The sequence below is a fragment of the Aliisedimentitalea scapharcae genome (assembly GCF_045277565.1).
Lineage (GTDB): Bacteria > Pseudomonadota > Alphaproteobacteria > Rhodobacterales > Rhodobacteraceae > Aliisedimentitalea > Aliisedimentitalea scapharcae.
Genome location: NZ_CP123584.1, coordinates 3,219,252 through 3,333,424 on the forward strand (window position 1 = coordinate 3,219,252; position 114,173 = coordinate 3,333,424).

106 protein-coding genes and 3 tRNA genes (1 of these 109 only partly in view) are annotated in these 114,173 nt (G+C 59.5%); 61 read left to right on the forward strand and 48 right to left on the reverse strand.

From position 1 onward, the window contains the following. Positions 1-739, reverse strand: partial view of a 16S rRNA (cytosine(1402)-N(4))-methyltransferase RsmH gene (gene rsmH, locus QEZ52_RS15045; protein WP_406645246.1) — the 5' portion only. Its footprint begins 266 nt before the window's first position; only the first 739 of its 1,005 coding nucleotides appear in the window; its start codon is at positions 737-739; the stop codon falls past the left edge of the window. 3 nt (positions 740-742) lie between these two features. Next, entirely contained in the window at positions 743-1,246 is a 504-nt protein-coding gene (mraZ, locus tag QEZ52_RS15050; protein ID WP_406645247.1) for a division/cell wall cluster transcriptional repressor MraZ, read from the reverse strand. A gap of 1,017 nt (positions 1,247-2,263) precedes the next feature. On the opposite strand from mraZ, the gene QEZ52_RS15055 reads away from it, so the two are divergent. Then, a complete protein-coding gene (locus QEZ52_RS15055; RefSeq protein WP_406645248.1) occupies positions 2,264-2,482 on the forward strand; it encodes a DUF1127 domain-containing protein in 219 nt (72 codons plus the stop codon). Between the two features lie 561 nt (positions 2,483-3,043). Here QEZ52_RS15055 and QEZ52_RS15060 read toward each other — a convergent pair. Then, positions 3,044-5,398, reverse strand: coding sequence for an ATP-dependent helicase (locus QEZ52_RS15060; RefSeq protein ID WP_406645249.1), 2,355 nt, complete (start codon positions 5,396-5,398; stop codon positions 3,044-3,046). A gap of 253 nt (positions 5,399-5,651) precedes the next feature. Here QEZ52_RS15060 and QEZ52_RS15065 point away from each other — a divergent pair, with 253 nt between their 5' ends. From QEZ52_RS15065 to QEZ52_RS15095, 7 genes are all read left to right on the forward strand, one after another. Beyond that, on the forward strand, positions 5,652-6,803 hold the full coding sequence (locus QEZ52_RS15065; RefSeq protein ID WP_406645250.1) for an alpha-hydroxy acid oxidase: 1,152 nt from the start codon (positions 5,652-5,654) through the stop codon (positions 6,801-6,803). 134 nt (positions 6,804-6,937) lie between these two features. Further along, positions 6,938-10,381, forward strand: coding sequence for a pyruvate carboxylase (locus tag QEZ52_RS15070; protein ID WP_406645251.1), 3,444 nt, complete (start codon positions 6,938-6,940; stop codon positions 10,379-10,381). 989 nt (positions 10,382-11,370) lie between these two features. Further along, positions 11,371-11,757 carry an MAPEG family protein gene (locus tag QEZ52_RS15075; protein WP_406645252.1) on the forward strand — a complete coding sequence of 129 codons (387 nt, stop codon included), beginning with the start codon at positions 11,371-11,373 and terminating at the stop codon, positions 11,755-11,757. Positions 11,758-12,086: 329 nt separating this feature from the next. Next, positions 12,087-12,161 (forward strand) — tRNA-Gly (locus QEZ52_RS15080). A gap of 170 nt (positions 12,162-12,331) precedes the next feature. Then, positions 12,332-12,406 (forward strand) — tRNA-Glu (locus QEZ52_RS15085). Between the two features lie 1,094 nt (positions 12,407-13,500). Beyond that, a tRNA-Gly gene (locus QEZ52_RS15090) sits at positions 13,501-13,575 on the forward strand. Positions 13,576-13,792: 217 nt separating this feature from the next. Continuing rightward, positions 13,793-15,142: an aminotransferase gene (locus QEZ52_RS15095; RefSeq protein WP_406645254.1), complete on the forward strand. Its 1,350-nt coding sequence runs from the start codon at positions 13,793-13,795 to the stop codon at positions 15,140-15,142. A 146-nt stretch (positions 15,143-15,288) separates the two neighbouring features. Here QEZ52_RS15095 and QEZ52_RS15100 read toward each other — a convergent pair whose 3' ends face one another. Beyond that, positions 15,289-15,528, reverse strand: a complete 240-nt coding sequence (locus tag QEZ52_RS15100; RefSeq protein WP_406645255.1) for an Lrp/AsnC ligand binding domain-containing protein — start codon at positions 15,526-15,528, stop codon at positions 15,289-15,291. A gap of 217 nt (positions 15,529-15,745) precedes the next feature. Between QEZ52_RS15100 and hisB the strand changes: the two genes are divergently transcribed. After that, positions 15,746-16,333 carry an imidazoleglycerol-phosphate dehydratase HisB gene (gene hisB / locus QEZ52_RS15105; protein WP_406645256.1) on the forward strand — a complete coding sequence of 196 codons (588 nt, stop codon included), beginning with the start codon at positions 15,746-15,748 and terminating at the stop codon, positions 16,331-16,333. A 30-nt stretch (positions 16,334-16,363) separates the two neighbouring features. Here hisB and QEZ52_RS15110 read toward each other — a convergent pair whose 3' ends face one another. Next, positions 16,364-17,005: a DUF2306 domain-containing protein gene (locus tag QEZ52_RS15110; protein ID WP_406645257.1), complete on the reverse strand. Its 642-nt coding sequence runs from the start codon at positions 17,003-17,005 to the stop codon at positions 16,364-16,366. 84 nt (positions 17,006-17,089) lie between these two features. Between QEZ52_RS15110 and QEZ52_RS15115 the strand changes: the two genes are divergently transcribed. Both QEZ52_RS15115 and hisH read left to right on the forward strand, forming a co-directional pair. After that, the gene (locus QEZ52_RS15115; protein WP_406645258.1) at positions 17,090-17,704 is read left to right on the forward strand and encodes a TetR/AcrR family transcriptional regulator; all 615 of its coding nucleotides are present in this window, start codon (positions 17,090-17,092) and stop codon (positions 17,702-17,704) included. Between the two features lie 56 nt (positions 17,705-17,760). Next, a complete protein-coding gene (hisH, locus tag QEZ52_RS15120; protein ID WP_406645259.1) occupies positions 17,761-18,399 on the forward strand; it encodes an imidazole glycerol phosphate synthase subunit HisH in 639 nt (212 codons plus the stop codon). A 757-nt stretch (positions 18,400-19,156) separates the two neighbouring features. On the opposite strand, the gene QEZ52_RS15125 is transcribed toward hisH, so the two are convergent. Next, positions 19,157-20,653 (reverse strand): class I adenylate-forming enzyme family protein, encoded by a 1,497-nt coding sequence (locus tag QEZ52_RS15125; protein WP_406650513.1) that lies wholly within the window; start codon positions 20,651-20,653, stop codon positions 19,157-19,159. A 109-nt stretch (positions 20,654-20,762) separates the two neighbouring features. Here QEZ52_RS15125 and QEZ52_RS15130 point away from each other — a divergent pair, with 109 nt between their 5' ends. The 4 genes from QEZ52_RS15130 to aat all read left to right on the forward strand — a co-directional run bounded on the left by QEZ52_RS15130 (position 20,763) and on the right by aat (position 24,019). Beyond that, positions 20,763-21,299 (forward strand): LuxR C-terminal-related transcriptional regulator, encoded by a 537-nt coding sequence (locus QEZ52_RS15130; RefSeq protein ID WP_406645260.1) that lies wholly within the window; start codon positions 20,763-20,765, stop codon positions 21,297-21,299. 148 nt (positions 21,300-21,447) lie between these two features. Next, positions 21,448-21,945, forward strand: a complete 498-nt coding sequence (gene accB / locus QEZ52_RS15135) for an acetyl-CoA carboxylase biotin carboxyl carrier protein (RefSeq protein ID WP_406645261.1) — start codon at positions 21,448-21,450, stop codon at positions 21,943-21,945. A 10-nt stretch (positions 21,946-21,955) separates the two neighbouring features. After that, positions 21,956-23,305 (forward strand): acetyl-CoA carboxylase biotin carboxylase subunit, encoded by a 1,350-nt coding sequence (accC, locus tag QEZ52_RS15140; protein WP_406645262.1) that lies wholly within the window; start codon positions 21,956-21,958, stop codon positions 23,303-23,305. Positions 23,306-23,383: 78 nt separating this feature from the next. Next, positions 23,384-24,019 (forward strand): leucyl/phenylalanyl-tRNA--protein transferase, encoded by a 636-nt coding sequence (gene aat, locus QEZ52_RS15145; RefSeq protein ID WP_406645263.1) that lies wholly within the window; start codon positions 23,384-23,386, stop codon positions 24,017-24,019. On the opposite strand, the gene QEZ52_RS15150 is transcribed toward aat, so the two are convergent. The 6 genes from QEZ52_RS15150 to QEZ52_RS15175 all read right to left on the reverse strand — a co-directional run bounded on the left by QEZ52_RS15150 (position 23,983) and on the right by QEZ52_RS15175 (position 27,841). After that, positions 23,983-24,363, reverse strand: coding sequence for a DUF2155 domain-containing protein (locus tag QEZ52_RS15150; protein ID WP_406645264.1), 381 nt, complete (start codon positions 24,361-24,363; stop codon positions 23,983-23,985). The genes aat and QEZ52_RS15150 overlap by 37 nt on opposite strands. Continuing rightward, a complete protein-coding gene (gene mlaD / locus QEZ52_RS15155) occupies positions 24,360-24,812 on the reverse strand; it encodes an outer membrane lipid asymmetry maintenance protein MlaD (RefSeq protein ID WP_406645265.1) in 453 nt (150 codons plus the stop codon). The genes QEZ52_RS15150 and mlaD overlap by 4 nt, the downstream gene beginning before the upstream one ends. 21 nt (positions 24,813-24,833) lie before the next feature. Beyond that, positions 24,834-25,220: an NADH:ubiquinone oxidoreductase subunit NDUFA12 gene (locus tag QEZ52_RS15160; protein WP_406645266.1), complete on the reverse strand. Its 387-nt coding sequence runs from the start codon at positions 25,218-25,220 to the stop codon at positions 24,834-24,836. 147 nt (positions 25,221-25,367) lie between these two features. Next, a complete protein-coding gene (locus QEZ52_RS15165) occupies positions 25,368-25,733 on the reverse strand; it encodes a RidA family protein (protein WP_406645267.1) in 366 nt (121 codons plus the stop codon). 66 nt (positions 25,734-25,799) lie between these two features. Further along, a complete protein-coding gene (gene clpX, locus QEZ52_RS15170; protein WP_406645269.1) occupies positions 25,800-27,068 on the reverse strand; it encodes an ATP-dependent Clp protease ATP-binding subunit ClpX in 1,269 nt (422 codons plus the stop codon). Between the two features lie 140 nt (positions 27,069-27,208). Then, positions 27,209-27,841 carry an ATP-dependent Clp protease proteolytic subunit gene (locus QEZ52_RS15175; RefSeq protein ID WP_406645270.1) on the reverse strand — a complete coding sequence of 211 codons (633 nt, stop codon included), beginning with the start codon at positions 27,839-27,841 and terminating at the stop codon, positions 27,209-27,211. A gap of 277 nt (positions 27,842-28,118) precedes the next feature. On the opposite strand from QEZ52_RS15175, the gene QEZ52_RS15180 reads away from it, so the two are divergent. Both QEZ52_RS15180 and QEZ52_RS15185 read left to right on the forward strand, forming a co-directional pair. Next, entirely contained in the window at positions 28,119-29,126 is a 1,008-nt protein-coding gene (locus QEZ52_RS15180) for a GlxA family transcriptional regulator (protein WP_406645271.1), read from the forward strand. 73 nt (positions 29,127-29,199) lie between these two features. Beyond that, positions 29,200-30,861, forward strand: a complete 1,662-nt coding sequence (locus QEZ52_RS15185; protein WP_406645272.1) for a peptidase U32 family protein — start codon at positions 29,200-29,202, stop codon at positions 30,859-30,861. Positions 30,862-30,983: 122 nt separating this feature from the next. Here QEZ52_RS15185 and QEZ52_RS15190 read toward each other — a convergent pair whose 3' ends face one another. The 13 genes from QEZ52_RS15190 to QEZ52_RS15250 all read right to left on the reverse strand — a co-directional run bounded on the left by QEZ52_RS15190 (position 30,984) and on the right by QEZ52_RS15250 (position 42,039). Further along, positions 30,984-31,325 carry a RidA family protein gene (locus tag QEZ52_RS15190; RefSeq protein ID WP_406645274.1) on the reverse strand — a complete coding sequence of 114 codons (342 nt, stop codon included), beginning with the start codon at positions 31,323-31,325 and terminating at the stop codon, positions 30,984-30,986. A 117-nt stretch (positions 31,326-31,442) separates the two neighbouring features. Beyond that, positions 31,443-32,012 (reverse strand): GNAT family N-acetyltransferase, encoded by a 570-nt coding sequence (locus tag QEZ52_RS15195; RefSeq protein ID WP_406645275.1) that lies wholly within the window; start codon positions 32,010-32,012, stop codon positions 31,443-31,445. Between the two features lie 130 nt (positions 32,013-32,142). Beyond that, entirely contained in the window at positions 32,143-33,405 is a 1,263-nt protein-coding gene (locus QEZ52_RS15200) for an FCSD flavin-binding domain-containing protein (protein ID WP_406645276.1), read from the reverse strand. A 39-nt stretch (positions 33,406-33,444) separates the two neighbouring features. Then, entirely contained in the window at positions 33,445-34,158 is a 714-nt protein-coding gene (locus QEZ52_RS15205) for a c-type cytochrome (protein WP_406645277.1), read from the reverse strand. Between the two features lie 4 nt (positions 34,159-34,162). Further along, on the reverse strand, positions 34,163-35,206 hold the full coding sequence (locus tag QEZ52_RS15210; protein WP_406645279.1) for a c-type cytochrome: 1,044 nt from the start codon (positions 35,204-35,206) through the stop codon (positions 34,163-34,165). Then, positions 35,190-36,461, reverse strand: coding sequence for a sulfite dehydrogenase (gene soxC, locus QEZ52_RS15215; RefSeq protein WP_406645280.1), 1,272 nt, complete (start codon positions 36,459-36,461; stop codon positions 35,190-35,192). The genes QEZ52_RS15210 and soxC overlap by 17 nt, the downstream gene beginning before the upstream one ends. Before the next feature lie 82 nt (positions 36,462-36,543). After that, positions 36,544-38,247 (reverse strand): thiosulfohydrolase SoxB, encoded by a 1,704-nt coding sequence (soxB, locus tag QEZ52_RS15220; RefSeq protein WP_406645281.1) that lies wholly within the window; start codon positions 38,245-38,247, stop codon positions 36,544-36,546. A 104-nt stretch (positions 38,248-38,351) separates the two neighbouring features. Next, positions 38,352-39,212: a sulfur oxidation c-type cytochrome SoxA gene (soxA, locus tag QEZ52_RS15225; protein ID WP_406645282.1), complete on the reverse strand. Its 861-nt coding sequence runs from the start codon at positions 39,210-39,212 to the stop codon at positions 38,352-38,354. Positions 39,213-39,241: 29 nt separating this feature from the next. Beyond that, the gene (soxZ, locus tag QEZ52_RS15230; protein ID WP_406645283.1) at positions 39,242-39,571 is read right to left on the reverse strand and encodes a thiosulfate oxidation carrier complex protein SoxZ; all 330 of its coding nucleotides are present in this window, start codon (positions 39,569-39,571) and stop codon (positions 39,242-39,244) included. 44 nt (positions 39,572-39,615) lie between these two features. Continuing rightward, positions 39,616-40,032, reverse strand: a complete 417-nt coding sequence (gene soxY, locus QEZ52_RS15235) for a thiosulfate oxidation carrier protein SoxY (protein WP_406645284.1) — start codon at positions 40,030-40,032, stop codon at positions 39,616-39,618. Between the two features lie 49 nt (positions 40,033-40,081). After that, a complete protein-coding gene (gene soxX, locus QEZ52_RS15240; protein ID WP_406645285.1) occupies positions 40,082-40,555 on the reverse strand; it encodes a sulfur oxidation c-type cytochrome SoxX in 474 nt (157 codons plus the stop codon). Between the two features lie 126 nt (positions 40,556-40,681). Continuing rightward, entirely contained in the window at positions 40,682-41,260 is a 579-nt protein-coding gene (locus QEZ52_RS15245; RefSeq protein WP_406645286.1) for a thioredoxin family protein, read from the reverse strand. Between the two features lie 41 nt (positions 41,261-41,301). Further along, positions 41,302-42,039, reverse strand: coding sequence for a cytochrome c biogenesis CcdA family protein (locus tag QEZ52_RS15250; protein WP_406645288.1), 738 nt, complete (start codon positions 42,037-42,039; stop codon positions 41,302-41,304). 167 nt (positions 42,040-42,206) lie between these two features. On the opposite strand from QEZ52_RS15250, the gene QEZ52_RS15255 reads away from it, so the two are divergent. From QEZ52_RS15255 to mdoH, 11 genes are all read left to right on the forward strand, one after another. Then, the gene (locus QEZ52_RS15255; RefSeq protein WP_406650516.1) at positions 42,207-42,557 is read left to right on the forward strand and encodes a hypothetical protein; all 351 of its coding nucleotides are present in this window, start codon (positions 42,207-42,209) and stop codon (positions 42,555-42,557) included. An 86-nt stretch (positions 42,558-42,643) separates the two neighbouring features. Next, a complete protein-coding gene (locus QEZ52_RS15260; RefSeq protein WP_406645290.1) occupies positions 42,644-42,982 on the forward strand; it encodes a helix-turn-helix transcriptional regulator in 339 nt (112 codons plus the stop codon). Between the two features lie 102 nt (positions 42,983-43,084). After that, positions 43,085-44,143, forward strand: a complete 1,059-nt coding sequence (locus QEZ52_RS15265; protein WP_406645291.1) for a YeeE/YedE family protein — start codon at positions 43,085-43,087, stop codon at positions 44,141-44,143. A gap of 79 nt (positions 44,144-44,222) precedes the next feature. Then, on the forward strand, positions 44,223-46,253 hold the full coding sequence (locus QEZ52_RS15270; RefSeq protein WP_406645292.1) for a PhoX family protein: 2,031 nt from the start codon (positions 44,223-44,225) through the stop codon (positions 46,251-46,253). A gap of 247 nt (positions 46,254-46,500) precedes the next feature. Next, a complete protein-coding gene (locus QEZ52_RS15275; RefSeq protein WP_406645293.1) occupies positions 46,501-46,980 on the forward strand; it encodes a DUF302 domain-containing protein in 480 nt (159 codons plus the stop codon). A 91-nt stretch (positions 46,981-47,071) separates the two neighbouring features. Continuing rightward, positions 47,072-48,688 carry a thiamine pyrophosphate-binding protein gene (locus tag QEZ52_RS15280; protein ID WP_406645294.1) on the forward strand — a complete coding sequence of 539 codons (1,617 nt, stop codon included), beginning with the start codon at positions 47,072-47,074 and terminating at the stop codon, positions 48,686-48,688. Further along, positions 48,672-49,871: a CaiB/BaiF CoA transferase family protein gene (locus QEZ52_RS15285; RefSeq protein ID WP_406645295.1), complete on the forward strand. Its 1,200-nt coding sequence runs from the start codon at positions 48,672-48,674 to the stop codon at positions 49,869-49,871. Before QEZ52_RS15280 ends, QEZ52_RS15285 begins: the two co-directional genes overlap by 17 nt. A 323-nt stretch (positions 49,872-50,194) precedes the next feature. Further along, entirely contained in the window at positions 50,195-51,565 is a 1,371-nt protein-coding gene (locus QEZ52_RS15290; protein ID WP_406645296.1) for a tetratricopeptide repeat protein, read from the forward strand. 25 nt (positions 51,566-51,590) lie between these two features. Then, on the forward strand, positions 51,591-52,868 hold the full coding sequence (locus QEZ52_RS15295; RefSeq protein WP_406645297.1) for an OpgC family protein: 1,278 nt from the start codon (positions 51,591-51,593) through the stop codon (positions 52,866-52,868). Beyond that, entirely contained in the window at positions 52,865-54,376 is a 1,512-nt protein-coding gene (locus tag QEZ52_RS15300; RefSeq protein ID WP_406645298.1) for a glucan biosynthesis protein, read from the forward strand. The genes QEZ52_RS15295 and QEZ52_RS15300 overlap by 4 nt, the downstream gene beginning before the upstream one ends. Beyond that, positions 54,373-56,253: a glucans biosynthesis glucosyltransferase MdoH gene (gene mdoH / locus QEZ52_RS15305; protein ID WP_406645299.1), complete on the forward strand. Its 1,881-nt coding sequence runs from the start codon at positions 54,373-54,375 to the stop codon at positions 56,251-56,253. Before QEZ52_RS15300 ends, mdoH begins: the two co-directional genes overlap by 4 nt. Positions 56,254-56,716: 463 nt before the next feature. On the opposite strand, the gene QEZ52_RS15310 is transcribed toward mdoH, so the two are convergent. Together QEZ52_RS15310 and QEZ52_RS15315 are read right to left on the reverse strand one after the other, a co-directional pair. Continuing rightward, positions 56,717-57,592, reverse strand: a complete 876-nt coding sequence (locus QEZ52_RS15310) for an alpha/beta hydrolase family esterase (RefSeq protein WP_406645300.1) — start codon at positions 57,590-57,592, stop codon at positions 56,717-56,719. Next, complete coding sequence (locus tag QEZ52_RS15315) at positions 57,589-58,074, reverse strand: rhodanese-like domain-containing protein (RefSeq protein WP_406645301.1); 486 nt, start codon at positions 58,072-58,074, stop codon at positions 57,589-57,591. Before QEZ52_RS15315 ends, QEZ52_RS15310 begins: the two co-directional genes overlap by 4 nt. Before the next feature lie 272 nt (positions 58,075-58,346). On the opposite strand from QEZ52_RS15315, the gene QEZ52_RS15320 reads away from it, so the two are divergent. The 7 genes from QEZ52_RS15320 (at position 58,347) to selD (ending at position 66,505) form a co-directional block, all read left to right on the forward strand. Beyond that, positions 58,347-61,211, forward strand: coding sequence for a monovalent cation/H+ antiporter subunit A (locus QEZ52_RS15320; RefSeq protein ID WP_406645302.1), 2,865 nt, complete (start codon positions 58,347-58,349; stop codon positions 61,209-61,211). Positions 61,212-61,213: 2 nt separating this feature from the next. Then, on the forward strand, positions 61,214-61,567 hold the full coding sequence (locus QEZ52_RS15325) for a cation:proton antiporter subunit C (protein ID WP_406645303.1): 354 nt from the start codon (positions 61,214-61,216) through the stop codon (positions 61,565-61,567). After that, positions 61,564-63,120 carry a monovalent cation/H+ antiporter subunit D gene (locus tag QEZ52_RS15330; RefSeq protein ID WP_406645304.1) on the forward strand — a complete coding sequence of 519 codons (1,557 nt, stop codon included), beginning with the start codon at positions 61,564-61,566 and terminating at the stop codon, positions 63,118-63,120. The genes QEZ52_RS15325 and QEZ52_RS15330 overlap by 4 nt, the downstream gene beginning before the upstream one ends. After that, positions 63,117-63,614 (forward strand): Na+/H+ antiporter subunit E, encoded by a 498-nt coding sequence (locus QEZ52_RS15335; protein ID WP_406645305.1) that lies wholly within the window; start codon positions 63,117-63,119, stop codon positions 63,612-63,614. The genes QEZ52_RS15330 and QEZ52_RS15335 overlap by 4 nt, the downstream gene beginning before the upstream one ends. Further along, on the forward strand, positions 63,611-63,880 hold the full coding sequence (locus tag QEZ52_RS15340; RefSeq protein WP_406645307.1) for a K+/H+ antiporter subunit F: 270 nt from the start codon (positions 63,611-63,613) through the stop codon (positions 63,878-63,880). The genes QEZ52_RS15335 and QEZ52_RS15340 overlap by 4 nt, the downstream gene beginning before the upstream one ends. Positions 63,881-63,890: 10 nt before the next feature. Then, positions 63,891-64,271 (forward strand): monovalent cation/H(+) antiporter subunit G, encoded by a 381-nt coding sequence (locus QEZ52_RS15345; RefSeq protein WP_406645308.1) that lies wholly within the window; start codon positions 63,891-63,893, stop codon positions 64,269-64,271. A 74-nt stretch (positions 64,272-64,345) separates the two neighbouring features. Further along, positions 64,346-66,505 (forward strand): selenide, water dikinase SelD, encoded by a 2,160-nt coding sequence (gene selD, locus QEZ52_RS15350; protein ID WP_406645309.1) that lies wholly within the window; start codon positions 64,346-64,348, stop codon positions 66,503-66,505. A gap of 29 nt (positions 66,506-66,534) precedes the next feature. Here the strand turns inward: selD and mnmH are convergent, their stop codons facing one another. Then, positions 66,535-67,587 carry a tRNA 2-selenouridine(34) synthase MnmH gene (gene mnmH / locus QEZ52_RS15355; RefSeq protein WP_406645310.1) on the reverse strand — a complete coding sequence of 351 codons (1,053 nt, stop codon included), beginning with the start codon at positions 67,585-67,587 and terminating at the stop codon, positions 66,535-66,537. Between the two features lie 120 nt (positions 67,588-67,707). Between mnmH and QEZ52_RS15360 the strand changes: the two genes are divergently transcribed. Continuing rightward, positions 67,708-68,172 (forward strand): MarR family winged helix-turn-helix transcriptional regulator, encoded by a 465-nt coding sequence (locus QEZ52_RS15360; RefSeq protein WP_406645311.1) that lies wholly within the window; start codon positions 67,708-67,710, stop codon positions 68,170-68,172. Position 68,173: 1 nt separating this feature from the next. On the opposite strand, the gene QEZ52_RS15365 is transcribed toward QEZ52_RS15360, so the two are convergent. After that, positions 68,174-68,851 carry an SOS response-associated peptidase gene (locus QEZ52_RS15365; RefSeq protein WP_406645312.1) on the reverse strand — a complete coding sequence of 226 codons (678 nt, stop codon included), beginning with the start codon at positions 68,849-68,851 and terminating at the stop codon, positions 68,174-68,176. A 153-nt stretch (positions 68,852-69,004) separates the two neighbouring features. Here QEZ52_RS15365 and QEZ52_RS15370 point away from each other — a divergent pair, with 153 nt between their 5' ends. Continuing rightward, positions 69,005-70,759: a tetratricopeptide repeat-containing sulfotransferase family protein gene (locus QEZ52_RS15370; RefSeq protein ID WP_406645313.1), complete on the forward strand. Its 1,755-nt coding sequence runs from the start codon at positions 69,005-69,007 to the stop codon at positions 70,757-70,759. A 9-nt stretch (positions 70,760-70,768) separates the two neighbouring features. On the opposite strand, the gene QEZ52_RS15375 is transcribed toward QEZ52_RS15370, so the two are convergent. Then, the gene (locus tag QEZ52_RS15375) at positions 70,769-71,068 is read right to left on the reverse strand and encodes a DUF1992 domain-containing protein (RefSeq protein ID WP_406645314.1); all 300 of its coding nucleotides are present in this window, start codon (positions 71,066-71,068) and stop codon (positions 70,769-70,771) included. Between the two features lie 45 nt (positions 71,069-71,113). Beyond that, positions 71,114-72,691: a bifunctional metallophosphatase/5'-nucleotidase gene (locus QEZ52_RS15380; protein WP_406645315.1), complete on the reverse strand. Its 1,578-nt coding sequence runs from the start codon at positions 72,689-72,691 to the stop codon at positions 71,114-71,116. Between the two features lie 168 nt (positions 72,692-72,859). Here QEZ52_RS15380 and QEZ52_RS15385 point away from each other — a divergent pair, with 168 nt between their 5' ends. The 3 genes from QEZ52_RS15385 to arsC are packed head-to-tail and all read left to right on the forward strand — an operon-like array spanning position 72,860 to position 74,633. Continuing rightward, positions 72,860-73,198: a DUF952 domain-containing protein gene (locus QEZ52_RS15385; protein WP_406645316.1), complete on the forward strand. Its 339-nt coding sequence runs from the start codon at positions 72,860-72,862 to the stop codon at positions 73,196-73,198. Between the two features lie 38 nt (positions 73,199-73,236). Beyond that, the gene (locus tag QEZ52_RS15390; RefSeq protein ID WP_406645317.1) at positions 73,237-74,295 is read left to right on the forward strand and encodes a quinone-dependent dihydroorotate dehydrogenase; all 1,059 of its coding nucleotides are present in this window, start codon (positions 73,237-73,239) and stop codon (positions 74,293-74,295) included. Continuing rightward, complete coding sequence (arsC, locus tag QEZ52_RS15395) at positions 74,292-74,633, forward strand: arsenate reductase family protein (RefSeq protein ID WP_406645318.1); 342 nt, start codon at positions 74,292-74,294, stop codon at positions 74,631-74,633. The genes QEZ52_RS15390 and arsC overlap by 4 nt, the downstream gene beginning before the upstream one ends. A 14-nt stretch (positions 74,634-74,647) precedes the next feature. Here the strand turns inward: arsC and QEZ52_RS15400 are convergent, their stop codons facing one another. The 4 genes from QEZ52_RS15400 to QEZ52_RS15415 all read right to left on the reverse strand — a co-directional run bounded on the left by QEZ52_RS15400 (position 74,648) and on the right by QEZ52_RS15415 (position 78,136). Continuing rightward, entirely contained in the window at positions 74,648-75,769 is a 1,122-nt protein-coding gene (locus QEZ52_RS15400) for a zinc-binding dehydrogenase (protein WP_406645319.1), read from the reverse strand. Positions 75,770-75,883: 114 nt separating this feature from the next. Beyond that, on the reverse strand, positions 75,884-77,209 hold the full coding sequence (locus QEZ52_RS15405) for an MATE family efflux transporter (protein WP_406645320.1): 1,326 nt from the start codon (positions 77,207-77,209) through the stop codon (positions 75,884-75,886). Further along, positions 77,193-77,717, reverse strand: a complete 525-nt coding sequence (locus tag QEZ52_RS15410; protein ID WP_406645321.1) for a PaaI family thioesterase — start codon at positions 77,715-77,717, stop codon at positions 77,193-77,195. Before QEZ52_RS15410 ends, QEZ52_RS15405 begins: the two co-directional genes overlap by 17 nt. Beyond that, positions 77,714-78,136 carry a PaaI family thioesterase gene (locus QEZ52_RS15415; RefSeq protein WP_406645322.1) on the reverse strand — a complete coding sequence of 141 codons (423 nt, stop codon included), beginning with the start codon at positions 78,134-78,136 and terminating at the stop codon, positions 77,714-77,716. Before QEZ52_RS15415 ends, QEZ52_RS15410 begins: the two co-directional genes overlap by 4 nt. A 120-nt stretch (positions 78,137-78,256) precedes the next feature. Here QEZ52_RS15415 and QEZ52_RS15420 point away from each other — a divergent pair, with 120 nt between their 5' ends. The 9 genes from QEZ52_RS15420 to QEZ52_RS15460 all read left to right on the forward strand — a co-directional run bounded on the left by QEZ52_RS15420 (position 78,257) and on the right by QEZ52_RS15460 (position 87,469). Continuing rightward, positions 78,257-78,625, forward strand: a complete 369-nt coding sequence (locus QEZ52_RS15420; RefSeq protein WP_406645323.1) for a MerR family DNA-binding transcriptional regulator — start codon at positions 78,257-78,259, stop codon at positions 78,623-78,625. A 318-nt stretch (positions 78,626-78,943) separates the two neighbouring features. Further along, entirely contained in the window at positions 78,944-79,345 is a 402-nt protein-coding gene (locus tag QEZ52_RS15425; RefSeq protein ID WP_406645325.1) for a MerR family DNA-binding transcriptional regulator, read from the forward strand. A 54-nt stretch (positions 79,346-79,399) separates the two neighbouring features. Next, positions 79,400-81,181 carry an acyl-CoA dehydrogenase C-terminal domain-containing protein gene (locus QEZ52_RS15430; RefSeq protein WP_406645326.1) on the forward strand — a complete coding sequence of 594 codons (1,782 nt, stop codon included), beginning with the start codon at positions 79,400-79,402 and terminating at the stop codon, positions 81,179-81,181. Between the two features lie 52 nt (positions 81,182-81,233). After that, the gene (locus tag QEZ52_RS15435) at positions 81,234-81,446 is read left to right on the forward strand and encodes a hypothetical protein (protein WP_406645327.1); all 213 of its coding nucleotides are present in this window, start codon (positions 81,234-81,236) and stop codon (positions 81,444-81,446) included. A 25-nt stretch (positions 81,447-81,471) separates the two neighbouring features. Further along, positions 81,472-82,632: an acyl-CoA dehydrogenase family protein gene (locus QEZ52_RS15440; RefSeq protein ID WP_406645328.1), complete on the forward strand. Its 1,161-nt coding sequence runs from the start codon at positions 81,472-81,474 to the stop codon at positions 82,630-82,632. 294 nt (positions 82,633-82,926) lie between these two features. After that, on the forward strand, positions 82,927-83,565 hold the full coding sequence (locus QEZ52_RS15445) for a glutathione S-transferase family protein (RefSeq protein ID WP_406645330.1): 639 nt from the start codon (positions 82,927-82,929) through the stop codon (positions 83,563-83,565). Between the two features lie 10 nt (positions 83,566-83,575). Then, positions 83,576-84,787, forward strand: a complete 1,212-nt coding sequence (locus QEZ52_RS15450) for an acetyl-CoA C-acetyltransferase (protein ID WP_406645331.1) — start codon at positions 83,576-83,578, stop codon at positions 84,785-84,787. Continuing rightward, a complete protein-coding gene (locus tag QEZ52_RS15455) occupies positions 84,787-85,275 on the forward strand; it encodes a cupin domain-containing protein (protein WP_406645332.1) in 489 nt (162 codons plus the stop codon). Before QEZ52_RS15450 ends, QEZ52_RS15455 begins: the two co-directional genes overlap by 1 nt. Then, a complete protein-coding gene (locus tag QEZ52_RS15460) occupies positions 85,268-87,469 on the forward strand; it encodes a 3-hydroxyacyl-CoA dehydrogenase NAD-binding domain-containing protein (protein WP_406645333.1) in 2,202 nt (733 codons plus the stop codon). Before QEZ52_RS15455 ends, QEZ52_RS15460 begins: the two co-directional genes overlap by 8 nt. A gap of 445 nt (positions 87,470-87,914) precedes the next feature. Here the strand turns inward: QEZ52_RS15460 and QEZ52_RS15465 are convergent, their stop codons facing one another. The 3 genes from QEZ52_RS15465 to QEZ52_RS15475 form a co-directional block, all read right to left on the reverse strand. Continuing rightward, positions 87,915-88,622, reverse strand: a complete 708-nt coding sequence (locus QEZ52_RS15465; protein WP_406645334.1) for a Hint domain-containing protein — start codon at positions 88,620-88,622, stop codon at positions 87,915-87,917. A gap of 197 nt (positions 88,623-88,819) precedes the next feature. After that, positions 88,820-89,464: a sulfotransferase family 2 domain-containing protein gene (locus QEZ52_RS15470; protein ID WP_406645335.1), complete on the reverse strand. Its 645-nt coding sequence runs from the start codon at positions 89,462-89,464 to the stop codon at positions 88,820-88,822. 104 nt (positions 89,465-89,568) lie between these two features. Then, on the reverse strand, positions 89,569-90,492 hold the full coding sequence (locus QEZ52_RS15475) for a DMT family transporter (RefSeq protein ID WP_406645336.1): 924 nt from the start codon (positions 90,490-90,492) through the stop codon (positions 89,569-89,571). Positions 90,493-90,567: 75 nt separating this feature from the next. Here QEZ52_RS15475 and QEZ52_RS15480 point away from each other — a divergent pair, with 75 nt between their 5' ends. The 3 genes from QEZ52_RS15480 (at position 90,568) to QEZ52_RS15490 (ending at position 93,607) form a co-directional block, all read left to right on the forward strand. Continuing rightward, on the forward strand, positions 90,568-92,196 hold the full coding sequence (locus tag QEZ52_RS15480) for an AMP-binding protein (RefSeq protein ID WP_406645337.1): 1,629 nt from the start codon (positions 90,568-90,570) through the stop codon (positions 92,194-92,196). Between the two features lie 77 nt (positions 92,197-92,273). Continuing rightward, a complete protein-coding gene (locus tag QEZ52_RS15485) occupies positions 92,274-92,489 on the forward strand; it encodes a DUF2892 domain-containing protein (RefSeq protein WP_406645338.1) in 216 nt (71 codons plus the stop codon). 104 nt (positions 92,490-92,593) lie between these two features. Beyond that, a complete protein-coding gene (locus QEZ52_RS15490) occupies positions 92,594-93,607 on the forward strand; it encodes a hypothetical protein (protein ID WP_406645340.1) in 1,014 nt (337 codons plus the stop codon). 341 nt (positions 93,608-93,948) lie between these two features. On the opposite strand, the gene QEZ52_RS15495 is transcribed toward QEZ52_RS15490, so the two are convergent. From QEZ52_RS15495 to QEZ52_RS15520, 6 genes are all read right to left on the reverse strand, one after another. After that, a complete protein-coding gene (locus QEZ52_RS15495) occupies positions 93,949-95,313 on the reverse strand; it encodes an SPOR domain-containing protein (RefSeq protein ID WP_406645341.1) in 1,365 nt (454 codons plus the stop codon). A 136-nt stretch (positions 95,314-95,449) separates the two neighbouring features. Further along, on the reverse strand, positions 95,450-96,082 hold the full coding sequence (upp, locus tag QEZ52_RS15500) for a uracil phosphoribosyltransferase (protein ID WP_406645342.1): 633 nt from the start codon (positions 96,080-96,082) through the stop codon (positions 95,450-95,452). A 76-nt stretch (positions 96,083-96,158) separates the two neighbouring features. Beyond that, positions 96,159-97,370 (reverse strand): phosphopentomutase, encoded by a 1,212-nt coding sequence (locus tag QEZ52_RS15505; protein WP_406645343.1) that lies wholly within the window; start codon positions 97,368-97,370, stop codon positions 96,159-96,161. Then, entirely contained in the window at positions 97,370-98,674 is a 1,305-nt protein-coding gene (locus tag QEZ52_RS15510) for a thymidine phosphorylase (RefSeq protein ID WP_406645344.1), read from the reverse strand. The genes QEZ52_RS15505 and QEZ52_RS15510 overlap by 1 nt, the downstream gene beginning before the upstream one ends. Positions 98,675-98,679: 5 nt before the next feature. Next, on the reverse strand, positions 98,680-99,072 hold the full coding sequence (locus QEZ52_RS15515; protein WP_406645345.1) for a cytidine deaminase: 393 nt from the start codon (positions 99,070-99,072) through the stop codon (positions 98,680-98,682). Continuing rightward, entirely contained in the window at positions 99,069-100,160 is a 1,092-nt protein-coding gene (locus tag QEZ52_RS15520) for a cupin domain-containing protein (protein ID WP_406645346.1), read from the reverse strand. Before QEZ52_RS15520 ends, QEZ52_RS15515 begins: the two co-directional genes overlap by 4 nt. A gap of 142 nt (positions 100,161-100,302) precedes the next feature. Here QEZ52_RS15520 and QEZ52_RS15525 point away from each other — a divergent pair, with 142 nt between their 5' ends. The 3 genes from QEZ52_RS15525 to prpE all read left to right on the forward strand — a co-directional run bounded on the left by QEZ52_RS15525 (position 100,303) and on the right by prpE (position 105,609). After that, positions 100,303-102,576 carry an NADP-dependent malic enzyme gene (locus tag QEZ52_RS15525; protein ID WP_406645347.1) on the forward strand — a complete coding sequence of 758 codons (2,274 nt, stop codon included), beginning with the start codon at positions 100,303-100,305 and terminating at the stop codon, positions 102,574-102,576. Between the two features lie 79 nt (positions 102,577-102,655). Beyond that, the gene (locus tag QEZ52_RS15530; RefSeq protein ID WP_406645348.1) at positions 102,656-102,976 is read left to right on the forward strand and encodes a hypothetical protein; all 321 of its coding nucleotides are present in this window, start codon (positions 102,656-102,658) and stop codon (positions 102,974-102,976) included. Positions 102,977-103,719: 743 nt separating this feature from the next. After that, positions 103,720-105,609 (forward strand): propionate-CoA ligase PrpE, encoded by a 1,890-nt coding sequence (gene prpE / locus QEZ52_RS15535; protein WP_406645349.1) that lies wholly within the window; start codon positions 103,720-103,722, stop codon positions 105,607-105,609. Positions 105,610-105,670: 61 nt separating this feature from the next. Here the strand turns inward: prpE and QEZ52_RS15540 are convergent, their stop codons facing one another. Next, positions 105,671-106,486, reverse strand: coding sequence for a class I SAM-dependent methyltransferase (locus QEZ52_RS15540; protein WP_406645350.1), 816 nt, complete (start codon positions 106,484-106,486; stop codon positions 105,671-105,673). 180 nt (positions 106,487-106,666) lie between these two features. On the opposite strand from QEZ52_RS15540, the gene QEZ52_RS15545 reads away from it, so the two are divergent. The 4 genes from QEZ52_RS15545 to QEZ52_RS15560 all read left to right on the forward strand — a co-directional run bounded on the left by QEZ52_RS15545 (position 106,667) and on the right by QEZ52_RS15560 (position 109,766). Next, the gene (locus QEZ52_RS15545) at positions 106,667-107,119 is read left to right on the forward strand and encodes a hypothetical protein (protein ID WP_406645351.1); all 453 of its coding nucleotides are present in this window, start codon (positions 106,667-106,669) and stop codon (positions 107,117-107,119) included. Then, a complete protein-coding gene (locus QEZ52_RS15550; protein ID WP_406645352.1) occupies positions 107,116-107,676 on the forward strand; it encodes a hypothetical protein in 561 nt (186 codons plus the stop codon). The genes QEZ52_RS15545 and QEZ52_RS15550 overlap by 4 nt, the downstream gene beginning before the upstream one ends. Beyond that, on the forward strand, positions 107,676-108,245 hold the full coding sequence (locus tag QEZ52_RS15555; protein WP_406645353.1) for an SCO family protein: 570 nt from the start codon (positions 107,676-107,678) through the stop codon (positions 108,243-108,245). The genes QEZ52_RS15550 and QEZ52_RS15555 overlap by 1 nt, the downstream gene beginning before the upstream one ends. A gap of 84 nt (positions 108,246-108,329) precedes the next feature. Beyond that, the gene (locus tag QEZ52_RS15560; protein WP_406645354.1) at positions 108,330-109,766 is read left to right on the forward strand and encodes an amidase family protein; all 1,437 of its coding nucleotides are present in this window, start codon (positions 108,330-108,332) and stop codon (positions 109,764-109,766) included. 316 nt (positions 109,767-110,082) lie between these two features. Here QEZ52_RS15560 and QEZ52_RS15565 read toward each other — a convergent pair whose 3' ends face one another. After that, complete coding sequence (locus QEZ52_RS15565) at positions 110,083-110,868, reverse strand: NAD kinase (RefSeq protein ID WP_406645356.1); 786 nt, start codon at positions 110,866-110,868, stop codon at positions 110,083-110,085. 141 nt (positions 110,869-111,009) lie between these two features. Here QEZ52_RS15565 and glyA point away from each other — a divergent pair, with 141 nt between their 5' ends. Then, complete coding sequence (glyA, locus tag QEZ52_RS15570; protein WP_406645357.1) at positions 111,010-112,305, forward strand: serine hydroxymethyltransferase; 1,296 nt, start codon at positions 111,010-111,012, stop codon at positions 112,303-112,305. 353 nt (positions 112,306-112,658) lie between these two features. On the opposite strand, the gene QEZ52_RS15575 is transcribed toward glyA, so the two are convergent. Then, positions 112,659-113,042 carry a hypothetical protein gene (locus QEZ52_RS15575; RefSeq protein WP_406645358.1) on the reverse strand — a complete coding sequence of 128 codons (384 nt, stop codon included), beginning with the start codon at positions 113,040-113,042 and terminating at the stop codon, positions 112,659-112,661. A 105-nt stretch (positions 113,043-113,147) separates the two neighbouring features. On the opposite strand from QEZ52_RS15575, the gene QEZ52_RS15580 reads away from it, so the two are divergent. Beyond that, on the forward strand, positions 113,148-113,906 hold the full coding sequence (locus QEZ52_RS15580) for an alpha/beta fold hydrolase (RefSeq protein ID WP_406645359.1): 759 nt from the start codon (positions 113,148-113,150) through the stop codon (positions 113,904-113,906). Positions 113,907-113,915: 9 nt separating this feature from the next. Here the strand turns inward: QEZ52_RS15580 and QEZ52_RS15585 are convergent, their stop codons facing one another. Continuing rightward, a complete protein-coding gene (locus QEZ52_RS15585; RefSeq protein WP_406645361.1) occupies positions 113,916-114,098 on the reverse strand; it encodes a hypothetical protein in 183 nt (60 codons plus the stop codon). Between the last annotated feature and the right edge of the window lie 75 nt (positions 114,099-114,173).

The window sequence follows — 114,173 nt, forward strand, 5'->3', positions numbered from 1 at the left end:
TGGAATGAAATGTCACAACGCCCAGCAATCCGCCGGGTTTCAATGCGCGCTCGGCTGCCAATAGACCGTTGAACAGCTCGTCGTATTCGGCATTCACCGCAATTCTCAGCCCCTGAAACGACCGCGTCGCCGGGTGCGATTGCCCCGGTTTCGATCTTGGCAGACAGGATTCAACGATCGACGCCAACTGAAGGGTCGTGGTGATCGGAGCTTCGGTGCGGGCCCGCACGATCGCCTTGGCAATCCGACGCGAAGCGCGCTCTTCTCCAAATGTGAACAGCACATCAGCCAGTTCGACTTCGTCCAGCTCTGCCACCAGATCCGCCGCCGAGGGGCCATCCTGGGACATACGCATGTCCAGCGGGCCATCTCTCATGAATGAAAATCCGCGCTCGGCCAGATCCAGCTGCATGGAGGACACGCCCAGATCCAGAACCACACCGTCCAGATCGCTGGCATAGTCATCCATTTTCGAAAAGACGCCCGCTTGCAGGATCAGCCGATCACCATAGTCACCTGCCCATTTCCGGGCCATGTCAAAGGCCAGCGGATCCCGGTCCACGCCGATAACCTGATCGGCACCTGCCTCTAGCAAGCCGCGCGAATACCCTCCTGCGCCGAATGTTCCGTCCAACCAGCGTCCCGACACCGGTGCCACCGCTGCCAGCAATGGGCGCAGCAGAACGGGAACATGCGGGGCGGATCCGGTTTCAGGGCCAGTCTCCTTACCTGCCGCCATTCCTTACGCGCCTCCTGCGCCATCCAAGAATTGCAAAGGATCAAAATCGTCGGGCAGCTCTTCCAGCCATTCTTCGGCGGCGGCCAGCTCTTCGGATTCATATGTTTCGGGCTTCCAGATCTGGAATGTGTCACCCGCAGCGATAAAAAACGCTTCTTTGTCCAGGTCGATCTTGCCGCGCAGCTTGGTCGGCAGGACCAGGCGCCCGGTTTCATCCACATTGGTGGGAAAGGATTGCCCATGGAACAGGCGCTGCAACATCTTGCGTTCCATCGAACCACGCGGCAGAGCGTCGATTTTGGCGTCGACCTCGTCGATGGCGTCCATGGTATAGCATTCCAGGAATTTGCGGCGGTGATCCCCGTAGACAATCACCAGTTCGGGATTGTCACCGGATTGCCAGTTGGGATCGCCCGCCTCCAGCACACGGCGAAACGAGGCCGGGATAGACACCCTGCCCTTCGTATCCACCTTGTGGTGGCTTTCGCCTCTGAACCTGCGGCCCAAAATCCCTGTCCCTTTTTTTCGCGCCCCCGCGTGTTTATCGTCCCCCAGAAAGGAGAAACGGCGGGTTGATCTGCTGCCACTGATCAACCCGCCGTCCTCGTCCCGCTGAGCGGGGGTTCCGACTGCGCGCGCCACCTGGGGGGATGTCTGCTCGCTCGCGCGCCGGATCTCTTCAAGTCTTGAATGAGGAAGGAGGCCTGTATGAAACCTGCTTTTGTTTTTGTTCGGGGTCTGGAGCCCCTTGATCCGTCTTCATTCGATGTATTAGGGATGCCATGGGAATTCATGGAAATCAACAGAATTTTGCACCGGAATCACTGCAGCACGGGGTAATTCGGCGAACCGACGCTCCAGGCCTCTATGAAAGTCACGCCCAAAAACGCGGAATGTAGACAAAACGACCCAAACACCCACAACATATCGGTTGCGCGCTCCACCTCTGCCTTTGTCCCTCAAATTCCCAAGTTTTTTTGAATTGACCCGATCAAGAAACTTTTGTTCATGGTTCGCCCCATCCAAATTTCATCCGAAACACACCGATCCGTTCGATTTCCCCAAGAATTGGCTCCAAGTGATTCGGAATATTGCCCTGTGCGCCTCATTGCGTCCCATAATTTCCCATACAGCCTCTAGCGTCCCGGATCCGGCCCATAAATTCCCAAACTCCGGATCAGCGTCCGGCCCGGGGTGGCGATCTGACCGCAGCAGGCCGAATGAGCGCGTAAAGGTGTCTCGCCCTAAGGATCGGTCCTAATGTTTGGCCCTAATGTCTGGCTCAACTGTTCTGTCCTGCAGTGCGACTCTGGTGTGCAGCGCAACAGTAGTGGGCAACGGCCTGCCCCGCCTAAATTCCAAAAGGTCAAGCCCATCCGCAGTCACCCATGCAAATGCTGCATAGCAGCAATGCCCACGCAGGGGATTGTGCATCTGCAGCATTTCCCCAGATATAGGGCATAACAAACGACACACATGACGCTGCCCCGCCGCAGCATTCGAAGACCAAGAAGGACTGAGCCCATGGCCATGACATCCGAAATCAGCACCCGCCGTGGCACCCTGACAAGCAACCCTTTGGCCTTTGTCGACACTTTGGTCGCCCGCTTTTCACGGTATGCCATGTTCCGTCGCACCATGAACGAGCTGTCCGCTCTCAGCGACCGCGAGCTGTCCGATCTGGGGTTGAGCCGGTCGCAACTGCGCCGCGTGGCCCATCAGGCCGCATACGAAAACAACTGAATTCAAGGTTAGACCGGGCCTCTTCTCCTCCTCCCTTGGGGCCTGACCTAAGCGGTGGCATCCTCCTCCTCCCTGATGTCACCGCACAAATACCGGCAGCGATGTCGGGCTGAAAGCACCTGGGGTTTCTCCTCCTCCCTACCTCTGGTGTTGAATGAAAACGGCGGCGCCCTCCTCCTCCCTGGCGCCGTCGTTTTTTTATGCCTTCCGGCTCCCCCATTTTCCCGAAACACGCAGCGCAGCTGCGCCTGTCCGATCGCTGTGCGATCGGAAACACTATCCAGCCCTATCGCCGTGCGATCGGAAGCATCTATTCCGTCCGGTCGCATAGCGATCTGACGCACCTGCCCCGTCTAATCGCGCAGCTGCCGGATACATTTCCATTTGGACATATTCAGGCGCTCAGGACCTCCCGCACAAAAGAGGACAAAGCACCAAAGGCAAAACACGGCGGATAAAACACGGCGGATAAAACACGGCGGGCGAAGAAAAGACGGGCAAAAAAGGCCCGGATCGCCTTGCGATCCGGGCCGGTCGGATGCCGCAGGCATCCGACACCGTTCAGAATGGAATATCATCGCTTGAGGACACGAACCGGGCCACCACTTTCTTGGTCCCTGCCTTGTCAAAATCAATCTCCAGCTTGTCACCTTCGATCCCGACCACAGCTCCATAGCCGAATTTCTGGTGGAACACCCGATCCCCCAGGGTAAAGCTCGACACCGCCTCCAGATCAATCACCGTGTTGCGGCTCTCCTTGGGTTGGGACATGCCACGCTGACCGGACCGCGCCTGCAACCGTTTCCAGCCCGGCGAATTATAGCCATCCGCCTTGGCCACGCGCTCTTCGATCCCCCCTCGTGGCTGCGGTGTCTGCGCCGCCGCTCCATATCCGCCGCCGTACAACCCGGGTGGCGTCAGGACCTCGACATGATCCTCGGGCAGTTCATCGACGAATCGAGACGGCAGCTGCGATTGCCATTGGCCGAACACCCGCCGGTTGCCGGCAAATGAAATGGTACAGACCTCTTCGGCTCGGGTGATTCCCACATAGGCCAGCCGGCGCTCTTCCTCGAGCCCCTTTTGCCCGCTTTCATCCATCGACCGTTGGGACGGAAACAACCCGTCCTCCCATCCGGGCAGAAACACCGATGGAAACTCCAACCCCTTGGCCGCGTGCAAGGTCATGATGCTGATCTTTTGATCCGAATCCTGCTTGTCATTGTCCATGACCAGGCTGACATGTTCCAGAAACCCCTGCAGGTTCTCAAAGTTTTCCAGCGCCTTGACCAATTCCTTGAGGTTTTCCAACCGTCCCGGAGCTTCGGGCGACTTGTCGTTCTGCCACATGGTGGTATAGCCGCTTTCGTCCAGAACGATTTCCGCCAGCTCCATATGGGTCATGCCGGCGTCATTCACCAACCGCCCCCAACGGCCCAGATCCTCGACCAATTGGCGCAGGGCACCGCCGCCCTTGCCTTTGATCAACCCGTTGTCCACGGCAATCCGCGCCCCTTCGACCAAAGGCACCGCATGTTCGCGGGCCATCGCCTGAATGGTCTGCTGTGCCTTGTCCCCCAAACCGCGCTTGGGCGTGTTCACAATACGTTCAAACGCCAGATCATCCTCTGGGCTGACCACCTGCCGGAAGTAAGCCATGGCGTCCCGGATCTCCATCCGTTCATAGAACCGCGGCCCACCGATCACGCGATAGGGCAGCCCTATGGTCAGAAACCGATCTTCAAACGCGCGCATCTGATGCGAAGCCCGCACCAGAATAGCCACTTCGTTCAGATCGTACCCGCGCATCCCCCGGGTGCCGCGCTGCATCGATTCGATTTCCTCGCCGATCCAACGCGCCTCTTCCTCACCGTCCCAATGACCGATCAGACGGACCTTCTCGCCCTCTTCTGCCTCGGTCCACAGCTCCTTGCCCAAGCGCCCCTCGTTGCCCCGGATCACATTCGACGCCGCCGCCAGAATATGCGGGGTCGAGCGATAGTTCTGCTCCAGCCGCACCACATGCGCGCCGGGAAAATCCTGTTCGAATCTCAGGATGTTGCCAACCTCGGCCCCGCGCCAGCCATAGATTGACTGATCATCATCCCCGACACAGCAGATGTTCTTATGTCCCGCCGCCAAAAGGCGCAACCACAGGTATTGAGCGATGTTTGTGTCCTGATATTCGTCCACCAGCACATAGCGGAACCAGCGCTGGTATTGCCCCAACACATCCGGGTGGGTCTGAAAGATCGTCACAACATGCAACAGCAGGTCGCCAAAATCCGTTGCATTCAGATCCTTCAGGCGTTGCTGGTACCGGGCATAAAGCTCGATGCCGCGATGATTAAAAGCGCCCGACTCGGCCACCGGCACCTTGCCCGGAGTCAGGGCACGGTTCTTCCAGTCATCAATAATCCCGGCCAGCATGCGTGCGGGCCACCGTTTATCATCAATGTTTTCCGCCCGGATCAGCTGTTTCAGCAACCGAATCTGATCATCGGTATCCAGAATGGTAAAATTCGACTTGAGCCCCGCCAACTCGGCATGGCGGCGCAGCAGTTTCACACAGATCGAATGAAAGGTGCCCAGCCATGGCATCCCCTCGATCGACTGCCCCAGCATGCGCCCGACCCGTTCTTTCATCTCGCGCGCGGCCTTGTTGGTGAAGGTCACTGCCAGAATCTCGTTCGGACGCGCCCGGCCTGTGTTCAACAAATGCACAATCCGCGCGGTCAGCGCCTTGGTCTTGCCCGTGCCCGCTCCGGCCAACATCAGCACAGGACCGTCCATCCGCTCCACAGCATCCCGCTGGGCCGGGTTCAAATCATCCAAATACGGCACCGGCCGGGCCGCCATGGCCCGGGCCGACAGGGAGGCGCCTTCGAAGGCGTCCATTTCGTCAAAACTGCTCATGGCCGCGATCCTAACCTGACTGCCCGCACAACGAAAGAGGTGTTCGCGCAATGTTCTGCAGGGTTTATTGCACCCATGTCCCAAAGCGGCGCGACACAGACTATGTTGCGTCGCCTGACCACAGGCGCGGAGGCACCGACCACAGGTCGGGGGCGACAGATCCGGTGCGCGGCACGCGCGCCTTTTGGCAGCGGGGCCAAAGAGGGCGACGCAAGGCTGGACTTTCCCGTCGGCACCATCACAAATATCCCTCATGGATTTACATGCGCACTACCCTTCGCTTCACGACCTCAAAATCCGCGCCAAACGGCGCCTGCCAAAGTTCGTTTGGGACTATCTGGACAGCGGCACCGGGATCGAGGCCGCAAAGGCGCGCAATCGCAACGGGCTGGACGCTTGGGGGTTTGTTCCCTCGATCCTGCATGGGCCACTGGATGTCGATCTGGGGATCGATCTGTTTGGGACCCGCTGTCCCCTCCCCTTTGGTATGGCCCCCGTGGGGATGTCCGGCCTGATCTGGCCCGACGCCGAAGGACATCTGGCTCGGGCCGCGGCGACCGCTGATATTCCTTATACTCTGTCCACCGTTGCCAGCCAAAGCCCCGAGGATCTGGCCCCTCACCTGGGGTCCAACGCCTGGTTCCAACTCTACCCGCCCAAGGACCCGGACATTCGACAGGACTTGTTGGACCGCGCCCGCGCCGCGGGGTTCAAAACCCTGGTCTTGACCGTTGATGTGCCCGTCGCATCCCGCCGCGAACGTCAGGTGCGCAGTGGATTGACCCAACCGCCCAGGTTGACCCCACGCCTGATGGCGCAGGTGGCCCTGCGCCCCGGTTGGGCCCTGGGCATGGCCCGGCGTGGAATGCCCAACATGCGCACCCTGGACAAATACATAACCCAGGACCTGAGCGGCCTGCCGCCAACGGCGCATATCGGCTATTTGCTGCGCACCTCTCCGGATTGGGGCTATGTCGAATGGCTGCGTGACCATTGGGATGGCCCGTTTGTGATCAAGGGCGTGATGCGCCCCGAAGATGCCGAGGCGCTGGACCGGATCGGCATCGACGGGCTGTGGGTGTCAAATCACGCAGGCCGCCAGTTCGATGGCAGCCCTGCCGCCATCGATGCCTTGCCTCTCATCCGCGCTGTCACAAAACGGCCGATTGTCTTTGACAGCGGGATCGAAGGCGGGCTCGACATCCTGCGTGCTCTGGCACTGGGGGCTGATTTCATCATGTTGGGGCGGGCCTATCACTATGCTCTTGCGGCCTTGGGACCGCACGGTCCAACCCATCTGACAGAGATTCTGCAGCGCGACCTGGAGGCCAACATGGGGCAAATGGGGTGTTCGGTTCTGACGGCATTGCCAACGCCCATCCGGGTGACCCCGGGGCATTTGTGACGCGGCGTCACAAAAATTGACGGATTTGCGCCGCATGAGAGCGCAATCATGCCGGTTCTACCCAGAACTACGGGTATACGACACGGTAGAAACCGCCTAACACTCCGTCCCAACTTCACGACCCAGAGGGTGACATGACCGACTTCAAAAAGATCCTGATCGCGAACCGCGGTGAAATTGCCATTCGTGTGATGCGTGCAGCCAATGAAATGGGCAAGCGCACGGTTGCGATTTTTGCCGAAGAGGACAAGCTGGGCTTGCACCGCTTCAAGGCGGATGAGGCCTATCGCATTGGTGAAGGCATGGGCCCTGTTGCCGCCTATCTGAGCATTGACGAGATCATTCGAGTGGCCAAGGAGAGCGGCGCGGATGCAATCCACCCCGGTTACGGGCTGTTGTCGGAGAACCCGGATTTCGTCGATGCCTGTGCGCGCAACGGCATCACCTTTATCGGTCCCAAGGCCGAAACCATGCGCGCCCTGGGTGACAAGGCCAGCGCGCGGCGCGTGGCGATTGAAGCCGAGGTCCCGGTGATCCCCGCGACCGAGGTGCTGGGCGATGACATGGCCGCGATCAAGACGCAGGCCGCCGAGATCGGTTACCCGCTGATGCTGAAAGCCTCCTGGGGCGGCGGCGGACGCGGCATGCGTCCGATCCTGTCCGAGGCTGAGCTGGAAGAGAAGGTTCTGGAAGGGCGCCGCGAAGCCGAAGCCGCATTCGGCAATGGCGAAGGCTATCTGGAAAAGATGATCACCCGTGCGCGTCACGTCGAGGTGCAGATTCTGGGCGACAAACACGGGCAGATCTATCACCTGTTTGAACGTGATTGTTCGGTGCAGCGACGCAACCAAAAAGTGGTCGAACGCGCGCCCGCACCATACCTGAGCGAAGAGCAACGCGCCGAGGTCTGCGAACTGGGTCGCAAGATCTGTGCCCATGTGGGCTATGAATGTGCCGGAACCGTTGAATTCCTGATGGATATGAACACCGGCACCTTCCACTTTATCGAGGTGAACCCGCGGGTGCAGGTGGAACACACCGTCACCGAGGAAGTCACCGGCATCGACATCGTGCAGGCGCAGATCCTGATCGCCGAAGGCAAGACCATTTCCGAGGCCACCGGCAAGGACAGCCAGGACGACGTGCGTCTGAATGGCCACGCGCTGCAGACCCGGATCACCACCGAGGATCCGCAGAACAATTTCATCCCCGACTATGGCCGCATCACCGCGTTCCGCGAAGCCACCGGCATGGGCATCCGTCTGGACGGCGGCACCGCCTATTCCGGCGGCGTGATCACGCGCTACTACGATTCGCTCTTGGTCAAGGTCACGGCCCACGCCCAGACCCCGGAAAAGGCGATTGCCCGGATGGACCGCGCGCTGCGTGAATTCCGTATTCGCGGTGTCAGCACCAACATCGCCTTCGTCGAGAACCTGCTGAAGCACCCGATCTTCCTGAGCAATGAATACACCACCAAATTCATCGACGAGACGGCGGATCTGTTCCAGTTCGCACGTCGCCGCGACCGCGGTACCAAGGTTCTGAACTATATCGCCGACATCAGCGTCAACGGTCACCCGGAAACCACCGACCGCGCTGCACCTGCCACCGATCTGCGCGAACCGCGCGCACCCCAGGTCGATCCCGGCTTTGCCCCCTATGGCACCCGCAATCTGCTGGAGCAAAAGGGTCCAAAGGCAGTTGCCGACTGGATGAAGGCCCAGCGTCAGCTGCTGTTGACCGACACCACCATGCGCGACGGGCATCAGTCGCTGTTGGCGACCCGGATGCGGTCGATCGACATGATCAAGGTGGCCCCCGCCTATGCCGCCAACCTGCCCCAACTGTTCTCTGTTGAATGCTGGGGGGGCGCGACATTCGACGTGGCCTATCGTTTCTTGCAGGAATGCCCCTGGCAGCGTCTGCGCGATCTGCGCGAAGCCATGCCCAATGTGATGACCCAGATGTTGCTGCGTGCGTCCAATGGCGTTGGCTATACCAATTATCCCGACAATGTGGTGCAGGAATTCGTGCGCCAAGCCGCCAGCACCGGTGTTGACGTGTTCCGCGTCTTTGACAGCCTGAACTGGGTCGAAAACATGCGCGTCGCCATGGATGCGGTGGTGGATGCGGGCAAGGTCTGTGAAGGCACCATCTGCTATACCGGTGATATTCTGGACCCGAACCGCGCCAAATATGACCTGAAGTACTATGTCGGCATGGCCAAGGAACTGGAGGCCGCAGGTGCCCATGTTCTGGGTCTGAAAGACATGGCAGGTCTGTTGAAACCGGCCTCGGCCAAGGTGCTGGTCAAGGCGCTGAAGGAACAGGTTGGCCTGCCAATCCACTTCCACACCCATGACACCTCCGGCATCGCGGGTGCGACCATTCTGGCCGCTGCCGACGCAGGCGTGGATGCCGTGGATGTCGCCATGGATGCGTTCAGCGGCGGCACATCGCAGCCTTGCCTCGGCTCGATCGTCGAAGGGTTGCGCAATACCGACCGCGACACCGGTATCGACATCACAAAAGTGCGTGAAATCTCGGACTATTGGGAAGGTGTGCGGGCACAGTATGTGGCGTTCGAAAGCGGTTTGGCGGCCCCTGCCTCCGAAGTCTATCTGCACGAAATGCCCGGCGGTCAGTTCACCAACCTCAAGGCGCAGGCGCGTTCGCTGGGGCTGGAAGAGAAATGGTCGGACGTTGCCCAGACCTATGCCGACGTCAACCAGATGTTCGGTGATATCGTCAAGGTGACGCCATCCTCCAAAGTTGTAGGCGACATGGCGCTGATGATGGTGTCTCAGGGCCTGACCCGTGCCGAGGTCGAAGACCCCGCCACCGACGTGGCATTCCCGGATTCGGTCATCGACATGATGCGCGGCAATCTGGGCCAGCCTCCCGGTGGTTTCCCTGCTGCCATCATCAACAAGGTGCTCAAGGACGAAGCCCCCAATCTGACCCGCCCCGGTGCCCACTTGGAACCCGTGGACCTGGAAGCGGCCCGCGCCGAACTGTCCGCCGAGCTGGAAGGCAAGCCGGTCGATGATGAGGATCTGAACGGATACCTGATGTACCCCAAGGTGTTCCTGGATTACATGGGGCGTCACCGCACCTATGGTCCGGTGCGGTCCCTGCCAACGCGCACCTTCTTTTACGGGATGGAACCGGGCGAAGAGATCACCGCCGAAATCGACCCCGGCAAGACGCTGGAAATCCGCCTGCAGGCGATTGGCGAAACGGACGACAACGGCGAGGTCAAAGTGTTCTTTGAACTCAACGGTCAACCCCGCGTGATCCGGGTGCCCAACCGGTTGGTGAAATCCACCACTGCACAGCGCCCCAAGGCGGAATTGGGCAACCCCAACCACATCGGTGCCCCGATGCCCGGCGTTGTCGCCACCGTCGCCGTTTTGAGCGGCCAGGACGTCAAGGAAGGCGACCTGCTGTTGACCATCGAAGCCATGAAAATGGAAACCGGCATCCACGCCGAGCGAGACGCAACAGTCAAAGCACTCCACGTCCAGCCCGGCGGCCAAATCGACGCCAAGGATCTGTTGGTCGAATTGGAGTAAGCCCCCTCACGGGCCGACCCCGTCGTACCGTGAGAGATGTGCCCATGGGTACACATGCTCGGACATCCTTCACCTGCCGCAGATCCTGCGGCAGGTGTTTTTTTGGGCGGCTTTACCTGCGCACGCCGGACCAGTCCGCGACCCGGTTGGCATGACGGCGTTCCCAAATGCCCTGCCCCAACCTGTCGAGCCACCCAGGAATGGGTCCCGCCCCCCTATCAATCATCTTGACCAAATCCCGATGCCGGGGATCTGGGTATGGCCCTGACCTGCTACGCAGCGGTGTGCTCGCATCGGTCTGCCCGGTGGCCCCACGGGCATCCTTCTTTCTGAGAGGTGTCGCGTTCTGCGAGCGCTGCATCGAATTCAAGGGCGAGCATTCCGGACCACCCCCGCGCCGTTCGCCTTACAGGCCATGTTTCCCGACCGTCAGCTGTTGTGCGCCTGTGGTGCAGGCACCGAACGCTTGCAGGCCTCTGGCATCAAATGGCGCGCAATTGGCTCTTGCATCCAGAGGTCGGCACATGACCGCCCCAGGTCTGTTTGCCTCAACTGATATGGTCCTCACCCGGCACCCAACCGGCCAGCGCAGGGCGTTCTACCTGGTTCTGGCCCGGCATTGGATTAAACGGCGGGATGCTGCGATCCGTTGGGGGCGTGTGCCGGTTGGCCCGGATGGGACCAAGCAAATGGTACCTGGGCACCCAATCTGATCGGATCGCGCACGCCGGACATATAACTGTCGCGGCCTCTGGCCCAGAGACCTGTCTCTAAAGGTCGACGGATTTTGGTAGGATGACGGTCCCACGTTCCCGAACCACAGGGATCCCCAAACCACTGGGATCCGCAAACCAATGGGATCAGCAAAACCAGCTCCCCCTCAAAAACAAAGGACCAGCCAACGGACGCTATTGCAGCACCGGCTGACCGTGCTACCCATAACCGTGATCCGCTTTTGACCTTCCGATTCCAACATTCAGGACAATTTCATGTTTCCCATCACATCTCTGTATGCAGGCCTGCTGGCAGTTCTTCTGGTCGGGTTGTCCGCCAAAGTGATCATGGGGCGTCGCCGTGCCAGGGCGCTGATCGGTGACATGGGCGACAAAGCGCTCTTTCAGGCGATCCGCGTACACGGCAATTTCACCGAGTACACGCCCTTTGCCCTGCTCCTGATCGCACTGTGCGAAGGGCAAGGAGCCCCAACCTGGTCGTTGCACCTCTTGGGATCAGCCCTGGTGATTGGACGGGTCTTGCACGTTCTGGGATTCGGTCGGGACCCTCAAATCATCGTGCTGCGCCAGATCGGCATGGTGTCAACATTTGCCGTGCTTGTGCTGGCGGGTGTGGGTTTGATCATCCAGGCGTTGGTCTGATCCAGAACATCACGCTTTAACCGCTGGGTATGTACAGGGGACGATGGGTCCAACGCATACCCCCTGCCTGCCCCATCCGTATCTCTGCCACCCAGATATGATGCCATGGCCATTGCCGCGATCAAAGTCACCATGCGAAGCTGTTCTCCCCTGGCCATCCGTTTTCTCCCTGTCTGAAACGATCCTTAGGGTCTTGAACGCAGGACCGGGTTTTCTCCGTCGCTCATTCCCGCTGTTTTTTCGCGTGACCCGGATTTTTTTGCCCCTCCGCTGTCTTTTTCACTTGCAGCGCTGCGAGGGAATGAATATCTCCGCCTCACCAACCGGATGCGGGCGTAGCTCAGGGGTAGAGCATAACCTTGCCAAGGTTAGGGTCGGGCGTTCGAATCGCCTCGCCCGCTCCAGTTGGTCTAAAACAAGCCGCCTTCGGGCGGTTTTTTTGTGTCGTGTGCGTTGCAACTCTCTGAGAATGCACTGGAAATCACATTACAGCGGCTCCCCAAAAAACTTGTTCCATTCTCTCGATTTCTCTTGCGCCCCGGTTCCGGATTGCCTAAAGAACCGCACACACAGTGGCCCGTTCGTCTATCGGTTAGGACGCCAGGTTTTCAACCTGGAAAGAGGGGTTCGATTCCCCTACGGGCTGCCACTTCTCCCCTGAACAACCCTATTTTGTTGAGCTTCCGACCTGGAAGGCTTCGGCGTTTTTTTTCGCCGTGGGACACCTGACCTTCAGTCGGCATTCTTCCGACGCTTCGCTGCATAGAGTGCAAACCGCGCTCGCTCGGCGCTTTTCGTGTATGTTGCCGCAGGTTTCTGGTCGCTGCGCGACAGCGCGGACATCACGGCATAGATGCCTCCCCATCGCCGCGGCAATGGCAAAGCAGACCGTCAGCACCAGATTGGGTGGCAGGAGTGCCGACAGAGCCGGGCATCAGAAGATTTCGCCGCGCAGAACGGCATCGTCGGAAGGTTGCAAGAGGATGGTATTGCCCGCCGCACAGGGCACACCCATGGTCAGGGTTTCGGATTTGAAGCCGGCGATCTAGGCAAAGTCGTCATAGTCGATTTGGCCTTTGTTCACTTCCAAGTCCCTGTTGGACGCAACACCGGATATTGCGGCGACACCACGCCGAACGACAGCGGTGAACAACTCCTGATCAGCCTGCAGCGCAGGAAAAGACCCGAGAGGTTGACGGGCACACCCACCTCATACCCCATTGATCTTTAGCATGGCCTGCTACCGGACACGTGGGACGCTTGGCGCAATATTTTATTGGGAGTTCTGACCAACACGGGTAGCCCATACGGGCTGCCACTTTCTCGACATTTGCTGAAAAACGTCTGCGAGCCTGAACCAAAGCCAGTTTCTTTTGCCACAGACACCAAGCCCCTCTCCTCAAAAGCTTTGATCACAGAACGGTTCGCAAGGTCAGAGGGTTGGCCTATGAGACGACCTGGAAACCCTTGCGACATCTCCGGTCCTGTTGACCGATTGACAGGTCTTCAGGCTCCATGATCTGATCGAACAACCGGGGCGCATGGGGCGCGCCGCCTCCGGCCCACACGCGGGGCAAAAGCCACAGCTGGGCGGCAGCGCAGTCGCTGAAACAACGGGCACCACCTGGCGCTGACACTCCTTTTTACGCTCGCTTCCGCTGGGCAAAAAATTCTGACAGGAATTGTGTTTTTTCTCTTGCGGGCGTCGCGCAGAATTACTATTCAGCGCCTCACCAACCGGATGCGGGCGTAGCTCAGGGGTAGAGCATAACCTTGCCAAGGTTAGGGTCGGGCGTTCGAATCGCCTCGCCCGCTCCAGTTGGTCTAAAACAAGCCGCCTTTGGGTGGCTTTTTTTGTGGTCCGGCTATTTCGCGCCCCTGACGACTGACCACATAAAAGCCCAAGCAAAAATCCACCGGGGACACCCGGCGCGCATTTGATCAAATTCCTTTGACGCCACCAGAAAAACCGGCCAAGGTTCGCGCTGAACCAATGTTTTTTTGCCCGGCACCGCCAAATCCTCAGGAGTTTGCAATGGCCCCCGTGATCTATCCGACAACCAATCTGACCGCGACCGAACAGCTGTGTCTGGACCGCGGCGAAGGCATCTATGTCTTTGACACCGACGGCAACCGTTACATCGAAGGACTGGCCGGCCTGTGGTGTACGTCGCTGGGCTATTCCAACCAGGAACTGGTCGATGCAATCGCGGGTCAACTGGGCAAGCTGCCCTTTACCCATATGTTTGGTGGCAAGACACACGAACCAGCGATGGAACTGGCCAACAGGTTGGCTGACATGGTGCCGATCGAAGATCCCTATTTCTTCTTTGGCAACTCCGGATCGGACGCCAATGATTCCCACATCAAGATGCTGCGGTATTATTTCAACGCCATTGGAAAACCGCAAAAACGCAAGATCATCACGCGGGATCGTGGATATCACGGGGTCACGGTTGCCGCCGGGGCGTTGACCTCGCTGCCTGCGAATCTTGCCCATTTCGATGCACCGGTCGAAGCGCTGGACATCCTGCGCACCGCTTCCCCCCATTACTATACGGGCCGCCAGGGCAATGAGACCGAAACCCAATTCGTTGATCGCATCCTGGATGAGCTGAAACAGCAGATCCTTTCCGAAGGCCCCGACACGATCGCGGCCATGATCGTCGAACCGATCACCGGTGCCTCGGGTGTGATCGTTCCACCAGAGGGTTACTATGAAAAACTGCAGGACCTGCTGCGCCAGCACGACATTCTGGTCTGGTCAGACGAAGTCATTTGTGGATTTGGTCGCACTGGTAACGATTTTGGTGCCACCACGATGGGCATCAAACCCGATCTGATGACCTTTGCCAAACAACTCAGCTCCGCCTATTTCCCGATCTCGGCAGCCGTAATTCCGGGCTGGATGTACGAAGCCATGATCGAACCGTCAAACCAGGTCGGCGTGTTTGGGCATGGCTACACCTATTCCGGCCACCCGGCGGCCTGCGCCGCCGCGCTGAAAACACTGGAAATCTACGAGCGCGACAAGATCTTTGAACATGCAGCGACGGTTGGCGACTACCTGCAGGCCCAACTGCGTGAGCGTTTCAGCGATCATCCCCTGGTGGGAGAAGTCCGCGGCAAAGGGCTGATCGCGGCGCTTGAACTGGTGGCGAACAAGACCACCGGTCAGGGATTCGATGGGGCCGTTGCCGGTGGCTTTGCAATGAAAGCCTGTGAACGCAACGGGCTGATCCTGCGTGCGGTTGCGGGCAATTCCGTGGCGTTGTGCCCGCCGCTGATCATCACGCAATCGCAGGTGGATGACATGCTCGACAGTCTGAGCAAAGGGCTGGAGGAAACCTGGGACCACGTCAGGGCCGAAGGTCTGGTTGCCTGACACCAGCAAGCTACTGCGAGAAACTGCCTCGCGCTCCGGGATATTTTTCACCAGACGATCAGGGGATCCGTTCTTCATCTGGCACTAAATATCCCGGGGGAGCAGCCAATGGCTGCGGGGGCAGAGCCCCCTTCTGCAATGCTGTGTCAGAACACCTTGAACGTCATCGTCGTCAGCGACCGCTCGATGTCCGCAATTACCAGAAGGTTTTCGTTGATAAACTTGCCGACATCTTCGCCGGCCGGAATATACAGCTTCATCAGCAGGTCGAATTCGCCACTGGTCGAATACAACTCGGAATGGATCTCGCGCAGCGCAATGTCCTCGGCCACCTTGTAGGTAGAGCCGGGTTTGCAGCGAATCTGAATGAATACACAGGTCGACATGCGGGGCCTCTGGGGGTTGTGGGTGTTGAAGTTTCAGCGCCAAGCTGACACGCGCGGCCCCTGGGCGCAATCCCTCGGGAGCCGCGCGCACGGTTTGCCGGCCGGTCCCAGGGCAACAGATGGCCGCAGACACACGGCGCGGGCTTGGCCTGTCCCGCGCCACCGCCTATAAGCACCCTGCACTCTCTTTCGCGTGCCCCAAAAAGGAAAACCGTTCATGCGCACAGCCAAGGTCAGCCGCAGCACTGCAGAAACCGAGATCACCGTTGAAATCAACCTCGACGGCACCGGATCATATGACAATCAGACCGGCGTCGGTTTTTTTGACCATATGCTGGATCAGCTGTCGCGCCATTCGCTGATCGACATGACCATTCGCGCCAAAGGCGATTACCATATCGACGATCACCATACCGTTGAAGACACAGGTATCGCATTGGGACAGGCCCTGAGCCAGGCGCTGGGGGACAAAAAGGGCATCAACCGGTATGGGGCCTGCCACCTGCCGATGGATGACGCCCAGGTGCGGTGTGCGTTGGATCTGTCCGCCCGTCCCTATCTGATCTGGAACATGGAAATCCCAACCCAAAAGATCGGTACCTTTGACACCGAACTGGTCCGCGAATTCTTTACCGCCCTGGCCACCCATGGCGGCATTACCCTGCATGTCGACCAGTTGCATGGGTTCAACAGCCACCACATTGTCGAAGCCGGGTTCAAGGCCGTGGCCCGTGCCCTGCGCGTCGCGGTTGAAACCGACCCGCGCAAGGCAGATGCGATTCCATCGACCAAAGGCGCGCTGTAACAACAAATTCCGGGGATGGCTTTCCCATCCTTACGCCCCCAAAGGCTGACTGGCGCGATCGCGCGCCAGCAGCCATTCACCGATCAGCAGGTTCGGCACCCAGCACAGCCAGGCAATCGCGGGATAGCTGGCGTCAAACCCGACGGTTGCCATACCCACCGGAAGGTACAGGCGCAATGTGACCGCTGCCAATGTCAACGCAGCCGAACGGATCATCCATATCCGGTGCAGAGCGATACGGCGACGCATGGCATACCAGACCGCCGCTCCCGTTGTGGTCAACCACAGCGCCGACAGGCCCAGAAAGCCCGCCGCAGCCACAGGCCCCGCGCTGGTTGTCAGGGCCAGAACAACTCCTGCTCCGCCCGCAATCAGAATTGACGCGACATACACCCGCCCCAGCCATCGGTGCACCATGTGGTATCGCGCGCGCAGACGTTGGGAGAACTGCAACGGCAACAGAGCCAAGGCAATGGGTGCGAACCCGATATGAGCATATAGCGCCAATGGGCGATCCCGCGCGTGATGAACCATTGCGGGCATGACCAAATCTATCTGTGCCACCAAAAATCGAAACGATGCCAGGGCCACCAATACGGCCAGCACCCATATGAACATGGACAACCACCGAACCCGATTTGGTGCCAGTGCGCGATGAGAGAGTGAAACCATGGGGGACCTTCCTGGCGTTACTTGACAGTGTAAAGTTGCCATCACGTTACCTGCGAACTTGACATTGTCAAGGAGATCCTCAACATGCGTCCCATGTCACGCACAGCCCCCCGCTCCACCCATCATCACGGCAACCTGCGTCAGGCGCTGATTCAGGCAGGCATCGACCTCTTGGAGGAAGGCGGAATCTCTGCGTTGACCCTGCGCAAATGCGCCGTGCGCGCCGGCGTTTCACATGCCGCGCCAGCGCATCACTTCGACGGGTTGTCCGGGCTGAAATCCGCCATTGCCGAAGAGGCATTCGAGCGGTTTTCAACCTACCTGCAAACGGCGCGGGACGCGGGCGAGCAAACCGACGCTGGGCGGCTCAGATCCGTTTGCCGTGGCTATCTGCAATTCGGAATCGACCACTCGGGTATTCTGAATGTCATTTTTGGGCAACTTGGATTGGCCAGTCTGAAACCCGGAAATCGGGAAACGGCGCATGCCTATCTGATTTTGCGCGGCGTCTGCGCCCCGTTTGTCACCGCACCTATGGACCCTCGGGTTGTCGAAATCCGGGTCTGGTCGCTGATCCATGGGTTCACTCTTTTGGCCATGTCTGGTGAATTCAACGACGCGGATCGCTCTCTGGACATGGACCTGTTTGACGCGGTCATGGATGTCCTGCCGCAAATCGCCACGCCCAACGCCTCTTGACCCGGTCGGCGTTTGGCGTCACTTCGGACCCCGCACGACACGAAGGACACAGGGCCATGCTGACAGCCATCATCGACTATGAATCCGGCAATCTGCATTCCGCTGAAAAGGCGTTTCAGCGCATGGCGCGCGAGATGGACGCCGGCGACGTCGTCGTGACCTCTGATGCCGATGTCGTGGCGCGGGCCGACCGGCTGGTTCTGCCGGGCGACGGGGCATTTCCGGCCTGTGCCGCCGAATTACGAGGCCACAAGGGCATTTATGACGCCATGGTCGAAGCGGTCGAACACAAGGGACGCCCGTTTCTGGGGATCTGTGTGGGCATGCAACTGATGGCCAGCACGGGGCATGAATACACCAAAACTCCGGGGATCGGGTGGGTCGGCGGCGATGTGGTCAGGATTGACCCCGCAGACAAGACGCTAAAGGTTCCGCATATGGGCTGGAATGATCTGGTCATCGACCATGGCCACCCGGTGTTTGCCGGTGTCAAAACAGGTGACCACGTCTATTTCGTGCACTCCTATCAATTTCAGGTGGCCGATGCGACGGAACGTCTGGCCCATGTGGATTATGGCGGCGATGTCACGGCCGTTATTGGCCGCGACACCATGCTGGGCATGCAATTCCACCCGGAGAAAAGCCAGGACGTGGGGCTGCGGATGATCGGGAATTTTCTGACCTGGACGCCTTGACCCCCGGTTGCGCCAAAGCGCCCGCCCCCTGTCGCAGGTCATGCGCAGCGGGCCGCCCAGCCAGATCGGGGGCTAAAAGAAAACAACCCCGCCTCATGGCCCGGAGCAAGCCCATTTAACCGATTGGCCCATCAAAGCGCGTGTCAGATGGTATGTCGTCGTTCAGCGCATGGGATGCCTTGGGCATATTGAGATGCGGGCCCAGGCATGGTCGTCCAAGGGCACAAAACGCCCCGCTCCCTGAACCGAAAAGCGGATTGCCACGCCCGGGAATACATCCATGCGCTTTTTGCTGCTTTCGACAACGACGGTCCCATTCACCACCACATACGGGATGCCGGTCGTCGGTAGAGTACCCACAGTGTCGTCCGAATTACCGACAACTCCTTTGGGATCAAGCACAACACTATCTGTGACCAATCCCTCTTGCATTCGGCCAGGGACTTGCATTGATTTCAGTCTCGTGTTGCCCAAATATTTGGCTACGTTTTTGCTGAAGATTGTCAGGGCATGCATCAAGTGGATGTCATATTCGCGCGCGACCATAATGGACCCGGCGGTATAGGGGTAATATCCGCCCAGATGTTACAATCTGGCCCCCGCAGCCCAACGATCAGGACCTGAACCGGTTGCCAGCCGTCGTTAGACGACCGCGCAGGCAGACGCCGTTCGGTCCTGCAGTGGCGACAATTGAAGTGACACCACCACCGGAACGACGCATGGGCCTGTTCAGTCGCCCGGTTGGGTTACCACCGCCTCACAACTGCTTGCGCAGTTCGGTTTTCAGCACCTTGCCATAATTGTTCTTGGGCAAAGCGGAGATGCGGACATAGGCCTTGGGGCGTTTGAAACGGGCGATATGATCATTGCACAGAGCGTCCAGCTCTTCGTCCGCAGCCTCCCCCACGACAAAGGCCACGACTTCCTCTCCCCAATCAGCATGCGCACGCCCGACAACCGACGCCTCGGAAACCTTGGGGTGCATCAACAGCACTTCCTCCACCTCGCGCGGATAAACGTTGGAGCCGCCGGTGATGATCATGTCCTTGGACCGGTCCTGAAGTGTGACATAGCCATCAGCGTCCATCACCCCCATGTCCCCTGTCATCAGCCAATCGTTGATCAACGTCTTGGCGGTCGCTTCGGGGTTTTGCCAATAGCCGGGCATGACGATGTCGCCCTTGACCATGATTTCACCGTGTTCCCCAACCGGCAGGATTTCGCCCTGCGGAGTGCCGATCTGTACTTCGACCGGGCTTTGGGCGCGCCCGACACTGGCCAGCCGTTCCCGCCAGCGCGGATGGCTGCGATCGCTGACGTCGTGGCGGGACAGCGCGGTGATCCCCATCGGGCATTCCCCCTGCCCGTATATCTGTACGAACACCGGACCAAAATGGTCCACGGCTTCGGTGATGTCGGCCACATACATCGGCCCACCGGCATACACGATGGTGCGCAGCCCCTGCCCTGACCGCCCCAACTGTTTCGCGACGGCCGTCAATCTGGTCACCATCGTGGGGGCGCAAAACATGTGCACCCGGCCAAAGTGTTCGGCCAGATCAAAGATCTCGGGTTCGTCGAACCCTGAGGACACCGGGCAAATATGGGCAGCACCTGCCAGAACATGCAGCATGTTATAGATCCCGGCCCCATGGCTCATCGGCGCGGCATACAGCGTCTGATCCTCAGGGCCGACCCTGTCCACTTCGGCGAAATAGGTCAGTGACATGGAGATCAGCATCCGATGGGTGATCATCACCCCCTTGGGTTTGCCAGTGGTGCCGGAGGTATAAAACAACCAGGCCAGATCATCCGACGCCACCCGCGTCGGTTCCGCGACCGGATGGGCAGTTTGGGAATCGCAATACTCAGGTCCGGTGATGTCGATGCAGCGCGTCACAGCCCCTGCGCTGGCCACGGATTCGGTCAGCCCCGGAGACGTGAACGCCAGAGCAGCACCTGAGTTTTCAAGAATAAAGGCGGCTTCGCGCCCATGGAGTTTGGCATTGATCGGAACCACCGCAGCTCCTGCGTACCAGATACCATATTGCGCAATCAGGTAATCGGGGCAGTTCTTCATAAAAATCGCGACACGATCACCTGGCCCGATGCCCTGGGAAATCAGCCAACCCGCGACCCGGGCCGCCCGGTCGTGAAACCCGGCGTAATCCGCCACCAAATCTGTTCCCAGATACAATGCCGGACGATCCCCGCCCGTCTGCGCCTGACGATACAGCCAATGCCCCAAATTCATCTCGAATCCCCCAAATTCAGGCGGCGATCCCATGCGCGCCCATGTGATATCGGTCGCATGCGTCACGCCCCCTCTTCAATTCCGTAAAAATACCCGTCAAGAATACCCTATGACAGATCTTGCCTTTGATAATGCGCCGGTGGGCCTCATCGTATTGGAACAACGCATCATCCGGCGTTGCAACCTGCAATTCGCCCGGATCTTTGGCGACACGGTCGCCGCGCTGACGGATTTGCCGGTTTTTGATCTGTACCCCAGCCCGGATGATTTCGCCCGGATCGGCGAGACATTGCAACGGATTGATCCCGCGCAGGATTATTATTCCGACGAACGCATCATGCGACGGCGCACGGGTGAATTGTTCTGGTGCCGGGTCAGGGGGCAGTCCGTGACCCCGGATCAACCGTTTCACAGCGGGGTGTGGTCCTTTGCCGACCTGTCCGATGATCGCCCTGTGGTCTCTCTGACGCCACGCGAACGCGATGTTGCGATCCTGACCTGTCGGGGCCTGTCGGCCAAGGAAATCGGCAAACAGCTGGGGCTGAGCTATCGCACCATCGAGACCCACCGCGCCCATCTGTTGACCAAGTTCGAGGCCCGCAAGCTGCCGGAACTGGTGGCCAAACTGTCCGGGATGCCGTTCTGACAACAAGCGATTGCAATCCGACGTCCCGCCCCCCATGTTATCGCAGGGGTTTGGGCGCTTTTCACCGGCGACAGCTTGCCGTATAAGCCCGACAAATTTGGCATGCCCGCCCAAAAGACGGGCCATTCGGAACCGGCCGAGGATAAAGATGACAAACAAGACTCATGAAGCGGATGTGGCCTTCATCAAGGCATTGGCAGAACTGCTGCAGGAAAACGATCTGACCGAACTGAAGGTCAAGCGCGACTATGGCGCCGACGACAGCCTGGATGTTCGGGTATCGCGCCTTCAACCCGTTGCAGCGCCGGTTCAGGTTCAGATGCCTGCCGCCGCTCCGGCCGCTGGTGCAGCCGCACCTGTCGCCGCGACAGCAGCCCCTGCGGCCGCCAGCAGTGACGATCCGGCCAGCCACCCCGGCGCGGTGACATCGCCCATGGTCGGCACCGTGTACCTACAGCCTGAACCCAGCGCCCCGTCGTTCATCAAGGTTGGTGTTCAGGTGGCCGAAGGTGACACGCTGTTGATCGTCGAAGCCATGAAAACCATGAACCACATCCACGCGCCCAAAGCGGGCACCGTGAAGCGCATCCTGGTTGAAGACGGCGCCGCGGTCGAATTCGGGACGCCCCTGGTCATCGTCGAATAAGGACCAGATCATGTTTGACAAGATCCTGATTGCCAACCGCGGAGAAATCGCCTTACGCGTGATCCGGGCTGCGCGCGAGATGGGCATAGGTTCAGTAGCCGTGCATTCAACCGCAGATGCGGACGCGATGCATGTGCGAATGGCAGACGAATCCGTCTGTATCGGACCGCCTTCGAGCACCCAAAGCTATCTGTCGATCCCGGCCATAATCTCGGCCTGTGAAATCACCGGTGCCCAGGCGATTCATCCCGGGTATGGCTTTTTGTCCGAAAACGCCAATTTTGTGCAGATCGTCCAGGACCACGGGCTGACGTTCATTGGCCCCACTGCTGAACACATTCGAATCATGGGCGATAAAATCACCGCCAAGGATACGATGAAGGCCCTTGGGGTTCCTTGTGTGCCTGGCAGTGACGGTGGTGTTGCAACCCTGGAAGAGGCTGAAAAACTGGGAGCTGAAATCGGCTATCCGGTGATCATCAAGGCAACCGCCGGTGGCGGCGGCAAGGGCATGAAAGTGGCGCAGACTGCCGCAGACATGAAGTCCGCTTTTCAGACTGCACGTGCCGAGGGCAAGAGCAACTTTGGCAACGATGAAGTCTATATCGAAAAATACCTGACCACGCCGCGTCACATCGAAATCCAGGTCTTTGGCGATGGCAAGGGCAAGGCCGTCCATCTGGGCGAACGCGATTGTTCGCTGCAACGCCGCCACCAGAAGGTGTTCGAAGAGGCCCCCGGCCCCAGCATTTCACCCGAGGAACGTGCCCGGATCGGCAAAGTCTGTGCGGATGCGGTTGCCAATATCAATTACATCGGTGCCGGCACCATCGAGTTCCTGTACGAAAATGGCGAATTCTATTTCATCGAAATGAACACCCGCTTGCAGGTGGAGCACCCGGTGACCGAAGGCATCTTTGGTGTTGATCTGGTGCGGGAGCAGATCAGGGTTGCGGCGGGGTTGCCGATGTCGTTCACCCAGGACGATCTGGTGATCAACGGCCATTCGATCGAAGTGCGCATCAACGCGGAACGCCTGCCCAATTTTTCCCCCTGCCCGGGCCGGATCAGCCAATATCATGCCCCGGGCGGTTTGGGTGTTCGGATGGATTCGGCGCTGTATGACGGGTATTCCATCCCACCCTATTATGATTCTCTGATCGGCAAGCTGATCGTGCAGGGGCGCGATCGTCCCGAAGCGCTGGCACGTCTGAACCGGGCGCTGGGTGAGTTGATCGTCGACGGGGTCGATACCACTGTTCCGCTGTTTCACGCGCTGTTGCAGGAACCTGACATCCACGCGGGCACCTACAATATTCACTGGCTGGAGCAATGGCTTGAGGCCAATTTGCCGGAATAAGCCGCGCTGTTTCGATGTCAGCGGTGCGTGCCAGCACGCACCCTACATCGGCAGTGCCCCGGATTTCGGGGAGCCGAGATGACCCTGACTCCCGAATTGTTGTTGCATGGTTATTCCATCGGCGTTTTTCCAATGGCAGAGCACAGGGATGATCCGGACGTCTTTTGGGTCGACCCCAAGAGACGCGGCGTGTTCCCGCTGAACAGATTTCATATCTCACGTTCACTGGCGCGCAGCCTGCGGCGACAGGATTATCAGATCACCGTAGATCAGGATTTTGCCGGGGTTGTCGATGCCTGCGCTGATCGCGCCGATACCTGGATCAGTCAGGAAATACGCGCACTTTACATCGCGTTGCATGACATGGGCTGCGCACATTCCGTCGAAGTTCGCGACCCGGGCGGCCGGTTGATTGGCGGCGTTTATGGTGTGGTTCTGGGGGCCGCCTTTTTTGGCGAGAGCATGTTTTCCCGGCGTACGGATGCTTCAAAGATCGCTTTGGCCCATCTGGTTGATCGGTTGCGTCGGGCCAAATTCACCTTGTTTGACACCCAATTCATCACCGATCATCTCGCCTCACTGGGCGCAGAGGAAATCAGCAGGGCCGCCTATCATCGTCAACTGCGTACCGCCATAGACAGCGCGGCGCATTTCCTTGCCCCCGCCATAGCGCCCGCTCAGGACGTCATACAGCGCAACACCCAGATGTCATAACGCGCGTGATCCAGCGCGTTCAGCGCGGGTGAAGATGCAACCATCCACCCTTCGAACTGCACTTGTCCGGACTCTGGATCGCGTATGATCAAAAAGGCAAAAGCATCCCCTGTCGGGTTGTCCGCCGGATATCGACATTCGCCCAGCGTAACCAGCAGCCCCAGCATTTCGGCTGTCGCACCATTCAACAGTTCGAAATCAGCGGTTTTCCCGTTAACCTTGTCGAGCCCCCGTAGCACCGCGCCCTGCCCGACCGTGGCCGGCTTGGTGGCCTCCTGTGCGATCCCAGGCCCCGAGGTCAGGCATAGGCAGGCGAGGAGACAGGCCGATACCAGCCGTTTCACCCTTCGTCCCCGCTTCCGGAAACGAATTTCAACAGCAGAGAGATCAGGCTGACAGACCCCTGTGTGTCCAGAATTTCATCACCGGCCTCCAATGCAAAGGGAGATCCGCCCGGCATGATTTCAACAAAATTCCCACCCAACAGGCCTTCAGAGGCGACCACGACGGCGCTGTCATCGGGGATTTCGATCCCCTGCCTGACAGAAAACTCTGTATCGGCGCGAAACGTTTCGGGGTTCAGGTCGACGCCGGTCACGGTTCCGATCTTGACGCCTGCCAGCCGCACATCAGTGCCAACGCTGACACCTTCGATCGACCGGAAGGACGCATTCAGCGCATAGCTTTCGCCACCGCTGGACAGACCGGCGGCCTGCCCGGCATAAACGGCAAACCCGATGGCAGCCGCCAATACGACGCCGCCAACCAGAACTTCGGTTGTGTTATGAGACATGGTGCGCTGCCATCCGATCCCTTATTCAGGGCTCCAGGCTTCGTAATCGGCGCGATTTGCCGGTTCCTTGCCGCTGCGGATCGACCCTGCAGGCGCATAGGCCAACATGGTTCCGGTCAGGTTTTCCTGATGCGGTTTTTCCCAGGCCTTGTGCTTCAGCGGGGTCTTGGAGGGCAGTTCTTTGAACGTATGGTGCAACCAGCCATGCCAATCGGGGCTGACGCGCGAGGCTTCGGCTTCGCCATTGAACATCACCCAACGCCGGGTGTCGTCAGCGTTGCGATAGAACACGTTGCCCTGTTCATCCTCGCCCACTTTTGTGCCTTTGCGGGCTGTATAGATCTGGGTGTTCAACGTCGAGCCGTTCCACCAGGTTACAGCGCGCAGCAGAGTGTTCAGGATTCCCATGGGTACCTCCGAAGTGTTTGCATTGTGATATGACGCAATTCGCGACCGAGGTCCAGAGACGCTTGCCCGGATCCGGGAGTGAGAGCGCCACATTTTGACGCGTGGAACCCCGGACCGGCAGCAGATCGCCGGTCCGGCCTGTATTCATCACGCGTCAGCAGGGGCCAAAGCGGTGAGTTCGATTTCAATACGGAATTTTGGATCGATCAGATTGCATTCGACCATGGTTGCCGCTGGCGGATTCGCACCAAAAGTTTCCGCCAGAATCGGCAGGCAGGGAGTGAATTCGGCCGCGTCCGGAAGATAGTAGTTTACCCGCACCGCATCGGCCAATGTGGCACCTGCCTGTTCCAGGGCCCAGCGGATGGTATCCAGTGCTGATTTGCACTGGTCCTCGACTGTGTCGCCCTGGCCCACGGTTCCGGCCACGTGCACAAAGCCGCCCGCGACGACTGCGCGGCAATAGCCCGCTTTGGCTTCGAATTCTCCACCCGAAGAAATACGTTTGATCATCTTAGTTCCTCCACATGAAAAACGGCGCGGAAACCCGCGCCGCTCTTGTCAGATCAATTGTCTGTCTCAGCCTGCCGAAACTGGCTCTTTTTCCGCATCTGCATGGATCATCAAAGGTTGTGCCGTCGACGTCACCGCCTCTTCGTTGACAACAACCTTGGTCACACTTTCCATGCCCGGCAAATCGAACATGGTATCCAGCAGGATGTCTTCCAGAATGGAGCGCAAGCCCCGGGCACCGGTTTTACGCTCGATGGCCTTTTTGGCGATGGCGCTCAGGGCATCTTCGGTAAAGTCCAGCTCGGTCTCTTCGATTTCAAAGAGGCGCTGATATTGTTTGACCAGCGCGTTCTTGGGCTGTGTCAGAATGGTAACCAGCGCGTCTTCGTCCAGATCCTCGAGCGTTGCCAGAACCGGCAGACGGCCAACGAATTCCGGAATCAAACCGAATTTCAACAGGTCCTCTGGCTCCAGATCCTGAAAAATCTCGCCCACACCACGTTCGTCATTGTCGCGCACATCTGCGCCAAAGCCCATGGCCGAACCCTTGCCCCGCTGAGCGATGATCTTGTCGAGCCCGGCAAAGGCACCGCCACAGATGAACAGGATGTTGGTGGTGTCGACCTGCAGGAACTCCTGCTGCGGATGTTTGCGCCCACCTTGCGGTGGAACCGAAGCCACAGTGCCTTCCATCAGTTTCAGCAACGCCTGCTGAACCCCTTCGCCCGACACATCGCGGGTGATTGACGGATTCTCGGACTTGCGAGTGATCTTGTCGACTTCGTCGATATAGACGATGCCCCGCTGTGCGCGTTCCACATTGTATTCGCTGGATTGCAGCAGTTTGAGAATGATGTTTTCCACATCCTCGCCCACATAACCAGCTTCGGTCAGCGTGGTCGCATCCGCCATTGTGAACGGCACATCCAGAATCCGCGCCAGCGTCTGAGCCAACAGCGTCTTGCCGCACCCGGTCGGGCCAATCAGCAGAATGTTGGATTTCGCCAACTCAATATCTGACCCCGCCTTTTGAGCGTGATTGAGACGCTTGTAGTGGTTGTGGACCGCCACAGACAGGACCCGTTTTGCGGTGGCCTGACCAATCACATAGTCGTCCAGAACATCACAGATGTCCTTGGGCGTGGGCACCCCATCCGAAGACTTGAGCCCCGAGGCCTTGGTCTCTTCTCGGATGATATCCATGCACAATTCGACACATTCATCGCAAATGAACACGGTCGGCCCGGCGATCAGCTTGCGCACCTCGTGCTGGCTCTTGCCGCAGAAGCTGCAATAGAGCGTGTTCTTGCTGTCACCACTTGAATTCGTTGCCATACCTAACCTTTCAGGCTTCGTCATCTGCCCAAGGTCCCGCAAAAATCGGCGGGACCCCGTTTCATCATCAGCTTAGGACAGGGTTCCGGTGGCTACAATCGCAAATTGCGTCATAAACCTCATAACCTTCCCCAACCACCTCAGCTTTCTGCGTCGTCGCCCTTGGCCCGGTTTTCGACGATCTCATCGATCAATCCAAAATCCTTGGCGTCCTCAGGAGACATAAAGTTGTCACGCTCCAGCGCGTTTTCAACCTTTTTGAGTCCCTGCCCCGTGTGTTTCACGTAGATTTCATTCAACCGACGCTTCAGCTTTAGGGTTTCTTCGGCGTGGATCATGATGTCGGTCGCCTGACCCTGGTACCCACCGGATGGCTGATGCACCATGACGCGGCTGTTGGGCAGCGAAAAGCGCATGCCCGGCGCCCCGGCCGCCAACAACAGCGATCCCATCGATGCCGCCTGGCCGATTACCAGGGTCGATACTTTGGGTTTGATGTACTGCATGGTGTCATAGATCGACAAACCAGACGTCACAACGCCACCGGGGCTGTTGATGTACATGCTGATTTCCTTGGTCGGATTCTCCGCCTCAAGGTGCAACAACTGCGCCACGATCAGCGATGACATGCCATCATGCACCGGCCCATTCAGAAAAATGATCCGCTCCTTGAGCAGGCGCGAAAAGATATCATAGGCCCGTTCGCCCCGGCTGGTCTGTTCAACAACCATGGGGACAAGGGTATTCATGTAGAATTCATTGGGATCATGCATAGAATTTGCCTGCTTTGATGGACTGACCGGGACCATACCCGAAACTGCGTTACCCGAGTCTTAGTATTGCCCAATGGGGCCTGCAAGGGGCAGGCACAGAATTTGCACCCCCAACTTGGCCTGCAACGTGTCGCAAACTGTCAAACCCCCGTCGAAAAGACACGGTCAACGGGGCGTCGATGGTCGTAGGTCGGTGCAGATCGCAACACGATTGCGCGGTGTGGCACCTGCCAGCTGACCCAACCGGGTTCAGTCCAGGTTTGAGAGAGAGTTGCGGATGGATTATGATGGTTTCATCCAGAAAGGGGCAGCTGCCAAGCTGGCTGTGCCCTTTACCGGAGCGCCCCAGGATTTTTATTTCCTGCTGTTGCCCAAGGCAACGATGCTGCCGGTTGCCGCTGCGATTGAACCGCTTCGGATCGCCAACCAGGTCACCAATACCGAATTGTACCGCTGGTACATCATGACCGAAGACGGCGAACCGGTGAAATGTTCCAACGGGATGACTGTGACACCGGACCTGGCATTGCAACCGTTGCCATCAGATGCGGTGGGGTTCGTATGCTCTGGCGTTGAACCGCATACCTCGGCCAGCGAAATCACCCTGAACTGGCTGCGCCGCGAACATCGGTTCGGGCGCCGTCTGGGCGGGATCTGTACCGGAGCATTCGCCCTGGCCCAGGCCGGACTGTTGCGCGAACAGCCCTTTACGCTGCATTGGGAAAACCAACCGGGGTTTGTGGAAATGTTCCCGCGGCTGACCCCCTCGCCCAATATTTTTGAAATCGTGGGGCGCCTGTTGACCTGTGGTGGGGGCAATGCCGCCACCGACATGATGCTGAACCTGATCGAAGAGCGCCACGGCAAAAAGCTGGCCATCATCATTGCCGACATGTGCCTGCATGTCCGCTCGGGTGGTCAGGCAGCTCCTCAGAAGTCGAATTATGCGGTTGCGATCGGCAGCCGCAACCAACGGCTGCTTTCGGCCTTGCAGCTGATGCAGGATTCGATCGAAGAACCGCTGTCGATCGGCGAGCTCTGCGACCAGCTGGATATTTCGCGTCGGCAACTGGAGCGCCTGTTTTCGCGCTATCTGAACGAAAGTCCGATGCATGTGTATTTCGACATGCGCCTGTCGCATGCCTATGCGTTGATGAATGAAACCGCCATGTCCGTGACCGAAATCGCCCTGGCGTCGGGGTTCAATTCGGCGACACATTTTTCCCGCCAGTTCAAACGAAAATTCGGGGCCTCACCGCATTTCTTTCGCAAGGGATGGTCATAACCGGGCGGTCGTGACTCTGGGTTCGATTTGACCTACAAGCCACCGCCTGACCCCCTAACCTGTGGCCGTACCGATGACCGAACACCGCTCCGAACTGTTGATGCCTGCGGGCAACCTGCGCAAGCTGAAGATGGCAATCCTGTATGGGGCCGACGCCGTCTATCTGGGCACGCCGGACATGTCGCTGCGCACCAAATCCGAATTCTCGCTGGATGATGTGATCGAAGGGGTCCAATTCTGCCACGATCACGGGCGGCGCGCCTACCTGACGCTGAACCTGTTTTCCCACAACAAAGACATTCCCAAGCTGGATGAATACATCGACACCGTCCGCAAGGTGCAGCCCGACGGGTTGATCATCGCCGACCCCGGTGTGTTCCAATACGTAAAGGAACGCGCCCCGGAAATCCCCCTGCATGTCTCCACACAGGCCAATATCTGCTCCTGGCTGTCGGTGAAATTCTGGCAGGATCAGGGTGCCGATCTGGTGGTGTTGGCGCGCGAGGTTTCTTATCCGGAACTGGTTGAAATTCGAGAGAAATGCCCAGACATCAAGATTGAATCCTTTGTACATGGCGCCATGTGCATGACCTATTCGGGGCGGTGTCTGTTGTCGAATTTCATGGCGGAACGGGGTGCCAATCAGGGCAATTGCGCCAATTCCTGCCGCTGGAACTATGGTGTGCGGATGCGTCTGAAAGACGGCACCGTGCAGGAGCTGGAGATCAACGAAGACAACGCCCATCTGTTCGAATTCCTGCTCGAAGAGGGCTGTCGCCCAGGTGAGCTGATGCCCATCGAAGAGGACGGGCGGGGGTCATATATCCTGAACTCACGCGATTTGTGCATCATGCCGAAACTGGATGATTACCTGAAAATCGGCGTCGACAGTCTCAAGGTCGAAGGCCGCGGCAAGTCCGAATATTACGCCGCCGTGGTGGCGCGCGCTTATCGGATGGCGATCGACGATTATTATGCCGATCCGGACAATTGGAGCCCGAAGCCTTATATGCGCGAATTGGAGGCGGTGGGGAACCGGGGCTACACGCTGGCCTTCCACGATGGCCGTCTCTCCAATCTCGCACATGATTACGAACACACCGCGTCGCTGGCACAGTGGGAATATGCCGGTGTGGTGACCAAGGTCACCGACGATGCTTTTCACGTGCTGGTCAAATCCAAATTGACCGCCGGAGAGGTTCTGGAGTTCGTCTCGCCCCTGTCTCGCGACACAGTTCTGCTGCGAGTCTATGATTTCGAACTGACCAAAAACGGAAGCCGCGTCAACGTGGTGCACGGCAGTACCCAGTCGGTTATCCGCCTGCCCTTTTCCCTGTTCGACCACGAAGACATCGCGGATCTCAAGGCCCGTTTCCCGACCTATTCCGTGCTGCGCAAGGAACGCGCCCTAACCGATGAGCAATGGAACCGGGTGCGGTTTGACAAATTGACCCAGGCGCTGGAAGTCACCGGACAGGAGAACCCCAAGGCCTATGCGCGCCGCCGCGATGCGCTGGCCGACAGCGTGGCCCAGGACCACAACGAAAAGCGGTTCAAGACCAACCGCGTGGGTGTGGAGGGCTGCTGTGGCAAAGGATGCAACGGCTGTTTGATCTTCTGGCAAGGCGAGGAGTACGCCAAGGCCCGCGAGATCCTGCAAAAGCGCAAACAGGGCGAAATGCTGAGCCGCGCCGAGGCGACGGAGTTCAAGATGCCCAGTGGGCAATACGCCTGATCAGACGCACAACAGTGCCGTCGGGCGGACATTTTCTTACCCAAGAAAATGACCAATAAAATTAGCAATTTTATTAGGCGGAATTTTATTGAAAAATTCCGCGCCGCCCGGCGATCTCAACCTCAATCGTAAGCCGCGTCGACAATCATCTCTACTTTCAGCTCGGCGCGGGCCAATTTGGCCTCGCCACAGGCACGTGCCGGGGCGTGGCCTTCGGGAACCCAGGCGTTCCAAACCTCGTTCAAACCGGCAAAATCGCTCATATCGACCAGCCAGATGGTCACCCGCAGCATCTTTTCGCGCGATGATCCGGCCTGGGTCAGCAGCGCGTCGACCCGGCGCAGGCATTCTTCGGTCTGGGCCTGGATCGTGTCGCCTTCGCCAACCTGGCCCGTAATATAAGCCACGCCGTTGTGTTTCACGATTTTCGAGGACCGGACTCCGGTTTCAATACGTTCGATCATGTGCTGTCCCTCTGTTGATAACGTTTCACATTGCGCGCTGAATGACCGCAATGCCGGAACACTACAACCATCAAACCCGGCGTCACGGGCGCGCAAAGCGGACAAAGAGGATCAACATTATTCCTTGATCATCAAAACCCAGCGGGTGCCATCGCTTTGCCAGCCGTTTTTGACCATCGCCCGGGTCGCATTGGCCCGATACCCCATGCGTTCATACAGGGCCCGCGCGCGGGTATTGTTATCTGCCACCACCAGGCTCATGCCATTGGGCCCCCGGAACTGTTCGGCAAACCCCAGCAAGGCGCTGCCGATCCCTTGCCCGCGTTGATCAGCCAGAGTCGACAGGACAAAAATATATCCGGTGCCCGGGGCCTCGTGCTCCAATTCCAGCAACGGGCGGAAAGCAGCCGGGGTTGCATCGTCGATTTTTTCCGGGTGATCGGGAATGCCATGCGTAATCAAACAGCCGCTGCGACCCGCGTCCGTTTCGGCCACCCATGCCTTGGTATAGGAGATTCCGGCCTCCTCACCCTGAACCCGATCCAGCGCAAACCCCCAGGCATCCTGTCCCGGGGCCGCCAGTTCAGCCCACATTTGCTTGGCCAGCCCTTCGGTGGCCCGGTCAATCAGCGGTACAAGGAACTGTGCATCTTCACGGTCAGCACGTCTGATTTTCAGATCGGGCATGTGGCACCTCACTTCTCAATGCCCCCAGTATGCCAGAGGTTGCGCGATCAGCCAAACCAGCCGTTCAGAACGAAGCAGGGCGCCGGTTTGGCGCCCTGTGATCAAACCGGTTGAAATAGCCGCGAAAAGCTCAGCCAAACATGTCCGAGGTGATCCCGGCGTACCAGCCGATGCTCTCCTCATATGTGGCTTCGCGCAACTCGCCGCTTTCGCCGGTTTGCGAGATGAACCCGTCGACCTTGGCAATCTTCTCTTCGGTCGCCTCGTAGGTGGCGCCAACTTTGACCCCGTCATTGGTGCCGATCAGCGACCAGCAAGTGTTCGAGAATTTGGCTGGGAACATTTTGGAGTCGGTCAGGGCCGCGCGCACGGCCATGGCGGCCACTTTGGCCTGCGAGTTTGCCGAAAACCCGGATTTGGGCATGTCGCCCTGGGCACAGGCGTCACCCAATACATGGATGTTTTCGTCCAATCGGCTTTGCATGGTGCGCCCATCAACCGGTGCCCAATTGCCTTCGGTGATGCCGGCCATTTCACAGATTCGACCCGCCTTCATCGCCGGAATGACATTGCAGGCGTCGACCTTGGTCACTTCACCATCAATGGTGACGGTCATGGCACCGGGGTCAACCGACACGATGTCGCCACCAAAATCGGGGCCGATCCAATCAATCATGCCATCGTAATGATTGGCCCATCCTTCCTGGAACAGCGCCATCTTGGAAAACTTTGGTTTTGGATCGGCGATGATGATCTTGGCCGTCGGGTTCCGTTCCTTCAACACATGGGCGATCATCGACACGCGTTCATAGGGGCCCGGAGGGCAGCGGAACGGATTGGGTGGCGCGACCATGGCGAATGTGCCGCCTTCGGGCATGGATTCAATCTGGGCCTTGAGCAGTTCGGACTGGGACCCAGCCTTGTAGGCATGGGGCATCTTGTTCTGGGCTGTGACGTCCCAGCCTCCGACTGCTCCGTCAATAAAATCAATACCCGGGCTCAGCACCAGCCGGTCATAGGGCAGCCAGGCACCCCCCGCCAGCGTCACGGTCTTGGCGTCGCGGTCAATCCCGACAGCCCAGTCATGCACCACGTTGATGCCGTATTCGCTGGCCAGTTTGCCATACGAATGGGCGATCGAGGACAGTTCGCGGAACCCCCCGATGTAAAGATTGGAAAAGAAGCAGGTGTAATAGCTGCGGCTGGGTTCAACCAGGGTGACATCAATCGCCCCCTTGGACCCTTTGGCGATATACCGCGCGGCTGTGGCCCCACCAGCACCGCCGCCAATCACCACGACACGGGGTTTGGCCGCACCCAGAACCATGGGGGCCTGAAGGGCTGCGGCGGCGGCAACGCCGGTGCCCAGGAATGTCCGTCTGTTAAAAGTCATGTGGTCTCTCCTCCCTTAAAATGAAACCGCGCCCGAGAGTTACTCGAGCGCGCCAAAAAACGTCGCCAGTGCCGCGATCTCTTCGTCCGACAACCGCCCGGCCATCATCTGCATCACCGGATGCGGACGGATGCCGCGTTTATAGGCGTGCATGGCAAGCACAAAGTCCTCTTCGTACCACCCGGTGATCACCGGGATCCCGTCATAATCGCCGTCAATCTGATGGCAGGTGGTGCATTCCGTGGACAGGTATTCGCCGTAATCCGGATCCCCTACAATGGCCAGCACCTCCGGGCTCAGCTCCACCTCTTGCTTCAACGCCGTGGGGGCTGCTTCGGGAATGTCCTGGGGGCTGGACGAATATGGCCGCAGATAGGCCAGAATATCGCCTCGGTCTCGGGGCTTTTTCAGTCCGCGAAAATCCATGTTGGTGCCCGACACCAAGACTTTGGGATTGGTCAGATAGGCATCCAGATGTTCCAGATCCCAGACCATCCCGTCCCGACGCGCGCGGTTGATACCTTCGGAATAGGTGAAATCCTGAAACTGCGCCACGGTGCGATCAAAGATATTATTCAGATGTGGGCCGGTGCCATGTTTGGCCCCCTCGCCCACCATATGACAGCTGCCACATTTCTGCTGAAACAGCCGTTCACCACGAATGACGTCGCCAATCTGTGTGGCGTTTTCTTCGGCTATGGCCGCGCCGGTCAGCGCGGCCATGATCACAAATGCTCCTCCCAGAAACCGCATGGGATCAATCCGCGTACGATTTCAGATAGGCCAGAACCGCGTCGATATCCTTTTCCTTTTTCAAACCCGAAAAGGACATTTTGGTGCCCTTCATGTATTTCTTGGGCTTGGTCAGGAAGGCAGCCAGTTCTGCGTCGCTCCAGACCAGACCATCTTCGGCGGCGGCCTTCATCGGTTTGGAGTATTTGAACCCGTCCACTGCGCCAGCGGCATGCCCGACAATGCCATTCAAAATCGGGCCTGTCTTGTTCTTGGCATCTTCACCCACCTGATGACAGGCTTTGCACTTCTTGAACACCTTTTCACCCTTGGCGACCAATTCAGGGTCCAGGGCAACGGTTTCCACTACCGGTTCTACTGCAGCCTCTTCCACTGCCGGGGCCGCCTCGTCGGTTACTGCAGCCGCGTCATCGCCCCCTTCGTCCGGGGTCACGTCCAGCACCATGGCGCGCATGGTGATTTCAACGCTGTCCTTGCAGTTTTCCATGCAGGGTTCCGGGTTCCAGAAGTGTTTTTCCGCCATTTCCCGATCATCGACGATGAACCCACCCGCATTGGGCATTTCCACATCCAGGAAATTCTCGTTGGACAGAACGAAATCGTCATCCACCAAATCGTTGGAATACAGAATATAGGCAACCATGGCATAGACATCGTCGGTCGACATTGTCTGGGCCGCGCCAAAGGGCATCGACCGGTTCACATAGTCCCATGTGGTCGACAGATACGGCCAATAGGAACCCACGGTTTTCAATGGATCCTTGTCGGCCAACGTGCCTTCGCCGCCAGCCAGTTTTGGCCAATTGTCCACGCCTTCGGCAAAATCACCGTGGCAGATGGCGCAATTCTCGGCAAAGATCTCTTCGCCGACTTCGACCGACCCAGAGCCGGCGGGCAGTCCCGTGCCATCCGGGGCCACGTCCTTGTCCCAGGCGGCGATTTCTTCGGGCAGCGCGGCGCGTCCCAGGCCGAATTTGCCAGCCTGAGCCGGGGCGGCCAACGCCAGCAAGGCGGCTGTGCTGATGATCAGATTACGATACTTCGACATTTTCCGCCTCGCCGTTTGCCTTGACCCACCAGGTCTGGATGCAGTTGTTGTGATAGATCGAGTTTTCGCCACGCACCGCGCGCAAATCCTGTTTTGATGGCTGCACATAGCCGCTGCTGTCCTTGGCGCGGGCCTGCAACAGCATCTCTTCGCCCTGCCAGTTGTAGTCCAGGTAGAACCGGGTCAACGCCTTGTCGGTGCCGGGCGCACCCAGACGCGCCTCGGTCCAGGTCTTGCCACCATCGACAGAGACATCCACACCCGTAATCGATCCGCGACCGGACCAGGCCAGACCGGTGATGACCAGCGGGCCATGGCCGTGTTTGATCGGAGCCTGCGGGCTGGGGCTGGTGACAACCGATTTGGCGTCCATCACCCAGGTCCATTTGCGCGATGTGCCATCTTCGAGCGTGTCGGTGTATTTGCTGGTTTCCTCACGGCTTTCGATCGCCATTTCGGTAACCTCGATGCGGCGCAACCATTTGATCCACATGTTGCCTTCCCAACCGGGGACAACCAGACGCACGGGATACCCATGTTCCTTGCGCAGCGCTTCGCCATTGGCCTTGAACGCGACCAATACATCGTCCATCGCCTTGTCCAGCGGGATCGACCGGCCATTGGATGATGCATCGGCCCCTTCGACATAGACCCATTTACCTGCGGTCTGCACACCGGCCTCTTCCAACAGCGTGCGCAGCGGGATGCCGGAATATTCCATGTTGTGGATCATGCCATGGGTGAATTGCGCACCGTTCAGCTGGGAACCGGCCCATTCCATGCCGGTGTTGGCCGCGCATTCACAGAAATACACCCGGTTTTCGCGGGGGAAGCGTTCCAGATCCTCGTAAGTGAAGACCAGCGGTTGATCGACCAACCCGTTGATCATCAACCGGTAATCTTCCTTGCGCAATTCGATCGCACCCGAATGGTGGCGTTCGAACGCACAGCCCTGGGGCGTGATGGTGCCGTCCAGCGCATGGATCGGGGTAAAGTTGATCGAACTGATGGTATCAGCGGTCAGCCATTCCACATTGCGGCGCACCACGTCCTGCTCGAATTCAATCGGCATTCCATAAGGCGTGGCATCGACGCCATCGCCCGTGCCGGACGCCCAGTCCTGTAGCTCGGTGATCAGCGGATCGGGGCCTGCGGCCTTGGCCGCGGTGGCCGCCACCGCACCTGCGCCAGCCGCTGCTGCACCAGTCAGAAACTGACGGCGCGAAGGGGCCAATGTCTTGGAGTTTTCACTCATGTCGGGTTTGCCTCCTTACATCATGAAATTCACTTGTGTGAATTCGTAAGTTCAAAATTTTTTCGGGGTGGCCCCGGACGCCTTAGGCGCCCGCGACCTGAACCGAGGTGTTGGGGGTGACGCTGATGGTGCCCTGTTTGCGGATATGGCTTTCGACCACATCCCAGATCTGGGGCCCTTCGGTGCCTTCGTTGACGCTGGCCCAGCCGGCGACCACATAGGTCTTGGCCGGGTCGATCTTTTCACCTGTTTTCAGCAATGTCATGTCGCTGATCCGGCTGCCCTGGGGTTTGGTGATGTCGATGCGATAGCCCATGCCACCGATCCGCACCATATCACCACCCTGTTGGTAATACGGGTCAGGATTGAACAGGTTGTCACCCACGTCTTCGAGAATGGTATGGATGAATTCACCGGTCATTTCCGTGCGATAGGCCTCGCCATAGCTCATCGAGGTGACGTTCCAGATATCTTCGCGGGTGATCGCCTGTCCGGGCAGGATCGACGGCCCCCAGCGCACACCGGGCGACATGGCGATGTCAGCCTCACGTTCGCTGATCAGCGCATCACAGATCACGTCGTCCCAGGTGCCATTGAAATTGCCCCGGCGATACAGCGTGCTGTTGTCGTCCGTATGCCCAATGACTTCGGCCAGCTGATCGGCATAGGGCGCGCGTTGATCGTCGATCAGTTTGCTGATCACCGGATCGGGCGCAATCACATCGGAGAAGATCGGGATCAGCTTGTGCTTCAGGCCCATCATCTTGCCATCACGCACGTCCAGATCAACGCGGGAGACGAATTTGCCGTTTGAACCGGACGCGATGATATGGGTCTGCCCCACCAGCACGGGTTCGGGTAGCGCGTCATGGGTGTGACCCGACAGGATCACGTCAATGCCGGACACACGGCCCGCCATCTTCTTGTCCACATCGAACCCGTTATGGGACAACACGACCACGCATTCGGCACCCATGTCGCGGACTTCATCAACCATGGCCTGCATGTTTTCGTCGCGGATACCGAACGAATATTCCGGGAACATCCAGCGCGGGTTGGCGATGGGCATATAGGGAAACGCCTGACCGATCACGGCGACTTTGACCCCACCGGTTTCATAGAACTTATACGGCTTGAACAGCTCGGCGGGTTCATCCCATTCCGCGTCAAAGATGTTTTGGCCCAAGGCCACAAACGGCAACCCTTCGACGATCTCGTTCACGCGCTCGGACCCCAGGGTGAATTCCCAGTGGAATGTCATCGCATCCGGTTTCAGCGCGTTCATCACATTGACCATGTCCTGGCCTTGGGTGTGATGACAGGTATAGGAGCCATGCCATGTGTCCCCCCCATCCAGCAACAGCGCATCAGGGCGATCTGCACGGATCGAATTGATCACGGTCGACACGCGATCCAGCCCACCAACCCGGCCATAGGTTTTGGCCAGCGATGCGAAATCATTGTAGGTCATCGCATAGGCCGACGGGCTGCCGTCACTGATGCCGTATGCCTTGCGGAAATCCGCGCCGGTGACATGTGGCATCTGACCTTTGGCCGCGCCCACACCCAGGTTGATCTCCGGTTCGCGGAAAAAGATCGGCTTCATCTGTGCGTGGATGTCGGTGATGTGGATCAGGCTGACATTGCCAAAGGTTTCGAACTCCAGCAACTGATCCTGCGTCAGCGCCTGCTGCGCGGCCAGACGCGCCCAATTGCCAAACCCAGACGCGCCAACCATGGCGGATGCGGCCATGGAGACCTGAAGAAAATCACGACGAGAGATCATGTTGGATCAGCTTTCCGTTCTTTCACGCGACATATTCGCATGTGTGAATGTTGTTAAAGCGAGATACCCCGCGTCACCGGCAGGCAACGCGGGGTTCAAGTGGTTTAGTTGCGCACCGAAGGCGCTTCGACCGACAGGCCGTTGCCACGGGATGCAACATACAGTTCCAGCGCCACAAAATCGGACGAGCCGGGTTTGTAGGTTTCGGCACGGGTGTCACGCACACAGCCCTTGAAACGCGCATGTGCGTTATTGAGCTTGGTGTTTTTCAGACGATACACCGGGAACCCGTTGATCTGGCCTTGGGACAGGTGGTCGGCCCGGATCATGTTGCCATAGTTCTCTTCATGGCAATTCGCACAGGACAGGTCCAGCTGACCGGTGCGGGTGTAATACATGTCCTTGCCTTTTTCCCAGGTCGCCTGGGCCGGACCGTCAATGGCAACATTGACCGGCATGCCGCGCGACTGAACGCTGATCAGCGCTTCCATCGCGGTCATCTTGCCGCCAGTGTATTTCCACTTTTCGGCACCCATCTGGTTTTCGCGACAGTCGTTGATCTGATGCGCGAGGGTGCGCACTTCGCCAGCCGCTTCGTTCCATTTGGGATAGACGGCGCGCACGCCGGTCATGCTGGACTCGACATCCTCATGGCACGACGCACAGGCCTTTCCTTCGGTCCCGTCAACGGCGTCCCACTGCTCCAGGGCCTGATCAACAAAGATCATTCCCGGATTGTCGAAATCATCCATCTGCAGTTCCTGGGTTTCATCCGAGCGGTAAATCCAGCCCGACGTCACTTCGTCCACTGCGCCGTCCAGATGCGCAGGAGCCGGGGCCCGGATAACCATTTTGAGGTCCCCGTTCACCACCAGATCGGCGCTTTCGTCGGCCATGGCGGCGGTCCCAAAGGCCCCTGCCGCCAAAGCGATGGCTGTGAGGGTGCCCCTCATTGGCTTGATCATGTGCGTTTCCTCCCTGTTCGCGGCGTTACTCAGGCGATCTTGACTGATTTTTTGGTGTCATAGACCGACCCATCATCGTCGTACCAGGTGAACACGAAATCACCGGCTTCGGGCACAATGGCCTCGAACTGGACATAGGGGTTTGTCGAAATCGCCGCTTCCATGGTCATGTCGAGAACCGACTGGCCGTTGAAGTCGACGGTAAAGCGATTGATGATCGACCGCGGGATCAGGTTGCCTTCCTTGTCCTTGCGCTGACCACTTTCCATCTTGTGGCTGATCAGGGACTTGATGGTGACGGTTTCACCAGCAGCTGCGGACTTTGGAACCTTGACGCGGGGTTTTACACCGGATGCCATATTGTTTTCTCCTTGATATCAGAAGTTCAGTGAGCGGGCAGCTTTTAGCCGCCACAGCCCCCGATGGTCACTTTGACGGTGGCGCTGGCCTTGGCGAACGACCCGTCTGCCAATTTGGCAATGGCAACAACGTCCTGTGTGCCAGCCAACCGGATCCGTGTCGATGCAGCCTGGGCTCCGGCCAGCGGACCAAAGTTGAAGGTTGCAACACCCGGTGTCGGGTTTCCTGTGGCCAGGACCATGATCGAAACTGCACCAGGCGCATCCACCGCGATCGGAACCGTGTTGCCATTTTCAGCGATTTCAGGCGCGGTCAGGGTGATCCCTGCATCCGCCATGTCGGCACCGCCCGTGAATGCGGCAATCTGGTCGTCAGCCGCGGCGTTCACGCGGAACGGCAGAACGGTGACAACCGCAGCGCCCAAGCCCATGGCCAGGGTTTCGCGACGTGAGAATTCCATCTTCTCTCTCCTTTGAATTACGCGAAGGCGGGACAAAGATCCCAGCGCTTTACTCTTTCAGTGTCGCCAAAAAGGCGATCACATCTTCGATTTCCTGAGCGGTCAGGATCGGCGTCAGCGGGCCTTCGGCGGCCTTGCCGGTGTAGGCGTCGCCGGGACGCGTGAACCCGTCCACCTTGTAAAAGGCAGGCATCACCGTGCCATCGAATGTCATTTTGGCGTCAGCCAGCAGGCCACGCATTTCCGCAGTGTCCCAACGATCGCCGGCACCATCCAATGTCGGGCCAACTTCGCCATGGAACGGCACATCGGCCAGCGCCGAAATGGCGTGGCAGGCCACGCAGTTGCCTTTGGATTTCGTGCCCGCAATGATGGCACCATTGGCGGCATCACCCGCCATGCCAGTCAACGAGGCGTCAACGCCTCCGTCTTCGTTGAACATCACATCTTTCGGAGCGACGTCGCTGGCTAGAGCGGCACTGCCGATCAGGCTGGCGGCCAATGTCAGAGATGTAAGCTTCATGGATCCTCCCGTTCGCTGCCACGTCTTGAGTGGCTTCGCTGTTTCCTTGCATACCGTAGGCTACCGGTGCCTCGGAACGCAACAACAAATTCATTATTATGAATTATTAGATTATTATGTCGCGGATCAGTCAAACGAACCATTGTTGCGCTCCTGGATGCGGCGCGCATGGTATCGCTGAAAATCTTCTCCGTTATCAAGCGTATACCGTTTTTCCGCAACCCAGGTAAACATGTCCAACGTCGTCCCCGCCCCAAAAGCGCCCGGCATCATCGAAACTGCGGCCTGTTGGGCGGTCTGCCCTTCTGCCACGTCTTCGGGCAGGAAGAGAATCGTCGGTGTGAACAGAACACCCCATTTGCGGGCCATGTCCTTTTCTGGCAACGTCTGACCGTCGAAATCGGTCACTTCGACATCCCCGTACAGGTTCAACTGCACCACGAAATACTTGTCACCGATGTAGCTGTCGATCTCAGGGCGCGGGAAAACATCGGTGTGCATTTTGGTGCAATAGATGCACCCCCGTTGTTCAAAAAACAGCACCAGCCGTTTGCCTTCTGCGTTGGCCTCTTCCAGATCCTCGCGCAGGTCCTTGAAGGTGTCCCGCATCCACGACGTCTTGTGCAGGCCATCATCGCCCAATTCAACAGCGCCAACAGACCCGGCGATCAACAGTCCCGCCATCAGTGAAATCCAACGTTTCATCTTCTTTCCTCCCTCAGTCGCACACAATCAGTCGCACACAATCATCCCAAAGCCCCAAACCCCGGCATCCAACGGATCATCGCATCAGCGATCAGGCTGACGCCACCGGTGACAATCAAAATGGCAAAGATAATCAACATGACCCCCATGCCTTTTTCCACCCAGGCAAACGCCGCGCGGTGGCGGGCGATCCAGGTCAAAAACGGTTTGGCAAACAGCGCCGCAATGACAAAAGGGGCCGTCATCCCAACCCCATAGACCAACAACAACGCCCCACCGCGCCAGATGTCCCCCATGCCAGAAGCCACCATCAGGATCGACGCCAGCGCCGGTCCCACACAGGGCGTCCAGCCAAAGCCAAAGGCCAACCCCATCAGATAGGCCCCGATCACGGTTGTGGGTTCCGCCGTGCTTTCCACCCGCGCCTCGCGATAGAGCAGCGGTATGCGCAGGACGCCCAGAAAATGCAGCCCGAACAGCGTCAGAATGGCAGCCGCCACATAAGACAGCGGCTCCATCAGTTGCCCAAACAGCTGCCCCAGCGCGGTCGCCCCCATGCCCATCAGCATAAAAATCGTGGTCACCCCGGCGGCGAAACACAGCGCACTGATCAAAAGGCGGCGTTGGGCACCGGGCGCAATCTCTCCGTCTCCGCGCAGCTCTGAGACGGACAACCCGCCCATATAAGACAGGTAAAAGGGTACCATTGGCAGGATACACGGGGTAAAGAAGCTGAGAAGTCCCGCAATCAGGGCACCCGCAAAGGTAATGTCCAGCATGGGTCCAGGCGGTCCTTTCTAAGGCGTGCGGATATGTGGGCACGCTTGATAAATTCACACATTCAAATTATGTTGTAAGATACGCTTACGTCAACAGATGGCTCACAGGACCCAGGATGCGGATCGCTCTTTCATTGAAACAAACATTCACCGGCCTTGTGGCCGGGATGGTTCTGTCAACGATGGCACAGGCCACCGAACTTGTCATGGTCGAACAGACCGGATGTGAGTGGTGCGAACGTTGGAACCAGGAAATCGCCCCGATTTACCCCAAGACAAGCGAAGGCCGATTTGCCCCATTGCGGCGGGTTGACCTGCGAAATATGCCGGATGACCTTAAAATCACACGTCGCGTAAACTTCACCCCGACCTTCTTGATTGTTGAGAACGGGCATGAGATTGGCCGTCTCGAAGGGTATCCCGGCGACGATTTCTTTTGGCCTGTGCTGAATGGGCTGCTGGTCGACACTGCTGGATACACTGATGATACGACGCCCTTGGTTGAGGGCGATAGCTGAAACCGTCTGAAACGATACAGGGTCAGGCGACTTAAAAACAGATCAGTGGCGCCGATCCCCGCGCCACGATTGCAAGGAGAGTGGACATGGCACTGCCTCAGTTCTCGACGGAAATGGCGGAAGAAGAATTGGACAAGATGGTCGACAATGCGACGACCGCGTCCAACTTTCTCAAGGCGATCAGCCACGAAGGCCGGTTGATGATCCTCTGCCATCTGGTGACCGGTGAAAAATCCGTTACCGAACTCGAAGACCTGCTGTCCGCCCGCCAGGCGGCAGTGTCCCAGCAATTGTCGCGTCTGCGTCTCGAAGGGCTGGTCATTCCCCGCCGCGACGGCAAGGCGATCTATTACCGTCTGGCTGACGAACGCCCACGTCGCATTCTCGAAGTGGTCTATGAACTGTTCTGCAATTCGGACGACTGACATCCAACCGGCGCGTCCTGCCGTTGCGCGCTGTCTTTGGCTTGATCCGGGGTCCACTGTCCGACACACTAACGATGTGACGGATCGTCCGGGAGACATGCCATGTACGAGTTTCTGACTGACCACCATCTGGTTGCCCTGATCGGACTGGGCGGTGGCGTCCTGTTGGGACTGGCCGCCCGGTTGGGCCGGTTCTGCACCCTCGGCGCGATCGAAGACCTGTTGTATGGCGGCAGCGCCACCCGGATGCAGATGTGGATTCTGGCCACCGGCATCGCCGTCATGGGCAGCTTCACGCTGAGCGGTCTGGGTCTGTTCGACACCACCGAGAGCTATTACCTGTCAATCCGCTGGATGCCGCTGGCATCAGTCATCGGGGGATTGATGTTTGGCTATGGCATGGCCCTGTCGGGCAACTGCGGCTATGGCGCGATTGCCCGTTTGGGTGGTGGCGATCTGCGGTCGTTCGTTATTGTTCTGGTCATGGGCGTCTCCACTTATGTGGTTCTGCAGGGCCCGTTGGCACCGCTGCGCAACCTGTTGTTCGAACAGGTCGAAGTCACATCCGACCTGCCCCCCGGGTTGGCCCATCATGCGGCACGGATTACCGGGTTGCCGCTGCATTGGGTTGGCGTCGGTATCGGGTCCGTGATCGTTTTGGGCGTGCTGGCCACAGGTGATCTGCGCCGCGATCCTAAGGCGTTGTTCTGGTCCGTCATGGTCGGGCTGGCCATCGTGTCGGGGTGGGCCGGCACCACATACATCAATGCCATCGGGTTCGAAGCATTGCCCGTTGTCTCGCACAGTTTTTCCGCACCCGTTGGCGAAAGCATCCTGTGGGCCATGACCGGCAGCCTGCGTCCTGTCACCTTTGCCGTCGGCTCTATCGCGGGTGTCTGGATCGGAGCCTTTGTCGGGTCGATGATCAAGGGGCATTTTCGTTGGGAAGCCTGCGAAGACCCGCGTGAACTGCGCCGTCAAATTGTGGGGGCCGCCATCATGGGGGCCGGGGCCGTGATTGCCATGGGCTGTACCGTCGGTCAGGGCATGACCGCTTTTTCCGTACTGTCAATCAGCGCGCCGGTGACCTTTTTGGCGATCTTTGCCGGGGCCGCAGTGGGGCTGCGCCAATTGATCGAAGGGTTCTCGCCTGCGCAATAAGCGCGGCTCTGCCATCCAGTTTACAATCCAGGGTCAGAAATATCCTGACCTGTCTGTCAAATCCGCAGGAGACCCCGGTTTGCGCCGCAAAGATATTGAAGACGACCCGACAATCGGCAATCGCTCCGAAGCCTATGAAGCCTTTGACGATCTCCCCAAGAACCCGGATCTGAACGGATCCATTGGCGATCTGATCGCCACGCGGTACGGGCGACGCGATCTGATCGGCGGGTTGCTTGGTGTGTCGGCCACCGCGGCACTGTTCGGCGCAACCACCCTGCCCCATCCCACAAGCGCTGCTACCGTTCGGACATCTGGCGGTCGGTTTGTCTTTGACGAACTGACATCGGGCATTGACCACACCCACCATGTGGCACCGGGGTACACCGCTGACATTTTGGTGCGCTGGGGCGATCCGATCACCCCGGGCGCCCCCGCATTCGACGTTTTCAACCAAAGCGCCACGGCCCAGTTGCAGCAATTTGGCTACAACAATGACTACGTCGGTTTTGTGCAGCTCGACGAGACGGGTAACCGGGGGCTGTTGTGCGTCAATCACGAATACACCAACGAAGAGATGATGTTTCCCAATCTCGGCCGCCAGGATCGCGCCGATTTTGCCGCCATGACCCGCGCGTTGGTCGACATTGAAATGGCCGCCCACGGTGGGTCCGTGGTGGAAATAACCAAGTCCGACGATGGCGCATGGGCCGTAAATCTGGGCAGTCCGTTGAACCGGCGGATCAGCCCTCTGAACACCGAGATGGCGATCGGCGGCCCCGCTGCGGGTCACCCCAGAATGCGAACGGACGCGGATCCATCCGGCACCAGGGTCATCGGTACCCTGAACAATTGTGCGGGCGGCATGACACCCTGGGGCACATGGCTGATGGCCGAAGAGAATTTTCACGGCTATTTCTGGACGGATGAGCTGGATTGGGACGGGGACCCGGATCTGTCCGAACAACCTCACGCCGACAGTCTGAAACGCTATGGCATCCCCGGGCGCTGGTACGCCTGGGGCAAGGTGCATGATCGGTTCAATCTCGACCGGACACCGCATGAGCCCAACCGGTTCGGCTGGGTGGTCGAAGTTGACCCGCAAGACCCACAGGCGATGCCTGTCAAGCACACAGCTTTGGGACGGTTCAGCCATGAAGGTGCGGATCCCATTGTGGCAAAATCCGGCCATCTGGTTGTGTATATGGGCGATGATGCCCGGTTCGAATATGTCTATAAATATGTCTCCAATGGGGTGATCACAGACGACAGCACACCCTCATCCGACCTGTTGAGCGACGGGGTGCTCCATGTCGCCCGTTTCGAGGCCAATGGCGACCTGAACTGGCTGCCTCTTGTGTTTGGAGAAGGACCGCTGACACCGGACAACGGGTTCGACAGCCAGGCAGATGTGCTGATCGATACGCGGCTGGCGGCAGACGCTCTGCGGGCCACGCCGATGGATCGCCCCGAAGACGTCGGCCCGCGCAGCGACGGACGGGCGTTTGTCATGCTCACGAACAATTCCCGGCGCAAACCGGATCAGGTTGATGCGGCCAACCCACGCGCAAAATCCAAATTTGGCCATATCATCGAAATCGCCGAATCCGGAGGGGATCACGCCGCGCGCCAGGGCAGATGGTCTATCCTGGTGAAATGCGGAGATCCGGGGGTGGCCTCGGTCGGGGCCGAATGGCACCCGGACACCAGCGAAAACGGCTGGTTCGGCTCTCCGGACAATTGCGCAATTGATGCCGAAGGCCGATTGTGGATCGCCACCGATCAAGGCAGCAAGTGGCATCGCACAGGCAAAGCCGATGGATTATACGGTGTGGAAACAGACGGAGCGATGCGGGGCCGCTCAAAGCTGTTCTTTCGCGCCCCTGTGGGCGCGGAGGTGGCTGGCCCCTGTTTCACCCCGGACATCGAAACCCTGTTTGTGTCCGTGCAACATCCCGGAACCGATGGCACCACGTCGTTGAAAGGGTTTGAACGGGTCTCGACCTTTGACGATCCCGCCACCCGATGGCCGGATTTTGCGCCCGATATGCCGCCGCGCCCGTCGGTCGTGGTGGTGCGCAAGATCGGCGGCGGCAAGATCGGGGAATGACTTCGCGCCTCCAGGTCTGGCGGTAACCAGGCGGAGCGCACCATGTAGGTGCGCACAGGTTTGCGCCCTTCGGGCGGCGGGTCCCCGTGGCACTGTCTCTGCATCGTTCCATGCGTCTGCTCTTCCTGAGGGCCTGCGCCTTCCCACGGCAATGTGACACCGGGTGATCTGTCCGGTGGTATAGAACGGACCCGGACACTCGCCAGAGATTCACCTGAAACTCGCCCGAAATCCGATGGAGCCAAACATGCGCCTGCTGCCCCTTTCTACCTTTACCCTGTCCGCCTTTGCCCTTGCCACTGCCAGCCTGGCCGCTGATCCAAAGCCACGCGACGGATGGGTCATCCACGACACCGACAAACCCTACGACACGCTGATCCAGGATGTGCGCAGCGCCGTCACGGCCAATGGGATGGGAATCGTGACCCAGGCAGGACCCACCGGGGCCGCGGCCAAACGTGGCATCACGATCCCGGGCAACCGGGTCATCGGCGTGTTCAACAATGACTACGCGGTCAAGATCCTGGGCCTGTCGACAGGAGCCATGATCGAAGCCCCGATCCGGTTTTATGTCACCGAAGACAACGACGGCAGTGCCACTTTGTCCTACAAGACGCCCAGCCATGTCTTTGCACCCTATCTCGACGAAGGCGGCGCGACCTTGCAGGCGTTGGCCGCGGAATTGGACACCCGGTTTGCCGTCATCGCGGAACAAGCCGTGAAATAGATCTTTGCATTGGTCACACTGGCGTGATTGGGCTTGCGTCCGGGCCAGGTCTCCGCAATCTCGGGGGGCAAGGACAACACCGGAGATCCCCATGCAACAGACCCCTGCCCGCGCCGCAGATATCCTGGCGCGCCGCCTGTATGAGGCTGGCTGCCGCCATGCCTTTGGAATGCCCGGCGGCGAGGTTCTGACCCTGATTGATGCATTGGAACAGGCCGGGATCACATTTCACCTGGTCAAACATGAAAACGCCGGCGGCTTCATGGCCGAGGCGGTGCATCACCGGGACGGGGCCCCCGCCATTCTGGTGGCGACCCTTGGGCCTGGTGTGCTGAACGGGGTGAATGTGGTTGCCAACGCGCATCAGGACCGGGTTCCGATGCTGGTTCTGTCCGGCTGCGTCGATGCCGCCGAAGAGCAGAGCTATACGCATCAGGTTCTGGATCACCGTGCCGTGTTCCAACCCATTACCAAAGCAACCTTCCGCCTGAACGCCGAAACCGCTGATCTGATCGCCGACAAAGCCATCGGGATCGCCACCGAACAGCGCTGTGGTCCGGTGCATATCGACGTGCCCATTTCGGTTGCGGACGCGACTGCCCGTGACAGCGGCACCCATCGCACGGCAGCGGTCGCAACCGCGCCACACGGCCCTGCGCTAGAACAGGCGCGCGGCTGGCTGACATCGGCCCAGCGCCCGCTGGCCATCATTGGGCTGGACGCACTCTATGACGGGTCTGCTGACACGATCCGCACCTTTGTCGAAGCGCATCAGATCCCTTTTGTCACCACCTACAAGGCCAAGGGGATCATCCCCGAGGATCACCCCCTGTGTTTGGGCGGCGCAGGTCTGTCGCCTCTGGCCGACACGCATCTGATGCCATTGATACAGCAGGCCGACCTGATTCTGGCGCTGGGGTATGATCCGATCGAAATGCGCCCTGGATGGCGCAATGCCTGGGATCCGGAAACACAGCATGTCATCGACATCACTCCCGAAGCCAACACCCACTATATGCATCAGGCGGGGTTGAGCATGATTGCCGACACTGGTGCAACGTTGCAGGCTTTGGGCGATGGGCTCGACACGGGCCCGACGTGGCCCAACGGTGAACCCACCGCCGTGCGGGAGGCTTTGGCCACAGCCTTTGCGCAGGATGACGACTGGGGACCGGCCGGGGTGATCGCCCAGGCGCGTGCCTCGCTGCCTGCAGGGACTCTGGCCTCCGCCGACAGCGGCGCGCATCGGATTTTGCTGAGCCAGATGTGGCCCTGTGACGAGCCGCGCGGGCTGATTCAATCGTCGGCGCTGTGCACGATGGGCTGCGCCGTGCCCATGGCGATCGGTTTGAAACTGGCCGAACCCACCCGCCCGGTGATCAGCTTTTCCGGCGACGCCGGGTTCCTGATGACCGCCGGTGAACTGGCCACCGCCGCCGAAATGGGCGTTGCGCCGATCTTTCTGGTATTTGTCGACGCCAGCCTCGCATTGATCGAGCTGAAACAACGTCAGAGACAGATGACCAACCGTGGCGTCGACTTTGCCAAACATGACTTTGCCGCCATGGGGCAGGCCTTTGGTGGACATGGGGTGACGGTCACAAATCGCGCAGAACTGCACGAGGCGCTGACGGCCGCGCAAGAGGCAGACACATTCACCGTGATCGCGGCCGTGATCGAACGCGGAGGCTATGATGGACGTATCTGACATGTTGCCCCATGGCGCGCTGGACGGGATCAAGGTTCTGGATCTGTCACGCATTCTGGCAGGGCCAACCTGTACCCAATTGTTGGGCGACCTGGGGGCCACGGTGATCAAGATCGAAAACCCCGCAACAGGCGGAGATGACACCCGACAGTGGGGTCCGCCCTATGTACAGCGCGCCGATGGCAGCGACAGCGATCTGTCGGCCTATTTTATGGCCGCAAACCGCAACAAGCAGTCCGTTGCGCTGGATATTGCCACGCCTGAAGGCCAACACACCATCCGACGTCTTGCGGCCCAAGCAGATATCCTGATCGAGAATTTCAAACCGGGTGGGCTGGCCAAATACGGGCTGGACCACGCCACCCTGACCCAAGAGTTTCCGGGTTTGGTCTATTGTTCGATCTCCGGGTTCGGTCAAACCGGCCCGAACCGCCATAAACCCGGTTACGATCTGATGGCCCAGGGATATGGCGGCATCATGTCCCTGACCGGTGAACCTGATGGCCGCCCGTTGAAGGTGGGCGTGGGAATCGCCGATGTCATGTGCGGGATGTACGCGACCGTCGGCATTCTGGCCGCCCTGCGCCACAAGGAACGCACCGGCGAAGGTCAGCATCTTGAATTGGCATTGGTAGACAGCCAGATCGCCTGGCTGATCAACGAAGGTGTCAATTACCTGACCAGCGAACAGGTCCCCCAACGGCGCGGCAACGGGCACCCCAACATTGTGCCCTATGACGTCTACGCCAGCGCCGATGGTCACGTCATTCTGGCTGTGGGCAATGACAACCAGTTCCAGCGCTTTGTCGGTTTCCTGGGGCGGGATGATTTGGCCCGGGACCCGCGTTTTGCCACCAACCCTGCCCGCCTGGAAAACCGTGACGCGCTGAATGCGCAATTGATCCCGGCATTGCAGAAGTATTCCACCGATCAGATCATCGCCGGAATGGAGACCCTGAAGGTGCCGGTGGGACCGGTCCAGACGCTGGACCAAGTCTTTTCGTCGGATCAGGTCGCTGCCCGCGCCATGAAGGTGGACATGGACACATCCGCCGGGCCGGTGCAGGTGATCGGCAATCCGCTGAAATTCTCGCGTACTCCGGTTCTGTACCGCCATGCTCCACCGGAATGTGGGGCTGACACCAACCGGGTTCTGGACAGCGACACGCCGTTCGACACCTGATTTGTAACAAAACGCACCTGCGGGCTGAAACATTTGCAGCCCGCAGGTGCAAGGGCCAGAACGGGTCGGACCCGACCCACAGAAAACCATGGCGCGACTGGTTACATAAACGGTCTCGCGTCAGGTTGCATGACACAAACCCACCCAAACTGCGCCACACCAGCCGGAATCCGCCTGCATTGTCGCCCTATTCGGCAACAATTCTCGCGCTGATGTTAACGCCCCTTCACCAATCCGCGAGGACCGTCGATAGATCATCTCAGCTTCGATAAGGTCTGGTTAGAAAAAACAAAACCCATGCAACGCACAGGATTGGATCCCCGATGACCCAAGACATTTTTGGCCAAGAGACGAGCCTGACCGTACCGGGCGCCATGCGCGACTGGAACGCGGTCCAGATGGGCGTGCTCTCGCATTCAGCAGCCACGCCACAACATCTGATGGCCGTGCTCAAAGCCGCGCCGGATTTTGCCCTGGCGCATGCGGCCAAAGGGATGTTCTATTTGCTGCTGGGACGGCGAGAGCTGTTGCCAACGGTACGCGAGGCTTTGGCCAACGCCGACGCGGCGCTGCTGCGTGCGCCAGCCCTGCCACGGGAACAGCGGTATGTTGCAGCCCTGCGTTTGTGGTTGGCAGGCAAACCCAGCGCCGCCATTGCAGAACTTGAACACATCCTGATCACCCATCCTGCCGATTCTCTGGCCATGAAGCTGAGCCATGCGATCCGGTTCGTGCTGGGAGATTGCGACGGAATGCGACGGTCGATCGAACGGGTGATGCCCGCCTATGAACCGGACCATGCGGGCCGTGGCTATCTGCTGGGCTGTCACGCTTTTGCGCTCGAAGAAACCGGTGCCTATGACAAGGCCGGCATCGCGGGACGTCAGGCCCTGTGGATGGCTCCCGATGACGCCTGGGGCCTGCACGCCGTCGCCCACGTCCACGAAATGACCGGCGATGCGCGTCAGGGGCTCGACTGGCTGGAAGGGCGCGAGGAAGCCTGGGCCCATTGCAACAATTTCCGCTACCACGTGTGGTGGCACAAGGCGCTGATGCATCTGTCCGAAGGCGAAGCCGATACGGTTCTGGAGCTTTACGACACCCAGATCCGCCAGGACAAGACCGACGATTACCGGGACATTTCGAACGCCACGTCGCTGTTGATGCGGCTCGAACTGGAAGGTGTCAACGTTGGCAATCGCTGGAACGAACTGGCAGAGTTCAGCGCCAACCGCACCGAAGACGGCAGCCTGATCTTTGCCGATCTGCACTACCTTCTGGCGCTCACCGCTACAAACCGCCAGGACGCCACCAAACAGATGATCGCGCGCATCCATGCCGATGCCAAACGTGACACTTCCGAGGCCGACGGGCGCATGGCCGCTCCCGGTTGCGCGGCGGCACTGGGGCTCGAGGCCTTTGGCGAGGCGCGATATGACACTGCTTTTGCCCATCTGGTCCAGGCCCGTGACACCATGCAGCGCGCAGGCGGCAGCCATGCCCAACGCGACGTCTTTGAACGCATGACCATTGATGCCGGTTTGCGCGCGGGACAGCTTGACGAAGCGGAAGCCATCCTTGATGACCGCCAGAGCAAGCGGGGCGGGTTCGAGGATGCCTATGCCAATGCACGCCGGGATCTGATCGCGGCGGGCCGCGGCGGTGCCAGCGCCCACAGCGTCCCTGCAGAATAATTAAGAACGAGAGGCACAGCCCACGATGGCGACCCATCTTTCGCCCGTTTCCGAGACTGGCACACCCCGCCCTGCGGCGGTGGCCAATGTCCCGACACCCCCGCAGGTGGCAGTCACAGCTCCGCGTGTCCGTGACCCGCGGCTGGATTTCTATCGCGGCATTGCGATGTTCATCATCCTGTGCGCCCATGTCCCCGGCAATCGCTGGACAGGCTGGATCCCGGCGCGGTTCGGGTTCTCGGATGCAACCGAGATCTTTGTCTTTTGTTCGGGAATGGCCTCGGCCATTGCTTTTGGCGGGGCATTTGCAAAAAGCGGCTGGTGGCTGGGCACGGCCCGGGTCGCCTTTCGCTGTTGGCAGGTGTTCTGGGCCCACATCGGTCTGTTCCTGGCAGTTGCGACCACCATGGCGGCCCTGAACCTGACGGGTGCCTTTGAAAAGAACTATATCAACGCGCTGAACCTTGGACATTTCTTTGGTGATCCGGCACCACAGCTGGTGGGATTGTTCACCCTGACCTATGTGCCGAATTATTTCGACATTCTGCCCATGTATCTGGTGGTTCTGGCGTTGATGCCGGTTATGATGGGGCTGGCACGGATCAATCTGTGGCTGGCGGCCGCGGCTTCGATCGGAATCTGGCTGTTGGCCAATCCCTATATTGTCGGTTTGGGGCCCGCGGGCGTGGCGCTACCGGCCGAACCCTGGTCCGAGCGCAAATGGTTCTTTAACCCCTTTGGCTGGCAATTGCTGTTCTTTACCGGTTTTGCCTTCATGAAGGGGTGGCTGCCCGCGCCGCCGGTGTCAAAATGGCTGGTTCTGGCTGCGCTGGGATTTGTTCTGCTGTCCATGCCCTGGGGGTCCTGGAAGGTTCTGACCTGGATCGGCTATTGGGATCCGGACCTCAAGGCCACTGTGCAATCGCACCTGCCCACAATCAAGGAATGGCGACACAAGAGCGACTTTGGCCCTCTGCGCTACATCCATTTCCTGTCACTGGCCTATCTGGGCTGGGTGGTCGCGGGTGAAGGCGGCAAAAGACTGATGGCCTCTGGCGCGTCCTGGGCCGCCCGGGTCTGGGCAGTGCTGCTCAATGTGATCCTCAAGGTCGGACAGCAATCTCTGGCAGTGTTTGTTTTCTCCATGTGGCTGGCCCGGATGATCGGCTGGGGATTGGATCAGACCAATCGTGACATTCTGACCGTCGCCGCCGCCAATCTGATTGGCTTTGCCATGATCATCGCCTGCGCCTATGTGGCTGCCTGGTTCAAATCCCACCCCTGGAGAGCTAAACGCGCATGAGCCTGACCCGTCGTTCCTTTCTGGCCTCGGCATTGGCCAGCACCTCTGTTTTGGCCCTGTCGCCCGCATCCCGTGCCGCCGGAGTGGCCCCTTTCCGCCATGACATGATCATTGAACGGGCCCGTGACATGGCGGCCCGCCCCTATCAGCCGCGCCCCAAGGTGCCGCAGGACTGGCTCGACATGAGCTATGAGGAATACCAGACCATCTGGTTCCGCAACAAGGACGCGCTGTGGGCGGACAGCGACCGCAGCTATAACGTGGATTTCTTTCACCCCGGCCTGTATTTCCCCCGCCCGATCCGAGTGAACACGGTCGAAGCTGGCGTGACGACGCCGGTGCCTTTTGATTTTGCGCTGTTTGACAAAACCGACAAGGCACCTGACCTGACCATCGACGACACGTTGGGGTATTCCGGCCTGCGCCTGCGCACCGAAATGTCCCAACCCGGTATCAAGAACGAATTCTGCGTGTTTCAGGGTGCCAGCTACTTCCGGGCTATTGGCCAGGATCAATTCTATGGTCTTTCAGCGCGCGGGCTGGCGTTGAAAACCGGTGATCCCATGGGCGAGGAGTTCCCCGATTTCACTGAATTCTGGCTTGAAGCGCCCGCAGCGGGTCAACGCAACATCGTGATTCACGCGCTGATGGACAGCCCTTCGATCACCGGCGCGTATCGGTTCGACATCACGCCCGGCGAAGCCTGCGAAATGGAGGTCGAGGCAACACTGTTTGCCCGCGAAGATCTGCCCCATGTCGGCGTTGCCCCGTTGACTTCGATGTTCCTGTTTGATCGCACCAATCACACGCGGTTCGACGACTTCCGCCCCGCCGTGCACGACAGCGACGGGCTGTTGGTGGTCAACGGCAATGGCGAAATCCTGTGGCGCCCGCTCGCCAATCCGACGCGATTGCAGATTTCGGCCTTTGTCGATGAAAATCCGCGTGGTTTTGGTCTGATGCAACGCCCGCGCGCCTATTCCGAATATGCCGACCTGGAGGCTCATTATCACAAACGCCCGGGCCTGTGGGTCGAACCCCGTGGCGATTGGGGCAAAGGGTCTGTGACACTGGTGGAGATCCCGGCGGATCAGGAGATCTATGACAATATCGTCGCCTATTGGCGCCCGCGCGAGAAATACAGTGCAGGGGACCGGATCGATCTGTCCTATCATCTCAGCTGGGGGTTGGACCCTGTCCTGCCCGTCGCCCGGGTGATTGACACCGCATCCGGCGAGCGGCTGTTTGGCAAGGTGGGGCGCCTGATGGTGGTCGACTTTGAGGACCACCCGTTGTTTGCTGACGGCCCGGAGGCGCTGGATGTCCACATCAACTCTCCGCATGTGGACACCACATCCGGCGTGCTACAGCGCAACCCGGAAACCGGTGGTCTGCGGCTGGCCTTTGCGTTTGATCCCGAGGACCGGGACCATGTCGAACTGCGGGCGCAATTGCGCCGGGACGGCGAACCCGCCTCCGAGGTTTGGCTGTACAGGTGGACCCCATGACATCCGATCTGCCCATGATGCCACCGGAACAGCCGCTGCATATGCCCGCACAGAATTTTGCGGCCGACTTTCGCGATCAAAACGCCCCCACTCAGCCAGGACCGGCACATGTCGCCCTGTGGCGTGGCGTGACGTTTTCCCCTGCGATGCTGGCCACAGCAGCATTGACATGGGTCATGTATCATTGGTTTGCAGCTGATGGGATGATGGGGCTCGAAATCATCCTGTTGACCCTGATCGCCTTTAACTTCTTTTGGATCTGCTTCACTGTTTCAACGGTTTTGCTGGGGCTTTATTCGCTGTCCCGCCGTGAAACCGCCAAACGTCGCGAACCGGTGCATCCGATGCGGGTGGCGCTGTTGATGCCGATCTACAACGAAGTCCCCTGGTATGTGCTGGGCAATGCGCGTTCGATGCTCGAAGAGCTGCGGGCCCGCGGGGGCGTTCATGCGTATACGATGTTCATCCTGTCCGACACCCGCGATGATGCCATTGCCGCACAGGAGCTGGCCTCGGTTGCGGCATTGCGGGACATGCTGCCTGCGGACACCCGCATTCACTATCGCCGGCGTCCCATAAACACGGATCGCAAATCCGGAAACATCGCAGATTGGGTCAGTCGCTGGGGTGCAGGATATGACGCAATGCTGGTGCTGGATGCCGACAGCCTGATGACCGGACGTGCGCTTTCGCGGTTGGCGGATGCACTGTCGCGCGATCCGGGAGCCGGGCTGATCCAGAGCTTTCCGCAGTTGATCGGAGCGCAATCCGTTTTTGGTCGGATGCAACAGTTTGCCAATGGTATCTATGGGCTGGCCCTCGCCGAAGGACTGGCCCGATGGTGCGGACAGGAAGGCAATTACTGGGGGCACAACGCAATCATCCGCACGCGGGCCTTTGCCAGCTGTGCCGGGTTGCCACGCCTGCGGTCCCGGCTGGGGCGCGGTGACAAGCTGATCATGAGCCATGATTTCGTCGAGGCCGGTCTCTTGCGTCGGGCCGGGTGGACGGTCCGTTTTCTGCCCCGCATTCGCGGATCGTACGAGGAAACCCCACCGACGCTGATCGACCACATCCTGAGGGACAGACGGTGGTGTCAGGGAAATCTGCAACACATCAATTTGCTGGGTGCCCGCGGGTTCCGCGCGATTTCCCGGTTCCATCTGCTGCATGGGGCGATCGGCTATCTGATGGCCCCAATCTGGTTTGCATTGCTGGTGATCTGGGCACTGATCGGGCGCAACGAAGACGCCTCGGTCCTGACCTATTTCAGCGAAACCAACCCTCTGATGCCATCCTGGCCGGATATGAGCGAACCCCGCCATGTGCTGGTGATCCTGCTGATTTATGCGATGCTGCTGGCACCCAAACTGTTGGCGATAGCCGCGCTGCCCCTGACCGGCACACGATTTTCCGAACTGGGCGGTGCCGGGCGTTTCGTAATCTCTTTGCTTTCGGAAATTCTGCTGGCTGTGCTTTATGCGCCGATCCTGATGGTGCAACAGATGATCGCGGTGTTTCGGACCCTGCTGGGGCTACAGCGCGGCTGGTCTCCACAGGCTCGCGATGGCGGAGAATACGACCTGCGGACACTGGTACAGTGTCATGCGCTGGAAACCCTCAGCGGGTTGGCGCTGTGGAGCGGGATCCTGGCCGGGGTGGTCTCGATCTGGCTGGTTCCGATCGCGCTCAGCCTGGTGCTGGCCATCCCGCTCTCCTGGCTCAGCGGCAGCGGTTCCCTGGGGCGTCGCGGGATCTGGATGGGCACCCGCGAGGTCTTTGCCGAACCACAGATCACCCGTGCAGCCCGCCATTATCGCCGAGAGCTGAAAACCCTGTTGGACGGTACACCCAGCGGATCATCGCCGGCCGAATAAAACTGGTGCGCCGACCATAAGGTCAGCAACCGCACTGGACCGGGCGGGCCCAGTTCTCCGCGCACCGCGGGTCCGGAACGGGCCCGCGGCCCGGCCCAACTGTTGAGGGACATTGGCGTCGCCGATGTCCCGCAAGAGGCGGGAGTGCCACCGGGTATGTTTCTCTTCGCAACAGACTGAAATCGGGCATTCATTTGGGGAGCGCACACTGGAGAGCGCACACCGGAGAGTGCACACTGGGAGTGTGCGGCCTCGACAGTGTTCATCAGAACCAGAGAGAACCACGCAGAGCCGGCGGGCGGAATACGCCCAGGCTACGTCGCCAGATGGGCACAGATGCAGCAGGCCACTGTGAAACCCCGCATCCGCCGGCAGATTCCAACCCTTTGATACCGTTCAACCCAAAATCCCGCGTGGTCCTGCCCACCGAGTCCCGCCTGCCTGACCTCACCGGCCCCTAATCTCACCGATCCGTATCGTCGTCAGGCACCTGTGTTTCGAACCAGTCCAAAACCAGATCGGCCCAGCCTTTGGGCACTTGGTGACCACCAGGGAACAGCGCCAGCTGCAACGCGGCACCGGGGGCACACTCATTCCAGGATCGGTATAGAAAGGAGCCCGACTGCCCGGTCCGACCGGGTTTGTGCCCATCACATCCATTGGCGTCGCGCCAGATCTCGAGCCCAGCAAAAATGTCGCCCTGCTCGAATTTTCCATTGGACAGCTTGCGTCCTTCCAGCGGCACAACCCCGTCACGCCACCCATGCGTATGGAACAGCCTGACCGGTCCCTTGCAGCTGGTCGGCATCGGGCGCCAGAACCCGCCGGACACCGGTGCATAGGCTGGATAGGCTTCTGGTGTGGCACAGGCCAGATAATTCACCATAAAGGCACCCGCCGAGAACCCCGACAGCAAGACCCGGGTGTCAGAGACATTGAACCGGTTCGCGGCGTCAGCCACCACATCGCGCAGAAACGCAGCGTCGTCGCGGCCTTCCCATCCCGGGTAGAACACCCAGATCCGGTTGCCTCCGTTGCGCCGTTCAGCCGTCGGCGCAATCACCGCATAGCCCCGCTGCGTCAACCCATCGACCATGGTGCGCATTTTCAGCACACCAGCGCCCGAGCCGCCATAGCCATGCAGGACCATCACGACGGGCGCAGCGGTGCCTGCATTGTTGGCCTCATCCGGAGGCGGTAAAACGATATGATACCGTCCGCTGTCCATGCTGCAGGCCTCGGAGGCAGTCCCGCACCCGGCTCTGGCCTGGCCAGCCAGCAGTCCCGCACACACCGAAACCGCGCAGCCTAGCGCCCGTAACGACCAACTGTTCGTCATCCCTGAGTTTCCTGCCATTTTTCAACGGGGAGCCCGGCGCGAATCCATCCCGGTCCGGCCCCCGATCCCAACATGCCCTCGGGGACGTCGATGATATTGGAGAACCCGGCCGCGCTGAGCCGCAGGCTCATCCGCGCAGAGCGCACGCCCCGGGCACAGATCAGCGCAATCGGAGCCGATGGGTCCGACCCGGCAACCGACTGTAGCGCGGCCACGAAATCATCCCGCCGCATATCGATGGGATGCGCGCCGTCACCAATGCCGGTCGCGCGCCATTCACGCGGAGTGCGAATGTCGATCAGGATCACGGCACCGGATTTGGCCTGCTGATGGGCCTGCGCAACCGTCAGCTTGCCGCCGTCATAGTCCGGGGCCTGACGACGCCACCACGCCCCCCCGACCAATGCCGCCGCACCCACTGCGCCAACGACAATGACCTTGCGCCGTGAAAGAGTGGAGTGGCTTTTATTGCTCTCTCGCATCCGACCTGTGCCTCACTTCATGCGTCTCCCTGCGAGACGCCTAACATGAAACGGCCCGCGAATTGAGCCCTCGCCCAGAGTGTCCTGATCACCTTCCTGTCATCTGACCCATGCAATTCCGGGCCAATCATAAGGCCAGCTGCGGAATTAATGTCGCACCAGCTGGTCTGTTCGCCGGATTCACGCTCTGCAAGCGCGACCGGGACTGGAACACTGGGCAAAAATTAATTAGGCATGAACAAATTTGCCCGCACAGCAGGAGAACGCGCGACGTGTCCCTATTTCTGATTGCAGCCCTGCCCTTTCTCGGAGCTATCTTTCCCGCTCTCCTGATCCGCGCCGGACGCAATGCGTCGTCTATGTCCGCCGGGCTGGTAACTTTGCTGGCCTTGATCGGCTTGCTGGTCAACGCACCCGCAGTGATGCAGGGACAGGTTCTGCACGCCCAACTGGACTGGCTTCCCGGCCTGGGGTTGAATGCCAACTTCTTTCTCGACGGTTTGGGGCTGCTGTTTGCCGGTCTGATTCTTGGCATCGGACTGTTGATCATCATCTACGCGCGCTTTTACCTGTCCCGCGAAGATCCAATGGGAAATTTCTATGCCTATCTGCTGCTGTTTCAAGGGGCGATGGTCGGGATTGTCCTGTCGGACAACATCCTGCTTTTGCTGGTGTTCTGGGAGCTGACGTCGCTGTCGTCCTTCCTGCTGATCGGGTATTGGAAACACTTGCCCGAAGGGCGCGCAGGCGCGCGGATGGCGTTGACGGTCACCGGTATGGGTGGCTTGGCGATGATCGGTGGTATGTTGATCCTGGGCAATATCGTCGGATCCTATGATCTGTCGGTGATCCTGCAAAACAAGGATCTGATCCAGGCGTCGCCCTATTACCTGCCAGCGCTGCTGTTGATTCTGGCCGGGTGTTTCACCAAATCGGCGCAATTCCCGTTCCATTTCTGGCTGCCCCACGCGATGGCAGCACCAACACCTGTGTCGGCCTATCTGCACTCGGCCACCATGGTAAAGGCCGGGATATTCCTGATGGCCCGCATGTGGCCGGTTCTGGCCGGCACGCCGGAATGGTTCTATATCGTTGCCACCACAGGCCTGATCACCATGCTGATCGGCGCGGTGATTGCCTTGTTCAAGGATGATCTCAAGGCGCTGCTCGCCTTTTCGACGGTCAGCCACCTGGGTCTGATCACCATGTTGCTGGGTTTTGGCACCACCGCTGCGGCCACGGCCGCCGTCTTTCACATCATCAACCACGCGACGTTCAAGGCGGCCTTGTTCATGTCGGCCGGGATCGTGGACCACGAAGCCCACACCCGCGACATCAAACGGCTGGGCGGCCTGCGCCACCTGATGCCAGTGACATTCACCATCGCGCTGGTTGCGGCGCTGTCGATGGCGGGCATTCCCCCGTTCAACGGTTTCATCTCCAAGGAGATGATGCTGGAGGAAACCCTGCACACGGTCTGGGCCGGATCCCCTTATGTGTTCCCTGTTCTGGCAGTTGTCGCCGCGCTGTTCTCGGCGGCCTATTCGTTCCGCTATATCGTGCATGTGTTCCTGGGGCCCAAACGCCACGATTATCCGGCCCATCCCCATGACCCCGGTGTCGGCATGTGGCTGGCCCCGGCGTTCCTGACCTGTCTGGTGGTGCTGATCGGCCTGTTCCCACAGACCATCGCTGCGCCGCTGGTCGAAGTGACCGCCGCAGCCGTCACCGGCGCGGGCGACCATTTCGAACATATACATCTGGCCGTCTGGCACGGGTTCAACACCGCCTTGTTCATGTCGGCGACCGCCACCGCCATTGGTGCGCTGTTGTTGTGGCGTCACCGCCAGCTGCAGGCCATCTGGAACGCCCTGCCCCGCCCCGAAGCCAAGATCATCTTCGAGGCGATCATCAGCTTTTTCTCGGATCTGGCCAATGCCATTACGGATGCGCTGCACAATGGATCGATCACCCGGTATGCCGCGATTTTTGTGGTATTTGTGCTGGGGCTGGGCGGCTATGCCTATCTGACCGGTGTTGCCGCGGCCCCAACCCGCGACGTGCAGTCGGTTGGTGCGCTTCCAGTGATTGCCTGGATGTGTCTGATCGGGGCCACCGGTGCCGTCATCTTCAAACACCACAACCGGTTCCTGGCCTTGATCCTGATCGGGGTCATCGGGTTGGTGGTGTCGATGGCGTTCAACTATCTGTCCGCCCCCGATCTGGCCCTGACCCAGATTTCGGTTGAAGTCGTGACCATCATTCTGATGCTGCTGGCGTTGAATTTCATGCCAAAGGAAACCCCACACGAAAGTTCGCTCGGTCGCAAGCTGCGCGACGGGGTGCTGGCGATTGGATCGGGCGCCGGTATCGGCGCGCTGGTCTATGCGCTGATGACCCGCGATTTCATCGCGCCGTCGATCGCGGAATTCCATCTGGCCAATTCCTATACCGGCGGTGGGGGCACCAATGTGGTCAATGTGATCCTGGTGGATTTCCGGGGCTTTGATACCTTTGGGGAAATCACCGTTTTGGGGATCGCCGCCATTGTCATCTATGCCTTGACAGAAGCCTTGTTGGGGTCGCGCGTGCGGGCCCGCCTGCTGAACCGCAAACCGGATCAACCCCAGGACGGCGACCCGCACCCGCTGATGATGGTTGTCGCAACCCGCGTGATGATGCCCATCGCGCTGATGGTTGCGGCCTATATCTTCTTCCGCGGTCACAACCTGCCCGGCGGCGGTTTCATCGCCGGTTTGGTCGCGGCGATTGCGGTGATCATGCAATATATGGCCTCTGGCTTTACCTGGGCGATGGAACGACAGCGGTTCTTCTTTCACGGCATCATCGGTGCCGGGGTGTTGATTGCTGCGATCACTGGCATGGGGGCCTGGTTCAATGACGTGCCGTTCCTGACGTCGGATTTTGGCTATGTCTATCTGCCGGGCCTGGAGAAATTCGAACTGGCCACCGCTGCGCTGTTTGATCTGGGGGTTTTCCTCGCGGTTGTCGGTGCGGTGATGTTGGCGCTGGAAAGCCTGGCCCGGTTGGCCTGGCAACCCGGCATGGACAGTGAACACGCCATGGATATCAACCCGGCCCGTGATGACGCGCCCAAGAACACAAACGAGGTCTGACGATGGAGTTTCTTGTCGCCAGCGCCGTAGGCATGCTGACCGCTGCGGGGATCTATCTGATCCTGCGCCAGCGTACCTTTCCGGTCATCCTGGGGCTTTCGCTGCTGAGCTATGCGGTGAATGTATTCATCTTTGCCGCCGGACGGCTGGCCACCAACGCGCCTCCGATCCTGAACAAATACGCCGATGTGCCCTATTCCGACCCGCTGCCGCAGGCGCTGGTGCTGACGGCCATCGTGATTTCGTTCGGCATGACGGCGGTGGTGGTGATGATCGCGCTGGGTGCTTATCTGAGTGCGCGCACTGATCGGGTCAACATGACCGACGATGCGACCAACACAGGAGACGAGGCATGAGCCATCTGATCATCGCCCCCGTTGTCCTGCCCGCAGTGCTGGGCCCGTTCATCATCATGGTGATCCGTCATCATCTGGACTTGCAACGGGTGTTTTCGATTGCCGGCACCATCGCGCTGGCGGTCATTTCCCTGATCCTGGCCGCGCAGGTATCGGATGGGTCAGTTCAGGTCTATGACCTGGGCAACTGGCCTGCGCCTTTTGGTATTGTTCTGGTGCTGGATCAGCTGTCGGCCCTGATGGCCGTGCTGACCACCCTGCTGGCGTTGGGTGTGATCCTTTATGCCGTCGGCACCGGTTGGGACGCACGCGGACGCAATTTCCATGCGCTGTTTCACTTTCAGCTGATGGGTATTCTGGGCGCTTTTCTCACTGGGGATGCGTTCAACCTGTTCGTGTTCTTCGAAGTCCTGCTGATTGCCTCCTATGGCCTGATGATCCACGGCGGCGGTGCAGTCCGGCTGCAGGCAGGGGTGCAATATGTGGTCTATAACCTGCTCGGGTCGTCCCTGTTCCTGTTTGCGCTTGGTACCATCTATTCGGTGACCGGCACGCTGAACATGGCGGATCTGGCCCTGCGTGTGGCCGAACTGTCGCCTGATGATACGGCCCTGTTGCGGGTCGGTGCGGTGATGCTGCTGCTGGTCTTTGCGATCAAGGCCGCCGTTCTGCCGCTGCACTTTTGGCTGCCGGCGTCCTATGCAAATGCGCCTCTGCCCGTGGCCGCGCTGTTTGCGATCATGACCAAGGTGGGCGCCTATGCGATCTTACGTGTCTTTACGCTGGTGTTCGGCCCCGAGGTTTCTGTGACCGCGGGATTGGTGGGCGACTGGCTGTTGCCTGCTGCGCTGATCACACTGGCCGTTGGGTCCATCGGGGTGCTGGGCGCGCGCGAAATCGGACGGCTGATTGCCTTTGGGTCGATCGCATCGGTGGGCACGCTTTTGGTGTCGATTTCCATGTTCACCCCCGAAGCTGCGGCGGCGGCATTGTATTACACGGTCCATTCGACACTGGCTTCGGCCGTGCTGTTTCTGGTCGCTGACCTGGTGATGGAGCGACGAGGCGGTGCCATTGTTGCCCAACGTCCGATGCCGCAAAGCGGGCTGATTTCAGTCCTGTTCTTTGTCGGAGCCATTGCGCTCGCCGGGATGCCACCGCTGTCGGGCTTTGTCGGCAAGCTGCTGGTGATGGATGCCGCGCGCGGCACCGATCAGGTCTGGATGATCTGGGCCGTCATTCTGGTTTCGTCGCTGATCACGATCGTGGGCTTTGCCCGCGCCGGGACAATTCTGTTCTGGGAGAGCCATGACGCCAGCCATTTCCGCGAATCCGAACCTGAATTGCCCATCGACGAAACCCAGCCCGATAACGAAGACCCCGGCCCCCACACCGGCAAGCTGCCGTTCGTGGCCATCTTTGGTCTGATGGGTGGGCTGGTTCTGCTGACTGTGTTCTCGGGGCAGGTCATGGATTATTCCGAGGCGACCGCGCAGTATCTGTTTGACCCCGCGCCCTATATCGACGCCGTGATGAAGAGGACGCCGCAATGAAGCTGCTTAGACGGGTATTCCCGCATCCCCTGCTCACCCTGCTGTTGACCGGAGTCTGGCTGTTGCTGGTCAACAGCTATTCGCACAATTCGCTGTTGTTTGGCCTGTTCCTGGGGATCGTGATTCCATTCATCACCCAACCCTATTGGCCAAACCGTCCCAAGCTGCGTAACCCGCTCAAAGTTGTCGAATACATCCTCGTGGTGTTGTGGGACATCGTTGCGGCCAACGTTGTCGTCGCCCGCATTGTGTTGTTCAAATCCAACGCAGCACGCAAACCGGCCTGGATTTCGGTGCCGCTGGAGCTGCGCACGCCCGAAGCGATCACGGTTCTGGCCGGAACAATCACCATGACCCCGGGTACGGTTGCTGCTGATGTTTCAGCCGAAGGCCACGCCTTGTTGGTGCACTGCCTGGATGCCCCGGACCCTGATGCCGTCTGCGATGAGATCAAGGACCGTTACGAGGCCCGCCTGAAGGAGATTTTCGAATGATCACCTATGCCGCCATCTTTGCCTTCACCTGCTTTGGCGCTGCGGTTCTGTTGAACCTGTGGAAGGTCATGACCGCCCAGAACGTGGCCGACCGGATCCTGGCGCTGGACACGATGTTCATCAATGCCATCGCTGTCATGGTTCTGTATGGCATCGCCGTCGGGTCCGAGATCTTTTTCGAAGCCGCCATGATCATCGCCATGCTGGGGTTCGTTTCTACAGTGGCCTACGCGCGGTTCATCCTGCGTGGCAACATCATCGAGTGAGGACCGGAACATGGAGATGATCTTTGAAGTCGCGATTGCCGCCTGTCTCGTTGTTGCCGGGATTTTTGGGTTTGTCGGATCATATGGGTTGATCAAACTGGATGACCCGATGTCACGGCTGCACGCTCCGACCAAGGCGACGACCCTGGGGGTTGGCGGGGTTTTGATTGCTTCGATGTTGCATGCGGCGTCGATTGAACACCATCCGTCAATGCACGAACTGTTGATCACGCTGTTCCTGTTCCTCACGGCACCGATCACGGCAAATTTCATTGCCAAGGTTCACATTCACAGGCGAGAAACGCCCGAGACCATGCCATCCCCGGGAGAGGATGGGCTGTGGGCCACACATGACGTTGACAAGGAAAAGGCGGATCCGGCCCAAGGCTGACCTGCCCAAGTGTTGAAACCTGAATGCCGCCCGTAGCCGCCGCGCTGCGGGCGCAGTGCTGAAAGACGCAACCTATGGATATGCCCCGTCTGCCTGCAACCCGTGACCTGGTGCTGATCGGAGGCGGCCACGCGCACGCATTGGTGTTGCGCAAATGGGGCATGAATCCGCTGCCCGGCGCGCGGGTCACGGTGATCAACCCCGGTGCCACGGCCCCCTACTCAGGCATGTTGCCCGGCTTTGTCGCTGGACATTATGACCGCTGGGAGCTGGACATCGACCTGGTGAAACTGGCCCGTTTTGCCGGGGCGCGTGTGGTTCTGGGTGCGGCAACGGGACTGGATCTGGAGGCCCGGGTTGTACATGTGCCGGGACGCCCGCCGATCGGCTTTGACGTGGCTTCGGTCGACATCGGCATCACGTCGGACATGCCCGCCCTGCCCGGCTTTGCCGACCACGCCATTCCGGCCAAGCCGCTCGGCCCCTTTGCCGCCCGCTGGGATCATTATCGCGCAGGCGATACCCCCGCCCATGTGGCCGTGATTGGCGGCGGCGTTGCCGGGGTCGAGCTGATCCTGGCCATGGCACATGCGCTGAAACAACGCCGACGCCTGGCCCAAGCGCATCTGATCGACAATGCCCAGGCGCTGATGGCCATCGGCACCAAGGCGCGAGCCCGGCTGATCCAGGCCCTGTCGGAACAGGGGGTGACCCTGCATGAGAACGTCGAGATTGCAGGGATCGAAGCCGACGGTATCCGGCTCGCCGACACGCGTCTGATCCGGTCCGATTTCACCACAGGGGCAGCGGGCGCGCGGCCCTATGATTGGGTGTCGGAAACCGGGCTTGCGTTGGAGAATGGTTTCATCTCTGTCGATGCACAGCTGCGCAGCTCGGACCCGGCGGTCTTTGCCACAGGAGATTGCGCGCATCTGACGGCATCGCCCCGCCCCAAGGCCGGGGTTTATGCCGTGCGTCAGGCACCGATCCTGTATCACAACCTATGTGCCACGATGAGCGGTCACAGCCTGCGCCCCTATCGGGCGCAAAAGGACTATCTGAAACTGATTTCGATGGGCGACAAACAGGCGCTGGCAGAACGGTTTGCCGCCACATGGTCCGGGCCCCTGATGTGGACGTGGAAAAACCGCATCGACCAAAGCTTTATGCAGAAGTTCCGTGACCTGCCCAAAATGGAGCAACCCGAATTGCCCCAGCCCCACGCCCAGGACATGCAGGCCGCCCTGGGTGACAAACCCATGTGCGGAGGCTGCGGGGCCAAAATCGGGCAACCCGCGTTACGTGCGGCTCTGGCACCGATGGCTTCGACGTCGCGCAGTGACATTGAAATGCTGCCCGGCGATGATGCCGCCCTGTTGCGCATCGGGTCGGCCCGTCAGGTGATCAGCACGGATCATTTGCGCACCCTGACGCCGGATCCGGTGATGATGACCCGCATTGCCGCCAATCACGCCTTGGGCGACATCTGGGCGATGGGGGCCACGCCACAGGCCGCTTTGGCCAGCGTGATCCTGCCCCGCCTGTCGCCTGCCTTGCAGGAACGGACGCTATCGGAAATCATGACCACAGCGACCGAAACAATGCGTGAGGCCGGTGCCGAAATTGTCGGCGGTCACAGTTCCGTAGGTGATGAAATGACGTTGGGGTTCACCGTCACCGGTCTGTGCGCGCGCGACCCGATCACATTGGCCGGGGCCCAAGCAGGGGATGCGTTGATCCTGACCAAACCCATCGGATCCGGTACGCTCATGGCCGCCGAGATGGCGGGAATTGCCCACGGAGATGACATCGCCGCCGCGCTGGATCTGATGATGATGCCCCAGGGCCAGGCTGCCCAGGTCCTGGCCACGGCCCATGCCATGACAGATGTGACCGGATTTGGGCTGGCCGGGCACCTGATGGGCATCTGCGACGCGTCTCAGGTCGCAGCCCGTCTCGACCTGTCGACCATTCCCCTGATGAAGGGGGCGGCATCTCTGGCCAAACAGGGGGTTCGCTCGTCGCTTTTTCCCGAAAATCGGGCTGTCCTGCCCAACCTGCCTCAGGGTAATGTCGCCGATTTGCTGTTTGATCCACAAACGGCGGGGGGACTATTGGCGGCGGTCGCACCAGATCAGGCCACACAGCTGTGCGAGGCGCTGCGTGCCAGCGGCTATCCCGCCGCAATCATCGGAGAGATGATCAACGGACCAATCGGAATATCGCTGAGCTGAAGGCAGACAGGCCGACCTCTGCCCACCCGTCACAGTCGCTCAAGCATCTCGGTAATCCGGTCCGCTGCGTCGGACAAACCTGGCTCATCCAGCTGTGCTATCTCTATGCGCCCTGTGACCTGGGCGTCGATGGCCCGGCGTGATTTGTCATAGGCCGGGTCATAATGCTGCTGCATCAGCGCCCGCGTCACCCCCGGTTTGTCGCCCGCGTCAATCCGGTCGATCCAACCATCGACCACCGCATGGCCGCGATAGGCCCGCAACGGATCCAGCCGCGCCTTGAGCCGCGCCGCGTCAGACAGGATGTCGTCATAGGCCTGGACCAGATAGGCACACCGCGCAGCAATCGGTACCGACAGATCGATCCGGGGTGTGATCTTCATCCGGCTCCACAGGCTGGGCGGAATAATCCGCTGGCCGATCTTGTTGGACTCCGCCTCGATCAACACGGGGCGCGTCGGATCCAACTGACACAAAGCCCCCGCCAGGGCGCTTTCAAACGCTTTTTGACTGGGTTGCGGTTCGACCATCCCCCCCAACAGCGAACCCCGGTGATGTGCCATCCCTTCGAGATCCAGAACTTGCGCGCCACGCGCAGCCACCCGCTTGATCAATTCGGTTTTTGCGGTTCCGGTGTAGCCGTCCAGCGCAACAAAGCGATGCGGAAGCGCATCTTTGTACAGATACTGGTTCACCAGCCGCCGATAGGTCTGATACCCCCCCTGCACCACATCCGCCCGCCAGCCGATCTGTTGCAACATCCAGGTGAACGACCCGGACCGCTGCCCGCCGCGCCAGCAATAGATCAACGGACGCCAGCCGCCCTCGTGGCCCTGCAATCGGGTTTCAATGTGGTGGGCTGCGTTGCGGAACACTTTGGCTGCGCCGATCTTGCGCGCCAGAAACGGGCTTTGCTGGACATAGATCGTGCCGACCTCGGCCCGTTCTTCGTTGTCCAGAACCGGCAGGTTCATCGCGCCGGGCAAATGGTCTTCGGCGAACTCGGCAGGGCTGCGCACGTCGATAACCGCATCAAAACCATGCGCATACAAATCGGGAAGGGTCGAAAAACTGAGAGCCATGCCCTCCCTCTACCCTGCCTGCGCGGGCAGGAAAAGCACCTGCGGCCTCCCGCCGCTTGCCTTGGCCGCGACAAAGCCTGAAAATAGAAGGTGTAACAGCCATTCCCTGCCGGAGACCCGATGGAAATCTATGCAATGCCCGGACACCTGATCCGCCGACTGAACCAGATTTCGGTGGCGTGTTTCATGGACCGCATGGCCCAGGCCGGGCTGTCGCTGACCCCGGTGCAATATGCTGCTCTTTGCGCAATCCGTGACTATCCGGGGATCGATCAGGCAACGGTTGCGGGATTGGTGGCTTATGACCGCGCCACATTGGGCAAGGTGATCGACCGGCTCCAGAACCGGGACCTGATCCAACGCGATGTGTCGGCCTCGGATCGGCGCGCCCGCGTGCTGACGCTGACCACCGCCGGTCAGGACCTGCTTCGGACGGCCAGCGCGCATGTACAGGCCGCCCAGCCCGATATTTTGGCCGGGCTCAGCGAAGCAGAGCAGGCCCAGATGCTGCACCTGCTGCAAAAGGCCACAAATGCCGGCAATGACAGGAGCCGGGCACCTCAAATCACCCCCGAAGCGGATTAGATCACGAGAGCCCCTCCGGCTCCTCATAGGGTTCAATCAACGCGGGCCCGCTGGCCCGGTTCGAATTGACCTGTGGATTGACGCGATGAAACCGCAAAAGATCTTCGGCCCCTGTGCGCATCAGACGGGCCGCCCCATGCCCCTGCTCGCCCAACCACAGACCCCAGTCCGGTTGTTCGACAATGACCGGCATCCGGTGATGGAGCTGGGAGATATGGGCATTGGCCCCGGTGGTGACGATGGCGCAGGTGGGATGGGGCGTCTCGGTTCCCCAGTTTTGCCAGATCCCGGCAAAGGCAATCGGAGCGCCATCGCGGCGGTGAATATACCACGGCAACCGGGTGCCGGTTTCCGTCTTGGTCCACTCGTAGAATCCGGTTGCCACAATCAGACAGCGCCGGTTGCGGCAGGCATCGCGAAAGGCCGGTTTTTCCGCAATGGTTTCGGCACGGGCGTTGATCAACAACGGCCCGGCGGTTTCCTGCTTGTACCAATGCGGCAGAAACCCCCATCGCATTTGCCCCAACTGTCGCCCGGTTTCTGCGCTGCGCACCACATGCACCTGCGTGGTCGGGCAGACATTAAAGTTGGGCACCTCTGGCAACGCATTGGCGGGTTGCGCCGCAAACAGCTGGGCCATGGCATCATTGGGCAGGGTTACGGCAAATCGTCCACACATGCCCAAAGCATACCGATCCGGTCACCGCTGGCCAAGCATTTGGCATTGCACGTTCTGCCCATTTGACCTTTTATGTGCTGCACCCTATGCCCCCGGCGGTTGCGCACGGCAAATCGAACACGCCGTTTTCCTGTATTTATTCACGGACAAGACATGAGCCTAGACTCCACACTTCACGAGGCCCTGACCGCTTTGAATCAGGGCAGATACAAAACCGTGTTGAAAGTGGCCAAATCCGGGATGAAGCGGTACAAATCCCACCCGGCTTTTCCGAATTTCGCCGGGATCGCGTTGTCTTCGCAGGGCAAACATCGCGATGCGGCAGGGTATTTCAAAAAGGCGCTGGGTCTGGACCCCACGTTCCACGATGCGCGGCGCAATCTGGCACAGGCATTGATCTTGTTGCAACAGTCCGACACAGCGTTGACCCTGCTGAATCGCTTGCTCGAAGGGGCTCCCAAGGACCCGGACGGCTGGTATTTGAAGGGTCAGGCGCTGCTGAATTGTGGGCAACCGCGCGCAGCGGCAGATGCCGCGACCCGATCGCTGGAGCTGAACACCCGCCAGCCCCGCGCGCTGAACCTGCGTGGTGTTGCGCGCAACATGTTGGGAGATGAGGCCGAGGCGATCGCCGATTTCCAAACTGCGCTGACGCTGAACCCCAATGATGTCGAAGCCCTGGTGAATATCAGCCTGCCCCTGGCCCGTCAGACCCGCCACGCCGAGGCGCTAGAGGCCGCCGAACGCGCTGTGCACCTGGCCCCAACACATCTGAATGCGCGGTTGCGTCTGGCCATGCAATTGCTCGAATCCGGTGATCAGGATGGGGCCCGAGATCAGTTCCAGACCATTCTCGGGCAGGCCCCCGGACACGCACAGGCCATCGAACAATTGGCAGCCTTGAACGCGGCGGCGGCCAATGCCGATCTGGAACCGATTGCGCGACGTGCGCTCAAAACCGCGCCCCGCCAATCCAGCGATGCGGCCCGTCTTCATTTTGCGCTGGCCCGAATGGCGCGACAGGCAGGCGAGCAAGAGAAATTTGCCAGCCACCTGACCCAGGCCAATGGGGCCTTGGCACATATCATGCCGTTTGACAGCGACGGTGACAGCCAACAGTTCGAAAGTCTCAGGACCCGGTTCAACGCGGGCGCGGATCAGGTCCAAGCCCCTGCCCCATCCGGGCCCACTCCGATCTATGTGCTGGGGTTGCCGCGTTCGGGGACGACGCTGACCGAAACACTGTTGGGGGCGCATCCAAATGTCTGCCCATTGGGCGAACGGGCAGTGCCCGGCGTGCTGCTCGCGCCTTTCCTGGAAAATGACATTGCGTTTGACACCGCTGCCTGCGCGCAATTTGTCGCCCGCGATCAGGAGCGGCTGCCTGCTTTGCCAGACGGCATTCGGTTCTATATCGACAAGATGCCGGAAAACTATCGGCTCATCGGCGCTTTGCTGACAGCCTATCCCCACGCGCGCATCGTCCATATGTGCCGCGATCCGCGCGATGTCGCGCTGTCGATGTGGCAGGCCCATTTTTCGGGCAAGGCCCTGTCATATACCTATGATCTGGCTGCCATGGCACATCGGTTCAATCTGTATGCCGGGCTGATGGCCCATTGGCACAGTGTCTTTCCAGGTCAGATATTGGATGTGCAATACGAAGATCTCGTTACGGATGTCGACGGTCAAAGCCGTAGACTGGCGGATCACATCGGGTTGAAATGGGTCGAAGACATGGCCCACCCGGAACGCAGCACCGGACCGGTCCTGACGCTCAGCGCCAATCAGGTGCGCCAGCCCGTACACAGCCGGTCGGTGGGCAGCTGGAAACCGTATGAAACAATGCTGACGCCGTTCATCTCGGGCTTGGACCCGAACCTTTGGCCCGGCGTGCAACAGGGCTGAGGCCCGATTTCAGCCCTTGCGCGCCAAAGCGATCTTGGCGTCCATCATCGACATTTCCCGCAGGATATCAGCGCGACGGGTCCGATCATCAGCGTCGCGCAGTTCGTTGCGCAACCGGGCCAATTCGCGTGACAGGATAACAAATTCCGGGACCGCTCCATTGTCGCGCAAAATGCGGTTGATCACTTCGTTTTCGGGATCCTCGACCTGAGGCAGCGGCTTGCCCGCGCCCGGCAAATCATCAAACGCGCCGTCTTCCTGGGCACGTTTTATCCTGGCATCAATCAGATCAAACAGCGGGTGGTCCATGACCGTTATCTGCCACGAACCAATCCCGCTGAAAACCCAGCCTGATTACTTTTGCACGATCCGCCCATCCAGATAGGGTTGATACGGCATGTGATCAGCCAGATATTCGGCCATAACATCGGCCAGATCCGGGCCAAAGTCATAGGCGTTGCGATCGTCGCCCGCGAACATCTTGTACCCGTCGCCACCATTGCGGACATAATTGTTGGTTACCACCAGATAGGTTCTATCCAGATCAATCGGAGTCGGCCCGTCCCCGTGATCCACCATCACATCCGACACCCGACCTGCGTTCGCAGGCTGTGACAGATCAAAGGCAAAGCTGAGGCCAGCGACCTGAGGAAAGCGGCCTTTGACCTCTTCAACCTGGCTGACCCCGTTTTCCAGCGCGGCCACCAGCCCGGCACCCGTGATTTCAAAGGTCGACAGCGTGTTCTGAAACGGCAGTACCGTCAGCACTTCGCCCATGGTGACCTCGCCCGGTTCGATGCTCGCCCGCACGCCACCAGAATTGGTAATGGCGATGGTTACCCCCTGATCCCGGACCCGGTCCAGCATGGCGTCAGCCACCAGATTACCCACCTGGCATTCCTGCACCCGACAGATCGAACGATCGCCTTCGACCTTGGACGCGACTTTCCCGATCACCTTGTTGCGGATTTCTTCCAGCGGTTTGGCCATTTCACCGATCCGCGCCACGGTTGCTGCGTCTTCGGTCACGGTCGCGTCCATGATCAGCGGTTCGCCCACAGCGCTGATCACCTGCCCCGCGTCGTCAAAGGTGACGTTCAGTTCGCCCAGAAACCGGCCATAGGCATAGGCCTGGACAATTGGCACATCATTCACAACCGTAGGATACGGTCCTGCCGCGCGGTCCGACACATTGGAGAGCAGCGTGTTGGAATGCCCGCCCACAATGACGTCGATCCCGGTTGTTTCAGCCGCAATTCTCTGGTCCTGGACATAACCCGAATGGCTCAGCACGATGATCTTGGTCACGCCTTGGGCTGTCAGCCGGTCAACTTCGGCCTGCACCGCCGTAGCCGGATCGCTGAATGTGATGTTCTTGCCTGGGCTAGCCAGCTCATCCGTGTCCTGCGGAGTCAGGCCGATCAGGCCGATCTTCTCTCCGCCCTTTTCAATCACGGTGGATTTCTGCAATACCCCGGCGAGCTCAGGTTCGGCGCTGACATCGGCATTGGACATCAACACCGGAAAATTCACCGCATCCATGAACCCGCGCAGCACCTTTGGCCCATCGTCGAATTCGTGGTTCCCGACCGTCATCGCGTCATACGCCAGCGCGTTCATCATTTCCGCGGCCAGTTTGCCCTTGTAATACGTATAGAACAGCGATCCCTGAAATTGGTCGCCACCATCGACCAGAATAGAATTGGTGCTGCGCGCCCGCGCGTCGGCGATTGCCGTGACCAACCGCGCCGAGCCGCCGAAACATTTGCCCGCCTCATTGTCGCCGTCGCGACAGCCGCTGTCATATTTGCTGACCGGTTCAAACCGGGAATGAAAGTCATTGGTGTGCAGAATGGTCAATGTGTACTCGGCTGCGGCCATGCCGGCCGAAACCGCCAGAATTGCCGCAGATGTCAGAAAACGCGCGAACATAATTGATCTCCCCGATCGTTGATGGTTCTTTTTTTTGTATGGTGCGCATCCGACCCGGCCCTGTCAAAGGGAAGGGCGGCCCTGCGGAAGCCATATCAGCGTTCCTTGACGTCAATATAACCCGGCATGCCTCTTGATTCCCGGCCCCTGTCACGGCATCAGGCACATATGCTGATATACAAGATCTTTCGGGCCGACGAATGGGCCACATTGCAACGCGAAGGTGAAACTGCGGGCGCGCCGGTCGATCTGGCCGATGGGTTCGTGCATTTTTCCACCGCCTCCCAGGCTGCTGAAACCGCCGCCAAACATTTTGCCGGAGCACAAGGGCTGGTTCTGTTGGCCTGCGACGGCAGCGCCATGGGCGAAGATCTGAAATGGGAGGTATCGCGTGGGGGTGCCGCGTTCCCGCATCTCTATCGCACGTTGCGTCTAGATGACGTCCTGTGGTGCAAGCCGCTGCCGCTGGTCAATGGAGCGCATCAGTTTCCCGACCAGATGGTCTGACCCACATTGTCCCTGTAACCGGCTGGAGAGCTGACATCATGAAGCTGATCGAACGCATCGGATTGAGCGCCCTGCATAAGATGGACCCGGAAACCGCCCATGGAGTGGCCTTGAAGGTTCTGCAAAAGGGGCTGGCAGCGTCGCACGGTCCGGTGAGCACGCCGCGTCTGCGTACAACGGTGGCCGGTCTTGATCTGCCCAATCCCGTGGGATTGGCCGCCGGGTTCGACAAGAATGCCGAGGCTCTGGTTCCTCTGTCCAACTCAGGGTTCGGCTTCATCGAAGTCGGAGCCGCCACGCCACGTCCACAGCCCGGCAACCCCAAGCCCCGCCTGTTCCGCCTGACCGAAGATCAGGCCGCCATCAACCGCTTTGGTTTCAACAACGAAGGGATGGAGGCGATTGCTGCCCGCCTGGCCCGTCGTCCTGCGAATGCGGTGATCGGCCTGAATTTGGGTGCAAACAAGGATAGCAGCGATCGCGCCAGCGATTTTGCCCGCGTCTTGGCCCATTGCGGCGCGCATCTGGACTTTGCCACGGTCAACGTCTCGTCACCCAACACCGAAAAACTGCGTGACCTACAGGGCAAGGCCGCCCTGTCAGCGTTGTTGACCGGGGTGATCGACACCCGTGACACATTAGAGCGTCGTGTGCCGGTGTTTCTGAAGATCGCCCCAGATCTGAGCGATGCAGAAATCCGTGACATTGCCGAAGTCGCCCGGGACACCGGCATCGACGCGGTGATTGCCACCAACACCACCCTGTCGCGCGATGGGCTGAAAAGCGTGTTCAAGGACGAAACCGGCGGCCTGTCCGGGGCACCTCTGTTCGAAAAATCGACCCGGGTTCTGGCCCGTCTCAGCCTGTTGTTGGACGGTGACATTCCCATCATCGGCGTCGGCGGCATCGCAACGGCCGAACAGGCCTATGCCAAAATCTGCGCCGGAGCCAGCGCGGTTCAACTGTATACGGCGCTGGTCTATGGTGGCATTTCGCTGGCGTCGGACATTGCCCGGGGGCTGGATCACCTGCTGGCCCGAGACGGGTTTGACACAGTTGCTCAGGCCGTGGGCAGCAAACGGGAGGATTGGCTGTGATCACCTATTGGCACAACCCGCGCTGTTCCAAATCCCGCGCGGGTCTGGCCCTGTTGCAGGACCGTGAGGTCCCCCATCAGGTCCGTTTGTATTTGCAAGACACTCCCTCCGCCGCGGACATACGCGCCGTACAGCAGGCGTTGGGCCTGTCAATGATCCAGATGATGCGTCAAGGCGAGACCGCGTTCAAAGAGCTGGGCCTGAGCGCCGATAGCGACGAGGACACATTGGTTCGCGCCATGGTGGCGCACCCGATCCTGATCGAGCGCCCCATCGCCATTTCTGGCGCTCGGGCCGTAATCGGTCGCCCCGTCGAGGCCATTGAAACCCTGCTGTAAAGCCGGAGCGACCGTCACTCCTGTGGCGGGATCAGAACGAAATTGCCCACATGGGTCTTTTCCAAAAAGACCTGCTGGGCCCGAGCGATGTCAGACAAGGGAAAAGTCTGCGCCACCAGCGGACGAATTTCATCGCGTTCGATATAGGAGATCAGGTTGGGAAACACCGGCGCGTCCCAACCGGTTGTCCCGATCAGGGTCAGGTCCTTGAGATAAAAGACCCGCATGTCCAATTCGACAATCGGGCCACCGATGGCACCCGACGACACATAGGACCCGCCGCGTTTCAACACGGCCAGCATGGCCGCGAATCCGGCCCCGCCAACATTGTCGACAACAACGTCCACCGTGCCGGTCCCCAGCTGCTCGACCAGATCCGCGCCGCGATCGACAACCTGGTCAGCCCCGATGGCCCGCACCTGATCCATTTTTGACGTCCCGGCAATTCCGATGACCACAGCGCCACGGCGTTTGGCCAATTGCACAACCGCTGACCCAACCCCACCCGACGCTCCCGCGACCAAAACCCGCATGCCCGCAGAGATACCCGCCCGATGCACCATATTTTCCGCCGTGCCATAAGCACAGGGGATGGTGGCCAGCTCCGCATCGCTCCACGTGCAATCGACCGGAAAGATTTCAGTGGCCGGAACCTTGACGTATTGGGCAAAGGCCCCGTCAAAGTCAGACCCCATCCAGATGTTTTCCGGGCTCGAAAACCCATGCGGACGCATACAGGATCGCACCAGAACCCGACGTCCAATCAGCGTTTTGTCACCGTCTGACCCGACCTGAACCACCCGTCCACAACAGTCCGTGCCCTGAATGAACGGGAACGGAGTTTCAGCGTTCCAACCCCCATCGGCCTTGTCGCTGGGGGCCTGCTCCTGCGTGTCGGCCGCGTCCTCGGTTCCGGTTGTCACCGTGGCAGAATACCAGCCCAACCGTGTGTTGATTTCGGTGTTGTTCATGCCTGCAGCCAGAACCCGAAGCACCACCTCGCCAGGACCGGCTGTGGGGCGCGCCACGTCCTTGTACACCAGGCGGTCATAGCCGCCGTTCCCCGTTGTCACGACGGCTTTCATTATCGGGGCATCTCCAACGCGGTCAAACCGATGGCCTGGCTTTGTGGTCATTGCAACCTTCTCCTTGTCTGCCCGACTTATCCCAGAGCGATGGTCCGGATGCAAAACGTCAGACATTTGCATCCAAGGCGTTTGCAATCAGGTTGTCCAGAGACAATTCCCCGGTCAATTTGTGCGCGCTTCGAGCCCGCGATAGCGTAATCCCAAGGTGACACCGCGCGCAACAAAGGAAACCAGCAACGCCAGCCACAATCCGTGATTGGCGAGAACCGGCAACAAAACCGCAGCCGTTGCAAAATAGACAATCGTGCTGATCACCATCATGTTGCGCATGTCCCGGGTCGCAGTCGCACCAATAAAGATCCCGTCCAGCATCCAGGCGGCCCACCCCAAAGGTGGTGCCAAAACCATATAGGGCAAATAGACACGCGCCACGGCGCGGACGTCCTCGGATTTCGCCATCAGATCAATCATCCATCCGCCAATCAGCAGAAACATCAAGGCCAGGACCACCACAACAACCAGCCCCCAAAAACTGGTCAGCCCGGCGCTGCGGCGCAGAGCATCCCGTCGCCGGGCCCCGATCGCCTGCCCCACCAGGGTTTCGGCCGCAAAGGCAAACCCATCCATCGCATACGCCGTGATCATCAGGAACTGCAACAGCACCTGATTTGCCGCCAGGGTGACGTCGCCAAATCCCGATCCAAAGAACAGAAATGACACAAACATCGCCTCAAGCAAAAGCGACCGGATCAGGATATCTGTATTGACGACGGCCATGTGTCTCAGCCGTGTAGAGTCAAAAACCTGCCCCCAATTGCGCCAGTCCGGCACATGAAACGCCCGTCGGCAAAACCACAACCCCAAGGCAAAGCCCGACCATTCAGCCAGAAAGGTCGCAACGGCGACACCGCTCACGCCCCAGTCCAGCCCCAGAACAAACCACAGATCCAGCAGGATGTTCAGCCCGTTCATCCAGACTTGAACAACCAGCACTGCCCGGGTGCGCTCTTGTGCGATCAACCAGCCGGTGATGCCATACAATCCGATGGCCGCCGGGGCCGACCAGACCCGGATGGCCAGATATTCCCGCGCCATGCCTTCGACCTCGGGCGAGGCGGGTGCCATTTGAAACGACACCCAGAACAGGGGCAGCTGAAGCGCGATGACCAGCACACCGCCGGCGGCCCCCAACAACAGCGCCCGGGTCAACAACGCCGACACTTCGGCCTGATCTCCAGCCCCAACAGCCTGGCTGGTCAACCCGACGGTTCCCATCCGCAGAAACCCAAAGATCCAATACAACGCCGACAGGATAATGGCACCGATGCCAACCGCGCCGATGGGTGCCGCAGCGCCGAGTTGCCCCACAACGCCCGTGTCCACCGCGCCCAGAATGGGAACGGTGGCATTGGACAGGACAATCGGAACCGCGATTTTCAACACCCGCCCGTGGCTCAGGGGGCGAATGCTGTCAGTCTGTTTTTGCATCGGGCGGAACTTGGGGCATCAGGAAATGTCCGGTGGCCTGGGCAAACAGCTTGTCCTTGTGATCCTGCCAGGCGGCCACATGCACCGACGCATACCGCCGCCCTGCGCGCGAGATCGTCGCCCGGGCATAGGCATCGCGCGGCAGCCCGGACCGCAGGTAATCAACGGTAAAATCAATGGTCTTGGGCAGGCGCGGCAATTTCCCGCGGGCAATGGCTTCGGGATCAATTCTGCCGGCCTCGATATCGGGCCACAAATGCGACCAGCACAGGGTGATCGAAGCCGTGACTTCGAGAAACGCAGCTGTAACCCCACCATGTATCGCAGGCAGGAACGGATTTCCGATCAGCTTGTCATCAAAATTCAGCTGTGCGGTCAGCTCATCCCCCCTCCGGTCAAACGTGATGTCAAGAAACCGGATATAAGGCACCGCAGTCACCAGCGCGTTCAGCGCGGCATCACGTCGCTGTTTCACTTCCTGCATGGGCTCGGGACGGGCGCGGGTCAAAACCGTTTCTCCACAGTAAAGGCACCCGAAGCTGTTGCCACCGGGCTGTTGGTGTCGTCATCGGTGGCCACAGCCCGGACAAAGGCGACATTTCGGGTTATGTGATGGCAGGTCGCCTTGGTCGTGATCGATTGCCCCGGAGTGGCCGCGCGCATGTAATCAATACGCAGATCAATGGTGGCCGTCCCTCCAGGAGCCGAAGGGTGGCTCATGACTGCGGCACCGCAGCAGGTATCCATCAATGCCGATACGGCCCCACCATGAATGACGCCTGTTTGCGGATCCCCAACCAGTTTCATGTCATAAGGCATGGTGATCGTCGCCGTGCCTTCGGCAATATCTGTCAATTCCATTCCCAATTCCTTGGCATGGGGGATTGCTTCGATAAACTGCTTGGCCAGTTTGACTTTCTCGACCACGAACCTTGCTCCTGCGTCTGAACTCCTCACCTTTTGAGCAGCACCACGCCCAAAGAGCAACCCCACCTGTTGCGCTTGCGCGAACCGCCCCTTAGGTTGCGCCCCAAGGGGAGAGAACGGATGACCGAAACACAATTGTCATTCAAGGAGATGTGTGCCGAGTTCGATGTAACTCCGCGGACGCTCCGGTATTATGAATATATTGAATTACTGCAACCTGACCGTGAAGGCAGATCCAGACATTACGGCCCGCGCGAAGTGGCGCGGATGAAACTGATCATGCGGGGGCGCAAATTCGGGTTCCAACTCGAAGAAATCCGCCAATGGCTGCTGATCTACGAAGAAGACGGCAATACGGCCCAGATGCAGGCTTTTGTAGAAATGGCTGATCGTCAAAAGATCGAGCTGGAAAAACAGCGCGAACAGCTGGATGAAGCCTTGCAGGAACTGGTCAAGCTGCGGGATGCCACCAAGGCCAGCCTGGGCTGACACAACGCACTTCAAAACACCGACTTCTGCACGTCATACGTGCAGAAGTGATTCTTGGCCGGGGTATGAAACCGGCCCGATTCCCTTTTAAAACCACCCCAACACCTGCTGTGCTGGCTGTTATGTCATGTGCACGGACAGGGGCATGGCGCTTGCCGTTGGGTAACAAAGTTTCAATTTTTCATGTTTACGCAATCTGATCTTACGTCAAGCATTTTGTGACGCAGCGTCCGGGTTACGTAAACGTCAACTCCATGTTGTAAATGAAGACCGACCCGCCCAACTGTTGATCACTCATGAACGACCAGAGTTGAGATTATGACCGAAGAAACCATGACCATCCGCGAGATGTGCGATGCCTATGGCGTAACACCGCGCACGTTGCGCTTTTACGAATCCAAAGAATTGTTGTTCCCTGCGCGCGAAGGCCAGAAACGATTGTTCACCAAACGGGACCGGGCCCGGTTGAAACTGATTTTGCGCGGCAAGCGCTTTGGGTTCAGCCTGGAAGAGATCCGGCAACTGCTGGACCTGTACCACATGGGGGATCAGCAACATACCCAGCTGGCCCGCACCTATGAAATCGCGCAGGAACGGCTGGCCGATATGGAACAGCAGCGCGAAGAACTGACCGAAGCGATCGAAGACCTCAAGGAACAGCTCAAATGGGGCGAGAAAATGCTCCAATCCATGCTGGCCGACAAAAAGGTCGCCGAATAAGCCCCATCGCCCGGTTTCACCGACACAGCCATTCGTCCACTACGGAGACACCCTATGCCCAGTTATTCCGCCCCCACCAAGGATCTGCAGTTCGTGCTGCATGACGTTCTGAACATCACAAATACCGATGTTCCCGGATATTCCGAGCTGGAGCCGGATTTCACGTCCGCCATTCTGGAAGAGGCTGGCAAGATTGCCACCGAAGTGGTGCATCCGCTGAACGTTGTGGGCGACACCGAAGGCTGCGTGCTGGAAAATGGTGTGGTCCGCACCCCGACCGGGTTCAAAGCAGCCTTTGAGCAGATGAAAGAGGGCGGCTGGACCGGGTTGGACATGCCGGAACAATACGGTGGCCAGAACATGCCATCAGTGATCGGCACCGCCGTGGGCGAAATGTTCAGCTCTGCCAATCAGGCCTTTGTCATGTACCAGGGCCTGACCCATGGGGCGGCCTCGGCCATTCTGGCACATGGGACGGACGCACAAAAGGACACCTACCTGCCCAAGATGGTTGCCTGTGACTGGACCGGCACCATGAACCTGACCGAACCGCATTGCGGCACCGATCTGGGCCTGATGCGGACCAAGGCAGACCCCCAGGGTGATGGCAGTTACAAGGTCACCGGGCAAAAGATCTTTATCTCGTCGGGCGAACACGACATGGCCGACAACATCATCCACCTGGTTCTGGCCAAGATCCCCGGCGGTCCCGACGGGATCAAAGGCGTGTCGCTGTTCATCGTGCCCAAATTCATCGTCAACGCCGATGGCACGCTGGGTGCCCGCAATGGTGTGTCCTGTGGCAAGATCGAAGAAAAGATGGGCATCCACGGCAACTCGACCTGTGTGATGAACTATGACGAGGCGACCGGCTGGTTGTTGGGTGAAGAGCACAAAGGCATGCGCGCCATGTTCACCATGATGAACGAAGCGCGTCTGGGTGTCGGCATGCAGGGGCTGGCCCAGGCCGAGGCCGCCTATCAGAACGCGCTGGAATACGCCAAGGACCGCCTGCAGGGCCGCGATGTGACCGGTGTCAAAAACCCCGATGGCCCTGCCGATCCGCTGATCGTGCACCCTGACATTCGCCGCAACCTGATGGACCAGAAAAGCTTTACCGAAGGCGCGCGCGCATTCCTGCTGTGGGGCGCGACCATGATTGACCAGGCCCATCGCAATGGCGACAAGGATGCCGACGGTCTGGTCAGCCTGCTGACTCCGGTGATCAAAGGGTTCCTGACCGATCAGGGCTATGACATGACCGTACAGGCCCAACAGATTTACGGCGGCCACGGCTATATCGAAGAATGGGGCATGTCCCAATACACGCGGGACGCACGGATCGCGATGATTTATGAAGGGGCCAATGGGGTACAGGCACTGGACCTGGTGGGCCGAAAGCTGGCCCAGGATGGCGGCAAGCACGTGATGGCGTTCTTTGAGTTGGTCAAATCCTTTTGCAAGGAAAACGGCGGCCAGGACGACGCCTATGACACGGCATTCATCGAACCGCTCAAATCCGCGTCCAAGGATCTGCAGGCGGCGGGCATGTATTTCATGCAAAACGGCATGAAGAACCCCAACAATGCGCTCTCGGGCTCTTATGACTTCATGCATATGTTTGGTCATGTCTGCCTGGGCCTGATGTGGGCGCGCATGGCCAAGGCCGCAAAATCGGCAATTGACGCTGGGTCTTCTGACGCGGCGTTCTATGAGACGAAGATCACCACCGGACGGTATTACATGGCACGCCAACTCCCGGCCACGGCCCTGCACCTGTCGCGCATTCAAAGCGGCGCGGACACGGTAATGGCATTGGATGCGGCCAATTTCTGATGGTATGGCGGGGGTGAACCCCGCCCTGCCCTTACATTCATATGGTGTTTAAATGCCCAAACGTTTCCGCCTGACCCGCCGCTTTCCGGTCGCAATGACCGAAGACGGTTATCGCAAACTGCGCAAATTCGCACAGGAAGCAGGGCTGGACGAGGGAGAGGCTCTGTCCTTTCTGTTCGAAAATTTCGACAGCGTGACCAACACCGAAAACCTGACCCACCGGTTACGGCTGTTCAACGCCGAGCTGGAAGACAGAAAGCGCTGAACCGCCAGCGCGGCAAGGGAGAGAGATGACCGCCACCGCCTCCAACTGGATGACCGAAGAGCACCAGATGCTCTCAGAGATGACAGCCCAATTCATCAACACCGAATGGGCCCCGAAATTCGAAGACTGGCGCAAGGCCGGGATCATGGACCGTGACACCTGGAACCAGGCTGGCGAACTGGGCCTGCTGTGCCCGTCGATCCCCGAGGATCTGGGCGGTGCAGGTGGTGATTTTGGCCACGAGGCGGTGATCCTGCTCGAAGGCAGCCGGGCCAATCTGGCCAGCTGGGGCAATGGCATCCATTCCGGCATCGTCGCCCATTACATCCACGCCTATGGAACGGACGAACAGAAACAACGCTGGCTGCCAAAAATGGCCACCGGCGAATTGGTCGGCGCGCTGGCGATGACTGAACCCTCGACCGGATCGGACGTTCAGGCAATCAAAACCAAGGCCGTACGTGACGGCAACGCCTATCGCCTCTCGGGTCAAAAGACCTTCATCACCAATGGCCAGCACGCCAACCTGATCCTGGTTGCGGCGAAAACCGATCCCTCGCTAGGGTCCAAAGGCGTGTCTCTGGTCGCTGTGGAAACAGATGGTGCCGAAGGGTTTGCCCGCGGTCGTAACCTGGAAAAGATCGGCCTGCACGCGGCCGACACGTCCGAGCTGTTCTTTGACAATGTCGAAATCGCGCCTGAAAACATTCTGGGCGGCGTCGAAGGTCAGGGCTTTTACCAGATGATGAAGCAGTTGCCCCAGGAACGGCTGATCATTGCCTGTGGTGCCGTCGGTGCCATGGAAGGCGCGGTGGAACGCACCATCGCCTATTGCAAGGAACGCGAAGCTTTTGGCGGTCCGATCACCCAGTTTCAGAACACCCGTTTCAAGCTGGCCGAATGCATGACCAAAACCAAGGTCGCCCGCGCTTTCCTGGATGAATGCATCAGCGAACATCTGCGCGGTGAACTGACCGTCGAAAAGGCGGCCATGGCCAAATACTGGACCACCGACACCCAGGGCGAGGTTCTGGACGACTGCCTGCAACTGCATGGTGGGTATGGTTTCATGATGGAATACGCCGTCGGCGAAATGTGGGCCGATGCCCGCGTGCAGCGGATTTATGGCGGTACCAACGAGATCATGAAGGAGTTGATTGCCCGTGGCATCATGGCGGAGAAATAAGCAATGACGATGCGGCACTTGAAACGGAGCAACGCCTCCGGCGGGAGTTTTCTTGCGAGATGAATAAAGAAGCTCCCCCCCGCCACCAGCGCTTGCTGCCCAGGGCGCCACGGCACCGGTTAACGGGGCTTCACCTCGCACGCCAAGTCGCTCTCCAGCTCCGGGCGCGACCAAAGGATGGCGCATTAACCTTAATGATCCGTAAAGGCAGCGCCTTCATCTTGCCCAAGAAACTCCACGGGGGTGTGGGGGTGTGAAACCCCCACGTTCGACACCAAACACAGGGAACGCGACATGACAATCAAACTGCATTGCTTTGGCGAAAGCGGAAATGCCTATAAGGCGGCACTGGCGCTTGAACTCTCGGGCCTGGACTGGGAACCGGTCTTTGTCGATTTCTTTGGTGGCGAAACCCGCACGCCCGAATATCGCGCCGACATCAATGAAATGGGCGAGGCACCGGTTCTGGTGGACGGCGATTTCCGTACCAGCCAATCGGGGTGCATTCAGGCCTATGTGACAGAAAAATCTGGGAAATTCGGCGGAAAAACCCGCGAAGACAACTATGAAATCCTGCGCTGGGTCCTGTGGGACAATCACAAATTCAGCTCGATGGCAGGGCTGACACGCTTTCTGATGAACTTTTTGCCCGAACAGCACCGCGACCCCAATGTGATCGCCTTCAATCAGGGCCGGCTCAAGGCCGCCTATGCCACGCTCAACGCCCATCTGGACGGGCGCGACTGGATTGTTGGCGATGGGATCACCAATGCCGATCTTAGCTGTTGTGGCTATCTGTATTACCCAGAACCCTTTGGCTTTGACCGTGCCGACTGGCCCCATATCGACGCCTGGCTGACCCGTATCAGCGACCAACCTGGCTGGAAACACCCCTATGACCTGATGCCCGGCAACCCGTCGGACCGTTCCTGAGGAGAGCATCATGACCGAAGCTTATATCTATGACGCCCTGCGTACCCCCCGCGGCAAAGGCCGCAAGGATGGCAGCCTGCACGAGGTGACCAGCCTGCGGTTGTCCGCCCTGACCCTGAACGCGGTCAAGGAGCGCAACAACCTGACCGGCCACGCCGTCGAGGACGTGATCTGGGGCAATGTCACCCAGGTGATGGAACAGGGCGGCTGTCTGGCGCGCTCGGCCGTGTTGGCATCGGATCTGGATGAACGCATTCCGGGTCTGGCGATCAACCGGTTCTGCGCCTCTGGCATGGAGGCCGTCAATTTGGCGGCCAACCAGGTCAAAGGCGGCGCAGGCGATGCCTATATCGCTGGTGGCGTGGAAATGATGGGCCGCGTGGCCATGGGCAGCGACGGCGCGGCAATTGCCGTGGATCCCAGCCTGGCAATGGACAGCTATTTCGTGCCCCAAGGCATTTCGGCGGATATTATCGCCACTGAATACGGCTTTACCCGCGATCAGGCCGATGCGCTGGCGATGGAATCCCAACGCCGCGCCAAAGAGGCCTGGGACGATGGGCGGTTTGACAAATCGGTGATCACCGTGCGCGACCAGAACGGTCTCCCGATCCTGGATCGCGATGAATACATGCGCCCCGGCACCGACATGCAGTCGCTGGGCGGGTTGAACCCGGCCTTTCAGATGATGGGCGAACATATGCCCGGCTTCGACAAGATCGCGATGATGAAATACCCGCATCTGGAGCGGATCAATCACATCCACCATGCGGGCAATTCATCCGGCATCGTCGATGGCGCGGCCGCCGTGCTGATCGGCAACAAGGAATTCGGCGAGAAATACGGGTTGAAACCCCGTGCCCGGATCAAGGCGACAGCCAAGATCGGCACCGATCCCACCATCATGCTGACCGGCCCCGTGCCCGTCACCGAAAAGATCCTGGCCGACAATGGCATGAAGATTTCGGATCTCGACCTGTTCGAAGTTAACGAAGCTTTTGCCAGCGTTGTGCTGCGCTTCCAGCAGGCGTTTGATGTGGATCCGGGCAAGGTCAACGTCAACGGCGGCTCGATCGCCATGGGTCACCCGCTGGGCGCGACCGGCGCGATCATTATCGGCACCCTGCTGGACGAGCTGGAGCGTCAGGACAAGGAAACCGGTCTCGCCACCCTGTGCATCGCATCGGGCATGGGTGCCGCCACAATCATTGAGCGCGTCTGATGCCAAAACTCGACCTTTCCCAAATCCCGTTCAAGGGCGGATCAAGCTATCCCGGCAAGCTGGCGCAGGCCACCGCCGGGCGGTTTGTGCAGCGCCTGGGCGACGCGGGCGGGTTGACCCAATATGGGGTCAACATGGTGCGGCTGGAACCCGGTGGCCTGTCGTCACTGCGCCACTATCACATGGAGCAGGACGAATTCGCGCTGATGGTCGACGGGGAGCTGATCCTGATCGACGATGATGGCGAACACGTAATGCGGGCGGGCGATTGTGCCAGCTGGCCTGCCGGTGAGGCCAACGGGCATCATCTGGTGAACCGCACCGATACCCCCGCCACATTCCTGGTGGTGGGCACCCACACCCCGACCGAGACCGCATATTACAGCGATATCGATATGATGGTGAAGGATGACGCCAACGGCTTCAGCTTTACCCGCAAGGATGGCAGCCCGTTGACGGCTGACCAGATCGGAGACGACAATGACTGATTTCACATTGACCACCGACGCAGACGGCGTCGCATTCATCACCTGGGACGCCCAGGGCAAATCCATGAACGTCATGACCCGCGAGGCGTTTGAACTGGTCAGCGATCTGGTCGATCAGGCGCTGAATGACGATGCGGTCAAAGGCATTGTGATCACCAGCGGCAAGGAAGGATCCTTTGCCGGCGGTATGGACCTGAACACGTTGGCCACGATCCGCCAGGAAGCGGGCGACACCCCTGCCGAGGCGCTGTTCAACTTTGTCATGAGCGGCCATCACATCCTGCGCAAGCTGGAACTGGCAGGCATGGACCCCAAGACCAAAAAGGGCGGCAAACCCGTGGCCTGCGCCATCAACGGCACCTGCGCCGGGATCGGCACGGAAATTGCGCTGGCCTGTCACCACCGGGTGATGACCGACAATGCCAAGGCCAAGATCGGCCTGCCGGAAATCCTGCTGGGCATCTTCCCCGGTGGTGGTGGAACAATCCGCTATTCCAAGATGGTCGGGGCCTTGGCCGCCGCACCTGTCTTGCTCGAAGGCAAGATGATGGACCCGAAAAAGGCCAAGGGCGCGCAGCTGGTCGATGCCGTATCTGACGATCCGGTCGCCGCAGCCAAGGAATGGGTGCTGAACGCCAAGGAAGCCGATCTGGTGAAACCCTGGGACGCCAAGGGGTATAAAATGCCCGGCGGTGCGCCTTATCACCCTGCTGGCTTCATGACATTCGTTGGCGCGTCCGCGATGATCAATGGCAAGACCCAGGGCGCATTTCCAGCAGCCAAGGCGCTGCTGAGCGCCATCTATGAGGGCGCATTGGTTGATTTCGACACCGCCCTGCGCATCGAGGCACGTCATTTCACCTCAATCCTGATGAACCCATCGTCCTCGGCGATGATCCGGTCGCTGTTCCTGAACAAGGAAGCATTGGAAAAAGGCGCGGTACGCCCCAAGGATGTGCCTGATCAACGGGTCAAAAAAGTCGGCGTTCTGGGTGCGGGCATGATGGGCGCGGGCATTGCGCTGGTCAGTGCACAGGCCGGGATGGAGGTCGTGTTGGTCGACCGGGATCAAGAAGCCGCGGACAAGGGCAAAGCCTATTCCGAGAGCTATATGGACAAGGGCATCAAACGCGGCAAAGCCACGGCTGAAAAGAAAGAGGCCCTGTTGGGTCGCATCACCGCCACCCCGGATCTGGACGCGCTCAAAGGCTGTGATCTGATCATCGAAGCGGTGTTCGAAGACCCCGGTGTCAAAGCCGAGATGACCAAAAAGGTCGAAGCAATCATCCCCGAGGATTGCATCTTTGCCTCCAACACCTCGACCCTGCCGATCACCGATCTCGCCAAGGCGAGCGTGCGCCCCGAGCAGTTCATCGGCATCCACTTCTTTTCGCCCGTCGAAAAGATGCTGTTGGTGGAAATCATCAAAGGGGCCGAAACCGGTGACCGGGCCGTGGCCAAGGCGCTGGATTACGTGCGCCAGATCCGCAAGACGCCCATCGTGGTCAATGATGCACGGTTCTTCTACGCCAACCGCTGTATCATCCCTTATATCAACGAAGGTCTGCGGATGCTGACCGAAGGGGTGGCTCCGTCGATGATCGACAACGCGGCGCGTCAGCTTGGCTTCCCCGTGGGACCGATCCAGCTCAACGACGAAACATCCATTGATCTGGGGGCCAAGATCGCCCGCGCCACCAAGGCGGCGATGGGCAACGCCTATCCCGACAGCCCCGGCGACGATCTGATCTTCTGGATGGAAGAGCTGGGCCGGATGGGCCGCAAGGCCAACGCAGGTTTCTTTGACTATGACGACAAAGGCAAGCGCACCCAATACTGGAAAGGTCTGCACGACAAATACCCGCTGGCAGAAACCCAGCCGTCGTTGCAAGAGGTTCAGGACCGTCTGATGTTTGCCCAGGTTCTGGAGGCCGTTCGGGCGCTGGAAGAAGGCGTGCTGATGGACATTCGCGAAGGCGACGTAGGGGCCATCCTGGCCTGGGGCTTTGCACCATGGTCCGGTGGCCCGCTCAGCTGGCTGGACATTCTGGGCACGCCCTATGCTGCGGAACGCTGTGATCAGCTGACCGAAGCCTATGGTGTTCGGTTCACCTGTCCGCCCCTTCTGCGCGAAATGGCCACCAAAGGCCAATCCTTCTATGGCCGTTTCGACCCCGAGGCGGCTGCGGCCTGATCAGGGCATCTGCCAACACAGGAACACCCCCGAAGCTGTGCTTCTGACGTCTTCTGTGGGTGGGACACGCCAAGACCAAAACCCTGTTGCGCCAGTCGCGGCAGGGTTTTGGTTTTGAATGGACAAAAAATGAGTGAACCTGATATCTGCGCATCTGTTTTCCAACATTGCGCCCAACTCAGTCGGTCACCGGATTGATATTCGCAAAGAAGCGGACAGCCCTATTTCAGATACTCTGAAGACAACCTGCCAAAGAGAGAGACCCTCGACACGCCTGATGCGCCAAGCTGTTCGGTGTTGAGCATAAAACATGGCTGCGCCCGATATGGTGGCGGCCATTTCCCGATCCTCGTCGCCGACCATGAAGTGTGCGATTTTGTGCCCTACCGCGCGAAAGGCGTTGCCGCGCTTTACAGCGCTTTGTCATTTTTCCCGGCGTCTCGCGTCAAAAAGGGTGCACCATCGGTCGTCCGGGGCGGCTTTTCTGCACGGCGCTGATCTCTTCGGCGTGCCACCCAAGAGGCGTGGCCTCGGGACCGCTGGCCATTTGTTGGATCAGCGTGCGGGCTTCCTGCAAGGACAGAACCTGATAGGTGTGCGCATCGTCTTCGGCCCCTGCGTCCAGCAATTCGCGTGCACAGGGGCAATAGGCCAGCATGCCGCCTTCGGCATACACCACTTCGTCCTGCGCAAAGGCCAAGGTCGTCAATGTCAGCTCCGTGTGCGGATTGGCGGGCTCAATCCCACGATACCCATCCAAAGCCCGCGCCGGAACAATCGCATAAGGGTCCCCCAACGCGTCTACGACCAGATCGGATTCGATAAAAACACCCTGATCCGGCATGATCGACATGGCGCGCCGGTTCAAGAGCGCCCCTTCGGGTACCATCATGGGCCAGCGGCTTCGCGGCATGCCTTCGGCGGGTCTGGTCAAGGTTTCCCGTTGGATTTCAACGATCGTACGCATCCCATTGTCAAACGTCAGCACCTTGTCACCCACGCATAAAGCATCGACACGACGCCACCCCAGATTCGAAACAACATGTGTACCGCACAGAAACCCATCCTGCCCGGTGATCATCATGCCCATTGGTCCGGCCGCCCATGCAGGATCGGGCAACTGGACTTTGGGGGCTGTGAACCATTTGAACATCGACTCTCCAACAGTTGGCGCGCACTCAGAGCGAGGTACAGGCAGACTTTCGTGGTTAACGCTGTCTGATCTGTCTGCCGTGGATAAGTCGAAATTGTGGCTGATCCACGCCATTGCCCTGTCATTGGCAACAGAGGCGCATGGCTAAATCTGATTGACGACAAAGCAGCGACAATCAGGGGCGCGACGCACCGATCCTAAAAACGATACCCGAATCGAGCGATGTCTTCGGCACAGCTCTCTGCGATGGCCTGGCGCGACTTTGCCGAATAATACCCGCGATAATCCTGTTCGCGCTGGGACGCATTCACACGCGGCAGATCAAAAGTGAAACCCAAATGATCAAACAACGGGGCGGCATCTGCAGCGAAATGCTCCAGCCGTATGTAACAGGCGCATTGTTCACTCCCGTCGCCATGCTGCATGAATGCACGCGCGGGCGTCTTGCGAAAGCCCTGCGTTGTCTGAGGATGCGAAGCGAATGCTTCGAAATCGAGAGCGCGGGCGAGATCGACGGCCGCGTGCTGAAAGCTTTGGACGCGCAGCCAGTGGTAATAGCTGACGCAGCGATCCCACGGGTTACGCACCAAGGTAAAGGCAAACAGGGACCGCAACACGTCATCCGGGACCAGCCCCTGTATGTCGGACAGGGTCGAATGTTTCCACAAACGGCCCGCGGTTGGCGCATCCCGTACGCGGCGACGGCGGTTTCGGGCCTTCGGCGTATCCCCCAGCATGATGTCATCGGATTTGGCCCGCGCTTCCAATGCAAGGGCAAGCGCCGTTCCGCCGGTTTTGGGCATATGAACAAAGACGTAGGATCGGCCAGTAGAAAGGATCATGCCCGAACCGTACCCGAGCGGCGCGCGATGCGAAATGGCGGAATCGGACCCATCCGCCACCGAGGCGCGCGACAACGTCGCTCAAAGCGCCTATGAGGGCGGTATCATCTGCTTCGCAGGGCGATGACGGATCCGGCCAGGACAATCAATCCGATTCCAAAGATCTGCCAGAGCCCAACCGTCTGACCGAATACCAGCCAGGCAAATGCCGGACCCACGATCATCACCGAATACTCAAAGACCGCCACAAAGGAGGCCTCGCCCTGTTGGTACGCCTTGATGATCAGATACACCCCAACGACAGACCCGATCACCTGCAACAGCATCCAATGCATGAGCGACCACACCGGCCAGACCCAGCCCCGTGTCACGAAGCCGTCCGCGCCAGCAGCCACATCCTGAGGCCAGATCTCAAGCACACCCAATCCAATCATTCCCATGACCGCTTGCGCCAACAACATCCCAAGCAGCATGGCAATCGTGCTTTCCCCATCGCACAACGTCCGCGTTGTAATGGTTCCCAAAGCATAGAAAAAACCACCGGCGACCGGCATTAGGATCAACCAATCAAACGCATATAGATCCGGTTGCAGCACGAACAGAACACCGATGAAGCCCAGAAAAATGGCGCCAACCCTGACCAACCCGATCCTGAGCCCCAAGAACACCACCGAAATGACCACGATAAAGATTGGCGAAGTAAACAAACCGGCAATGGCCTGAGCGATCGGCATCAGGGCCACGGCAGAAAAGTAGAACATCATCGACACACCCAGCAGGACACTGCGCAACAGCACCGGCCATACCCGGTTCACTGTCAGCTTGCCCAACCCGAATGCCGAGAAGACACAAAGCAACGGCACCGACAACAGCGCCCGCATCAGGTAGAATTGCCACAACCCGATGTCTCTGGCCAACACCGGGATAATGTTATCGACGATCCCGACAACCGCCATGGCCGCCAGCATCGTGCCCGCGGCCGTGAATTGGGAAACTTCGGGCTGCAAATCAATTGTCTTACATTTCATGGCTTCCCTTTAGGAGACGACTTGAGCAATATCTCGCCATAAAACGACATCGACTGCGATTCAGGGAGAATTTAGATGGGTTGGATGGCTGATGAGTCCGGGCTGGAAAAGAATGCAGCGAACTATGTGCCGCTGACACCGCTGTCACATCTACGACGTGCGGCGCATGTGTTTGCCGATGATCCCGCCATTGTCTATGGCAGCTTCCGCAAAACCTATGCGGCCTATTACGACCGCTGCACCCGGTTGGCGTCGGCGCTGGCGGGCATGGGCGTCAAACCGGGCGACGTGGTCGCCACGCTGATTCCGAACCTGCCGGCCCAGGCCGAAGCGCATTTCGGCGTGCCTGCCTGTGGTGCCGTCTTGAACACCATCAACACCCGCCTGGATGTGGACACGGTCAGCTATATCTTTGGCCATGGCGAAGCCAAAGTGGTGCTTGCGGACACGGAATTCGTACCTCTCGCCGAGGCGGCCAAGGCCCGCATGGACGGAGACGGCCCGCTGATCATCGAAGTACCGGATGACCAGGCCGGTTTTCACGCCACCGGACGTCACCCGGTTTACGAGGACGTTCTGGGCAATGCAGCCCATGATTTTGATTGGATCCTGCCACAGGATGAATGGGAAAGCCTGGCGTTGAACTACACGTCGGGCACCACGGGGCGCCCCAAGGGCGTGGTGTATCATCACCGCGGGGCCTATCTGATGACCATGGGTACCGTGATCAGTTGGCGTATGGTGATGAAACCGAAATACCTGGCCATCGTACCGCTGTTTCACTGCAACGGCTGGAACCACACTTGGATGATGCCGGTGTTGGGGGGGACCGTGATCTGCTGCCGCAATATCACCGCGCCTGCAATCTATGACGCAATCGCCAACGAAGGTGCCACACATTTCGGTGGTGCCCCTATCGTTCTGAACATGATCGTCAACGCCCCCGAAGAGGTCCGCAAGACATTTGACCATACTGTCGAAGTCTTTACCGCCGGAGCGCCCCCTGCCCCTGCCACCCTGGAAAAGATCGAACGGTTGGGCTTTCATATCACTCAGGTCTATGGGCTCACCGAAACCTATGGCCATGTCACCGAATGCCTGTGGAAAGGCGGCAATTGGGACACATTGGACCAGACCGGGCGTGCCGCAATCAAGGCCCGTCAGGGCGTGGCCTTTCCCATGATGGATCACATCACGGTCATGGACGACGATATGGGGCAGATCCCGATGAACGGCACCGATCAGGGGCAGATCGTCATGCGCGGCAATTCGGTGATGAAAGGGTATCTCAAGAACCCCGACGCCACTGCAGAAAGCTTCAAGGGCGGATATTTCCATTCGGGGGATATCGCGGTTCAGCATCCCGACGGCTATATCCAGATCGCGGACCGGGCCAAGGACATCATCATCTCGGGGGGCGAAAACATCTCGTCCGTCGAAGTCGAGGGCGTTCTTATGGGGCATCCGGATGTCAATCTGGCGGCTGTGGTTGCCAAACCGGATGACAAATGGGGCGAGGTGCCCTGTGCCTTTGTCGAGCTCAAGGAAGGTGCCACCGCGGACGAGGCAGGCTTGGTTGCCTTTTGCCGGGAAACTCTGGCCGGGTTCAAGACGCCCAAAAAGGTGGTGTTCCTGGAATTGCCTAAAACCTCGACCGGCAAGATCCAGAAATTTGAACTGCGCAAGATCGCCGCAGACCTGTGAGCTGACGCAGGTTTGGCTTGAAGATATATCTCACATCTTATATTCTGAATGTGAGATATATTTGAAAGGATGGAATCATGACGGCAAACAACGCGCTTTTGGCCTTTGCCGGGACAATGGTACTGATCTCGGTTCTGCTGACTTGGACCGTGTCCGTGCACTGGATGTGGCTGACGGTCTTTGTGGGTGCCAACCTGTTGCAATCGGCCTTTACCGGGTTTTGCCCGGCAGCAATGGTGTTTCGCAAGATCGGGCTAAAAACGCCCTGCGAAGCTGTCGCCACCAAAACCTGAGGCCACAAGCTCAATCACACATCAAGGGGCGGCGTTCTTGTTTGCCGCCCCTTTTTCCGCGTGCTAGTCTGACGTCAGATCGAGCATGAGCAAAACCAACAAAAATGACCGCGCTGAAACAATATGAACGGCTCGAGGCGTCCGGCCTGTGGCGTCCCGGTCCTGATGACCAGCGTCGCGAAGTCATCGTTTCCATCGGCAACGCAACCCTGACCATAACCGACCTGAACGACCGGCCCCTGACCCATTGGTCGCTCGCCGCAGTCGACCGCCAGAACCCAGGTGAGTTTCCGGCCATCTACAACCCGGACGGAGACCCCGGGGAAACCTTGGAAATGGAAGAGGCGGAAACCGCCATGATCGAGGCGGTCGAGACATTGCGCAGCGCAATTGATCGGGCCCGACCACGGCCGGGGCGCCTGCGGTGGGCCAGCGTTCTGGCGACCATTGCATTGGTGGCTGCGGTTCTGTTCCTATGGCTGCCCGGTGCTTTGCTGAAGCACACAGTGGCCGTCGTTCCCGACATTCAGCGCATTGCCATCGGCCGTGCGCTGCTGGGGCGGATTGAACGGGTCACAGGACCAATCTGCACCTCCCAAAGCTCTGATGCCATCCTGACCCGCCTGTCGGACCGCACCGGCGTTCGGCAAGTGGCTGTCATGAGTTCGGGCATTGCAACAAGCCTGAACCTGCCCGGCGGCATCATCCTGCTGAACAGATCCCTGATCGAAGACCACGAGGATCCGGCCGTGGCGGCAGGGGCAATCCTGGTTGAACGCGCGCGGGCCGGGCAACTGGATCCACTGGCGGAACTGTTGACCTATGGCGGTCCTGTCACGACCTTTCGCCTGCTGACAACCGGCAAACTTCCGCGCCAGACGCTGGATCATTTTGCCGAGAGCCTGCTGTCCGCTCCCCGCCCTGTTGTCCCTGACGATGTTCTGCTGGCAACCTTTGCCCAAAGCGCCATCGCCTCGACGCCTTATGCCTATGCCACGGATATCACTGGAGAAACCGTCCTGGGGTTGATCGAGGCCGACCCCATGGCTGGTCGCAAGTTGGAGCCGGTCCTGTCTGATCGCGACTGGGTGCAACTGCAGAGCATCTGTGACAATTGATTTGGTCTGCTTACCGGCAGGCTGACATCGACCCCGAAACGCCAGTGCAATGCACCTTCCTGCCCCCCGGTGACGGGCCTAACACACAGGCCAGCCTGCCTATCCATCGACCTTGGCGCTCTCACCCAATGCGCTCCCGCCCCCGTTTTCCAAATCGGCTGACGCCGATATGGCGCACGGCGTTGGGCGTGGCACCGCGCGGGCGCGGTGCCACGCCCAACGGGAAGAGGGCATTGCCAAATGCCCGATGACGGGCGGGAGATCACCGGGAACAGACTGTGCGCAAACGACAAAAACCGGACATCGCTGTCCGGCTTCTCCGACACGCACCCTGCGCATTTCTATTTGCTCAAACGCGCACTGCCGAACCCGGCGGCCCTGACACGAGCCAGATCCCGTTCGGCCACAGAATCCGATGAATAAGGGCCAGCCAGAACAACACGATAACTTTTGCCCCCCTTGTTCAGGCTCCCCAACCGCATCGGCAATCCGGTTCCGGCCAGGTTTTGCGCCGTCTCGCGGGCAACAGCATCAGTTTCATACGTTGCGACACGAATATACCGATTGGTCGATACCCTGGGCAAGGATTGGGCCTGGGACGCGGATCGGGTTGAAACCCGAACGTGGGTCGCTTCTGCCGGAGACCGCGCTGTGGATGTGGGCAAGGTAATGATCTGCGCCTGCGTTGGCACCGGTTTCAGCGTCTTCGGCAGCGTGTTTGTCCAGATCTGGGCGCTTTGCGCATCCCCCGCCGCAGTTCGCACCCCGCGCATCGGGTTCATGCGGTCATCTTCACGTTCAACCCGGCGATACCCTTCGGGAATTCTCACCGCCTGGGTGATCACAGCGGGGCGCAGACCGCGCTCGGCCCGTTGCGGATTCAAACGATCGTCGCTCCACACGGACCTATAGCCGGCGGGCACCTTGAAGTTCTGAGTGTTCTGCCGATTGTCGTATATATGGCGCTGCACCACCCGTGTGTTCGGGGTCAGACGCAACGACGACTGTGGCCCAATACCAGAGCCCGACCCAAAGGTAACAGGAGCCTCGGCCTGTGGACCACACCGCACGTCCGGGGTTTTGTTGATATACCGCTGACTTAACGATGAGGCATTCGAACAGCCACCAGTGCGCGCGGCCGGAGCCGCTGTCGTCGGGGCCGCAACCACAGCCGCGGGTTTGGTTTTCACCGGGGCCGGTTTTGGCGCCGCCGGCAAAGTGCTCGCCACGGTCGGAACAGGTTTGCGGGTGCTGGTCACAACTGGTTGCCGAACCGTCGCCTGGGTTGTCGTCCGGGTTGTCGTCGTGGCTTTTGCAGTTGTTTTTACGGTGGTCTGAGGGGCCGGTGCCGCAACAGGTGTCCGGGCTGCGGTGGCGGTTGGCCGTCCCGCGGCGGGCACCGTGATCAGTTCAGGAGCCTTGGCCTGTGATGTCGCGCTGGTCGACGCCCCCGGTTTCAGCTTGGTCTGCTGATAGCCACAGATCTGTTTGCGGCTGCGGTTGACCCGGGGAACCCAGGTCACATTTCCGTCGATCCCGGCGCGAATATAGATACACCCCTTGCTATCAACATATTGCTTCCCTTTGAACGAAGCCGGAGGGAACTCGGCCGGGGGCTGCGCCTTTTGCAGCGTCTGGGCCTGCAAAGCCGGAAGTCCAAGCCCCCCCGCGATCAATGCCATGGCAATAATTCTTGTAATCTTCATGCCTGCCCCCACAATATGTGGTCACAAGAATGCCGTAATTCCGAATCGCTGTAAAGCCGGGTTTTCCGTGAAATCCACCTCGAACAGCGGGCAGAGCGCAAATACTCTGCCCAAATTTTCGTGAAGAGCGAGGATGTTACTTGGTGCCGAACATCCGGTCTCCCGCATCTCCCAGTCCGGGCATGATATATCCCTTGTCGTTCAGCTCGCGATCCAATGATGCGGTGACGATCGGCACATCCGGATGCGCTTCCTTCATGCGGGCCACACCTTCGGGGGCGGCCAGCAGGCAGAGAAAGCGGATATTGTTGGCACCGGCCTGTTTCAGCAGGTCAATCGCGGCAGCCGAACTGTTGCCTGTGGCCAGCATCGGATCGACTGCAATCACCAGACGATCCTGCAATCCTTCGGGTGCCTTGAAATAATACTGAACCGGCTTCAGCGTCTCTTCGTCCCGATAGAGACCAACAAATCCAACGCGCGCCGATGGGATCAGCTCCAGAACCCCGTCCAACATGCCGTTACCTGCCCGCAGGATCGACACCAACGCCAGCTTCTTGCCCGCCAGGATCGGTGCCTGCATCTCTTCCATCGGGGTTTCGACATTGGTGGTGGTCAGCGGCATTTCGCGGGTGACCTCATAGGCCAACAGCTGGGTCAGTTCGCGCAGCAGGCGGCGGAACCCGGCGGTCGACGTGCCCTTGTCCCGCATCAGGGTCAGTTTGTGCTGGACCAACGGGTGGTCGACGACGGTCAGATGTTCGGACATGGGAGGTCTCCAAAATGCAGTTCATTTGATTTAACGGGGCCAGGGGACCAGGGGCAAGGCAGTTTTGACTGTCCGGTCAAAGAAAACTGCGCCCCGGACCCTGGGCCGCAACCCCCAGATGCGCCGCGATCGAGGCCGCGATGTCGGCAAAGGCAACCTGCCCCAGCGGTCCGGCTCCGCGGCCGGACACCAGCACCGGCACCTGTTCGCGGGTGTGATCCGTCCCGGGCCAGCTGGGATCATTGCCGTGATCGGCCGTCAACACCAGAATATCGCCGTCCCGCAATCGCGGCAAAATTGAACCCAACTGAGTATCGAACCACTCGAGCGCCCGGGCGTATCCTGCAATGTCACGACGATGACCATACAGGCTGTCGAATTCGACAAAATTGGCAAATGTCAGGCTGCCGTCCTCGGCGTTCTGGACCCGGTCCGACAGGTGCTGCATCAGCTGGGCATCGGGGCCTTTGTCCAATGTGTCGATGCCTTGCATCGAAAAGATATCTCCGATCTTGCCAATTGCATGAACTGTGCCTCCTGCCTCCTGCACCCAATTGTTCAGCACAGGCGACGGCGGGAGTATGGCGAAATCGCGTCGGTTGGGCGTACGGTTGAACCCGTCCTGCGGATTGCCGACAAAGGGGCGCGCGATCACTCGACCCACTTTCATCGCATGCAGCCGGGGCGCAATGGCCCGGCACAGGTCCAGCAGGCGATCCAGACCAAAAGTCTCCTCATGGGCGGCGATCTGGAACACGCTGTCAGCCGAGGTATAGCAAATCGGCCAGCCACTGCGCATATGTTCGCCGCCCAACGCGTCGATGATCGCGGTGCCCGGTGCGTGCCGATCACCCAGAATGCCCTGCGTCCCGGCCTGCTCCGCAACATAGTTGCTCAGCTCGGGTGGGAAGGCCGGTTGCGTGTCGGGAAAGAAATGCCAGTCCCAGGGCACCGGGACCCCGGCCAGCTCCCAATGACCCGATGGGGTGTCCTTGCCCCTGCTGATTTCAGCAGCACATCCCCACCGCCCCTGTGGAGCCGAGTCCAGCCCCGGAAACGGCACAGCCGAAGCAAGACGCATGGCCGCCCCCAACCCCAACCGGTCCATATTGGGCACATGCAGCGGCCCCGTTCGCCCGGTTTCGGCCCGCCCTGCGGCGCAGGCCTGCGCAATATGGGCCAGCGTATTTGCCCCAAGGTCCGGCAGATCGCCGTTGTAGAATGAACTGGCGTCCGGCGCCCCGCCGATACCCACTGAATCCATCACCACCAAAAACGCACGCGCCATCAGACAATCCTTTCGTGGATCAGATCGGGCAATGTCGCTGACATATCGCCCAATTCAATGGCACCACGCACGGCACGTTCCGCCAGAACGGCGGCCTCTTCGCGGTTGGCATGGATGACGGCCAACGGATCGCCTTTGTGTATTTTTTGCCCCAGCCGCACGACCGAAGACAGACCAACCGCAGGATCAACCACATCGCTTTCCACCAGGCGCCCTCCGCCCAGATGCACAACAGACAATCCCAGTGCCTCGCCGTCGATGGCGGTGACATATCCGGTCTCGCGCGCCAGGACTTCGCGGATCACACTGGCTTCGGGCAGAAAACGGCGCCAGTTGTCGACGAACTCCAAGGGGCCGCCGATGGCATAGATCATCCGACCAAATCGTTCAGCGGCGCGCCCCTGCGCCAGCACGGTACGAATCTGTGCCTCTCCCGCATCAACGCTGTCGGCCAACCCACCGTCAAACAGCACCTGCCCGCCCAGGGACACGGTTGCTTCGATCAATGGGCCACCTGCGGTGCCCGTCAGGGCCTCCATCACCGCATCCACCTCCAGCGCATTGCCCAGAGCCGGGGCCAGCGGTTGGTTCATGTCGGTGATCAGCGCAGAGGTTTTGCATCCGGCCGCATTGGCCGTACCCACCAGGGACCGCGCCAGAGCGCGGGCGTCATCTGCAGTTTTCATAAAGGCCCCCGAGCCGCATTTGACATCCATCACCAATGCCTGCGGAGCCGCAGCGAGCTTTTTGCTCAGGATCGAGGCCGTGATCAGATCCAGGCTTTCGACGGTTGCGGTCACATCGCGCACCGCATACAGCCGCTTGTCCGCAGGCGCGATCTGCCCGGTTGCGCCGACAATGGCACAGCCCACTTCGCCCACAACGGCGGCCAACCGCTCTTCGGAAATCTGGGTCGTCACACCGGGGATGGCCTCCATCTTGTCCAATGTCCCTCCGGTATGACCCAATCCGCGTCCGGAGATCATCGGCACATAGGCTCCGCATTCGGCCAACGCCGGCGCGACAAGCAAAGAGGTGCAATCCCCCACCCCACCCGTGGAGTGTTTATCGACCACCGGGCCCGGCAAATCCCAGGTCAACACATCGCCGCTGTCGCGCATTGCCAGCGTCAGCGCGCGCCGTCCTGCTTCGCCCAGCCCATTCAGACAGACCGCCATGGCAAAAGCCCCGGCCTGGGCGTCACTGACCGCGCCATCTGCCAGCCCCTGGGCAAACCAGGTCAGTTCGTCCGCGGACGGGGTTTCCTTGCGCCGCAGGCGGGCGATGATCGCACGTGCATCCAAAAGGCTCAGCTCCGATCCATATGGTCGACCCCAAAGGCCCCGGGCAACAGGTCGGCGATGGTCGTCGCCTGTTCCGGGCCATCGGTGGTGCCCAGCGTAACCGGTACATTGCCTGCGCCAAACTCGGCCAGCTTCTGGCGACACCCACCACAGGGCGGCACCGGAGAGGGGCTGTCGGCGATTACATAGACCTCGGCAATCTCAGTCTCTCCTGATGCGACCATGGCGGCAATCGCCCCGGCTTCGGCACAGGTGCCTTCCGGATAGGCGACGTTTTCCACGTTACATCCCACATAGACCGTTCCCGAGGTCGCGCGGATCGCCGCGCCCACCTTGAAGTTGGAATACGGCGCGTGGGCGTTTTCACGAACGGCAGCGGCGGCGTCTTTGAGGCTCATGTGGGCTCCAGATTGGTTGTGAAGGTTCCGGGCAGGCTGACTTCCAACAGTTCCACGTCGTCGGACGGGGCGACCAGACGGGTTTTCATGCCGGGTGGGATGACATAGGCATCCCCTGCTTCCAGATCATAGGGGTCGCGCCCTTCCCCATGCAAGGTCACACGACCGTTCATGACAAAGGTAAACAAAATATCAGTGTCATGGCTGGCCCAGGGGCTGTCCCCCAAACCGCGCCGCACCACCTGAACGCTGGCCACACCATGGGTGTTGGCATTGATCGTGGTGTCACGGCAGACAAAACCCGGCAGCCGGAAATCCACCCAGTCCGCGCTGGCCGCCTGGTTATAGACAAAGCGCTGACCATCCCATTCCCGATCTGGGCGATGATGCGGGGTCGGCAGAGTCATATCGTGGTCGATTTCGGTGACATGATCCGCCGGAACGCCAATTTCAATCACTTGCAAATCGTCGCTTGCCTCCAACACCCGGTGACGGATCTCCGGGGGTTGGATGAAACAATCGCCCGGTGTCAGGCGCATCTTTTCGCCCTGATCCTCGTACACCACATCAACCCAGCCATGGATGCAAAAGATCAACTGAAACCCGACCTTGTGGAAATGCACCATATCCGGCACGGGTCCGCCGTCAGGAATGCGAATGTGGCTGGCGATGATCGACCCGCCCAACCGCGAAGGCACCAGATCGCGGTAATGCATACCTGCCCGCCCGATGATCCAGGGGGCCTGGTCGGCCAATCGGCGCACCACAAAGGAATGCTGGGTCGTGGGCATGACCAGCGGTGGGTTGCGCTCTTCGATTTCGACCCGGGTGCCATTGGGGGCGGTCAGCACCCGTGCTCCATCGGCGAATCCATCCGGGTCATCGGTCAGGATGCGCAGTGTACCCGGCTGTTCGGCTGCGTCTTTTTCAATCCGCAACCGCAGTCCGTGACCCGAAAACACAGCGATCGACGGGTTATCGGCCGGATAAATCATGTCCATCCGCATCCCGAGGGTTTTGGTATAAAACGGAATATCGTCACGCAACTCCTGCGTGGGCAGCCGCATTTCGGCAATCGTATCAGACATGAACACTCCCAGTATTTTTCGCGAGAGTGACCAAATGGTCAAAAATTTGCAACAAGCTGCCTGCGACACCGTTTCCAAAAATGAACTATTTCCCCGACGTCAGGAATGGTTTAATGCTAAACTATATTTTGAGGAGTGAGATATGTCCGACAATCAGAGCCTGCGCCAGGCCGCGCTGTTTTACCACGAATACCCAAAACCGGGTAAGTTGGAGATTCGCGCGACCAAACCGATGGCCAATGGTCGTGACCTGTCCCGCGCCTATTCCCCGGGCGTTGCCGAAGCCTGCACCGAAATCAAGGACGATCCGGCCAATGCGGCCCGCTATACCGCGCGGGGCAATCTGGTGGCGGTTGTTTCCAACGGCACCGCTGTTCTGGGGCTGGGCAATATTGGCGCGCTGGCTTCTAAACCGGTGATGGAAGGCAAGGCCGTCCTGTTCAAGAAATTCGCCAATATCGACTGTTTTGACATCGAGGTGAACGAAAGCGACCCGGAAAAGCTGGCCGATATTGTCTGTGCGCTGGAACCTACCTTTGGGGCCATCAACCTCGAAGACATCAAAGCTCCAGATTGTTTCATCGTTGAAAAGCTGTGCCGCGAGCGGATGAATATCCCGGTGTTTCACGACGACCAACACGGCACCGCCATCGTCGTGGGGGCCGCAGCCAAGAACGCGCTGCATGTCGCCGGGAAATCGTTTGAGGATATCAAGATCGTGTCGACCGGTGGCGGCGCGGCGGGGATTGCCTGTCTCAACATGCTGCTGAAACTGGGTGTGAAACGGGAAAACGTCTGGCTGTGTGACATTCACGGGTTGGTTTATCAGGGCCGGACCGAAGACATGAATCCGCAAAAGGCGGCCTTTGCCCAGGAATCGGACCTGCGCACACTGGATGAGGTCATCGACGGGGCCGACCTGTTCCTGGGGCTGTCAGGTCCCAACGTGCTAAAGCCGGACATGGTCGCCAAGATGACCAAACGCCCGATCATCTTTGCGCTTGCCAACCCAAATCCGGAAATCATGCCCGACGAGGCGCGCAAGGTCGCCCCGGATGCCATCATCGCCACCGGGCGCAGCGATTTCCCCAATCAGGTCAACAATGTCCTGTGCTTTCCTTTTATCTTTCGGGGCGCGTTGGATGTCGGGGCCACCGAAATCAACGACCAGATGCAGATCGCCTGTGTCGATGGCATTGCCGAAATGGCCCGCGCCACCACATCCGCCGAAGCCGCCGCCGCCTATAAGGGCGAACAGCTGACTTTTGGCGTCGACTATCTGATCCCGAAACCGTTTGACCCGCGCCTGGTGGGGGTTGTGTCTTCGGCTGTGGCTCAGGCCGCAATGGACAGCGGTGTCGCCACCCGTCCAATTGACGATCTGGACGCCTACCGGCAAAAACTGAACCAGAGCGTGTTCAAATCCGCACTGTTGATGCGGCCGGTATTTGACGCCGCCCGCGCGGCCAGCCGCCGAATTGTATTCTCCGAGGGCGAAGACGAACGCGTTTTGCGCGCCGCCCAGGCCATTCTGGAGGAAACCACCGAAACCCCAATCCTGATCGGTCGCCCCGAAGTCATCGAGACCCGGTGTGAACGGTTGGGCCTGGACATTCGACCCGGGCGTGAATTCCAGATCGTCAATCCGGAAAACGACCCCCGTTACTATGACTATTGGACCAGCTACCACCGCCTGATGCAGCGCAACGGCGTGACGCCAGATCTGGCCAAGGCGATCATGCGCACCAATTCCACGGCCATTGGTGCCATCATGGTGCACCGCGGCGAGGCCGACAGCCTGATCTGTGGTACTTTTGGCGAATATCGCTGGCACATGAATTACGTCAACCAGGTCCTGGGCGGAAACAGCTATGAACCCCATGGGGCGCTGTCGATGATGATCCTCGAAGACGGACCTTTGTTCATTGCCGACACGCATGTGCACATCGAACCCACGCCCGAACAGATCGCCAAATCGGTGATCGGGGCCGCGCGTCACGTGCGACGGTTCGGTCTGGAGCCCAAGATTGCCCTGTGCTCCCAATCCCAATTTGGCAATACCAACTGCGATTCCGGCGCGCGATTGCGTGGGGCGCTGACCATCCTAGACGGTCAGAATCACGATTTCATCTATGAAGGTGAGATGAATATCGACACCGCTCTGGACGCGGAGCTGCGGGACCGGATTTTCCCCAATTCACGTCTGGAGGGGGCGGCCAATGTGCTGATCTTTGCCCACGCAGATGCCGCGTCCGGGGTGCGCAACATTCTCAAGATGCGGGCTGATGGGCTCGAAGTCGGTCCGATCCTGATGGGCATGGGCAACCGCGCCCATATCGTGTCCCCGTCCATCACCGCACGTGGGTTGTTGAACATGGCAGCCATCGCCGGAACCCCGGTTGCGCACTACGGTTGATCACGGCCCGATTTGGTCAGACTAGCAAAACATGGTACTGTCTTTCCTATTGCTCAGGCAATTTGGAAAGGCATTTCCTATGTTTTACAGATTCATCATCCTGCTCACTCCGCTCCTTCTGTGCACCTGCACAATCAGCGAGCAGCTTACCAATACCAGCTATCTCTCGTTGGACGGCAAGCGTTACGTGGTTGAAAGTTGGCAACGAACCCGCAGTTACAATCTGGACGAAGAGACCGAGTATTACGACTATGTCATCATCGAGGGAAAGAAATATCGATGCGAAGGTGACTGCTCACGCACGGTAGAGCGTGTTCTGGCTGACGCCAAAAAGCGCAAGATCATCCTGGCCAATGACCCGACCGCACCGGTCTCCCCCACCGAGACTCCGTCACATTGAGAATGCCAGACACCTGGAAAAGGGGCCGACGTGCAATCCTTGCGGCGTCACCGCACCTATCCAGAATTCCACGCTTCTGAGGGTCGCCGCCCGTTCGGGGCATTGAACACGGCGGCCACCGGGAGGCTGCTTCTGATCCCAACCGCTTAGGGCCGACCACGCCCCGCTTTGGTCGGGTCATCAGGGCGGCCCCTCAGCACCCGCGGGTCCGCCGCCAATCTGTCCAAACAAGCAACAAATGCGTCACAAAACTGGACATCCCGGCAGGCCCGCACACCTTGGGCGGCTGCATATATCTGGTTCTTGGATGCGCTTTTTGTGGTCCGACCCAAACCGGAGACCGATCCTCCATGCCGGAGGCTTCTGCCCTGAGCGTGTTGCGCACCTGCGCCAGCTCGGTCACAGGTGCATCGACAAACTTCAGATATTGGAAGTTGCATCATGCACTACGGTGCTCTCTGTTTGAAAACGCCCGAACACCCGGCGGATTCCGCCCCCAGACACGGGCACAGAAGGGGGGCGAATCTGTTGATCCGGTTTGCACGTCAGAATTTGCAATTTTGCAAAAACTGAGAATTAGGATGAATATCGGTATAATATTTTGAGATTTGCAATAATTTGCAATCCTCAGACACATCCAACTGCAAATTTTTGCGGTAATCTGACGCTGCCCCCAGCATGAGCCTTGCCCCAAGGGCCATCCCTCCCCTAACACCGTTGCAACGTATTCGGAGGAGGATGCCATGGCATACAAAGATATTTATGATGGCTGGAAGAGCGATCCAGAAGGGTTCTGGATGGACGCCGCCAAGGAGATCAGCTGGGACCAGGCCCCGACCAAAGCCCTGTCCGATCAAAACGCTCCTTTGTATGAGTGGTTCGCCGACGCCAAGGTCAACACCTGTTACAACGCCGTGGACCGCCATGTCGAACAGGGACGCGGGGAACAGACCGCGATCATCTATGACAGCCCGATCACCCACACCAAACGCGAGATTTCATATGTCGAGCTGCGCAACCGGGTGGCCAATCTGGCCGGGGCCCTGCGCGCCAAAGGTGTGAAAAAGGGCGACGTCGTCATCATCTACATGCCCATGGTTCCCGAAGCGCTGGAGGCCATGCTGGCCTGTGCACGTCTGGGCGCGGTGCATTCGGTGGTGTTCGGGGGCTTTGCTGCCAACGAGCTGGCCGTGCGTATCGACGATGCCAAACCCAAGGCGATCATCGCCGCCTCCTGTGGTCTGGAACCGGGCCGCGTGGTGCATTACAAACCACTTCTGGACGGTGCCATCGACCTGGCCGAACACAAGCCCGAGTTTACCGTCATCTTCCAGCGCGAACAGGAAGTGGCACAGTTGATCGAAGGGCGCGACTACAACTGGCACGGGTTCCAATATGGCGTTGAGCCAGCCGAATGTGTCCCGGTCGAAGGCAACCATCCGGCCTATATTCTCTATACCTCGGGGACAACCGGTCAGCCCAAGGGTGTGATCCGTCACACAGCCGGACAACTGGTGGCGCTGAACTGGACCATGAAGAACATTTACAACGTCGATCCCGGAGACGTGTTCTGGGCCGCCTCGGATGTGGGCTGGGTCGTGGGCCACTCCTATATCTGCTATGGCCCGCTGATCCACGGAAACACCACCATCGTGTTCGAAGGCAAGCCGGTCGGCACGCCCGACGCGGGCACCTTCTGGCGGGTGATTTCCGAACACAAGGTCACGTCGTTCTTTACCGCCCCGACCGCCTTTCGCGCCGTCAAACGCGAAGACCCCAAGGGCGAATTGGTCAAGAAATACGATCTCAGCTGCCTGAAACAGGTCTATCTGGCCGGTGAACGCGCCGACCCCGACACCATCGTCTGGGCGCAGGACCAATTGCAGGTGCCCGTGGTTGACCATTGGTGGCAGACTGAAACCGGCTGGGCGATTGCCGCCAACCCGCTGGGGATCGAAGAACTGCCGACCAAACTGGGATCACCCACAGTGCCCATGCCGGGGTATGACGTCACCATTCTGGACGATGCAGGCCACCCCGTAGCCCCCGGCACATTGGGCGCAATCGCGATCAAGCTGCCCTTGCCACCGGGCACGTTGCCCAATCTGTGGAATGCCGAAGATCGCTTCAAGAAAAGCTATCTCAACACATTCCCCGGCTATTATGAAACCGGCGATGCGGGCATGATGGATGAAGACGGTTATGTCTACATCATGGCGCGCACCGATGACGTCATCAACGTCGCGGGCCACCGCCTGTCCACGGGGGCGATGGAAGAGGTCCTGGCCGGTCACCCGGATGTCGCCGAATGTGCAGTGATCGGCGTTGCTGACGCGCTCAAGGGGCAATCGCCCGTTGGTTTCCTGTGTCTGAATGCGGGTGTGGATCGCGACAACGCCGATGTGGTCAAGGAAGTGGTCAAGCTGGTGCGCGAAAAGATCGGCCCGGTCGCCGCCTTCAAGCTGGCCATCGTTGTGGATCGCCTGCCCAAAACGCGCTCGGGCAAGATACTGCGGGGCACCATGGTCAACATCGCTGATGGCACCCCCTGGAAAATGCCGGCGACCATTGACGATCCGGTGATCCTGGATGAAATCACCGTCGCCCTGCAAAGCCTGGGCTACGCCAAGTAATCTGAGATCAAACGGAAACAGGCCCGGGGTTCGCACCCTGGGCCTGTTTCCGTTTCAACCCTCAGCCCGCCGAAATCACATAGCCTTGGATCTGGGCCGACACAGACCCGTCCTCGGCACCATAGCGCGCCGCAATCTCTTCGGTCGCCGCATGGATCACACGGTCCACCATGGCGTCGCCATGGGGTGCGATTTCTCCGAACAGCGGCGTGCCTCGGACATAGGCCACTGCCGGATGCGACGGATGTGGGGCCGTGCTGATCTCGGTCACCTGATCAATCACGATGTCGGTATACCCGGCCGCTTCCAGATCGGCCCGGATACGGTCGGGATTGCCATGCCCATGCGGCGTGCGCGCCAGGAAGTTCACCGACCCAGGTGGCAGCAAGGTCCCCGCCACCTGGGTCACGACATCGGCAAAGGCATTGGCCCCGATCGTGTCCCAAACATTGAAATGAAATCGTCCGTCGGGGCGCAGCACCCGGCGCGCCTCGCCATAGCCTTTGACCCGATCGGGAAAGAACATCACGCCGAACTGACAGCACACCGCATCAAAGCTGTCGTCCGGATACGGCAGATCCAATGCATCGGTCGCCTGCCATGTGATCCGGTCATCCGGCGTTTGGCGTGACCTGGCGCGTGCCAGCATCGGCGGGTTCAGATCGGTCACATGATACCGCGCATCCGGGGCCAGCACCTTGGCCAGCGCGCGGGTCACAACGCCACTGCCAGCGGCGGTTTCCAGAACATCCTTGACCGGAGTGGACGTCACCCGCGCGGCCAGATCGCGGGCGTAGCTTTCAAAGATCAGCGGCACCAGAAATTCGTCATAGGTGTCAGGGATGCTGCCGGTAAAGGACTTGTCATTCTCGCTCATGATCACTCCTCCGCTGTCGTTCCTACCCTACCACAAAACAAATCCCTCTGCTGGCGGATCTGATTGGTTCACACGCCCCTAACAAATCGTGATCAAGATGAAATACCCTCGGCGTTGCCCGACCCGGCGTTTATCCTTAGCCTGAAACACATGATTCAGCGACAAACAAGGACCTAAGCCATGCGAGCATTGATTGCGGCGCTGGCCTGTCTTGCCTCTGTTCCATTCGCGGCTGCGGCCAGCGAAGGGACACGCATTCAGGTCACCGGAGAACTGATCGACACCTGGTGTTATTATTCCGGCGTCATGGGGGGACCTGATGCGGTCGTCGGATCGGCGCATCACACCTGTGCCCTTTGGTGTTCGGCCGGTGGTATCCCTGTGGGTTTGCAGACCGAAGACGGCACCGTTTATATGGTTCTCAAGATTGACCAGGACGATCAATCCGCCAGCGGTGATACGGCGCTGCGGCTGGCTTCGCATACGATCGAAGCGGACGGGATGCATTATGAACGCGATGGCATCAACTATCTGGTGGTGGACAAGGTGTTGAGCGATCAGGACATTACCAACCTGAACCACGAAGATTACGGGCCGGTTCCCGGCTTTGCCATTCCGGAGCCAAAAGAATGAAGTATTTCAGCTTTGCCCTTGCCCTGATTGCCTCGCCCGTGCTGGCACAGGATTTCTCCGAAGGATCCACCGCCAAGGAATGGAACCTCTATGCCGAGCAACCCGCCCTGTTCGAGGCCAAGGTCGTTGACCTGCTGTGCGAACTAACCGGAGATTGCCCCACCGATTGCGGGGCCGGGAAACGCCAGCTGGGGCTGCTGCGCTCAGCCGATAATGTCATGGTGCTGCCCCTGAAAAACGGTCAGGCTGCATTCAGCGGGGCGGCCGTGGATCTGGCCCCCTATTGTGGTCAGACGGTCGAAGTCGACGGATTGCTGATCGACGACCCGGATCTGAACGCCAAAAACATTTATATGGTGCAAAAGGTTCGCGTCGACGGCGGTGAATGGTCCAAAACCAACCAATTCACCAAGGTCTGGGCCAAGGAAAACCCCGACGCCAAAGGCAAGGGACCCTGGTTCCGGCGCGATCCCCGCATCAAGGAAGAGATTGCCAGCGAAGGCTATCTGGGTTTGGGGCTTGAGGCAGATACCGCATTCATCAAGGAGTGGTTCTGATGCGGCTGGCCGCGGCATTTGTGTTTGCGGCTATGTCCTGGACGTCCGGGGGATGGGCGGGCAACGCCCCCCTGCCCTTTGACGTCGGCGGTGCCTATGAGCTGATCGACCAGCATGGCAATACCCGCACGCAGGCAGATCCGGGCGGCAAGGGACAATTGCTGTTCTTTGGCTATGCCAATTGCCCCAGTATCTGCACCGCTGCCATGCCCATGATGGCAGTGGCCACAGATGAACTGGCCGATGCTGGAATTGACGTGACACCGGTCATGATCACCGTGGATCGGGATCGCGACCAACCCGGCAATATGGACGGTCCTCTGTTGGACCTGCACCCGGATTTCATTGGTCTCAGCGGCAGCGCCGAAGCGCTTCAGGTCGCCTATGACGCCTTTTCGGTGCAACAGGAACTGGCCTTTGTCGATCCCGAATATGGTCCGGTGTTCACCCACGGCAGCTTTGTCTATCTGCTGGATGCCGAGGGCAAGGTATTAACCCTGTTCCCGCCGATCACGGACCCGGAGCGGGTGGTGGCGCTGGCGCGCAAATATCTGCGCCCCGACAGTTAACCCTACGTCAGATTGCAGCCAGTCAATTGACAGCTTGGCTTTTTCCCATGCGCGGACCTAACCTGCCCGTGGGAGGCCAATTGAATGACACAGGACAATCTCTGGCAACTGGATGCGCACGACATCGCGCGCCAAACAACATCCGGCGATCTGCGCGCACAGGACAGCGTTGGGGCAGCCATTGACCGCATGAACGCGGTGAACCCCGATCTGAACGCGGTCGTGGTCGATCTGAGTGACGAGGCCATGGCCCGCGCACAGGCGCTGGATGCGAGCCGGGACGCAGGCACACCCTGTGGTCCGCTGCACGGCGTTCCCGTCACCATCAAGATCAACGTGGATCAAAAGGGGCAGGCCACCTCGAACGGTGTCGTCGCGCTCAAGGAACTGATTGCCCCTGACGACGCCCCCATTGTGCGCAACCTGCAAAATGCCGGAGCCGTGGTGATCGGGCGCACGAACACGCCTGAATTCTCGTTCCGCGCCGACACCGACAACCCGCTGTTTGGGCGCACGCACAACCCCTGGGGGCGGCATATCTCCCCCGGTGGGTCCTCCGGTGGGGCCGGATCTGCGGTCATGGCCGGGATCGGCGCGCTGGCCCATGGCAATGACATCGGCGGATCGCTGCGGTTTCCGGCCGCGGCCAACGGCGCGGTCACGGTGAAACCCGGTCTGGGTCGGGTCCCCGCGTGGAACCCGTCTCAATCCGCCGAACGTGGCCTGTTGGCGCAATCCATGTCGGTTCAGGGGCTGATCACCCGGTCTGCCCGCGACCTGCACCACGCCATGCCCACCATGATCGCCCCCGATCCTCGCGACCCGTTTCACGTCCCGATGCCATGGCAAGGGCGCGCGTTGGATGGCCCGATCAAGGTCGCCTTTACCAAAAACACCTTTGGCTACGATCTCCACCCCGAAGTCGAAGCCGCCCTGGACACTGCCCGCGATGCGCTGGTCGACGCCGGATACAAGGTCGAAGATATCGAACCCCCCAATGTGTTTGACTGTGGGCGCGATGGGTACCGTGCCCTGATGGGCGAGGTCTATTCGCTGATGAAAACCGATGTGGATGCCCACGGGTCCCAGGCAATCCAGGACATCTTTGCCGTCTATTTCCAGGAGTTCCCACCGTTTCTGGAAACCGACCTGTTGCAGATCATGGCCAAACGCAGCCACTATGCCCGTCAATGGTCCCTGTTTCTCGAAGACTATCCATTGATTCTCACCCCGTTCCTGCCACGCCCGTTTTTCAAACCCGATCGTGACACTGAAGGCGGCGAAGGGGTGCACGAGGTTCTCGGCTGTGCGGTTTATTCCTATGCAATGAATTTTCTTGGCCTGCCCGCGGCCAGTGTTCCGTCCCGGCTGGCGCACCTGCCGCAAGGCATCCAACCGATCAACATACAGGTTGTGGCGCGGCGCTGGCGCGAGGACATGGCCGTAGATGCCTGTATCGCAATCGAAGATCGTGTTGGCCGGATGTGTCGCCCCTTGTGGGAACACATGGCGTCGAGCTGAGATCGTTCAGACGCTGTTTCAGAACCGGGCAGAAATGCGTAGCTACGCAGAAAAATGCGGATGCGGGCAAACCGCATCCGCGCCTTTGAAAAGATACTCTTTAACAACGCCTCCCGGCCACTCACAGAGACCAGGATACTGACAATACAGCACAATAAAGTTACCACGACCCTGCCAAATCCGTCTGTGATGTCTTTCACAGTTCACAAAACGCGGGCATCGCGTCACGCCCCAACCAGCAACGGTGCCATGCAACGCCACCATGTTGCGCCCCAGCACAGGCCAGCCGTTTGCCTGGTCCGGAAAACGGTCTGGTTCAGGTGAATTGCTCTGAAATCAGCCGCTCTTCCAACCCGTGTTCAGGGTCAAACAGAATGCGATGCTGAATGCTCGGCTCGGACTGGATCTCGACCCATTCGATATCATTGATCGAAATTGAATCCGCATCCGCCATGACCGGGCGTTTGTCCGGATCCACCACATCGAACCGCACCCGCGCCGTGGCCGGCAATACCGCCCCCCGCCAACGTCGCGGTCGAAACGCCGCAATCGCAGTCAGCGCCAACACATTCGATCCGATCGGCAGGATGGGCCCATGCGCCGAATAGTTATATGCGGTTGATCCGGCCGGTGTCGACACCAGCGCCCCATCGCACACCAATTCAGCCAGGCGGACCCGCCCGTCAATGGTCACCGACAGTTTGGCAGCCTGCGGTCCCGCACGCAGCAGCGACACTTCGTTGATGGCCAGGGCCTTGTGGATGTGCCCTTCCCGATCCATCGCCAGCATGGCCAGCGGGTTGATGATCTCTTCTTGCGCAACAGCCAACCGATCCAACAGATCCGTTTCGCTGTATTCGTTCATCAAAAACCCGATGGTTCCCCGGTTCATGCCATAGACTGGCAAATCCAACCCCTGGCTGCCATGCAGAGTTTTCAGCATAAAGCCGTCCCCCCCCAGGGCCACGATCAGATCAGATGTTTCAACCGGCACGTCTCCGTAACGGCCAATCAATGCAGCACGGGCCGTTTGGGCGACTGGCGCCTCGCTGGCCATAAAGGCGATTCTCACAGCGGCACCTCGGTTTCCGGTGTTGTACATTCCTTTCCGAAACAACCACAGCTTTCCGCTCTTGACCAGTCTTGCCGCTCAGACGTGCGAATTCGTCGCTTTACGCTCTTTCGATATCGGGGAGTTTCCTATAGGAAATCCGCCAGATCACCCATTTTGGACGGAGCGAACATGACCGACACCCCCCGCGACACTGGTTTTTTCACCGAGTCACTCTCGACGCGCGACCCTGAGCTTTATGGCGCAGTGACGGCCGAGCTTGGCCGTCAGCGCGATGAGATCGAGCTGATTGCCTCTGAAAACATCGTCTCGGCCGCCGTGATGGAAGCCCAGGGCAGCGTTCTGACCAACAAATATGCCGAAGGCTACCCCGGGCGTCGCTATTATGGCGGTTGCCAATATGTGGACGTGGCCGAAAACCTGGCCATCGACCGCGCCAAGCAGCTGTTTGGCTGTGACTTTGCCAATGTGCAGCCGAATTCAGGCAGCCAGGCGAACCAAGGCGTGTTCCAGGCGCTGCTGCAGCCGGGCGACACCATTCTGGGCATGAACCTGGCCTCGGGCGGTCACCTGACCCACGGGGCTGCGCCCAACCAGTCGGGCAAATGGTTCAACGCCGTGCAATATGGCGTGCGCCGGTCCGACAACCTCATCGACTATGACGAGGTCGAAGCCCTGGCCAAGGAACACCAGCCCAAGATGATCATCGCGGGTGGCTCGGCCATCCCGCGGGTCATCGATTTTGCCCGGATGCGTGAGATTGCTGATATGGTTGGTGCCTACCTCCATGTTGATATGGCGCATTTCGCCGGTCTGGTTGCCACAGGCGAACATCCCTCGCCGTTCCCGCATGCGCATGTGGCCACGACCACCACGCACAAGACCCTGCGCGGTCCGCGTGGGGGTATGATCGTCACAAATGATGAAGCAATCGCTAAGAAGGTGAATTCGGCGATCTTCCCCGGTATCCAGGGTGGTCCGCTGATGCACGTCATCGCGGCCAAGGCCGTGGCCTTTGGCGAAGCGCTCCGCCCCGAGTTCAAAGCCTACATGCGTCAGGTGCGCCTGAATGCCGATGCGCTGGCCGATCAGCTGATCAAAGGCGGGTTGGACATCGTGACCGGCGGCACCGACACCCATGTCATGCTGGTCGACCTGCGCCCCAAAGGCGTGACCGGCAACATCGTGGACAAGGCCCTCGGCCGTGCCCATATCACCACCAACAAAAACGGCATCCCGTTTGATCCGGAAAAACCGACCGTAACCTCGGGCATCCGTCTGGGCACACCCGCAGGCACCACCCGCGGCTTTGGCGAGGCGGAATTCCGCGAGATCGCGGATATGATCATCCAGGTCGTCGACGGTCTGGCCGCCAACGGAGAAGACGGCAACGCCGATGTCGAAGCCACGGTCCGCGCCCAGGTGGCCACTCTCTGCGCGCGCTTCCCGCTCTATCCGAACCTGTAAACCACAGGATCCTTAACAACCTCTCAAACCCCGCCGCATTCCGCCGGCGGGGTTTTTCATTCCAAATCCGCAACACCACGCTTCCGTCCAGCCGCCCCAGCCCAGATCGCGACCACACGGCACACCGCCCGCTTCGGCTTCTTTCTGGTCACAAATACCTCGGGGGAGCAGCCAAAGGCTGCGGGGGCAGAGCCCCAATCCGCGCGCACGCGCGACACACCCAAACACAACGGACAATAAACCCGTCCCGCGCGGGGGGGGATTCGTTTTGGCCCGAGTTCAGCATCGAGACGATGCCTCAAACCCGCATCCTTGAAACCCCGGCCTTAAAAAAAATTCGGCCCCGGCCTGTGTCAGATCAGCTCTCGCCAGATCAACACCCCGATCAGCAATGTGACCAGTAAAAGGATGTTGAACGCCATGCCGCCCAACATACCCAACCACCACCCCTTGCGGCGGTCGGCAACATCAACGGTTTCCAGATAGGACAAAACCTCTGCCCCGGCCTTTCGCATCGCACCATGGTCCAGCGTCAGCACCAGCTTTGGGTGCCCAACCATCGGCTCGGCTTTGCTCAACACCTGACCCTGGCGAAGAATCCGGCGCGGCAGGCGGCGGCGTGCCTTGCTCAGCGCGGTGCCCAGATCCCGGCCACCAACCCCTTGTTTGTCCCGCAATGCGGCACGCACCGTTTCAATCAAGGTCATGAATTCGGTGGAAGGGTCTGCAGATTGCATGTCGGCACTCAAGACTTTGTAAACGGGCTGGACCGACCTTAGGCGACTCCCCCCAAAGCCTCAATGGGGCTGGCCCCTTTCCTTGCCTCAGGGTATCACATTCCCATGTTGAACACGATCCTGCACGGCACCCCGACCGACCGACCCGCCCTGTTGATTGCCCATGGCCTCTATGGCTCGGCACGCAATTGGGGGGTGATTGCCAAACGCCTGTCAGACGAGCGCCAGGTGGTGGCCGTCGACATGCGCAACCACGGCAACAGCAACTGGGCCGACACCCATACATATCCCGATCTGGCCACAGATCTGGCCCAGGTGATCGACGCACAGGGCGCACCAATGGATATCATTGGTCATTCCATGGGCGGCAAGGCTGCAATGATGTTGGCCCTGAACCACCCTGATCGCGTGAACAAGTTGGTGGTGGCGGATATTGCGCCCGTCACCTATGGGCACAGTCAGATCCAATTCATCCAAGCCATGCGTGCGGTCGATCTGGAGACACTCGAGCGCAGATCCGACGCAGAACAGCAATTGGCCGCATCCGGTGTCGACCCTGCATTGCAAAGCTTTTTCACGCAATCGCTGGACATCCCGAACAAACGCTGGCGGCTGAATCTGGATGTTCTGGCCCATCAGATGCCAAATATCATGTCCTTCCCGGACAGCGATGCGGTCTGGCCCGGGTCGGCCCTGTTTTTGTCAGGCGCAGAATCGGATTACGTGCGCCCAGAGCATCGCGCAGTCATCCGGTCACGGTTCCCAAACGCCCGCTTTGCCAAGATTCCCGGTGCCGGGCATTGGCTGCACGCAGAAAAACCCCGTGAATTCGAAGCCGCCGCCCGGACCTTTCTGAACGCCTGAGCAATCGCGTCAGGCGTTATACAGCTGACGGGCCACCCACCAGGACACCGGCGCTGCAATCACGGCCCCGATTACGGCGGCGGCCAAAATCGCCGTGACCGATACGTAACCCGCCGCCAATACGGCAATCACGCCGGTCCCGGCCAATGCGGATGAAATCAGGGTATAAAGCAGGGAAGCAAGCCGTAGCATTTCAGATCCTCTTTCTGTCTGTTGTCAAACACATACAGGAGTCAGAATGCCACTCTTTGATCCGGATCAGAAACC

What these genes read in the sequence shown, in the direction of transcription:
- QEZ52_RS15055 (WP_406645248.1), top strand. Translation starts at nt 2,264, where the DNA reads ATGGCCATGACATCCGAAATCAGCACCCGCCGTGGCACCCTGACAAGC.
- QEZ52_RS15060 (WP_406645249.1), bottom strand. Translation starts at nt 5,398, where the DNA reads ATGAGCAGTTTTGACGAAATGGACGCCTTCGAAGGCGCCTCCCTGTCG.
- QEZ52_RS15065 (WP_406645250.1), top strand. Translation starts at nt 5,652, where the DNA reads ATGGATTTACATGCGCACTACCCTTCGCTTCACGACCTCAAAATCCGC.
- QEZ52_RS15070 (WP_406645251.1), top strand. Translation starts at nt 6,938, where the DNA reads ATGACCGACTTCAAAAAGATCCTGATCGCGAACCGCGGTGAAATTGCC.
- QEZ52_RS15075 (WP_406645252.1), top strand. Translation starts at nt 11,371, where the DNA reads ATGTTTCCCATCACATCTCTGTATGCAGGCCTGCTGGCAGTTCTTCTG.
- QEZ52_RS15095 (WP_406645254.1), top strand. Translation starts at nt 13,793, where the DNA reads ATGGCCCCCGTGATCTATCCGACAACCAATCTGACCGCGACCGAACAG.
- QEZ52_RS15100 (WP_406645255.1), bottom strand. Translation starts at nt 15,528, where the DNA reads ATGTCGACCTGTGTATTCATTCAGATTCGCTGCAAACCCGGCTCTACC.
- hisB (WP_406645256.1), top strand. Translation starts at nt 15,746, where the DNA reads ATGCGCACAGCCAAGGTCAGCCGCAGCACTGCAGAAACCGAGATCACC.
- QEZ52_RS15110 (WP_406645257.1), bottom strand. Translation starts at nt 17,005, where the DNA reads ATGGTTTCACTCTCTCATCGCGCACTGGCACCAAATCGGGTTCGGTGG.
- QEZ52_RS15115 (WP_406645258.1), top strand. Translation starts at nt 17,090, where the DNA reads ATGCGTCCCATGTCACGCACAGCCCCCCGCTCCACCCATCATCACGGC.
- hisH (WP_406645259.1), top strand. Translation starts at nt 17,761, where the DNA reads ATGCTGACAGCCATCATCGACTATGAATCCGGCAATCTGCATTCCGCT.
- QEZ52_RS15125 (WP_406650513.1), bottom strand. Translation starts at nt 20,653, where the DNA reads ATGAATTTGGGGCATTGGCTGTATCGTCAGGCGCAGACGGGCGGGGAT.
- QEZ52_RS15130 (WP_406645260.1), top strand. Translation starts at nt 20,763, where the DNA reads ATGACAGATCTTGCCTTTGATAATGCGCCGGTGGGCCTCATCGTATTG.
- accB (WP_406645261.1), top strand. Translation starts at nt 21,448, where the DNA reads ATGACAAACAAGACTCATGAAGCGGATGTGGCCTTCATCAAGGCATTG.
- accC (WP_406645262.1), top strand. Translation starts at nt 21,956, where the DNA reads ATGTTTGACAAGATCCTGATTGCCAACCGCGGAGAAATCGCCTTACGC.
- aat (WP_406645263.1), top strand. Translation starts at nt 23,384, where the DNA reads ATGACCCTGACTCCCGAATTGTTGTTGCATGGTTATTCCATCGGCGTT.
- mlaD (WP_406645265.1), bottom strand. Translation starts at nt 24,812, where the DNA reads ATGTCTCATAACACAACCGAAGTTCTGGTTGGCGGCGTCGTATTGGCG.
- QEZ52_RS15160 (WP_406645266.1), bottom strand. Translation starts at nt 25,220, where the DNA reads ATGGGAATCCTGAACACTCTGCTGCGCGCTGTAACCTGGTGGAACGGC.
- QEZ52_RS15165 (WP_406645267.1), bottom strand. Translation starts at nt 25,733, where the DNA reads ATGATCAAACGTATTTCTTCGGGTGGAGAATTCGAAGCCAAAGCGGGC.
- clpX (WP_406645269.1), bottom strand. Translation starts at nt 27,068, where the DNA reads ATGGCAACGAATTCAAGTGGTGACAGCAAGAACACGCTCTATTGCAGC.
- QEZ52_RS15175 (WP_406645270.1), bottom strand. Translation starts at nt 27,841, where the DNA reads ATGCATGATCCCAATGAATTCTACATGAATACCCTTGTCCCCATGGTT.
- QEZ52_RS15180 (WP_406645271.1), top strand. Translation starts at nt 28,119, where the DNA reads ATGGATTATGATGGTTTCATCCAGAAAGGGGCAGCTGCCAAGCTGGCT.
- QEZ52_RS15185 (WP_406645272.1), top strand. Translation starts at nt 29,200, where the DNA reads ATGACCGAACACCGCTCCGAACTGTTGATGCCTGCGGGCAACCTGCGC.
- QEZ52_RS15190 (WP_406645274.1), bottom strand. Translation starts at nt 31,325, where the DNA reads ATGATCGAACGTATTGAAACCGGAGTCCGGTCCTCGAAAATCGTGAAA.
- QEZ52_RS15195 (WP_406645275.1), bottom strand. Translation starts at nt 32,012, where the DNA reads ATGCCCGATCTGAAAATCAGACGTGCTGACCGTGAAGATGCACAGTTC.
- QEZ52_RS15200 (WP_406645276.1), bottom strand. Translation starts at nt 33,405, where the DNA reads ATGACTTTTAACAGACGGACATTCCTGGGCACCGGCGTTGCCGCCGCC.
- QEZ52_RS15205 (WP_406645277.1), bottom strand. Translation starts at nt 34,158, where the DNA reads ATGCGGTTTCTGGGAGGAGCATTTGTGATCATGGCCGCGCTGACCGGC.
- QEZ52_RS15210 (WP_406645279.1), bottom strand. Translation starts at nt 35,206, where the DNA reads ATGTCGAAGTATCGTAATCTGATCATCAGCACAGCCGCCTTGCTGGCG.
- soxC (WP_406645280.1), bottom strand. Translation starts at nt 36,461, where the DNA reads ATGAGTGAAAACTCCAAGACATTGGCCCCTTCGCGCCGTCAGTTTCTG.
- soxB (WP_406645281.1), bottom strand. Translation starts at nt 38,247, where the DNA reads ATGATCTCTCGTCGTGATTTTCTTCAGGTCTCCATGGCCGCATCCGCC.
- soxA (WP_406645282.1), bottom strand. Translation starts at nt 39,212, where the DNA reads ATGATCAAGCCAATGAGGGGCACCCTCACAGCCATCGCTTTGGCGGCA.
- soxZ (WP_406645283.1), bottom strand. Translation starts at nt 39,571, where the DNA reads ATGGCATCCGGTGTAAAACCCCGCGTCAAGGTTCCAAAGTCCGCAGCT.
- soxY (WP_406645284.1), bottom strand. Translation starts at nt 40,032, where the DNA reads ATGGAATTCTCACGTCGCGAAACCCTGGCCATGGGCTTGGGCGCTGCG.
- soxX (WP_406645285.1), bottom strand. Translation starts at nt 40,555, where the DNA reads ATGAAGCTTACATCTCTGACATTGGCCGCCAGCCTGATCGGCAGTGCC.
- QEZ52_RS15245 (WP_406645286.1), bottom strand. Translation starts at nt 41,260, where the DNA reads ATGAAACGTTGGATTTCACTGATGGCGGGACTGTTGATCGCCGGGTCT.
- QEZ52_RS15250 (WP_406645288.1), bottom strand. Translation starts at nt 42,039, where the DNA reads ATGCTGGACATTACCTTTGCGGGTGCCCTGATTGCGGGACTTCTCAGC.
- QEZ52_RS15255 (WP_406650516.1), top strand. Translation starts at nt 42,207, where the DNA reads ATGGTTCTGTCAACGATGGCACAGGCCACCGAACTTGTCATGGTCGAA.
- QEZ52_RS15260 (WP_406645290.1), top strand. Translation starts at nt 42,644, where the DNA reads ATGGCACTGCCTCAGTTCTCGACGGAAATGGCGGAAGAAGAATTGGAC.
- QEZ52_RS15265 (WP_406645291.1), top strand. Translation starts at nt 43,085, where the DNA reads ATGTACGAGTTTCTGACTGACCACCATCTGGTTGCCCTGATCGGACTG.
- QEZ52_RS15275 (WP_406645293.1), top strand. Translation starts at nt 46,501, where the DNA reads ATGCGCCTGCTGCCCCTTTCTACCTTTACCCTGTCCGCCTTTGCCCTT.
- QEZ52_RS15280 (WP_406645294.1), top strand. Translation starts at nt 47,072, where the DNA reads ATGCAACAGACCCCTGCCCGCGCCGCAGATATCCTGGCGCGCCGCCTG.
- QEZ52_RS15285 (WP_406645295.1), top strand. Translation starts at nt 48,672, where the DNA reads ATGATGGACGTATCTGACATGTTGCCCCATGGCGCGCTGGACGGGATC.
- QEZ52_RS15290 (WP_406645296.1), top strand. Translation starts at nt 50,195, where the DNA reads ATGACCCAAGACATTTTTGGCCAAGAGACGAGCCTGACCGTACCGGGC.
- QEZ52_RS15295 (WP_406645297.1), top strand. Translation starts at nt 51,591, where the DNA reads ATGGCGACCCATCTTTCGCCCGTTTCCGAGACTGGCACACCCCGCCCT.
- QEZ52_RS15300 (WP_406645298.1), top strand. Translation starts at nt 52,865, where the DNA reads ATGAGCCTGACCCGTCGTTCCTTTCTGGCCTCGGCATTGGCCAGCACC.
- mdoH (WP_406645299.1), top strand. Translation starts at nt 54,373, where the DNA reads ATGACATCCGATCTGCCCATGATGCCACCGGAACAGCCGCTGCATATG.
- QEZ52_RS15310 (WP_406645300.1), bottom strand. Translation starts at nt 57,592, where the DNA reads ATGACGAACAGTTGGTCGTTACGGGCGCTAGGCTGCGCGGTTTCGGTG.
- QEZ52_RS15315 (WP_406645301.1), bottom strand. Translation starts at nt 58,074, where the DNA reads ATGCGAGAGAGCAATAAAAGCCACTCCACTCTTTCACGGCGCAAGGTC.
- QEZ52_RS15325 (WP_406645303.1), top strand. Translation starts at nt 61,214, where the DNA reads ATGGAGTTTCTTGTCGCCAGCGCCGTAGGCATGCTGACCGCTGCGGGG.
- QEZ52_RS15330 (WP_406645304.1), top strand. Translation starts at nt 61,564, where the DNA reads ATGAGCCATCTGATCATCGCCCCCGTTGTCCTGCCCGCAGTGCTGGGC.
- QEZ52_RS15335 (WP_406645305.1), top strand. Translation starts at nt 63,117, where the DNA reads ATGAAGCTGCTTAGACGGGTATTCCCGCATCCCCTGCTCACCCTGCTG.
- QEZ52_RS15340 (WP_406645307.1), top strand. Translation starts at nt 63,611, where the DNA reads ATGATCACCTATGCCGCCATCTTTGCCTTCACCTGCTTTGGCGCTGCG.
- QEZ52_RS15345 (WP_406645308.1), top strand. Translation starts at nt 63,891, where the DNA reads ATGGAGATGATCTTTGAAGTCGCGATTGCCGCCTGTCTCGTTGTTGCC.
- selD (WP_406645309.1), top strand. Translation starts at nt 64,346, where the DNA reads ATGGATATGCCCCGTCTGCCTGCAACCCGTGACCTGGTGCTGATCGGA.
- mnmH (WP_406645310.1), bottom strand. Translation starts at nt 67,587, where the DNA reads ATGGCTCTCAGTTTTTCGACCCTTCCCGATTTGTATGCGCATGGTTTT.
- QEZ52_RS15360 (WP_406645311.1), top strand. Translation starts at nt 67,708, where the DNA reads ATGGAAATCTATGCAATGCCCGGACACCTGATCCGCCGACTGAACCAG.
- QEZ52_RS15365 (WP_406645312.1), bottom strand. Translation starts at nt 68,851, where the DNA reads ATGTGTGGACGATTTGCCGTAACCCTGCCCAATGATGCCATGGCCCAG.
- QEZ52_RS15370 (WP_406645313.1), top strand. Translation starts at nt 69,005, where the DNA reads ATGAGCCTAGACTCCACACTTCACGAGGCCCTGACCGCTTTGAATCAG.
- QEZ52_RS15375 (WP_406645314.1), bottom strand. Translation starts at nt 71,068, where the DNA reads ATGGACCACCCGCTGTTTGATCTGATTGATGCCAGGATAAAACGTGCC.
- QEZ52_RS15380 (WP_406645315.1), bottom strand. Translation starts at nt 72,691, where the DNA reads ATGTTCGCGCGTTTTCTGACATCTGCGGCAATTCTGGCGGTTTCGGCC.
- QEZ52_RS15385 (WP_406645316.1), top strand. Translation starts at nt 72,860, where the DNA reads ATGCTGATATACAAGATCTTTCGGGCCGACGAATGGGCCACATTGCAA.
- QEZ52_RS15390 (WP_406645317.1), top strand. Translation starts at nt 73,237, where the DNA reads ATGAAGCTGATCGAACGCATCGGATTGAGCGCCCTGCATAAGATGGAC.
- QEZ52_RS15400 (WP_406645319.1), bottom strand. Translation starts at nt 75,769, where the DNA reads ATGACCACAAAGCCAGGCCATCGGTTTGACCGCGTTGGAGATGCCCCG.
- QEZ52_RS15405 (WP_406645320.1), bottom strand. Translation starts at nt 77,209, where the DNA reads ATGCAAAAACAGACTGACAGCATTCGCCCCCTGAGCCACGGGCGGGTG.
- QEZ52_RS15420 (WP_406645323.1), top strand. Translation starts at nt 78,257, where the DNA reads ATGACCGAAACACAATTGTCATTCAAGGAGATGTGTGCCGAGTTCGAT.
- QEZ52_RS15425 (WP_406645325.1), top strand. Translation starts at nt 78,944, where the DNA reads ATGACCGAAGAAACCATGACCATCCGCGAGATGTGCGATGCCTATGGC.
- QEZ52_RS15430 (WP_406645326.1), top strand. Translation starts at nt 79,400, where the DNA reads ATGCCCAGTTATTCCGCCCCCACCAAGGATCTGCAGTTCGTGCTGCAT.
- QEZ52_RS15435 (WP_406645327.1), top strand. Translation starts at nt 81,234, where the DNA reads ATGCCCAAACGTTTCCGCCTGACCCGCCGCTTTCCGGTCGCAATGACC.
- QEZ52_RS15440 (WP_406645328.1), top strand. Translation starts at nt 81,472, where the DNA reads ATGACCGCCACCGCCTCCAACTGGATGACCGAAGAGCACCAGATGCTC.
- QEZ52_RS15445 (WP_406645330.1), top strand. Translation starts at nt 82,927, where the DNA reads ATGACAATCAAACTGCATTGCTTTGGCGAAAGCGGAAATGCCTATAAG.
- QEZ52_RS15450 (WP_406645331.1), top strand. Translation starts at nt 83,576, where the DNA reads ATGACCGAAGCTTATATCTATGACGCCCTGCGTACCCCCCGCGGCAAA.
- QEZ52_RS15455 (WP_406645332.1), top strand. Translation starts at nt 84,787, where the DNA reads ATGCCAAAACTCGACCTTTCCCAAATCCCGTTCAAGGGCGGATCAAGC.
- QEZ52_RS15460 (WP_406645333.1), top strand. Translation starts at nt 85,268, where the DNA reads ATGACTGATTTCACATTGACCACCGACGCAGACGGCGTCGCATTCATC.
- QEZ52_RS15465 (WP_406645334.1), bottom strand. Translation starts at nt 88,622, where the DNA reads ATGTTCAAATGGTTCACAGCCCCCAAAGTCCAGTTGCCCGATCCTGCA.
- QEZ52_RS15470 (WP_406645335.1), bottom strand. Translation starts at nt 89,464, where the DNA reads ATGATCCTTTCTACTGGCCGATCCTACGTCTTTGTTCATATGCCCAAA.
- QEZ52_RS15475 (WP_406645336.1), bottom strand. Translation starts at nt 90,492, where the DNA reads ATGAAATGTAAGACAATTGATTTGCAGCCCGAAGTTTCCCAATTCACG.
- QEZ52_RS15480 (WP_406645337.1), top strand. Translation starts at nt 90,568, where the DNA reads ATGGGTTGGATGGCTGATGAGTCCGGGCTGGAAAAGAATGCAGCGAAC.
- QEZ52_RS15485 (WP_406645338.1), top strand. Translation starts at nt 92,274, where the DNA reads ATGACGGCAAACAACGCGCTTTTGGCCTTTGCCGGGACAATGGTACTG.
- QEZ52_RS15490 (WP_406645340.1), top strand. Translation starts at nt 92,594, where the DNA reads ATGACCGCGCTGAAACAATATGAACGGCTCGAGGCGTCCGGCCTGTGG.
- QEZ52_RS15495 (WP_406645341.1), bottom strand. Translation starts at nt 95,313, where the DNA reads ATGAAGATTACAAGAATTATTGCCATGGCATTGATCGCGGGGGGGCTT.
- upp (WP_406645342.1), bottom strand. Translation starts at nt 96,082, where the DNA reads ATGTCCGAACATCTGACCGTCGTCGACCACCCGTTGGTCCAGCACAAA.
- QEZ52_RS15505 (WP_406645343.1), bottom strand. Translation starts at nt 97,370, where the DNA reads ATGGCGCGTGCGTTTTTGGTGGTGATGGATTCAGTGGGTATCGGCGGG.
- QEZ52_RS15515 (WP_406645345.1), bottom strand. Translation starts at nt 99,072, where the DNA reads ATGAGCCTCAAAGACGCCGCCGCTGCCGTTCGTGAAAACGCCCACGCG.
- QEZ52_RS15520 (WP_406645346.1), bottom strand. Translation starts at nt 100,160, where the DNA reads ATGTCTGATACGATTGCCGAAATGCGGCTGCCCACGCAGGAGTTGCGT.
- QEZ52_RS15525 (WP_406645347.1), top strand. Translation starts at nt 100,303, where the DNA reads ATGTCCGACAATCAGAGCCTGCGCCAGGCCGCGCTGTTTTACCACGAA.
- QEZ52_RS15530 (WP_406645348.1), top strand. Translation starts at nt 102,656, where the DNA reads ATGTTTTACAGATTCATCATCCTGCTCACTCCGCTCCTTCTGTGCACC.
- prpE (WP_406645349.1), top strand. Translation starts at nt 103,720, where the DNA reads ATGGCATACAAAGATATTTATGATGGCTGGAAGAGCGATCCAGAAGGG.
- QEZ52_RS15540 (WP_406645350.1), bottom strand. Translation starts at nt 106,486, where the DNA reads ATGAGCGAGAATGACAAGTCCTTTACCGGCAGCATCCCTGACACCTAT.
- QEZ52_RS15545 (WP_406645351.1), top strand. Translation starts at nt 106,667, where the DNA reads ATGCGAGCATTGATTGCGGCGCTGGCCTGTCTTGCCTCTGTTCCATTC.
- QEZ52_RS15550 (WP_406645352.1), top strand. Translation starts at nt 107,116, where the DNA reads ATGAAGTATTTCAGCTTTGCCCTTGCCCTGATTGCCTCGCCCGTGCTG.
- QEZ52_RS15555 (WP_406645353.1), top strand. Translation starts at nt 107,676, where the DNA reads ATGCGGCTGGCCGCGGCATTTGTGTTTGCGGCTATGTCCTGGACGTCC.
- QEZ52_RS15560 (WP_406645354.1), top strand. Translation starts at nt 108,330, where the DNA reads ATGACACAGGACAATCTCTGGCAACTGGATGCGCACGACATCGCGCGC.
- QEZ52_RS15565 (WP_406645356.1), bottom strand. Translation starts at nt 110,868, where the DNA reads ATGTACAACACCGGAAACCGAGGTGCCGCTGTGAGAATCGCCTTTATG.
- glyA (WP_406645357.1), top strand. Translation starts at nt 111,010, where the DNA reads ATGACCGACACCCCCCGCGACACTGGTTTTTTCACCGAGTCACTCTCG.
- QEZ52_RS15575 (WP_406645358.1), bottom strand. Translation starts at nt 113,042, where the DNA reads ATGCAATCTGCAGACCCTTCCACCGAATTCATGACCTTGATTGAAACG.
- QEZ52_RS15580 (WP_406645359.1), top strand. Translation starts at nt 113,148, where the DNA reads ATGTTGAACACGATCCTGCACGGCACCCCGACCGACCGACCCGCCCTG.
- QEZ52_RS15585 (WP_406645361.1), bottom strand. Translation starts at nt 114,098, where the DNA reads ATGCTACGGCTTGCTTCCCTGCTTTATACCCTGATTTCATCCGCATTG.